Source organism: Burkholderia sp. BC1, from assembly GCF_052683555.1.
In genome coordinates, this window is sequence record NZ_JBQYLP010000002.1 from 57,672 (window position 1) to 170,081 (window position 112,410).

General features: G+C 67.8%; 102 protein-coding genes, 1 other RNA gene and 1 pseudogene (1 of these 104 cut by a window edge). 48 read left to right on the top strand and 56 right to left on the bottom strand.

The genetic code is table 11. The features are described from left to right. Positions 1–94: 94 nt before the first annotated feature. The gene (recG, locus tag ACSHSS_RS01510) at positions 95–2,473 is read right to left on the bottom strand and encodes an ATP-dependent DNA helicase RecG (protein WP_088926020.1); all 2,379 of its coding nucleotides are present in this window, start codon (positions 2,471–2,473) and stop codon (positions 95–97) included. A 167-nt stretch (positions 2,474–2,640) separates the two neighbouring features. Here recG and queA point away from each other — a divergent pair, with 167 nt between their 5' ends. The 6 genes from queA to ACSHSS_RS01540 all read left to right on the top strand — a co-directional run bounded on the left by queA (position 2,641) and on the right by ACSHSS_RS01540 (position 9,461). Then, positions 2,641–3,708: a tRNA preQ1(34) S-adenosylmethionine ribosyltransferase-isomerase QueA gene (queA, locus tag ACSHSS_RS01515; RefSeq protein ID WP_006408352.1), complete on the top strand. Its 1,068-nt coding sequence runs from the start codon at positions 2,641–2,643 to the stop codon at positions 3,706–3,708. A 180-nt stretch (positions 3,709–3,888) separates the two neighbouring features. Next, complete coding sequence (gene tgt, locus ACSHSS_RS01520) at positions 3,889–5,088, top strand: tRNA guanosine(34) transglycosylase Tgt (protein ID WP_445544490.1); 1,200 nt, start codon at positions 3,889–3,891, stop codon at positions 5,086–5,088. 229 nt (positions 5,089–5,317) lie between these two features. Beyond that, a complete protein-coding gene (yajC, locus tag ACSHSS_RS01525) occupies positions 5,318–5,641 on the top strand; it encodes a preprotein translocase subunit YajC (protein ID WP_006401647.1) in 324 nt (107 codons plus the stop codon). Between the two features lie 106 nt (positions 5,642–5,747). After that, on the top strand, positions 5,748–7,769 hold the full coding sequence (secD, locus tag ACSHSS_RS01530; RefSeq protein WP_006401648.1) for a protein translocase subunit SecD: 2,022 nt from the start codon (positions 5,748–5,750) through the stop codon (positions 7,767–7,769). Positions 7,770–7,787: 18 nt separating this feature from the next. Continuing rightward, positions 7,788–8,738 (top strand): protein translocase subunit SecF, encoded by a 951-nt coding sequence (secF, locus tag ACSHSS_RS01535; RefSeq protein WP_006401649.1) that lies wholly within the window; start codon positions 7,788–7,790, stop codon positions 8,736–8,738. Between the two features lie 183 nt (positions 8,739–8,921). Then, positions 8,922–9,461, top strand: a complete 540-nt coding sequence (locus tag ACSHSS_RS01540; RefSeq protein WP_217075744.1) for a hypothetical protein — start codon at positions 8,922–8,924, stop codon at positions 9,459–9,461. Between the two features lie 9 nt (positions 9,462–9,470). Here ACSHSS_RS01540 and ACSHSS_RS01545 read toward each other — a convergent pair whose 3' ends face one another. From ACSHSS_RS01545 to ACSHSS_RS01560, 4 genes are all read right to left on the bottom strand, one after another. Further along, entirely contained in the window at positions 9,471–10,748 is a 1,278-nt protein-coding gene (locus tag ACSHSS_RS01545) for an MFS transporter (RefSeq protein WP_006408346.1), read from the bottom strand. Between the two features lie 178 nt (positions 10,749–10,926). Further along, complete coding sequence (locus ACSHSS_RS01550) at positions 10,927–11,508, bottom strand: YceI family protein (RefSeq protein WP_006408344.1); 582 nt, start codon at positions 11,506–11,508, stop codon at positions 10,927–10,929. 64 nt (positions 11,509–11,572) lie between these two features. Then, positions 11,573–12,133 (bottom strand): YceI family protein, encoded by a 561-nt coding sequence (locus ACSHSS_RS01555; protein ID WP_445544491.1) that lies wholly within the window; start codon positions 12,131–12,133, stop codon positions 11,573–11,575. An 8-nt stretch (positions 12,134–12,141) separates the two neighbouring features. Continuing rightward, positions 12,142–12,702, bottom strand: coding sequence for a cytochrome b (locus tag ACSHSS_RS01560; protein ID WP_039224505.1), 561 nt, complete (start codon positions 12,700–12,702; stop codon positions 12,142–12,144). A gap of 256 nt (positions 12,703–12,958) precedes the next feature. Here ACSHSS_RS01560 and ACSHSS_RS01565 point away from each other — a divergent pair, with 256 nt between their 5' ends. The 8 genes and pseudogenes from ACSHSS_RS01565 to ACSHSS_RS01600 all read left to right on the top strand — a co-directional run bounded on the left by ACSHSS_RS01565 (position 12,959) and on the right by ACSHSS_RS01600 (position 21,926). Beyond that, a complete protein-coding gene (locus ACSHSS_RS01565) occupies positions 12,959–13,624 on the top strand; it encodes a paraquat-inducible protein A (protein ID WP_445544492.1) in 666 nt (221 codons plus the stop codon). Further along, positions 13,621–14,250, top strand: coding sequence for a paraquat-inducible protein A (locus ACSHSS_RS01570; protein ID WP_445544493.1), 630 nt, complete (start codon positions 13,621–13,623; stop codon positions 14,248–14,250). Before ACSHSS_RS01565 ends, ACSHSS_RS01570 begins: the two co-directional genes overlap by 4 nt. Then, the gene (locus ACSHSS_RS01575; protein ID WP_006401657.1) at positions 14,243–15,862 is read left to right on the top strand and encodes a PqiB family protein; all 1,620 of its coding nucleotides are present in this window, start codon (positions 14,243–14,245) and stop codon (positions 15,860–15,862) included. Before ACSHSS_RS01570 ends, ACSHSS_RS01575 begins: the two co-directional genes overlap by 8 nt. Beyond that, positions 15,859–16,422 (top strand): annotated as a pseudogene (locus ACSHSS_RS01580) (PqiC family protein); the annotation flags it as partial. The gene ACSHSS_RS01575 and the pseudogene ACSHSS_RS01580, both read left to right, overlap by 4 nt. Before the next feature lie 507 nt (positions 16,423–16,929). Then, entirely contained in the window at positions 16,930–19,062 is a 2,133-nt protein-coding gene (locus ACSHSS_RS01585; protein ID WP_445544518.1) for a site-specific recombinase, read from the top strand. A gap of 116 nt (positions 19,063–19,178) precedes the next feature. Beyond that, a complete protein-coding gene (locus ACSHSS_RS01590; RefSeq protein WP_012214100.1) occupies positions 19,179–20,477 on the top strand; it encodes a THUMP domain-containing class I SAM-dependent RNA methyltransferase in 1,299 nt (432 codons plus the stop codon). 248 nt (positions 20,478–20,725) lie between these two features. Next, positions 20,726–21,160: a VOC family protein gene (locus ACSHSS_RS01595; protein WP_261504713.1), complete on the top strand. Its 435-nt coding sequence runs from the start codon at positions 20,726–20,728 to the stop codon at positions 21,158–21,160. A gap of 79 nt (positions 21,161–21,239) precedes the next feature. Then, positions 21,240–21,926, top strand: coding sequence for a helix-turn-helix transcriptional regulator (locus ACSHSS_RS01600; protein ID WP_048805249.1), 687 nt, complete (start codon positions 21,240–21,242; stop codon positions 21,924–21,926). Positions 21,927–21,980: 54 nt separating this feature from the next. Here the strand turns inward: ACSHSS_RS01600 and ACSHSS_RS01605 are convergent, their stop codons facing one another. Next, on the bottom strand, positions 21,981–22,904 hold the full coding sequence (locus tag ACSHSS_RS01605) for a carbon-nitrogen hydrolase family protein (RefSeq protein WP_445544494.1): 924 nt from the start codon (positions 22,902–22,904) through the stop codon (positions 21,981–21,983). 84 nt (positions 22,905–22,988) lie between these two features. Between ACSHSS_RS01605 and ACSHSS_RS01610 the strand changes: the two genes are divergently transcribed. Next, positions 22,989–23,909 carry a LysR family transcriptional regulator gene (locus ACSHSS_RS01610; RefSeq protein ID WP_249462849.1) on the top strand — a complete coding sequence of 307 codons (921 nt, stop codon included), beginning with the start codon at positions 22,989–22,991 and terminating at the stop codon, positions 23,907–23,909. Between the two features lie 88 nt (positions 23,910–23,997). On the opposite strand, the gene ACSHSS_RS01615 is transcribed toward ACSHSS_RS01610, so the two are convergent. The 3 genes from ACSHSS_RS01615 to ACSHSS_RS01625 are packed head-to-tail and all read right to left on the bottom strand — an operon-like array spanning position 23,998 to position 26,926. After that, positions 23,998–25,452, bottom strand: a complete 1,455-nt coding sequence (locus tag ACSHSS_RS01615; RefSeq protein WP_105841327.1) for an NAD(P)(+) transhydrogenase (Re/Si-specific) subunit beta — start codon at positions 25,450–25,452, stop codon at positions 23,998–24,000. After that, positions 25,449–25,775, bottom strand: a complete 327-nt coding sequence (locus tag ACSHSS_RS01620; protein WP_006401666.1) for an NAD(P) transhydrogenase subunit alpha — start codon at positions 25,773–25,775, stop codon at positions 25,449–25,451. Before ACSHSS_RS01620 ends, ACSHSS_RS01615 begins: the two co-directional genes overlap by 4 nt. Before the next feature lie 11 nt (positions 25,776–25,786). Further along, complete coding sequence (locus tag ACSHSS_RS01625; RefSeq protein WP_217262452.1) at positions 25,787–26,926, bottom strand: Re/Si-specific NAD(P)(+) transhydrogenase subunit alpha; 1,140 nt, start codon at positions 26,924–26,926, stop codon at positions 25,787–25,789. A 278-nt stretch (positions 26,927–27,204) separates the two neighbouring features. On the opposite strand from ACSHSS_RS01625, the gene ACSHSS_RS01630 reads away from it, so the two are divergent. The 3 genes from ACSHSS_RS01630 to ACSHSS_RS01640 all read left to right on the top strand — a co-directional run bounded on the left by ACSHSS_RS01630 (position 27,205) and on the right by ACSHSS_RS01640 (position 30,591). Further along, on the top strand, positions 27,205–27,714 hold the full coding sequence (locus ACSHSS_RS01630) for an NUDIX hydrolase (protein WP_006401668.1): 510 nt from the start codon (positions 27,205–27,207) through the stop codon (positions 27,712–27,714). After that, a complete protein-coding gene (gene mnmA / locus ACSHSS_RS01635; RefSeq protein ID WP_035949339.1) occupies positions 27,711–28,856 on the top strand; it encodes a tRNA 2-thiouridine(34) synthase MnmA in 1,146 nt (381 codons plus the stop codon). The genes ACSHSS_RS01630 and mnmA overlap by 4 nt, the downstream gene beginning before the upstream one ends. A gap of 115 nt (positions 28,857–28,971) precedes the next feature. Beyond that, complete coding sequence (locus ACSHSS_RS01640; protein WP_006413043.1) at positions 28,972–30,591, top strand: FMN-binding glutamate synthase family protein; 1,620 nt, start codon at positions 28,972–28,974, stop codon at positions 30,589–30,591. Between the two features lie 103 nt (positions 30,592–30,694). Here ACSHSS_RS01640 and ACSHSS_RS01645 read toward each other — a convergent pair whose 3' ends face one another. Beyond that, a complete protein-coding gene (locus ACSHSS_RS01645) occupies positions 30,695–31,306 on the bottom strand; it encodes a glutathione S-transferase family protein (RefSeq protein ID WP_006401671.1) in 612 nt (203 codons plus the stop codon). A gap of 185 nt (positions 31,307–31,491) precedes the next feature. On the opposite strand from ACSHSS_RS01645, the gene ACSHSS_RS01650 reads away from it, so the two are divergent. The 9 genes from ACSHSS_RS01650 (at position 31,492) to ACSHSS_RS01690 (ending at position 40,855) form a co-directional block, all read left to right on the top strand. Further along, a complete protein-coding gene (locus tag ACSHSS_RS01650) occupies positions 31,492–32,877 on the top strand; it encodes an aminopeptidase P N-terminal domain-containing protein (protein WP_445544495.1) in 1,386 nt (461 codons plus the stop codon). Positions 32,878–32,922: 45 nt separating this feature from the next. After that, positions 32,923–34,110, top strand: a complete 1,188-nt coding sequence (locus ACSHSS_RS01655; RefSeq protein ID WP_445544496.1) for a UbiH/UbiF/VisC/COQ6 family ubiquinone biosynthesis hydroxylase — start codon at positions 32,923–32,925, stop codon at positions 34,108–34,110. A gap of 147 nt (positions 34,111–34,257) precedes the next feature. After that, complete coding sequence (gene dusB, locus ACSHSS_RS01660) at positions 34,258–35,322, top strand: tRNA dihydrouridine synthase DusB (protein WP_006401674.1); 1,065 nt, start codon at positions 34,258–34,260, stop codon at positions 35,320–35,322. Beyond that, entirely contained in the window at positions 35,319–35,552 is a 234-nt protein-coding gene (locus ACSHSS_RS01665) for a Fis family transcriptional regulator (protein ID WP_006401675.1), read from the top strand. Before dusB ends, ACSHSS_RS01665 begins: the two co-directional genes overlap by 4 nt. Positions 35,553–35,596: 44 nt before the next feature. After that, positions 35,597–37,162, top strand: a complete 1,566-nt coding sequence (purH, locus tag ACSHSS_RS01670; protein WP_445544497.1) for a bifunctional phosphoribosylaminoimidazolecarboxamide formyltransferase/IMP cyclohydrolase — start codon at positions 35,597–35,599, stop codon at positions 37,160–37,162. Positions 37,163–37,379: 217 nt separating this feature from the next. Further along, a complete protein-coding gene (ruvC, locus tag ACSHSS_RS01675; protein ID WP_006401677.1) occupies positions 37,380–37,922 on the top strand; it encodes a crossover junction endodeoxyribonuclease RuvC in 543 nt (180 codons plus the stop codon). 199 nt (positions 37,923–38,121) lie between these two features. Beyond that, entirely contained in the window at positions 38,122–38,703 is a 582-nt protein-coding gene (gene ruvA / locus ACSHSS_RS01680; RefSeq protein WP_006401679.1) for a Holliday junction branch migration protein RuvA, read from the top strand. 96 nt (positions 38,704–38,799) lie between these two features. Next, a complete protein-coding gene (ruvB, locus tag ACSHSS_RS01685; RefSeq protein WP_006401680.1) occupies positions 38,800–39,867 on the top strand; it encodes a Holliday junction branch migration DNA helicase RuvB in 1,068 nt (355 codons plus the stop codon). A 25-nt stretch (positions 39,868–39,892) separates the two neighbouring features. Then, on the top strand, positions 39,893–40,855 hold the full coding sequence (locus ACSHSS_RS01690) for an oxygenase MpaB family protein (protein ID WP_105779077.1): 963 nt from the start codon (positions 39,893–39,895) through the stop codon (positions 40,853–40,855). 299 nt (positions 40,856–41,154) lie between these two features. Here the strand turns inward: ACSHSS_RS01690 and ACSHSS_RS01695 are convergent, their stop codons facing one another. The 3 genes from ACSHSS_RS01695 to tyrS are packed head-to-tail and all read right to left on the bottom strand — an operon-like array spanning position 41,155 to position 43,537. Further along, positions 41,155–41,817, bottom strand: a complete 663-nt coding sequence (locus tag ACSHSS_RS01695; protein ID WP_445544498.1) for a histidine phosphatase family protein — start codon at positions 41,815–41,817, stop codon at positions 41,155–41,157. Between the two features lie 23 nt (positions 41,818–41,840). Then, entirely contained in the window at positions 41,841–42,299 is a 459-nt protein-coding gene (dtd, locus tag ACSHSS_RS01700; RefSeq protein ID WP_006401684.1) for a D-aminoacyl-tRNA deacylase, read from the bottom strand. Then, positions 42,296–43,537 (bottom strand): tyrosine--tRNA ligase, encoded by a 1,242-nt coding sequence (gene tyrS, locus ACSHSS_RS01705; RefSeq protein ID WP_012467482.1) that lies wholly within the window; start codon positions 43,535–43,537, stop codon positions 42,296–42,298. The genes dtd and tyrS overlap by 4 nt, the downstream gene beginning before the upstream one ends. 142 nt (positions 43,538–43,679) lie before the next feature. Here tyrS and ACSHSS_RS01710 point away from each other — a divergent pair, with 142 nt between their 5' ends. Beyond that, the gene (locus ACSHSS_RS01710) at positions 43,680–44,828 is read left to right on the top strand and encodes an anhydro-N-acetylmuramic acid kinase (RefSeq protein WP_217075331.1); all 1,149 of its coding nucleotides are present in this window, start codon (positions 43,680–43,682) and stop codon (positions 44,826–44,828) included. A gap of 91 nt (positions 44,829–44,919) precedes the next feature. Here ACSHSS_RS01710 and erpA read toward each other — a convergent pair whose 3' ends face one another. The 3 genes from erpA to rplM all read right to left on the bottom strand — a co-directional run bounded on the left by erpA (position 44,920) and on the right by rplM (position 46,343). Beyond that, positions 44,920–45,291, bottom strand: coding sequence for an iron-sulfur cluster insertion protein ErpA (gene erpA / locus ACSHSS_RS01715; protein ID WP_006401687.1), 372 nt, complete (start codon positions 45,289–45,291; stop codon positions 44,920–44,922). A gap of 219 nt (positions 45,292–45,510) precedes the next feature. Next, positions 45,511–45,903, bottom strand: a complete 393-nt coding sequence (rpsI, locus tag ACSHSS_RS01720; RefSeq protein WP_006401689.1) for a 30S ribosomal protein S9 — start codon at positions 45,901–45,903, stop codon at positions 45,511–45,513. Positions 45,904–45,914: 11 nt separating this feature from the next. Next, positions 45,915–46,343, bottom strand: a complete 429-nt coding sequence (rplM, locus tag ACSHSS_RS01725; protein WP_004522094.1) for a 50S ribosomal protein L13 — start codon at positions 46,341–46,343, stop codon at positions 45,915–45,917. Between the two features lie 312 nt (positions 46,344–46,655). Between rplM and ACSHSS_RS01730 the strand changes: the two genes are divergently transcribed. Beyond that, a complete protein-coding gene (locus ACSHSS_RS01730) occupies positions 46,656–46,961 on the top strand; it encodes a DUF1090 family protein (protein WP_060113238.1) in 306 nt (101 codons plus the stop codon). 419 nt (positions 46,962–47,380) lie between these two features. After that, a complete protein-coding gene (locus tag ACSHSS_RS01735) occupies positions 47,381–47,845 on the top strand; it encodes an OsmC family protein (RefSeq protein WP_080512232.1) in 465 nt (154 codons plus the stop codon). A 64-nt stretch (positions 47,846–47,909) separates the two neighbouring features. Here the strand turns inward: ACSHSS_RS01735 and rnpB are convergent. The 3 genes from rnpB to pyrC form a co-directional block, all read right to left on the bottom strand. Further along, positions 47,910–48,321: RNase P RNA component class A (gene rnpB / locus ACSHSS_RS01740), an RNA gene on the bottom strand. A gap of 12 nt (positions 48,322–48,333) precedes the next feature. Beyond that, positions 48,334–49,215: a DUF3025 domain-containing protein gene (locus ACSHSS_RS01745; protein ID WP_217060639.1), complete on the bottom strand. Its 882-nt coding sequence runs from the start codon at positions 49,213–49,215 to the stop codon at positions 48,334–48,336. Beyond that, complete coding sequence (gene pyrC, locus ACSHSS_RS01750; protein ID WP_006401694.1) at positions 49,212–50,276, bottom strand: dihydroorotase; 1,065 nt, start codon at positions 50,274–50,276, stop codon at positions 49,212–49,214. Before pyrC ends, ACSHSS_RS01745 begins: the two co-directional genes overlap by 4 nt. A 204-nt stretch (positions 50,277–50,480) precedes the next feature. Here pyrC and ACSHSS_RS01755 point away from each other — a divergent pair, with 204 nt between their 5' ends. Next, complete coding sequence (locus ACSHSS_RS01755) at positions 50,481–51,395, top strand: class II glutamine amidotransferase (RefSeq protein WP_181303877.1); 915 nt, start codon at positions 50,481–50,483, stop codon at positions 51,393–51,395. A gap of 565 nt (positions 51,396–51,960) precedes the next feature. Further along, on the top strand, positions 51,961–57,207 hold the full coding sequence (locus ACSHSS_RS01760) for an autotransporter outer membrane beta-barrel domain-containing protein (protein WP_445544499.1): 5,247 nt from the start codon (positions 51,961–51,963) through the stop codon (positions 57,205–57,207). Positions 57,208–57,285: 78 nt separating this feature from the next. Here ACSHSS_RS01760 and ACSHSS_RS01765 read toward each other — a convergent pair whose 3' ends face one another. The 6 genes from ACSHSS_RS01765 to ACSHSS_RS01790 form a co-directional block, all read right to left on the bottom strand. After that, on the bottom strand, positions 57,286–58,011 hold the full coding sequence (locus ACSHSS_RS01765) for an amino acid ABC transporter ATP-binding protein (RefSeq protein WP_006401697.1): 726 nt from the start codon (positions 58,009–58,011) through the stop codon (positions 57,286–57,288). Continuing rightward, complete coding sequence (gltK, locus tag ACSHSS_RS01770) at positions 58,008–58,685, bottom strand: glutamate/aspartate ABC transporter permease GltK (protein ID WP_445544500.1); 678 nt, start codon at positions 58,683–58,685, stop codon at positions 58,008–58,010. The genes ACSHSS_RS01765 and gltK overlap by 4 nt, the downstream gene beginning before the upstream one ends. Beyond that, positions 58,685–59,425: an amino acid ABC transporter permease gene (locus ACSHSS_RS01775; protein ID WP_006401699.1), complete on the bottom strand. Its 741-nt coding sequence runs from the start codon at positions 59,423–59,425 to the stop codon at positions 58,685–58,687. The genes gltK and ACSHSS_RS01775 overlap by 1 nt, the downstream gene beginning before the upstream one ends. A 161-nt stretch (positions 59,426–59,586) precedes the next feature. Continuing rightward, complete coding sequence (locus tag ACSHSS_RS01780; RefSeq protein WP_006408338.1) at positions 59,587–60,480, bottom strand: glutamate/aspartate ABC transporter substrate-binding protein; 894 nt, start codon at positions 60,478–60,480, stop codon at positions 59,587–59,589. A 242-nt stretch (positions 60,481–60,722) separates the two neighbouring features. Beyond that, positions 60,723–62,009, bottom strand: a complete 1,287-nt coding sequence (locus ACSHSS_RS01785; protein ID WP_105809455.1) for a Glu/Leu/Phe/Val family dehydrogenase — start codon at positions 62,007–62,009, stop codon at positions 60,723–60,725. 248 nt (positions 62,010–62,257) lie between these two features. After that, positions 62,258–63,211, bottom strand: a complete 954-nt coding sequence (locus tag ACSHSS_RS01790; RefSeq protein WP_060042634.1) for a LysR substrate-binding domain-containing protein — start codon at positions 63,209–63,211, stop codon at positions 62,258–62,260. Positions 63,212–63,373: 162 nt separating this feature from the next. On the opposite strand from ACSHSS_RS01790, the gene purB reads away from it, so the two are divergent. Continuing rightward, on the top strand, positions 63,374–64,762 hold the full coding sequence (purB, locus tag ACSHSS_RS01795) for an adenylosuccinate lyase (RefSeq protein ID WP_105763885.1): 1,389 nt from the start codon (positions 63,374–63,376) through the stop codon (positions 64,760–64,762). A 128-nt stretch (positions 64,763–64,890) separates the two neighbouring features. On the opposite strand, the gene ACSHSS_RS01800 is transcribed toward purB, so the two are convergent. After that, complete coding sequence (locus ACSHSS_RS01800; RefSeq protein WP_253577015.1) at positions 64,891–66,309, bottom strand: NAD(P)/FAD-dependent oxidoreductase; 1,419 nt, start codon at positions 66,307–66,309, stop codon at positions 64,891–64,893. A gap of 278 nt (positions 66,310–66,587) precedes the next feature. Between ACSHSS_RS01800 and ACSHSS_RS01805 the strand changes: the two genes are divergently transcribed. Next, positions 66,588–67,259, top strand: coding sequence for a TetR/AcrR family transcriptional regulator (locus tag ACSHSS_RS01805; RefSeq protein ID WP_445544501.1), 672 nt, complete (start codon positions 66,588–66,590; stop codon positions 67,257–67,259). 205 nt (positions 67,260–67,464) lie between these two features. Here the strand turns inward: ACSHSS_RS01805 and ACSHSS_RS01810 are convergent, their stop codons facing one another. The 4 genes from ACSHSS_RS01810 to edd form a co-directional block, all read right to left on the bottom strand. After that, positions 67,465–67,968, bottom strand: a complete 504-nt coding sequence (locus ACSHSS_RS01810) for a gluconokinase (protein WP_006400333.1) — start codon at positions 67,966–67,968, stop codon at positions 67,465–67,467. A gap of 13 nt (positions 67,969–67,981) precedes the next feature. Further along, positions 67,982–69,343, bottom strand: coding sequence for a GntP family permease (locus ACSHSS_RS01815; RefSeq protein ID WP_006400334.1), 1,362 nt, complete (start codon positions 69,341–69,343; stop codon positions 67,982–67,984). A 220-nt stretch (positions 69,344–69,563) separates the two neighbouring features. Further along, on the bottom strand, positions 69,564–70,190 hold the full coding sequence (gene eda, locus ACSHSS_RS01820) for a bifunctional 4-hydroxy-2-oxoglutarate aldolase/2-dehydro-3-deoxy-phosphogluconate aldolase (RefSeq protein WP_006400336.1): 627 nt from the start codon (positions 70,188–70,190) through the stop codon (positions 69,564–69,566). Positions 70,191–70,215: 25 nt separating this feature from the next. Beyond that, complete coding sequence (gene edd, locus ACSHSS_RS01825; RefSeq protein WP_006400337.1) at positions 70,216–72,072, bottom strand: phosphogluconate dehydratase; 1,857 nt, start codon at positions 72,070–72,072, stop codon at positions 70,216–70,218. Between the two features lie 291 nt (positions 72,073–72,363). On the opposite strand from edd, the gene ACSHSS_RS01830 reads away from it, so the two are divergent. After that, positions 72,364–73,212, top strand: coding sequence for a MurR/RpiR family transcriptional regulator (locus ACSHSS_RS01830; RefSeq protein ID WP_006407566.1), 849 nt, complete (start codon positions 72,364–72,366; stop codon positions 73,210–73,212). A gap of 81 nt (positions 73,213–73,293) precedes the next feature. Here the strand turns inward: ACSHSS_RS01830 and ACSHSS_RS01835 are convergent, their stop codons facing one another. From ACSHSS_RS01835 to ACSHSS_RS01875, 9 genes are all read right to left on the bottom strand, one after another. Beyond that, on the bottom strand, positions 73,294–73,716 hold the full coding sequence (locus tag ACSHSS_RS01835) for a CopD family protein (protein ID WP_006400340.1): 423 nt from the start codon (positions 73,714–73,716) through the stop codon (positions 73,294–73,296). Positions 73,717–73,737: 21 nt separating this feature from the next. Further along, positions 73,738–75,009 carry a glutamate-5-semialdehyde dehydrogenase gene (locus tag ACSHSS_RS01840; RefSeq protein WP_445544502.1) on the bottom strand — a complete coding sequence of 424 codons (1,272 nt, stop codon included), beginning with the start codon at positions 75,007–75,009 and terminating at the stop codon, positions 73,738–73,740. A gap of 153 nt (positions 75,010–75,162) precedes the next feature. Continuing rightward, positions 75,163–76,257: a DNA polymerase III subunit delta gene (holA, locus tag ACSHSS_RS01845; protein ID WP_006400342.1), complete on the bottom strand. Its 1,095-nt coding sequence runs from the start codon at positions 76,255–76,257 to the stop codon at positions 75,163–75,165. Positions 76,258–76,275: 18 nt separating this feature from the next. Beyond that, entirely contained in the window at positions 76,276–76,827 is a 552-nt protein-coding gene (locus ACSHSS_RS01850) for an LPS-assembly lipoprotein LptE (protein ID WP_006400343.1), read from the bottom strand. A 38-nt stretch (positions 76,828–76,865) separates the two neighbouring features. After that, positions 76,866–79,460: a leucine--tRNA ligase gene (gene leuS, locus ACSHSS_RS01855; protein ID WP_006400344.1), complete on the bottom strand. Its 2,595-nt coding sequence runs from the start codon at positions 79,458–79,460 to the stop codon at positions 76,866–76,868. A 274-nt stretch (positions 79,461–79,734) separates the two neighbouring features. After that, the gene (locus ACSHSS_RS01860; RefSeq protein WP_006400345.1) at positions 79,735–80,196 is read right to left on the bottom strand and encodes an ExbD/TolR family protein; all 462 of its coding nucleotides are present in this window, start codon (positions 80,194–80,196) and stop codon (positions 79,735–79,737) included. Between the two features lie 24 nt (positions 80,197–80,220). Beyond that, positions 80,221–80,889 (bottom strand): MotA/TolQ/ExbB proton channel family protein, encoded by a 669-nt coding sequence (locus ACSHSS_RS01865; RefSeq protein WP_006400346.1) that lies wholly within the window; start codon positions 80,887–80,889, stop codon positions 80,221–80,223. Between the two features lie 17 nt (positions 80,890–80,906). Next, positions 80,907–81,704 carry a 4-hydroxy-tetrahydrodipicolinate reductase gene (gene dapB / locus ACSHSS_RS01870; RefSeq protein ID WP_176035172.1) on the bottom strand — a complete coding sequence of 266 codons (798 nt, stop codon included), beginning with the start codon at positions 81,702–81,704 and terminating at the stop codon, positions 80,907–80,909. A gap of 65 nt (positions 81,705–81,769) precedes the next feature. Beyond that, entirely contained in the window at positions 81,770–82,552 is a 783-nt protein-coding gene (locus tag ACSHSS_RS01875) for an outer membrane protein assembly factor BamE (RefSeq protein ID WP_006400348.1), read from the bottom strand. A gap of 142 nt (positions 82,553–82,694) precedes the next feature. Here ACSHSS_RS01875 and fur point away from each other — a divergent pair, with 142 nt between their 5' ends. Continuing rightward, on the top strand, positions 82,695–83,123 hold the full coding sequence (fur, locus tag ACSHSS_RS01880) for a ferric iron uptake transcriptional regulator (protein ID WP_006400349.1): 429 nt from the start codon (positions 82,695–82,697) through the stop codon (positions 83,121–83,123). 92 nt (positions 83,124–83,215) lie between these two features. Here the strand turns inward: fur and ACSHSS_RS01885 are convergent, their stop codons facing one another. The 3 genes from ACSHSS_RS01885 to ACSHSS_RS01895 form a co-directional block, all read right to left on the bottom strand. After that, positions 83,216–83,740 (bottom strand): ureidoglycolate lyase, encoded by a 525-nt coding sequence (locus tag ACSHSS_RS01885; protein ID WP_006414663.1) that lies wholly within the window; start codon positions 83,738–83,740, stop codon positions 83,216–83,218. A 13-nt stretch (positions 83,741–83,753) separates the two neighbouring features. Beyond that, positions 83,754–84,761, bottom strand: coding sequence for an allantoicase (gene alc / locus ACSHSS_RS01890; protein ID WP_445544503.1), 1,008 nt, complete (start codon positions 84,759–84,761; stop codon positions 83,754–83,756). A 188-nt stretch (positions 84,762–84,949) separates the two neighbouring features. Further along, positions 84,950–86,269 (bottom strand): C4-dicarboxylate transporter DctA, encoded by a 1,320-nt coding sequence (locus tag ACSHSS_RS01895; RefSeq protein ID WP_006400352.1) that lies wholly within the window; start codon positions 86,267–86,269, stop codon positions 84,950–84,952. 209 nt (positions 86,270–86,478) lie between these two features. Here ACSHSS_RS01895 and ACSHSS_RS01900 point away from each other — a divergent pair, with 209 nt between their 5' ends. Then, entirely contained in the window at positions 86,479–87,201 is a 723-nt protein-coding gene (locus ACSHSS_RS01900) for a FadR/GntR family transcriptional regulator (protein WP_006407575.1), read from the top strand. 6 nt (positions 87,202–87,207) lie between these two features. On the opposite strand, the gene cynR is transcribed toward ACSHSS_RS01900, so the two are convergent. Continuing rightward, entirely contained in the window at positions 87,208–88,107 is a 900-nt protein-coding gene (gene cynR, locus ACSHSS_RS01905; RefSeq protein WP_445544504.1) for a transcriptional regulator CynR, read from the bottom strand. Between the two features lie 294 nt (positions 88,108–88,401). Here cynR and ACSHSS_RS01910 point away from each other — a divergent pair, with 294 nt between their 5' ends. After that, the gene (locus tag ACSHSS_RS01910) at positions 88,402–89,601 is read left to right on the top strand and encodes an MFS transporter (RefSeq protein WP_059786090.1); all 1,200 of its coding nucleotides are present in this window, start codon (positions 88,402–88,404) and stop codon (positions 89,599–89,601) included. Positions 89,602–89,848: 247 nt separating this feature from the next. Here the strand turns inward: ACSHSS_RS01910 and ACSHSS_RS01915 are convergent, their stop codons facing one another. Then, positions 89,849–90,805 (bottom strand): LysR substrate-binding domain-containing protein, encoded by a 957-nt coding sequence (locus ACSHSS_RS01915; protein WP_445544505.1) that lies wholly within the window; start codon positions 90,803–90,805, stop codon positions 89,849–89,851. 154 nt (positions 90,806–90,959) lie between these two features. On the opposite strand from ACSHSS_RS01915, the gene ACSHSS_RS01920 reads away from it, so the two are divergent. The 4 genes from ACSHSS_RS01920 (at position 90,960) to ACSHSS_RS01935 (ending at position 93,439) form a co-directional block, all read left to right on the top strand. After that, positions 90,960–91,520: a flavodoxin family protein gene (locus ACSHSS_RS01920; RefSeq protein WP_445544506.1), complete on the top strand. Its 561-nt coding sequence runs from the start codon at positions 90,960–90,962 to the stop codon at positions 91,518–91,520. Continuing rightward, positions 91,517–91,816, top strand: a complete 300-nt coding sequence (locus ACSHSS_RS01925; protein WP_035949302.1) for a hypothetical protein — start codon at positions 91,517–91,519, stop codon at positions 91,814–91,816. The genes ACSHSS_RS01920 and ACSHSS_RS01925 overlap by 4 nt, the downstream gene beginning before the upstream one ends. Before the next feature lie 66 nt (positions 91,817–91,882). Continuing rightward, positions 91,883–92,908, top strand: coding sequence for an aldo/keto reductase (locus ACSHSS_RS01930; RefSeq protein WP_035949300.1), 1,026 nt, complete (start codon positions 91,883–91,885; stop codon positions 92,906–92,908). Between the two features lie 198 nt (positions 92,909–93,106). Then, positions 93,107–93,439 (top strand): putative quinol monooxygenase, encoded by a 333-nt coding sequence (locus ACSHSS_RS01935; RefSeq protein WP_060139730.1) that lies wholly within the window; start codon positions 93,107–93,109, stop codon positions 93,437–93,439. 310 nt (positions 93,440–93,749) lie between these two features. Here ACSHSS_RS01935 and gap read toward each other — a convergent pair whose 3' ends face one another. Together gap and tkt are read right to left on the bottom strand one after the other, a co-directional pair. Beyond that, positions 93,750–94,760, bottom strand: a complete 1,011-nt coding sequence (gene gap, locus ACSHSS_RS01940; protein WP_006407578.1) for a type I glyceraldehyde-3-phosphate dehydrogenase — start codon at positions 94,758–94,760, stop codon at positions 93,750–93,752. Positions 94,761–94,853: 93 nt separating this feature from the next. Then, positions 94,854–96,926 carry a transketolase gene (gene tkt / locus ACSHSS_RS01945; protein WP_445544507.1) on the bottom strand — a complete coding sequence of 691 codons (2,073 nt, stop codon included), beginning with the start codon at positions 96,924–96,926 and terminating at the stop codon, positions 94,854–94,856. A gap of 215 nt (positions 96,927–97,141) precedes the next feature. On the opposite strand from tkt, the gene speE reads away from it, so the two are divergent. The 3 genes from speE to ACSHSS_RS01960 all read left to right on the top strand — a co-directional run bounded on the left by speE (position 97,142) and on the right by ACSHSS_RS01960 (position 99,293). Next, positions 97,142–97,999, top strand: a complete 858-nt coding sequence (speE, locus tag ACSHSS_RS01950) for a polyamine aminopropyltransferase (RefSeq protein ID WP_217088893.1) — start codon at positions 97,142–97,144, stop codon at positions 97,997–97,999. Between the two features lie 113 nt (positions 98,000–98,112). Next, positions 98,113–98,529: a VOC family protein gene (locus ACSHSS_RS01955; RefSeq protein ID WP_006400362.1), complete on the top strand. Its 417-nt coding sequence runs from the start codon at positions 98,113–98,115 to the stop codon at positions 98,527–98,529. Further along, complete coding sequence (locus tag ACSHSS_RS01960; protein ID WP_039224412.1) at positions 98,526–99,293, top strand: 16S rRNA (uracil(1498)-N(3))-methyltransferase; 768 nt, start codon at positions 98,526–98,528, stop codon at positions 99,291–99,293. The genes ACSHSS_RS01955 and ACSHSS_RS01960 overlap by 4 nt, the downstream gene beginning before the upstream one ends. Before the next feature lie 104 nt (positions 99,294–99,397). Here ACSHSS_RS01960 and ACSHSS_RS01965 read toward each other — a convergent pair whose 3' ends face one another. The 3 genes from ACSHSS_RS01965 to ACSHSS_RS01975 form a co-directional block, all read right to left on the bottom strand. After that, positions 99,398–99,964, bottom strand: a complete 567-nt coding sequence (locus tag ACSHSS_RS01965) for a barstar family protein (protein ID WP_012214136.1) — start codon at positions 99,962–99,964, stop codon at positions 99,398–99,400. A 16-nt stretch (positions 99,965–99,980) separates the two neighbouring features. Further along, on the bottom strand, positions 99,981–100,412 hold the full coding sequence (locus ACSHSS_RS01970) for a ribonuclease domain-containing protein (protein WP_006414674.1): 432 nt from the start codon (positions 100,410–100,412) through the stop codon (positions 99,981–99,983). Between the two features lie 372 nt (positions 100,413–100,784). Further along, a complete protein-coding gene (locus ACSHSS_RS01975; RefSeq protein ID WP_039224410.1) occupies positions 100,785–103,127 on the bottom strand; it encodes an NADP-dependent malic enzyme in 2,343 nt (780 codons plus the stop codon). Positions 103,128–103,263: 136 nt separating this feature from the next. On the opposite strand from ACSHSS_RS01975, the gene thiL reads away from it, so the two are divergent. From thiL to ACSHSS_RS01990, 3 genes are read left to right on the top strand one after another with little or no spacing between them, the layout of a single operon-like run. Beyond that, positions 103,264–104,262, top strand: coding sequence for a thiamine-phosphate kinase (gene thiL, locus ACSHSS_RS01980; RefSeq protein ID WP_445544508.1), 999 nt, complete (start codon positions 103,264–103,266; stop codon positions 104,260–104,262). Then, positions 104,252–104,800, top strand: a complete 549-nt coding sequence (locus ACSHSS_RS01985) for a phosphatidylglycerophosphatase A family protein (protein ID WP_035949293.1) — start codon at positions 104,252–104,254, stop codon at positions 104,798–104,800. Before thiL ends, ACSHSS_RS01985 begins: the two co-directional genes overlap by 11 nt. 30 nt (positions 104,801–104,830) lie before the next feature. After that, positions 104,831–105,331, top strand: coding sequence for a CinA family protein (locus ACSHSS_RS01990; protein WP_006400369.1), 501 nt, complete (start codon positions 104,831–104,833; stop codon positions 105,329–105,331). Between the two features lie 36 nt (positions 105,332–105,367). On the opposite strand, the gene ACSHSS_RS01995 is transcribed toward ACSHSS_RS01990, so the two are convergent. The 7 genes from ACSHSS_RS01995 to ACSHSS_RS02025 all read right to left on the bottom strand — a co-directional run. Then, a complete protein-coding gene (locus ACSHSS_RS01995; RefSeq protein WP_006415688.1) occupies positions 105,368–106,426 on the bottom strand; it encodes a hypothetical protein in 1,059 nt (352 codons plus the stop codon). Positions 106,427–106,643: 217 nt separating this feature from the next. Then, positions 106,644–107,471, bottom strand: coding sequence for an orotidine-5'-phosphate decarboxylase (gene pyrF / locus ACSHSS_RS02000; RefSeq protein ID WP_006400372.1), 828 nt, complete (start codon positions 107,469–107,471; stop codon positions 106,644–106,646). A 40-nt stretch (positions 107,472–107,511) separates the two neighbouring features. Continuing rightward, positions 107,512–108,573, bottom strand: a complete 1,062-nt coding sequence (locus tag ACSHSS_RS02005) for an aldose 1-epimerase (protein WP_105841347.1) — start codon at positions 108,571–108,573, stop codon at positions 107,512–107,514. Between the two features lie 70 nt (positions 108,574–108,643). Continuing rightward, positions 108,644–109,438, bottom strand: a complete 795-nt coding sequence (locus tag ACSHSS_RS02010) for an SDR family NAD(P)-dependent oxidoreductase (protein ID WP_006400374.1) — start codon at positions 109,436–109,438, stop codon at positions 108,644–108,646. Positions 109,439–109,460: 22 nt separating this feature from the next. After that, positions 109,461–110,477: an L-arabinose ABC transporter permease AraH gene (gene araH / locus ACSHSS_RS02015; protein WP_006400375.1), complete on the bottom strand. Its 1,017-nt coding sequence runs from the start codon at positions 110,475–110,477 to the stop codon at positions 109,461–109,463. 74 nt (positions 110,478–110,551) lie between these two features. Beyond that, a complete protein-coding gene (gene araG / locus ACSHSS_RS02020) occupies positions 110,552–112,063 on the bottom strand; it encodes an L-arabinose ABC transporter ATP-binding protein AraG (RefSeq protein ID WP_006407595.1) in 1,512 nt (503 codons plus the stop codon). Between the two features lie 76 nt (positions 112,064–112,139). After that, on the bottom strand, positions 112,140–112,410 hold the 3' portion of the coding sequence (locus tag ACSHSS_RS02025; protein WP_006400377.1) for an arabinose ABC transporter substrate-binding protein. 725 nt of this gene lie beyond the right edge of the window; only the last 271 of its 996 coding nucleotides appear in the window; its start codon lies off the right edge, out of view; its stop codon occupies positions 112,140–112,142.

The following is a 112,410-nucleotide window of genomic DNA, read 5'->3' on the forward strand; positions in this document are numbered from 1 at the left end:
GCATAATTTATACACCCTGTGGCGGCCGTTCGCCAAGTTTCTCCGCATCGCGGTCCGCGGATCGCCGCTGCGGCTCCGACCCTCAAACACGGCCTCAAGCCTTCAGATACTGCTCGCGCGCGCCGAGCCAGCGCGCCAGATGCTGCGTGACGACGTCCGGATACGCGGCGATCAGTCGCGCGGCCGCGTCGCGCGCGGGGTCGATCAGCCAGCCGTCCGTCTCGAGGTTCGCGAAGCGCAGCATCGCGGCGCCCGACTGCCGCGCGCCGAGGAATTCGCCGGGCCCGCGGATCTCGAGGTCGCGCCGCGCGATCTCGAAGCCGTCGGTCGTCTCGCGCATCGTCTTCAGCCGTTCGCGGCCCGCGATCGACAGCGGCCCCGAGTACAGCAGCACGCAGACCGACGCCGCCGTGCCGCGCCCGACGCGCCCGCGCAGCTGGTGCAGCTGCGCGAGGCCGAAGCGCTCGGCGTGCTCGATCACCATCAGCGACGCGTTCGGCACGTCGACACCGACCTCGATCACGGTCGTCGCGACGAGCAGCTGCACCTCGTTGCGCGTGAACGCGTCCATCACGGCCGCCTTGTCGGCCGGCGACAGCCGCCCGTGCACGAGGCCGACCTTCAGTTCGGGCAGCGCGGCGGCGAGCGTCTCGTAGGTCTCGACCGCCGTCTGCAGCTGCAGCGTCTCGCTTTCCTCGATCAGCGGGCAGACCCAGTACACCTGGCGGCCGGTCAGCGCGGCCTCGCGCACGCGCGCGATCACCTCGTCGCGGCGCGCGTCGCCGACCACGCGCGTCAGCACCGGCGTGCGGCCCGGCGGCAATTCGTCGATCGTCGACACGTCGAGATCCGCGTAATACGTCATCGCGAGCGTGCGCGGGATCGGCGTGGCCGACATCATCAGCTGATGCGGCTGGAAGCCCTGCGCGCCGTCCGCCGCGTTGGCGGCCTTCGCGCGCAGCGCGAGCCGCTGCTCGACGCCGAAGCGATGCTGCTCGTCGACGATGACGAGACCGAGCCGCGCGAATTCGACGGTGTCCTGGATGATCGCGTGCGTGCCGATCACGAGCTGCGCGGTGCCGAGCGCGGCCGCCTCGATCGCGGCGCGCTTTTCCTTCGCCTTCAGGCTGCCCGCGAGCCATGCGACCGACACGCCGAGCGGCTCGAGCCAGCCACGCAGCTTGCGCGCATGCTGTTCCGCCAGGATTTCGGTCGGCGCCATCAGCGCGGCCTGGTAGCCGGCGTCGATCGCCTGTGCGGCCGCGAGCGCCGCGACGACCGTCTTGCCGCTGCCGACGTCGCCCTGCAGCAGCCGCTGCATCGGGTGCGGCAGCGTCAGATCGTGCGCGATCTCGTCGACGACGCGCGCCTGCGCGCCCGTCAGCCGGAACGGCAGCGCCGCGTAGAGCCGCGTGGTCAGCGCGTCGGTGTCGCGCGCGGTGCGGCGCGGCATCGCGGGCGCCGCGCGCGTGCGGCGCTCCTCGTGCGCGCGCTTCAGCGACAGCTGCTGCGCGAGCAGTTCCTCGAACTTGATACGCGTCCATGCCGGATGCGAGCCGTCCATCAGCGCGGCTTCGTCGGAATCGACGCCCGGATGATGGAGGATGCGCACGGCGTCCGCGAGCGTCGGCACGCCGAGCGGCTTCAGGTAGTCGCGCTCGATTTCGGGCGGCAGCAGCTCGGGCAGCGGCGTGCGCTCGAGCGCATTCTCGATCGCCTTGCGCAGATAGGCCTGCGACACGCCGGCCGTGCTCGGATAGACGGGCGTCAGCACCTGCGGCAGCGGCGCATCGGCTTCGACGACGCGCACCGCAGGATGCACCATCTCCATGCCGAAGAAGCCGCCGCGCACGTCGCCGCGCACGCGCAGGCGCTGACCGACCGCCATCTGCTTGACCTGCGAGCCGTAGAAGTTCAGGAAGCGCAGCACGAGCTGCTCGCCGTCGTCGTCGCGGATCTTCACGACGAGCTGGCGCCGCGGCCGATACGCGACCTCGTTGTCGATCACGACGCCTTCCGTTTGCGCGATGCCGCCCGGCAGCAGGTCGCGGATCGGCGTGAGCGTCGTTTCGTCCTCGTAGCGCATCGGCAGATGCAGGACGAGGTCGATCGAGCGCGTGAGCCCGAGCTTCGCGAGCTTGTCGGCGGTCTTCAGCGCGGGCTTGGCCGATTTCGCTGCCGCGGCCTTCTTGCCGCGCTTCGCGGCCGGCGCGCCGTCGCCATCTGCCGGCGCATCGGCGTGCGGGCCTGCGTGCGCATCGTCGTCGGCCGACTCGGCCTGCGCGGCCGCGGCCGGCGGCTGCGCGAGCCGTCCGTCGGCACCGCGCTTCGGTGCGCGGCGCGGCGCCGCACGGCCGGCCGGCGGCGCAGCGTCGCGATCGGCCGCGCGCGCCGGCGGCGACGCGGCGAGCTCCGTGTCGAACGGATCGTCGGAATCGGCAGCGGCGGCGGAACGGCGGGGTGAGACAGGCATCGGGTCGTGAGCGTGCTTCGCAAGGCAAGTACAATAGCGGCTTTCACGTCGTCCGAACGAACGACGCCGGCCAGGCCGCGCATCCCGCCATCATAGCGGCTCGCGCGCGCCCTTTACGCGTTTCCGCCATACCGGCGGCGCCCGCCGGCCGTTTCGAACCAGCCCGCATGTTCACGCTTTCCGATTTCGATTTCAATCTGCCGCCCGAGCTGATTGCGCAAACCGCGCTGCCCGACCGCACCGCGAGCCGCCTGCTCGAGGTCGACGCGACGGCCGAGCCCGCGCGCTTCGTCGATCGCCGTTTCGCCGAATTGCCGGCCTGCATCGCGCGCGGCGACCTGCTCGTGTTCAACGATACCAAGGTGCTGAAGGCGCGCTTCTTCGGCCAGAAGGCGAGCGGCGGCCGGATCGAGGTGCTGATCGAGCGCGTGACGGGCTCGCACACGGCGCTCGCGCAGATCCGCGCGAGCAAGTCGCCGGGCGCCGGCACGACGCTGCGCCTCGCCGACGCGTTCGACGTGACGGTCGGCGAACGCGTCGAGCCGTTCTTCACGCTGCACTTTCCGCAGCCGTGCCTCGAGCTGATCGAGCAGTACGGCCGCCTGCCGCTGCCGCCGTACATCGAGCACGATCCGGACGCGACCGACGAGACGCGCTATCAGACCGTCTATGCGAGCAACCCGGGCGCGGTCGCCGCGCCGACGGCCGGCCTGCACTTCGACGAGCCGCTGCTCGCGAAGCTCGACGCGATGGGTATCGAGCGCGCGACGCTGACGCTGCACGTCGGCGCGGGCACGTTCCAGCCGGTGCGCGTCGAGAACATCGCCGAGCACAAGATGCACAGCGAGTGGTACGAACTGCCGCAGTCGCTCGTCGACAAGATCGCGGCCACGCGCGCGCGCGGCGGCAAGGTGATCGCGGTCGGCACGACGTCGATGCGCGCGCTCGAAGCCGCGGCGCGCGATGCCGAAGCCGCCGGCCGGCCGCTCGCCGCGACGCAGGCGGAGACCGACATCTTCATCACGCCCGGCTACCGTTTCCGCGTGGTCGACCGGCTCGTCACGAATTTCCATCTGCCGAAGTCGACGCTGATGATGCTGGTGTCCGCGTTCGCGGGCATCGAAACGATCCGCGCCGCGTACCGCCACGCGATCGAACAGCGCTACCGCTTCTTCAGCTACGGCGACGCGATGCTGCTCACTCGGCGCGATACGCCGGAGGCGACGCACGCGTAAGGCGTCGTCCGCGCGACGGCCGGCGTACGGCACGGCCGCCGCGGCGCCTTCGGCACGGGACCGCCGCTCGCCTGCGCCGCGCGCTACGATGGCGCACATCCATTCTTTCCGCCGCCGCTGCGCCGGCGGCTTTTTCCAACTTGCGCCGGACTGTTCTCCGGTGGCCAGGAGCACCCCACGATGACCGAAGGTTCATCCCACGATACGCGCGCGCACGCGCCCGAAGCCGCACCCGCCCGCCCCGCCAACGGGCTCGAATTCGAACTGCTGACGACCGACGGCCACGCGCGCCGCGGCCGCGTGAAGCTCAACCACGGCGTCGTCGAGACGCCGATCTTCATGCCGGTCGGCACCTACGGCACCGTGAAGGCGATCCAGCCGCGCGAGCTGCACGAGATCAAGGCCCAGATCATCCTCGGCAACACGTTCCATCTGTGGCTGCGCCCGGGCCTCGACACGATCGACGCACACGGCGGCCTGCACGGCTTCATGGGCTGGAACAAGCCGATCCTGACCGACTCGGGCGGCTTCCAGGTGTTCTCGCTCGGCGACCTGCGCAAGATCACCGAGGACGGCGTCACGTTCGCGTCGCCGATCAACGGCGACAAGCTGTTCCTGTCGCCGGAGGTGTCGATGCAGATCCAGAAGGTGCTGAACTCGGACATCGTGATGCAGTTCGACGAATGCACGCCGTACGCGACCAACGGCGTGCCGACCACGCACAAGGAAGCGGCCGACTCGATGCGCATGTCGCTGCGCTGGGCGAAGCGCTCGCTCGACGAGTTCAACCGGCTCGGCAACCCGAACGCGCTGTTCGGGATCGTCCAGGGCGGGATGTTCGAGGACCTGCGCGACGAATCGCTCGCGGGCCTGTCGGAACTCGGCTTCCACGGCCTCGCGATCGGCGGGCTGTCGGTCGGCGAGCCGAAGGAGGACATGATGCGCGTGCTGCGCCATGTCGGCCCGAAGCTGCCGGCGCACAAGCCGCACTACCTGATGGGCGTCGGCACGCCCGAGGATCTCGTCGAGGGCGTTGCGAACGGCGTCGACATGTTCGACTGCGTGATGCCCACGCGCAACGCGCGCAACGGCTGGCTCTTCACGCGCTTCGGCGACGTGAAGATCCGCAACGCGACGCACAAGAACTCGCTGAAGCCGCTCGATCCGAGCTGCACGTGCTACACCTGCAGCAACTTCTCGCGCGGCTATCTGCATCACCTGCATCGCGTCGGCGAAATCCTCGGCGCGCAGCTGAACACGATCCACAACCTGCACTACTACCTGCAGCTGATGACCGAGATCCGCGACGCGATCGAATCGCACACGTTCGACGCGTTCCGCCAGCGCTTCGCGGAGGATCGCGCGAGAGGCGTCGACTGACGGGCCTGGCCGGGCGTGCCCGGCGCATCGTATGCGAACGAAATAATGCGTCGCGCCGCTCGGTCCCGATCGCCAAAACATTACAATTACCTTTCCAAACCGCTCGCGGCAATCGCGCTTCGCGCTTTAACAGCTTGATCCCAAAGCGCATTTGCCGCGCCGTTTGCAGATGGGGCCGGTGGTAGAATAACCGGCTTAATTTTCGATCTTCCCCTACGGAGAGACCAACGTGCCGTTCATTTCCAATGCCTTCGCGCAAGGTGCCGGTGGCGCCGAATCGAGCCTGATGAGCTTCCTGCCGCTCATCCTGATGTTCGCCGTGCTCTACTTCATCATGATCCGTCCGCAGATGAAGCGGCAGAAGGAGCACCGCAACATGCTCGCCGCCATGGCCAAGGGCGACGAAGTCGTCACGAGCGGCGGCCTCGTCGGCAAGGTGACGAAGGTCAGCGAAGGCTATATCGGCGTCGAGATCGCCGAAGGCACCGAAATCACGGTGCAGAAGGCGGCCGTCACGACCATTCTGCCGAAGGGCACGATCAAGTCGCTGTAAGCCCCTCACCGAGCGTCCGGCTCCCCGCGTCGCCGCTGCCCTGCCGGGCCGGCCGCCGCGGCGCCGGACGCGACGCTTTCATGCCAACCATCCGTTCGGCCCCCTCATGAATCGTTACCCACTCTGGAAATATGTCGTGATGGTCGTGGCGCTCGCCATCGGCTTTCTGTACACATTGCCCAATTTCTTCGGCGAAGCGCCGGCGGTGCAGGTGTCGAGCGGCAAGGCCACGGTCAAGCTCGACGCGAACACGCTGACGCAGGTCGAAACGGCGCTCGCGGCCGCGCAGATCAAGCCGGACGACGTCACCTTCGAGAACACGGCGACCAACGCGAACATCCGCGTGCGCCTGAAGGACACCGACACGCAGCTGCGCGTGAAGGATCTGCTGCAAAAGACGCTGAACGCCGACCCGAACGATCCGCAATACGTGGTCGCGCTGAACCTGCAGAGCGCATCGCCGCGCTGGCTGACCGCGCTGCACGCGCTGCCGATGTATCTGGGCCTCGACCTGCGCGGCGGCGTCCACTTCCTGCTCCAGGTCGACATGACGGGCGCGCTCACGAAGAAGCTCGACTCCGATGCGGCCGACGCGCGCTCGCTGCTGCGCGACAAGAACATCCGCGACGGCGGCGTGAGCCGCGTCGATCAATCGGTCGTCGTCAACTTCAGCGACGCGCAGACGGCGGAAGACGCACGCAAGGTGCTCGCGTCGTCGATCACCGAACTGCAATGGGCGACGCAGCCGGGCGGCGGCGGCACGCAGGTCGTCGGCACGTTCACGCCGGCCGTGCAGAAGGCCGTCGAAGACGCCGCGCTGAAGCAGAACCTGACCACGCTGCACAACCGCGTGAACGAACTCGGCGTGTCGGAGCCGATCCTGCAGCAGCAAGGCAACGACCGCATCGTCGTCGAACTGCCGGGCGTGCAGGACACCGCGAAGGCAAAGGACATCATCGGCCGCACGGCGACGCTCGAAGCGCGCCTCGCCGATCCGATCAACACGCATCCGAATCCGAACGATCCGGTGCCGCCGGGCGAGGAACTGTTCACGCAGGGCAACCAGGTGCCCGTGCTGCTGAAGAAGGACGTGATCTTCACCGGCGACCGCATCATCGACGCGTCGGCCGGCTTCGACGAACATCAGCGTCCGTCGGTCAACATCCGCCTTGACTCGGCGGGCGGCCGCGCCGTGCGCACCGTGTCGCGCGACAACATCGGCAAGCCGATGGCGATGGTGCTGTTCGAGAAGGGCAAGGGCGAAGTGCTGACGGTCGCGACGATCCAGTCGGAGCTCGGCGACCGCTTCCAGATCACGGGCCAGCCCACGCCGCAGGCCGCAGCCGATCTCGCGCTGCTGCTGCGCGCCGGCTCGCTCGCCGCGCCGATGGACATCATCGAGGAACGCACGATCGGCCCGAGCCTCGGCGCCGACAACATCAAGATGGGCGTGCACTCGGTGATCTGGGGCTTCTGCGCGATCGCGGTGTTCATGATCGCCTACTACATGCTGTTCGGCGTGATCTCGGTGATCGGTCTGTCGGTCAACCTGCTGCTGCTCGTCGCGGTGCTGTCGCTGATGCAGGCGACGCTGACGCTGCCGGGCATCGCCGCTATCGCGCTCGCGCTCGGTATGGCGATCGACTCGAACGTGCTGATCAACGAGCGCGTGCGTGAGGAACTGCGCGCGGGCCAGCCGCCGCAGCTCGCGATCCAGGCCGGCTACGCGCACGCATGGGCGACGATTCTCGACTCGAACGTGACGACGCTGATCGCCGGTCTCGCGCTGCTCGCGTTCGGTTCGGGCCCGGTGCGCGCGTTCGCGATCGTGCACTGCCTCGGCATCCTGACGTCGATGTTCTCCGCGGTGTTCTTCTCGCGCGGGATCGTCAACCTCTGGTACGGCGGCCGCAAGAAGCTGAAGTCGCTCGCGATCGGCCAGGTGTGGCGGCCGGAAGGCGCCGCAGCGGCCGCGTCGTTCGCGGCGGCCGACGAATCGACCGACACCGCGCGCGCCGCGAAGCTCGCCGCCCCGGCGAAGGGCAACGCGCCGCGCGCCGGCAAGCCGCAGCTGCGCAACCGTGCGCAGCCGGGCGTGTCGCCGAAGAAACCGGGCTCGACCCAATAAGGCCCCGGAGACGAAGCCATGGAATTTTTCCGCATCCGTAAAGACATTCCGTTCATGCGGCACGCGCTGGTGTTCAACGTGATCTCGCTGGTCACGTTCCTCGCCGCCGTGTTCTTCCTGTTCCACCGCGGGCTGCACCTGTCGGTCGAGTTCACCGGCGGTACGGTGATCGAGGTGCAATACCAGCAGGCCGCGCAGCTCGAACCCGTGCGCGCGACGCTCGGCAAGCTCGGCTACGCCGACGCGCAAGTGCAGAACTTCGGCACCTCGCGCAACGTCCTGATCCGTCTGCAGCTGAAGGAAGGCCTGACCTCCGCGCAGCAGAGCGATCAGGTGATGACGGCGCTGAAGGCGCAAAGTCCGGACGTCACGCTGCAGCGCGTGGAATTCGTCGGCCCGCAGGTCGGCCGCGAACTCGCGACCGACGGGCTGCTCGCGCTCGCCTGCGTCGTGATCGGCATCGTGATCTATCTGTCGATCCGCTTCGAATGGAAGTACGCGGTCGCCGGCATCATCGCGAACCTGCACGACGTCGTGATCATTCTCGGCTTCTTCGCGTTCTTCCAGTGGGAGTTCTCGCTCGCGGTGCTCGCGGCGATTCTCGCGGTGCTCGGCTACTCGGTGAACGAGTCGGTCGTCATCTTCGACCGGATCCGCGAGACCTTCCGCCGCGAACGCAAGATGACGGTGCCGGAGGTGATCAACCATGCGATCACGACGACGATGTCGCGAACGATCATCACGCACACGTCGACGGAAATGATGGTGCTGTCGATGTTCTTCTTCGGCGGCCCGACGCTGCACTACTTCGCCCTCGCGCTGACGGTCGGCATCATGTTCGGCATCTACTCGTCGGTGTTCGTCGCGGGCTCGCTCGCGATGTGGCTCGGCATCAAGCGCGAAGACCTGATCAAGGAAAAGAAGGTCGCGCACGATCCGGACGATCCGAACGCGGGCGCGCAGGTTTGAGCGCCGCTGCGTCACCGCTGCGGTGAACGCGCAAAGCCGGTCCGACAGGGCCGGCTTTTTTTATCGACGCGCCAGCGCAAGTGATACGGCGCATCCGACCCGTCAGCGCGACGGCGTCCGATGCGCAGTCCGCGGCACCGCCGGAGCGGGCCGTGCGGAGATCATGGTAAATTGAACGGCGTCATGTCCGAGCCGAATCAGATGACGCAACAGCTACCCGGCGGAGCCCTCCGCAAATTCTTCAGGCATACGCTCGTCACTGCCGTTGTCGGTGCCCTGATCGGTTGCGTCGGCACCTGGATCGTTGACCGCAACATGGTCAGCGTGGCGCGCGAAACGGCCCGCCTCGCCGAACAGCGCGCCGCATTCGCAGAAGTGTGGGGGCAGGCCGAGCTTTTCGCATTGAAGCAGGCCCGTTACGATCAGTTCTCGGCGCTTGACGCGCTGGCGGCGAAGATGCCGCAAAACCCGGTGTCGGCGATTTTCCGGGACAACTATCGTACACTCGGCGCCGCGGCGAATCACGCGCACACCGAAGCGCGCGACGCACTCGCCGCCAAGCGCCTGCTGCTCTCTGAACAGCAATACGACACCACGCGCCGCTTCATCGACGTCGCCTCCGCAGCAACCCGGTCCGGCAGTCGCACCATCGGCGCCAGCGACACTGCGGCCGGCCTCGAAGCACTGCGCTCGACCGCGAAGGCGCTACTCGCAGCCGACTAAAGCGCCCCTTCACCGAAACCCGAACCGCCGCCGCAACACGACCAGCGCCGCGAGGCTCAGCACCGCCGCGAACATCAGGTAGAAGCTCGGCGCGGTCTTCATCCCGGTCGCCTTGATCAGCCACGCGATGATGAACGGCCCGAAGCCGCCGAAGATCGTCACCGCGATGTTGTACGCGAGCGACATCCCGGTCGTGCGCGTCTGCACCGGAAACACCTCGGACAACAGGCCCGGCAGCGCCGCGAAATAGCCCGTCATCAGCACGGCAAGCAGCACCTGCAGCGCGATCAGCGTGCCGAAGCCCGGATGCGCGACCAGATACGCGAATGCCGGGTAGATCAGCACGAGGAAGCCGAGCGCCGGCGCGAGCATCACGCGCACGCGGCCGTAACGGTCCGACCAGTGGCCGACGAGCGGCGCGAACGCCATCTGGATCACGCCGACGACGAGAATCGCCGCAAATGCGGCCGACGGCGCGAGGCCGAGCTGCTTCACGCCGTAGGTCGGCATGAACAGCACGAGGTACGTCGCGACCGTGCCGAGCACCACCGCGCCGATCGCGGCGACGAGCCGCGCCTTGTGCGACGCGAACGTGTCGCGCAACGGGCTCGCGGTGCTTTCGGCCGCGAGAAACTCCGGCGTCTCGTCGACCTTCTTGCGGATGTAGTAAGCAACCGGCCCCAGCAGCAGCCCGAAGAAGAACGGCACGCGCCAGCCCCACGCGGCCATCTGCGCGGCCGTCAGCTGCGCGTTCAGCACGGTGCCGAAGCCGGCCGCAAGCAGCGTCGTCAGGCCCTGGCTCGCGACCTGCCAGCTCGCGAAGAAGCCGCGCCGCCCCGGCACGTGCTCGGCGAGGAACGCGGTCGCGCTGCCGAATTCGCCGCCGGCCGAAAAGCCCTGCATCAGCCGCGCCGCGACGAGGATCAGCGGCGCCGCGATGCCGATCGTCTCGTAGGTCGGCAGCACGGCAATGATCAGCGTGCCCGCCATCATCAGCAGGATCGACAGCGTGAGCGCGGCCTTGCGGCCCGCGCGGTCCGCATAGGCGCCGAGCACGATCGCGCCGAGCGGACGCATGAAGAACGACACGCCGAACGTGCCGAGCGTGAGCAGCAGCGACACGGTGTCGTTGCCGGCCGGAAAGAACAGCCTGGAAATCGTCACCGCGAAAAAGCCGTAGACGACGAGGTCGAACCACTCGAGCGCGTTGCCGATCGACGCGGCGACCACCGCGCGCCACACGCGCGGCGACGAGGCAATGGAACGGGACGGCGTGACGGCATGCATCGGCGATCTCCTTGTCGTTGTACGTTCTGTTCGCGCGCCGCCGCGTACGCGATCGGCCGCCGCGCCGGCAGGCGCCCGAACGATTATAGGCGTGCAAAAAAAGACCGCCGCGCCCCGATCGGGAGCGCGGCGGCCGGTTCGCGGCGGGCCGGCGCGACGCGCGGCCCGGCTGCGTGCGTTACTGCTGCTTGACGGCTTCGGCCGTGATCAGCAGCTTCGTCTGCATCTTGAACCCGTACTGCTTGCCGTAGTCGAGGCCGAATTCGTCGCGGTTGAATTCGCCGACCGCGTCGACGCCGCACACTTCGCGCTTGAGCATCGGATGCGGCATGCACTTGAACGAATCGATCTTGAGCGTCAGCGGCTTCGTGACGCCATGCAGCGTCAGATTGCCGACCACCGACGCCGGCTTGTCGCCGTCGAACTTGATCGTGCCCTTGTAGACGGCTTGCGGGTACTTCGCGGCGTCGAAGAAGTCGGCCGTCTGCAGATGCTCGTCGAGCTTCGCGCTACCGGTGTGGATCGACGCGATGTCGGTCGTCACCTCGACCGTCCCCGTCTTCGCCGCGCGATCGAGCGTCACGGTGCCGCTCGACTTGTCGAACTTGCCGCGCCAGACCGACAGGCCGCCGAAGTGATCGGCCTCGAAGCTCGGATACGTGTGGCTCGGATCGAACTGGTACGTCGCGCTTTCGGCGAATGCCGAGAACGACAGCGAAGCGGCGAGCGCGCCGGCGGCGATCATCAGATGCTTTTTCAACTCATTCTCCTAGGAACAGCGCCGCGCCCTCGCGCGGCATTCGGGTGGTGCGACAGCCCGCCGCTTACTTCGTCGCGACGAGGTGGAACTTGATCTGCACTTCGTCCGCGACGACCGACGTGTCCTTCCATTCGCCGGTGCCGACGTTGAACGTCGAGCGCTTGATCGGCAGCACGCCGTCGAAGGTCTGCGTCGCGCCGCTCTGCGTGACCGTGACGGGCACCGTGACGTTCTCGGTCTTGCCCTTGATCGTCAGCTTGCCGGTCACGTTGTACTTGTTGCCGCCGGCCGGCGCGATCGCCGACGACACGAAGGTCGCCTGCGGATACGCCTTCGCGTCGAACCAGTCCTTGCCCGCGACCTGGTCGTTGTACATCTTGTCGCCGAGGTCGAAGCTCGCGACGTCGATCGTCATCTGTGCGCTGCCCTGCGCGGCCTTCGCCGGATCGAACTTCACCTGCGCGGAAAACTTCTTGAACACGCCTTCGGTCGGCACGTTCATCTGCCTGGACACCGCGGACACCTTGCTCTTCGCCAGGTCGACGTCGGCGAGCGCCGCGCCCGACGCGACGAGTGACGCCGCGGCGAACGCGGCCAGCATGGAGCGGGAGAAAGACACTTTCATGGGATCCTTCATTTGGCAAAGGGAAGCATCCGCGACAGCAGGCCGTCGCGGTCCAACAGCTGATGCTTGAGCGCCGCGAGCACGTGCAGCGACACGAGCGCAAGCAAAATGTAATTCAAAGACACGTGAAGCGTCTTGAAGGTTTCCTTCAGCGCCGGATCGGGGTCGATCAGCCGCGGCAGCGGCACGATGCCCAGATAGACGACCGGGATGTTCGAAGCCGAGCTGTACAGATAGCCGGTCGCCGGAATCACGAGCATCAGCACGTACAGCAGCAGATGCCCCACGTGCGCCGCGGTGCGCTGCCACGCGCGCATGCCGGCCGGCAGCGCGGGCGGCACGTGCGTCGCGCGCCACAGCACGCGCACGATCGCGAGCGCGAACACCGTCACGCCGATCCACTTGTGCCACGAGAAGTACTTCAGCTTCGTCGGCGTGAAGCCCGGAATGTCGGTCATCACCCAGCCGAGCGCGAAGCCGCAGACGATCAGCAGCGCGATCAGCCAGTGCAGCGCGATCGCGGTGCGCGTATAGCCCGTCGGCGCGGGCCGCAGCGAATTCGATGCCATCTTGCGTTCCTCAGTTCAGCGAACGGCCGCCGGCCGTCGCGGCCGGTGCTCGTCACGGGCGCCATGCTACCGCAACCTTTTGACGCGCGCGGCATCTGAGGACAGACGCGTCATCGCGCCGCCCGCTTGCCGCCATGTTACAGACCGGTCACGGCTGCGGCGCGCCTCGACACGGTGCAAAAGGCGTTTTGGTAAGATTGGCGCGGGTTCCGGCCCCGTCGACGCCGCCTTTCGCCGTCGCGCAACCCCTTTGTCCATGCAACGAAACGATCTGATTGCCTGTCACGAGTGCGACGCACTGTTGCATAAACCGCGCCTTCGCGGACGCGAAGTCGCGCGCTGCCCGCGCTGCGACGCGATGCTCTATCGCAACAGCGCATCGCAGATCGAGCGGATCTGCGCGCTCGCGCTCGCCGCGCTGATCACGTTCGTGATCGCGCAGACCTTCCCGATCCTCGAGATGGACGTGAACGGCAACCGCGTACAGACGACGCTGATCGGCGCGATCGACGCGCTCTGGCGGCAGGACATGGCGATCGTCGGCGCGATGGTGTTCTGCTCGACCGTGCTGTTCCCGCTCGTCGAAATGTCGGCGCTGCTGTATCTGCTGCTGCCGATACGGCGCGGCGTGATTCCGCCCGGCTTCAACGCGGTGCTGCGCGCGGTGCAGCTCGTGCGCCCGTGGGGGATGATCGAGGTGTTCATGCTCGGCATCCTCGTGACGATCGTGAAGATGGTGAGCCTCGCGCGCGTCGTGCCGGAAGCCGCGCTGTTCGCGTTCGGCGCGCTCACGCTGATGCTCGCGGTCGTGCTGATGTTCGATCCGCGCACGCTGTGGGACATCGCCGACGATCTGCGCGCCGGCCGCATGCGTACGCCGCGCGACGGCGTCGCGCCGCTGGCCGAAGGCGCCCGCCGATGACGACGCCGACCGCCGCCCGCGAGGGCTATGTCAGCTGCCATGCGTGCGGGCTCGTGCAGACGCTCGACCGGCCGCACGCGCACTGCGCGCGCTGCGGCAGCGCGCTGCACTTTCGCACGCCGAACAGCATCGCGCGCACGTGGGCGCTGCTGATCGCCGCCGCGATCCTGTACATCCCGGCCAACCTGCTGCCGATCATGCGCACCTCGTCGCTGATGGGCTCGCAGCAGGACACGATCATGAGCGGCGTCATCTACTTCTGGGTGTCGGGCGACTGGCCGCTCGCGGTCGTCGTGTTCGTCGCGAGCATCCTCGTGCCGATGCTCAAGCTCGGCGTGCTGCTGATCCTCGTGATCAGCGCGCAGCGCCGCACCGCATGGCGGCCGCTGCAGCTCACGCGCCTGTACCGGATCGTCGAGCGCATCGGCCGCTGGTCGATGCTCGACATCTTCGTCGTGACGCTTACCGTCGCGCTCGTCCATTTCCGCTCGCTTGCCGTCATCACGGCCGGCCCCGGCGCACTCGCGTTCGGCTCGGTCGTGATCCTGACAATGCTCGCGTCGATGCAGTTCGATCCCCGTCTGATCTGGGATCCAGTCGAAACCTCAGGGAAACACCATGAATAGTCCGCAAGGCCCGCAACACGACGAGTCCCGGCCGCCCGACCCGACGATCTCGACGAAAAGCGGCTGGCTGCCGTCGCTCGTCTGGCTCGTGCCGCTGATCGCCGCGCTGATCGGGATCGGCCTCGTCGTGCGCTCGGTGCGCGAACGCGGCCCCGAGATCACGATCAGCTTCCATAGCGCCGAAGGGCTCGAGCCCGGCAAGACGCAGGTCAAGTACAAGGACGTCGAGATCGGCATGGTCAAGACGATCAAGCTGTCGAAGGACCTGTCGCGCGTGCTCGTCGAAGTGCAGCTCAAGAAGGAAGCCGAAGACTTCGCGGTCAAGGACTCGCGCTTCTGGATCGTGCGTCCACGCGTCGGCGCGACCGGCGTGTCGGGGCTCGGCACGCTGCTGTCCGGCGCGTACATCGGCGTCGACGCGGGCCGCTCGCAGGACGTGCAGACCGACTTCACGGGCCTCGAGAAGCCGCCGGCCGTCACGGCCGACCAGAAGGGCACGCAGTACGTGCTGCGCGGCGATTCGCTCGGCTCGGTCGACATCGGCTCGCCCGTCTACTACCGGCGCGTGCAGGTCGGCCAGGTGGTCGGCTTCTCGCTCGACAAGGACGGCACGGGCGTCACGTTCAACGTGTTCGTCAATGCGCCGTACGACCAGTACGTCGGCACGAACTCGCGCTGGTGGCAGGCGAGCGGCGTCGATCTGCGGCTCGATTCGAGCGGGCTGAAGCTCAACACGCAGTCGCTCGCAACGGTCATCCTCGGCGGCATCGCGTTCCAGACGCCGCCGAACCAGAGCAGCGGTGTGCTCGCGCCGAACAACACGACGTTCCGCCTGGCGGCCGACGAAGGCGACGCGATGCGCGATCCGGACGGCCAGCCGCTGCAGGTCGTGATGAACTTCAACCAGTCGCTGCGCGGGCTCGGGATCGGCGCGCCGGTCGACTTCCGCGGCATCGTGCTCGGCGAGGTGACGAACATCGGCATCGACTACGATCCGAAGACGAAGAACTTCACGATGCCGGTCACGATGAACGTGTATCCGGAGCGGCTCGGCCGGCGCTTCCGCGAGACGATCGCGAGCAAGGGCGAAGCGGCGCGCCTCGAGATCGTCCAGCGTCTCGTCCAGCACGGGCTGCGCGGCCAGCTGCGCACCGGCAACCTGCTGACGAGCCAGCTGTACGTCGCGCTCGACTTCTTCCCGAAGGCGCCGCCCGCGAAGGTCGACGTGTCGCATCAGCCGCTCGAGCTGCCGACCGTGCCGAACACGCTCGACGAACTGCAGCTGCAGGTCGCCGACATCGCGAAGAAGCTCGACAAGGTGCCGTTCGACCAGATCGGCGCGAACCTGAACAGCGCGCTGTCGAACGCCGACAAGCTGTTCAAGCAGCTCGACACGCAGGTCGCGCCCGAGGCGCGCGACACGCTGTCGGCCGCGAAGCAGACCTTCTCGACCGCCGAGGCGACGCTGCAGCAGGATTCGCCGCTGCAGTCCGACGTGCGCGGCGCGCTGAAGGAGCTCACGCGCACGCTGCAGTCGCTCAACGCGCTCGCCGACTATCTGGAGCGCCATCCCGAATCGCTGATCAAGGGCAAGCCAGGAGATCAACCATGACGACGACTCGCGTGAACGTTCTCGCGAGCGGCGCGGCAGCCGTGCTCGCCGCACTCGCGCTTGCCGCGTGCAGTTCGCCGCCCGCGCGGTTCTATACGCTCGCCCGCGCCGACGCCGCCGCGCCCGCGCACACCGCGCCGGCCAATCCGCCGTTCCTGATCGAGGTGCCGTCGGTCGACGTGCCCGAGCAGATCGCGAAGAATCAGCTCGTCGTGCAGAAGGGCGGCGCGCAGGTCGACGTGCTCGAACAGGAGCGCTGGGCGGCGCCGCCCGCCGACGAAATCCGCCGCGCGCTGTCCGACGATCTCGCCGCGCGGCTCGGCACGATCGACGTCGCCGACTCCGCCGTGCCGCCGGGCATGCCCGTGTACCGGATCAGCGTGAACGTGCAGCGCTTCGAATCGTGGCCCGGCAAGCGCGCGGCGATCGACGCCGTGTGGAGCGTGCGCGCGGTCGGCTCGCAAGCGGTCATGACGTGCCGCACGAGCGTCGCCGAGCCGGTCGGCAACGGCTACGACGCGCTGGTCGCCGGCCATCGGCGCGCGCTCGACGCGATCGCGGCGCAGGCGGCGGCCGGCGTGCGCGCGCTCGCCGCGCGCCGCGGCACGGCCGCGCAGCCGGCCGGCAAGACGGCCGCCGCAGCGGTCCCGCCGCTCGTGCCCTGCCCGCCGGCGCCGGCTGCGGCGCCCGCGACCGACGCCGGCGCGACCGGCCAGCCGGGCGCGTATAACCGCGCGGCTCGCCGCCGCGCGACTTTGCACTCTTTGTCAAAGTCGGCCGGAACCGGCGCCGCGTCGCGCGGTCGCCTTGCGTTTTTGCGGTCGATTGACGATCCTACGCACTTTCACACTCGCGCCGCCGGCTGTTCGCCGTGCGCGCGAGCCGGCAGCGCCGGGCGCGTCCGGCCCGCACGCCGGTCCGGCGGGCATCCGCCCGCGATCCGCGTGCACCGCAACGGGGCGCCGCGTCCGGCGCCCCGACCGCCACACCCGTACTCACCGGCGCCGCGCCGCATGCCTGGCCGGCCCTCCGAACCCGCCCGTCCAGGGCTTTCGCTATTCCGTTTTATGTTCCGTTCCCTGACGACCCTGATCAAGAAGTGGCGCGCGTCGCGCAGTGCGAGCCATCAGCTCGATGCGCTGCTCGCGCACGCGAACGCCGAGGCGTCGTACGCCGAGCGCAGCGAATGGCTGATCGAACTCGCGCACTGGCTGCGCCGCGGCGGCGCGATGCAGACCCCACAGGCCGCCCAGGACGGCGCGGCCGAACGCGGCGACGACGCCCGCGCCTATCCTGCGCATGCGCGGCTGCGCTACCTGTTCCACGTGCTCGATCGCAATCCGGCATGGAAGTCGCACGCGGCGCGCATCGTGCGCGGCATCCTGCGCGAATGCGACGGCATCTCGCTGCTCTGCGATGCGGGCATGCCCGTGCATTCGGGCTTCTTCGGCGCGCTGTTCGAGCGCATCGATGCGTCGCTGATTCCGCCGGCGCCAAATCGCCGCGAGCTGTCCGCGCTGTTCACGCTGATGTTCCCGACGCCCGACGACGCGCAGTGGATCGACGCGCTGCCCGACGATCTGCTCGCGCGGCTCGCGGATCTGCTCGCGTTCGACGTGACCGACGACGAACGCCACGAGCCGGGCTCGTTCTCGCGCGACCTGCTGGCCGCGCTGCACAACCTGACCTGCCAGATCAGCTCGACCGGCCTGTCGCAGACGGTGCGCAGCCGCCTGTCCGACGACGATGCGCGCAAGCCGCTCGAGGCGCAGCCGTTCTACCGGCTCACGCGCGCGATGCTCGCGGTCGAAACCGCGCACGCGGCGGTCGAGGACGGCGGCGATCCGAGCAAGCTGCTGCACGAGGTCAACTATCTGCGCGTGCTGCTCGACGAATGCCGCGTCGCGGTCGACGACGTGTTCTCGCACCTCTACCGCAACGGCGTGTCGGTCGACATCGTGTTCCAGGTCGAGCGGATGCGGATGCGCATCCTGCGCGCGGAGACGCTGCTCAACGCGTGGATGGCGCGCGACGATCTGCGCGGCATGGCGCGCCTGACCGCCGAACTCGTCGACGCGAACCAGAACAGCCAGAGCGTCGCGCACCTGATGCGCAGCAATTTCTCGCTGTTCGCGCGCAAGCTCGTCGAGACCAATGCCGATACGGGCGAGCACTACATTTCGCGCAGCCGCGCCGAGTATCTGAAGATGCTGCGCATGGCCGCGGGCGGCGGGCTCGTGACCGTCGCGACCGTCTGCGTGAAGTTCGCGATCACCGGCGCGCACCTGCAGTCGATGCTCGAGGGGCTCCTCGCCGGCGTGAACTACGCGGCGAGCTTCATGCTGATGCACTTCCTGCACTTCACGCTCGCGACGAAGCAGCCCGCGATGACCGCGCCGACGCTCGCACGCGAGCTCGACGACACGGGCCACGACGAAGGCGTGAAGGCGTTCGTCGCGTCGGTGATCGCGCTGATCCGCACGCAGGCGGCCGCGATTTCGGGCAACGTGCTCGTCGTGCTGCCGGTGTGCCTGCTCGTGCAGCTGTTCGCGGCCGGCGTGCTGCACGTGAACGTGATTTCGCCGGAAAAGGCGCACGCGACGCTGCACTCGTTCTCGCTGTTCGGCCCGACGCCGTTCTACGCGGCGCTGACCGGCGTGCTGCTGTGGGCGTCGAGCCTGCTCGCCGGCTGGGCGGACAACTGGTTCGTGCTGCATCGCGTCGGCGACGCGCTCGCCTACAACCGCCGGCTGCGGCTCACGCTCGGCGCGGCCGGCGCCGCGAAGTTCGCGCACTTCTGCCGGTCGAACGTCGCGGGCGTCGTCGCGAACGTCGGGCTCGGGCTGATGCTCGGCCTGATTCCGGCGATCGTCACCGTGTTCCTGTTTCCGTTCGAAGTGCGGCACGTGACGCTGTCGGCCGGCTCGATCGGCGTGGCGCTCGGCGTGCTCGGCAAGGGCGCGCTCGGCACACCCGAACTCTGGTGGGCCTGTGCGGGCGTGCTCAGCATGGCGATCCTCAACGTGCTGGTGAGCTTCGCGCTCGCGTTCACGATGGCCGTGCGTTCGCGCAGCCTGCGACCGACCAAGGTGCGCGCGCTCGTCGCGGCGATCGTGCGCGCGGTCGTCGCGCATCCGTTCGGGCTGCTCTGGCCGGCCGCCGGCCGCGACGCGCGCGCGCAGCAGTCCGGCTCGCACTGAGCCACGCCGGCCGGCGCATGGCGCGCCGGCCGCGAACCGCGTTGCGGCCGACGCCGGGCCGCACACGCCGGCGCCGCGTACAATACTGGACTTTTGTACGTCCCCGCACCCGCCTTATGTCCTCGCCCACCCTGTACGACTTTTTCGCTCCCTGCCCGCGCGGCCTCGAAGCGGCGCTCGCCGCCGAGCTGGCCGAGATCGCCGGCCGTCACCTGGACGGCGCGCCGTTCGCCGCGGGCGCGCAGGTGCCGGGCGGCGTCCATTTCCGCGGCGGCTGGGCCGCCGGGATGGCCGCGAACCTGCATTCGCGGATCGCGAGCCGGATTCTGCTGAAGATCGCGCATCGCCCGTACCGCAGCGAGCAGGACGTCTACGCGCTCGCGCTCGAGCAGCCCTGGGAACGCTGGTTCGCGGCGACGCAGACGCTGCGCGTCGACATCACCGCGATCAAGTCGCCGCTGAAGAGCCTCGAATTCGCGACGCTGCGCGTCAAGGACGCGATCTGCGACCGGATGCGCGACAAGACCGGCGCGCGCCCGAGCATCGACACCGGCGCGCCCGACGTGCGCGTGTTCGCGTTCCTGACGGCCACCGACTGCACGCTGTACCTCGACACGTCGGGCGAGCCGCTGTTCAAGCGCGGCTGGCGTCTCGACAAGGGCGCGGCGCCGCTGCGCGAGAACCTGGCGGCCGGCATCCTGCGCCTGACCGGCTGGACGCCCGGCACGCCGCTGTACGACCCGATGTGCGGCAGCGGCACGTTCCTCGCGGAAGCCGCGCAAATGGTGCTCGGCGTCGCGCCGGGCGTCGAGCGCCGATTCGGTTTCGAGAAGCTGAAGCAGTACGACATCACGGCCTGGCAGGGGCTGAAGGTTGCCGCGCTCGACGCGAAGCGCGCGGCGCGCGGCCGGCGCGACGATCTGCGCGTCTACGGCAGCGACATCTCCGGCGACATGCTCGAGAAGGCGCGCGCAAACCTCGAGCGCGCCGGCGTGCCGTCCGTATGGCTCAAGCAGGTCGATGCGCGCGGCATGACGCCGCCGTGCGACGGGCCGGGCCTGATCGTCGCGAATCCGCCGTACGGCGAGCGGATCGAGGTGCGCGGCCGCAGCGCACGCGGCGAGGTGCGCGAAACCGGCCGCAACCGCGGCAACGACGACGCGTTCCGCCGCACGCACACCGACGCGCCCGACAGCGAGTTCTTCAATGCGCTCGGCGATGCGCTGAAGCAGCGCTTCGCGGGCTGGCAGGCGTTCCTGCTGACGTCGGACCGCGCGCTGCCCGGCCAGCTGCGGCTGCGCGAATCGGCGAAGACGCCGCTGTTCAATGGCGCGCTCGAATGCCGGCTGTTCCGTTTCGACCTGATCGCCGGCAGCGTGAAGGCGCGCCCGGCCGCACCGGACGGCGACGCGTAAGCGTCGTCGCCACCCGCACCGGCGCCGCGCGCGCCGGCTGCTGCCACCCACCGCCATGCCCGGCCGCCCGGCCGGGTCCCTTCCCCGTCCCGCTCCCCGCTCCCGCCGTTCGGCGCAATGCGTCCGCGCGTTGTCAGGACCGCAACGACTGCTGACAGCACGCTGTCAGGAGCGGTCGATCACACTGCAATCCCGGCGCAATGCCAGGCTGGTTTCCAACAGAATCCGAACGAAAAAAGGAGCTCGTCATGACGTCCGCAACTGCCACTGCACCCGCACCCGCAAACACCGCCGCCACGGTCGCGCCCGATCGCGCGATCGCGTGGTTCGACATTCCGTCCCTCGATTTCGACCGCGCGATCCGCTTCTACGAAGCCGTGCTGCAGACCACGCTGCACCGCGAAGTGATCGGCGGCGTGCCGATGGCGATCTTCGACCACGAGGCGTCGAGCACGGGCGGCAGCATCGTGTTCGATCCGCAGCAGCTCAAGCCGAGCGCGAACGGCGTGCTCGTGTATCTGAACGCCGGCGAATCGGTCGTCGCGGCGCTCGACCGCGCGAGGCGCGCGGGTGGCGTCGTGCAGGGCTCGGTCGTCGAACTGCCGAACAACTACGGCTACATCGGCTATCTGATCGACACGGAAGGCAACCGCGTCGGGCTGCACGCGCCGAAATGCCACTGAGCGCGCGTGCTGCCGCCGTGCGGCCGGCGCGGCGCTATCATCGCGACATTCCCGTCCCCGAAGGAGCCGAGGTGCAGCCATGACGCGCCGTGCCGACCGCCTGTTCCAGATCGCCGAACTGCTGCGCGGGCGGCGTCTGACGACCGCCCAGCAACTCGCCGACTGGCTGTCGGTGTCGCCGCGCACGGTCTATCGCGACGTGCGCGACCTGCAGCTGTCGGGCGTGCCGATCGAAGGCGAAGCGGGGATCGGCTACCGGCTGAACCGCAACGCGAGCCTGCCGCCGCTCACGTTCACGGCCGAGGAGCTGGCCGCGCTCGCGGCCGGCGCGCGGATGCTCGAAACCTGGGGCGGCGCGCGCTTCGCGGGCGGCGCGCGATCGGCGCTCGCGAAGATCGCGTCCGCGATGCCGGCCGACAAGCGCACCGCACTCGATCGCCTGCCGGTGTTCGCGCCGTCGTTTCACATCGACGAAGCGTTCTTCGCGAAGGTCGATGCGATCCATCAGGCCGTCGATACGCGCCATATCGTCAGCTTCACGTACCGCGACCGCCTCGGCGCGCATACGAAGCGGCGCGTGTGGCCGCTCGGGCTCGTCTACTGGGGCGGGCGCTGGACGATCGGCGCGTGGTGCGAGCTGCGCGGCGACTTCCGCACGTTCGACATCGCGCGGATGGGCGACATCACCGTGCACGAGCAGTTTCCGGACATGGAAGGCCGGCGCATCGCCGACTACATGCGGATCGCGGAAGCACCGATGCGCTGACGCAGCCGCGTCGATTCTCGCGGCCCGGCGCCCCCGTGCGGGGGCGCCCCTGCTTCATCCCGCGAACACCACCGGCCGCTTCGGCCGCTCGTCCACCTGCAGCGAGAACACGTCGGCGCGCGCATAGTGGCCGAGCACGTCGAAGTCGTAGCGCGCGCGCACGAGTTCGTCGACATCGATACGCGCGCTCACGAGCCCCGCCTCGCCGATCAGCGGCTCGGTCAGCAGATCGCCGAGCGGCCCGACGATCACGCTGCCGCCGCGAATCAGCGGCCGCTCCGGATCCCAGCCCGGCACCTCGATGCCGAGCGCGCGCGGCGACGGCTGCACCTGGCATGCGCTGACGACGAAGCAGCGTCCCTCGTGCGCGATGTGGCGCATCGAGCTTTGCCAGACGTCGCGCTCGTCGACGGTCGGCGCGCACCAGATCTGCACGCCCTTCGCATACATCGCACAGCGCAGCAGCGGCATGTGGTTCTCCCAGCAGATCGCGGCGCCCGCGCGCCCGGCCGCGGTCTCGACGACCGGCAGCGTCGAGCCGTCTCCCTGCCCCCAGATCAGCCGTTCGGTGCCGGTCGGCATCAGCTTGCGATGCTTCGCGACGAGCCCGTCGCGCGGGTCGAAGAACAGCGCGGTGCAGTACAGCGTGCTGCCGCCGCGCTCGATCACGCCCACCACGAGGCTCGCGCCGGTGCGCTGCGACAGCGCGGCGAGCTCGTCGGTTTCGGGGCCCGGCACGTCGATCGCCTGCGCCGCATAGCGTGCATACGCGTCGCGCCCTTCGGGCAGCCGATAGCCGAGCCGCGTGCCGAAAATCTCGCCTTTCGGATAGCCGCCGAGCACGGCCTCCGGCAGCACGACGAGCGAGGCGCCGCTGTCGCGTATCGCGGTTTCGTAGCCGAGGATCGTATCGAGCGTGGCGCGCGTGCCGGCGGGCGAGGCGCCGATCTGCAATGCGGCGATGACGGATGTGGACATGAAAGCGTCTCCGGTAACGGGATGGGATGACGCCATCTTTATCGATATGATTTCATCGATCAAATCGATACGACGATAACTGACATGAATACCGATGATATCGCCGGCCTCGACCTGAATCTGCTGAAGGTGTTCGAGGCGCTCTACGAGGAAGGCGGCGCAAGCCGCGCGGCGTTGCGGCTCGAGCTCACGCAGTCCGCGGTCAGTGCGGCGCTCGCGCGGCTGCGCGTCGTCTACGCCGATCCGCTGTTCGTGCGCACCGGCCGCGGGCTCGCGCCGACGCCGCGCGCGGACGAGCTCAAGCCGATCCTGTCCGACGCGCTCGATCGCTGCCGCGCGAGCCTCGCGATCGCGGCCGACGGCGGCGAGCGCGTCGGCCGCACGATCTCGATCGGGCTGTCGGACGACTTCGAAATCGCGCTCGGTCGCGCGCTGATCGATGCCGTCGCGCGCGATGCCGCCGGCATCCGGCTGATCTTCCGGCAGACGCACAGCGGCATCGCGGGCGATGCGCTGCTGCGGCACGGCGTCGATATCGCGATCGCGTCCGGCGGCTTCTCGGCAAACGGGCTCAGCCGCCGTGCGGTTGCGACGGGCGGCTACGCCTGCGTGATCGACCCGGCCGGGCGGGCGCGCACGCCGCGCACGCTGACGCTCGACGACTATCTGCGGCGCGACCACCTGCTCGTGTCGTCGGGCGGCGTGATCGGCATCGTCGACGAAGCGCTGGCGGCGCTCGGACGCACGCGGCGCGTCGCGGCGTCGACCACGCACTTCGCGGCGCTGCCCTATCTGCTCGCGGGCGCCGATGCGGTCGCGACGATCCCCGCGCATGCGGCACGCGCGATTGCGCAGGCGACGTCGCTGCGCTGCGTCGGCTGCCCGCTCGAGCTGCCGCGTTATCCGGTCGAGATCGGCTGGCGCACGAGCACGCAGCGCGATCCGGCGATCGTGCGCGTGCGCGACACGATCGCCGCGTGCGTCGAGCGGATCGTGCGTCCGTAAACGACCGGGGCCCGGCCGGCATCTGCCGGACGGGCCCCATTGTCGGACCGCATCCGGCCGCATCGCGCGGCCGGAGCGCTCGCGTGCGCTACTCGACGGCCTTCACCATGTCTTCGATGACCTTCTTCGCGTCGCCGAACACCATCATCGTCTTGTCCATGTAGAAGAGGTCGTTGTCGAGCCCCGCGTAGCCGGCCGCCATCGAGCGCTTGTTGACGATCACCGTGCGCGCCTTGTACGCCTCGATGATCGGCATGCCCGCGATCGGCGACTTCGGATCGTTCTTCGCGGCCGGGTTCACGACGTCGTTCGCGCCGAGCACGAGCACGACGTCCGCCTGCCCCATCTCGCCGTTGATGTCCTCCATCTCGAACACGATGTCGTACGGCACTTCCGCTTCCGCGAGCAGCACGTTCATGTGGCCCGGCATCCGCCCGGCGACCGGATGGATCGCGTAGCGCACGTCGACGCCCTTCTCGATCAGCTTGTCGGTCAGCTCCTTCAGCGCATGCTGCGCGCGCGCGACGGCCAGCCCGTAGCCCGGCACGATCACGACCGATTCCGCGTTGCCGAGCATGAACGCCGCATCGTCGGCCGAACCCGACTTCACGGGGCGCTGCTCCTGCGCACCCGCGGCGCCGCCGGTCGCGGCCTCGCCGCCGAAGCCGCCGAGGATCACGTTGAAGAACGAGCGGTTCATCGCGTGGCACATGATGTACGACAGGATCGCACCGGAGGAACCGACGAGCGAACCGGCGATGATCAGCATCGCGTTGTTCAGCGAGAAGCCGATGCCGGCCGCGGCCCAGCCCGAGTACGAGTTCAGCATCGACACGACCACCGGCATGTCCGCGCCGCCGATCGGGATGATGATCAGCACGCCGAGCACGAACGCGATCGCGGTCATGATGATGAACGGCAGCCACGCCTGCGTGATGAAGAACAGGATGCCGAAGCCGAGCATCGCGATCGCGAGCATCAGGTTGATCAGGTGCTGGCCTGCGTACACGACGGGCGCGCCCTGGAACAGGCGGAACTTGTACTTGCCGGACAGCTTGCCGAACGCGATCACCGAACCGGAGAACGTGATCGCGCCGACGAACGTGCCGATGAACAGCTCGACGCGGTTGCCGTACGGAATGAAGTTCGACGACACGGCGTCCTGCGGCACGAGCCCGAACGCTTCGGGCTCCGACACGACCGCGTACGCGATGCAGACGGCCGCGAGACCGATCAGCGAGTGCATCGCCGCGACGAGTTCCGGCATCTTCGTCATCTCGACGCGCGCGGCGACGAACGCGCCGACCGCACCGCCGACGACCAGCGCACCGAGCACGAGCGCGAGCCCGAGCGGCAGGTTCGCGCCGAGCCACGCGGCCTGCTTGACGATCAGCGCGATCGTCGTGAGGATCGCGATGGCCATCCCGACCATCCCGAACAGATTGCCGCGCCGCGCGCTCTTCGGGTTCGACAGCCCCTTCAGCGCCTGGATGAAGCAGACCGATGCGACGAGGTACAGCAGCGTGACGACGTTCATGCTCATCGCGCGCCCTCCTTGCCGCCCTCGACACGCTTGGGCTCCTTCTTGCGGAACATCTCGAGCATCCGTCTCGTCACGAGAAAGCCGCCGAACACGTTGACGGCCGCCAGCGCGACCGCGAGCGTGCCGAACACCTTGCCGGTCGCGCCGACGGTCAGCGCGGCGGCCAGCATCGCGCCGACGATCACGATCGCCGAAATCGCGTTGGTCACGGCCATCAGCGGCGTATGCAGCGCGGGCGTGACGTTCCAGACGACGTGGTAGCCGACGTACACCGCCAGCACGAAGATGATCACGTTGATCACCGTGTGATTGATGACTTCCATGGTCTCCTCCGTTATTTGCGGGTCACTTCGCCGTCGCGGCACAACAGCGTCGCCGCGACGATGTCGTCGGCGAGGTCGATGTTCAGCGCACCTTCCTTCGTGACGATCAGCTTCATGAAATCGAGCAGGTTGCGCGCATAGAGCGCGGACGCATCCGACGCGACCATCGAGGCGAGATTCGTATGGCCCGCGATCGTCACGCCGTTGTGCACGATCACCTGGTCGGCCACCGTCAGCGGGCAGTTGCCACCCTTGCGGCCGTCGACTTCCGGCCCGCGGCCGGCCGCGAGATCGACGAGCACCGAGCCGGGCTTCATCGCCTGCACGGTCTCGGCCGAGATCAAGGTCGGTGCAGGGCGGCCCGGAATCAGCGCGGTCGTGATCACGATGTCGGCCTGCTTCGCGCGCTCGTGCACGAGCGCGGCCTGACGCGCGAGCCACGACGGCGGCATCGGCCGCGCATAGCCGCCGACACCCTGCGCGGCGTCGCGCTCTTCGTCGGTTTCGTACGGAACGTCGAGGAATTTCGCGCCGAGCGATTCGATCTGCTCCTTCACGGCGGGCCGCACGTCGGAGGCTTCGATCACGGCGCCGAGCCGCTTCGCGGTCGCGATCGCCTGCAGGCCGGCCACGCCGGCGCCGAGCACCAGCACGCGCGCGGCCTTCACGGTGCCCGCGGCCGTCATCAGCATCGGCAAAAAGCGCGGATAGAGCGACGCGGCGACCAGCACGGCCTTGTAGCCGGCGATGTTCGCCTGCGACGACAGCACGTCGAGACTTTGCGCGCGCGTCGTGCGCGGCGCGGCTTCGAGCGCGAAGCCCGTCACGCCGGTCGCCGCGAGCTTCGCCGCCTGCTCGGCATTGAACGGCTCGAGCATCCCGACCAGCACCGCGCCGCGCTTCAGCGACGGCAGTTCCGCATCGGTCGGCGCCTGCACCTTCAGCACGATGTCGGCGCTAAAAGCGGCCGACTGGTCGGTCAATTCCGCGCCGGCGGCCGCATAGGCTTCGTCCGGATAGCTGGCCGCAGTGCCGGCCCCCTTCGCGACGCTGACGCGGTGGCCGGCGGCCGCGTACTTCTTCACCGTCTCCGGCGTCGCGGCCACGCGCGCCTCGTTGGCCCGCGTCTCAGCAGGCACTCCAATATGCATCGTCAGTTCCTCCAGTCATCGTTGATATTTCTAGTCTTGCGATTCTGACTGCAACAACGAGCCGGACAGGCTGACTACCGGCTCACGGGCAACGGCGTTCACGCAGCACTTTAACCGAAAGCGTTCCGCGCGCCAGCACTTTCCGCACGATCGTGCGAGGTTGCCAACGTGCGGCGCGGCGCGCGCCTGCGCCATGCTTGACGGCACGCGGGGAAGGGTCGGATTCGTCTAACGAGACGGCCGGCAGCGTCCGGGCGCAACCGGTAAAATGCCGAACCATGAAACCCGAAATCTGGACCCCGCACGTGACCGTCGCGGCGCTCGTCGAGCGCGACGGCCGCTTCCTCGTGATCGAGGAAGAAACTTCGACGGGCCTGCGCATCAACCAGCCGGCCGGCCATCTCGAAGCCGGCGAAACGCTCGCCGACGCGGTGATCCGCGAAACGCTCGAGGAAACCGCGCATCCGTTCGTGCCGACGGCGCTCGTCGGCGTGTACCTCGCGCATTACGAGCGTCCCGGGAGCGCGGGCGCGACGTATCTGCGCTTCACGTTCTGCGGCACGGCGGGCGAGCGCATCGTCGGCCAGCGGCTCGACGACGGCATCGTCCGCACGCTGTGGATGACGGCCGGCGAACTGCGCGCGTGCATCGAACGCCACCGGTCGCCGGCCGTGATGCGCTGTGTCGACGACTATCTGGCCGGGCGGCGCGTTCCGCTCGATTTCGTGCATACGCATTCGGTCGCGCCGCGGCCGGACGCTTTCGACCGTCAGGCGGTAAACAAATGAGCAAGCGCCGTGTGGTAGTGGGCATGTCGGGCGGCGTCGATTCGTCGGTGACCGCGTGGCTGCTGAAGGAGCAGGGTTACGACGTCGTCGGCCTGTTCATGAAGAACTGGGAAGACGACGACGACGGCGAATACTGCTCGACGCGTCAGGACTGGATCGACGTCGTGTCGGTCGCCGACCTGATCGGCATCGACGTCGAGGCCGTCAACTTCGCGGCCGAATACAAGGACCGCGTGTTCGCGGAATTCCTGCGCGAATATTCGGCCGGCCGCACGCCGAACCCGGACGTGCTCTGCAACGCCGAGATCAAGTTCAAGGCGTTCCTCGATCACGCGATGTCGCTCGGCGCGGAAACGATCGCGACCGGCCACTACGCGCGCGTGCGCGAACGCGACGGCCGCTTCGAACTGCTGAAGGCGTTCGATCATACGAAAGACCAGTCGTATTTCCTGCACCGGCTGAACCAGGCGCAGCTGTCGAAGACGATGTTCCCGCTCGGCGAGATCCCGAAGACGAAGGTGCGCGAGATCGCCGCGCAGATCGGGCTGCCGAACGCGAAGAAGAAGGATTCGACCGGCATCTGCTTCATCGGCGAGCGGCCGTTCCGCGACTTCCTGAACCGCTATCTGCCGACGAAACCGGGCCCGATGAAGACGCCGGACGGCAAGCTCGTCGGCGAGCACATCGGCCTCGCTTTCTATACGTTCGGCCAGCGCAAGGGCATCGGCCTCGGCGGCAGCAAGGACGGCAGCGGCGAACCGTGGTTCGTCGCCGCGAAGGACATCCCGTCGAACACGCTCTACGTCGTGCAGGGCCACGATCATCCGTGGCTGCTGTCGCGCGAGCTCGTCGCCGGCAACGTGAGTTGGGTCGCGGGCGAGCCGCCCGCGGAAGGCTTCGCGTGCGGCGCGAAGACGCGCTACCGGCAGGCCGACGCCGCGTGCACGTTCGCGCGCGCCGGCGGCGAGCGCTTCTCGCTCGCGTTCGCCGACGCGCAATGGGCCGTCACGCCCGGCCAGTCGGCCGTGCTGTACGACGGCGAGATCTGCCTGGGCGGCGGCATCATCGAGTTCGCGGCCACCGGCCAGCCGGGCCACGCGCCCGCTCCGGCCGCCGCGCCGGCCCTCGCCGAAGCACGCTGACCCCCGGTCGGTTTAGACTTGCGGCACGCCGCGCCCGGCGGAACACGATTCCGTCGCGGCCGGCGCGCCGCCGCGCAGCGTACGCATGGCGGCCGTTCACTTCTGTGGAGTCCCCATGCTTTCACGACGCTATCTCGCGATGTGGTGCGCGGTCCTGCTGCTCGTCGCGGCGGCCGCGCTCGCGTCGTTCCACGTGCTCTCCGGGCTGTGGATCGCGATCCCGGCGGCGCTCGTCGCCCTCGGCCTGTACGACCTCAACCAGGACCGCCACGCGATCCTGCGCAACTACCCGCTCTGGGGCCACTTCCGCTTCCTGTTCGAATTCATTCGTCCGGAAATCCGTCAGTACTTCGTCGAGGACGACACCGACGAGAAACCGTTCTCGCGCGCGCAGCGCAGCCTCGTCTATCAGCGCGCGAAGAACGTCGCCGACAATCGCCCTTACGGCACCGAGCTCAACGTCAAGGCGGTCGCGCACGAATGGATCAGCCACTCGCTCGCGCCGACGCGGCTGCCGAACCATGACTTCCGGATCCGCGTCGGCGCGACGCGCGCGCAGCCGTACGACATCTCGATCTTCAACATCTCGGCGATGAGCTTCGGCTCGCTGTCCGCGAACGCGATCCGCGCGCTGAACCTCGGCGCGAAGAAAGGCGGCTTCGCGCACGACACCGGCGAAGGCTCGCTGTCCAAGTACCACCGCGAGCACGGCGGCGACATCATCTGGGAAATCGCGTCCGGCTACTTCGGCTGCCGCAACGACGACGGCACGTTCAATCCCGACAAGTTCGCGAAGCAGGCCGCCGACCCGCAGGTCAAGATGATCGAGATCAAGCTGTCGCAGGGCGCGAAGCCGGGCCACGGCGGCGTGCTGCCGGCCGCGAAGATCACGCCCGAGATCGCCGAGACGCGCGGCGTGCCGATGGGCAAGGACTGCATCTCGCCCGCGACGCACTCGGAATTCTCGACACCGCGCGGGTTGCTCGAATTCGTCGAGCGGCTGCGTACGTTGTCGGGCGGCAAGCCGACCGGCTTCAAGCTGTGCATCGGCCATCCGTGGGAATTCTTCGGCATTGCGAAGGCGATGCTCGAGACGGGGATCGTGCCGGACTTCATCGTCGTCGACGGCGCGGAAGGCGGCACCGGCGCGGCGCCGCTCGAATTCACCGACCACGTCGGCGTGCCGCTGCAGGAAGGGCTGCTGCTCGTGCACAACACGCTCGTCGGCATCGGGCTGCGCGACCGCGTGAAGATCGGCGCGAGCGGCAAGATCATCACCGCGTTCGACATCGCGCGCACGCTCGCCATCGGCGCGGACTGGGTGAACTCGGCGCGCGGCTTCATGTTCGCGGTCGGCTGCATCCAGGCGCAGCATTGCCACACCGACCGCTGCCCGACCGGTGTCGCGACGCAGGATCCAGTGCGTCAGCGCGCGCTCGTCGTGCCCGACAAGGCCGAGCGCGTCTACAACTTCCACCGCAATACGCTGCACGCGCTGCAGGAGCTCGTGCAGGCGGCCGGGCTGTCGCATCCGTCGGAGCTGCGTGCGCATCACATCGTGCAGCGCGTGTCGCCGCACGAGGTCCGGCTGATGTCGCAGCTGCTGAAATATCTGAAGCCCGGCGCGCTGCTCGACGGCAACACGTGCGGCTACACGCTGTACGACAAGTGGTGGCCGATTGCCCGCAGCGATTCGTTCACGCTCGGCGAAACGGTCTACGCGTCGATCGACTGACGCGTGCGCGGGCCGCGATCGGTGGCGGCCCGTCAAGCCGGTCTGGTCAAAAAAAAGCGCCCCTTCGGGGGCGCTTTCGCGTCTGCGGCATCCGGCCGGCCGGTCAGCCCTGCGGCAGCGTATCGGCGAACGACTGACGCTGCGACAGCTTCACGAAATGCTTGTCGAGGTTCGGGTGACGTTCGCGCCAGTTCAGCTCGGGCATGCGGAAGTCGAGATAGCCGAGCGCGCAGCCGAGCGAGATGTCGGCCAGCGTGTAATGATTACCGACGCACCACGTCTTGCTGCCGAGGCCTTGCGACATCGCGACGAGGCCGTCGTCGATCTTGCGCTGCTGCCGCGCGATCCAGCTCGCGCTGCGCTGCGCTTCGTCGCGCAGCGTGTGTTCGAGACGGATCGCGACCGACGCGTCGAGCACGCCGTCGCACAGCGCTTCCCAGCAGCGCACCTCGACGCGCTCGCGCCCCGACGCCGGAATCAGCTTGCCGACCGGCGACAGCGTATCGACGTATTCGCAGATCACGCGCGAATCGAACACCGCCGCGCCGTCTTCCATCACGAGACACGGCACCTTGCCGAGCGGATTCGACGCATGAATGTTCGTATCGGGGGCCCACACGTTCTCGAGCTCCAGCTTGTAGTCGATCTTCTTTTCAGCGAGCACGATCCGCGCCTTGCGGACGTACGGGCTGCTGAGCGAACCGATTAATTTCATCATCTGCCTTTTTAAGGGAACCGCCGGGAGTATACGTTGTCGCCGATCATAACCGGGCGGCACGGCCGGGTAGAAAATCGCCCGTCCGGCCTGTGGATGGTTTGCAACAATCGGCCGGCGGGCCCGGCCGCGCGGCGCTCGCGCGCACTTTCGCGCGCCGCGGCCGGCGGCGCTACAATCGCACGATGAATCCGCCCCTCGATACCGCCATTGCCGTCGACGTCTACCGCCAGCGCCGCGAACGCGTGCTTGCCGCACTGCGCGCCGCGGGCGGCGGCGTCGCCATCGTGCCCACCGCGCCGGAAGTGCTGCGCAACCGCGATACGGGCTATCCGTACCGGCACGACAGCTACTTCTATTACCTGACCGGCTTCACCGAGCCCGACGCGGTGCTCGTGCTGAACGCGGCCGCGCCGCACGGCGCGCCCGAGTCGATCCTGTTCTGCCGCGCGAAGAACGCCGATCGCGAGATCTGGGAAGGGTTCCACTACGGGCCCGAGGCCGCGCGCGACACGTTCGGCTTCGACGCCGCGTACGCGACCGACGTGCTCGATACCGAGATCCCGCGCCTGCTCGCCGACGCGGGCACCGTCCACTACCGGTTCGGCGCGTCGGCCGAGTTCGACCGGCAGCTCGCGCGCTGGCTCGATGCCGTGCGCGCGCAGGCGCGCACGGGCGTCGCCGCGCCGGACGCGATGCGCGACCTCACGCCGCTGCTCGACGACATGCGGCTCGTGAAGGACGAACACGAGTTCGCGATCATGACGCGCGCCGCGCACATCTCGGCGCTCGCGCATCGGCGTGCGATGCAGGCATGCAAGCCCGGCATCCGCGAATACGAACTCGAGGCCGAGCTGCTGTATACGTTCCGCCTGCACGGCGCGCAGGCGCCCGCCTACGGATCGATCGTCGCGGCCGGCGCAAACGCGTGCGTGCTGCACTACCCGGCCGGTAACGCGGTCGCGCGGGACGGCGATCTGATCCTGATCGACGCCGCGTGCGAACTCGACGGCTACGCCTCCGACATCACGCGCACGTTCCCCGCGAACGGGCGTTTCTCGCCCGCACAGCGCACGCTGTACGACATCGTGCTCGCCGCGCAGCAGGCCGCGATCGACGCGACGCGCGCGGGCGTGCCGTTCGAGGCGCCGCACGATGCCGCCGTGCGCGTGCTCGCGCAAGGGCTGCTCGACACCGGCATCATCGCGAAGACGCGTTTCTCGAACGTCGACGACGTGATCGCCGAGCGCGCGTACACGCGTTTTTACATGCACCGCACGGGCCACTGGCTCGGGATGGACGTGCACGACTGCGGCGACTACCGCGAACGGCACGCCGAGCGCGACGCCAACGGCGCGCTGCCGTGGCGCACGCTCAAGCCCGGCATGGCGCTGACGGTCGAACCGGGCCTCTACGTGCGCGCGGCCGACGACGTGCCGTCCGAGTACTGGAACATCGGCATCCGCATCGAGGACGACGCGATCGTGCGCGAGCACGGCTGCGAGCTGATCACGCGCGACGTGCCCGTCGCGGCGGCCGACATCGAGGCGCTGATGCGTGCGCGCGCGTAAGCCGCACGCGGGCTGCCGACCGTTATTTCCGTTTCACGAATTCCGATGACCCACGCTTCCTCCCCGCTTCCGACCGACTACGACCTCGCGATCGTCGGCGCGGGCCCGGTCGGGCTCGCGCTTGCCGGCTGGCTCGCGCGGCGCAGCGCGACGCAGCACGCGTCGATCGCGCTGATCGATGCGCGCGAGCCGTCCGCGAGCGCGAACGATCCGCGCGCGATCGCGGTGTCGCACGGCAGCCGCGTGCTGCTCGATACGCTTGCGTGGCCGGCCGACGCGACGCCGATCGAACACATTCACGTGTCGCAGCGCGGCCATTTCGGGCGCACGCTGATCGAGCGCGACGAGCACGACCTCGCGGCGCTCGGCTACGTCGTGCGCTACGGCTCGCTCGTCCAGGCGCTCGCCGGCGCCGTGCGCGGCAGCCGCGTCGACTGGCTCACGTCGACCACCGCGCGCGCACCGCTGCAGGACGCCGACGGCGTCGCGCTGACGCTCGACGGGCCGCACGGCGAACGCGTACTGCGCGCGCGCATCGTCGTGAATGCGGAAGGTGGGCTGTTCCACGAGCAGCAGGCAGACGCCGGCAAGCATCGACGCGACTACGGCCAGACCGCGATCGTCGGCACCGTGACGGTGTCGTCGCCGCGGCCGAACGTCGCGTGGGAGCGCTTCACGCACGAAGGCCCGCTCGCGCTGCTGCCGCTCGGCGGCCCGCGGCAGGCCGACTATGCGCTCGTCTGGTGCTGCGCGCCCGACGAGGCGGCGCGCCGCGCGGCGCTGCCCGACGACGCCTTCCTGCGCGAACTCGGGATCGCGTTCGGCGAGCGCATGGGCAGCTTCGTCGCGATCGCGGGCCGCGCGTCGTTCCCGCTCGGGCTGAACGTCGCGCAGACGCTCGTCAAGGGCCGCATCGCGATCGTCGGCAATGCCGCGCAGACGCTGCACCCGGTCGCGGGCCAAGGGCTGAACCTCGGGCTGCGCGACGCGCACACGCTCGTCGACGTGCTGTCGACGCAGGGGTTCGACGCGACCGCGCTCGCGACCTTCAACGCGCGCCGCGCGCTCGACCGGCGGCTCACGATCGGCGCGACCGACACGCTCGCGCGGCTGTTTACGATCGATGCCGGCCCGCTGCCGCTGCTGCGCGGCGCGGCGCTCACCGCGCTCGAATTCGTGCCGCCGCTGAAGAAGGCGATCGCGCGGCAGATGATGTTCGGCCAGCGCGGCTGACGCGCGCGGCGCGCAGCGCACGCCGGCGTGCGCCGGTGTGCGCCCGCACAAACCGGGTCAAATCGGCGGGGGTTGGGAATACGGTAAAATGCGCGTTTTCCCTCCGCCCTTTCGATGCCCGCGCGTGCCGCGGGCGGTGCCATTGCGATGCCCGTTATCGGCTCTCACGTATTGCGTAACAACCTGTTCGTCGCGCCGATGGCCGGCGTGACGGATCGTCCGTTCCGCCAGCTCTGCAAGAAGCTCGGCGCCGGCTACGCGGTGTCCGAGATGGTCGCGTCCAACGCGCAGCTCTGGAAGAGCGCGAAGACCATGCGTCGCGCGAACCACGCGGGCGAGGTCGAGCCGATCGCGGTGCAGATCGCGGGCGCCGATCCGGCGATGATGGCTGAAGCCGCGCGCTACAACGTCGACAACGGCGCGCAGATCATCGACATCAACATGGGCTGCCCCGCCAAGAAGGTCTGCAACGTGGCGGCCGGCTCCGCGCTGCTGCAGAACGAGCCGCTCGTGCAGCGGATCGTCGAGGCCGTCGTCGCGGCCGTCGGCACGGGGCCCGACGCGGTGCCCGTCACGCTGAAGATCCGCACCGGCTGGGACCGCGAGCACAAGAACGCGATTACGATCGCGCGGCTCGCCGAGGCCGCCGGCATCTCGATGCTCACCGTGCACGGCCGCACGCGCGCCGATCTGTACCGCGGCGAGGCCGAATACGAAACCATCGCGGCCGTGAAGGCGGCCGTGCGCATTCCGGTCGTCGCGAACGGCGACATCACGTCGCCCGCGAAGGCGAAGGCCGTGCTCGAGGCAACAGGCGCCGACGCGCTGATGATCGGTCGTGCCGCGCAAGGCCGGCCGTGGCTGTTCCGTGAAATCGATCATTTCCTGCAAACGGGCGAGCTGCTGCCGCCGCCGCGCATCGACGAGATCCAGCAGGTGATGAACGAGCACCTGGAAGACCACTACGCGTTCTACGGCGAATTCACCGGCGTCCGTACTGCGCGCAAGCACATCGGCTGGTACACTCGCGGCCTTTCCGGTGCCAACGCGTTCCGGCACCGGATGAACACGCTCGATTCCACCCGCGAGCAGCTCGCCGCCGTCAATGCGTTCTTCGACGCGCAAAAGGCGCTGTCGGACCACCTCGTCTACGTCGACGACGACGAAAACGGTCAGGGCGAGCCGGACGACCATAACCAGTTAGCAGCATGAGCAAGCACAACATCGAACAATGTGTCCGCGAGAGCCTGGACGTGTATTTCCGGGATCTAGACGGCTCCAATCCGCACGACGTCTATGAAATGGTGATGTCCTGCGTCGAAAAGCCGATGCTCGAGGTCGTGCTCGAACAGGCGGGCGGCAACCAGTCGCTCGCCGCCGAGTACCTCGGCATCAACCGCAATACGCTGCGCAAGAAGCTGCAGCAGCACGGCCTGCTGTAGTCGGCCGCCCCGTCCCCGTTTCCCTGGCTATTGGTGGTTCCATCATGATCAAGCAAGCGCTCATTTCCGTTTCCGACAAGACCGGCATCGTCGACTTCGCGAAGTCGCTGTCCGACCTCGGCGTCAAGCTGTTGTCGACGGGCGGCACCGCGAAACTGCTCGCCGACGCGGGCCTGCCCGTCACCGAAGTGGCCGACTACACGGGCTTTCCGGAAATGCTCGATGGGCGCGTGAAGACGCTGCATCCGAAGGTGCACGGCGGCATCCTCGCGCGTCGCGATCTGCCCGAGCACATGCAGGCGCTGGAAGCGCACGACATCCCGACGATCGACCTGCTCGTCGTGAACCTGTATCCGTTCGTCGCGACGATCGCGAAGGACGACTGCACGCTCGCCGATGCGATCGAGAACATCGACATCGGCGGCCCGACGATGCTGCGCTCGGCCGCGAAGAACCACCGCGACGTGACGGTGATCGTCGATCCGGCCGACTACGCGGTCGTGCTCGACGAAATGAAGGCGAACGGCAACACGGTCGGCTACGCGACCAACTTCCGCCTTGCGACCAAGGTGTTCGCGCACACCGCGCAATACGACGGCGCGATCACGAACTACCTGACGAGCCTGACCGACGAACTGAGGCACGGCTCGCGCAATGCGTACCCGGCGACGCTGAACATGGCGTACGAGAAGGTGCAGGACCTGCGCTACGGCGAGAACCCGCACCAGAGCGCGGCGTTCTATCGCGACATCGTCACGCCGGCCGGCGCGCTCGCGAACTACCGCCAGCTGCAGGGCAAGGAACTGTCGTACAACAACATCGCCGATTCGGACGCGGCGTGGGAATGCGTGAAGACGTTCGACGCGCCGGCGTGCGTGATCATCAAGCATGCGAACCCGTGCGGCGTCGCGGTCGGCAACGACTCGGCCGATGCGTACGCGAAGGCGTTCCAGACCGACCCGACGTCGGCGTTCGGCGGCATCATCGCGTTCAACCGCGAAGTCGACGAAGCCGCGGCGCAGGCCGTCGCCAAGCAGTTCGTCGAAGTGCTGATCGCGCCGTCGTTCACCGATGCCGCGAAGCAGGTGTTCGCCGCGAAGCAGAACGTGCGTCTGCTCGAGATCGCCTTGGGCGAAGGCCATAACGCGTTCGACCTGAAGCGTGTCGGCGGCGGTCTGCTCGTGCAGTCGCTCGATGCGAAGAACGTGCAGCCGCACGAGCTGCGCGTCGTCACGAAGCGTCATCCGACGCCGAAGGAGATGGACGACCTGCTGTTCGCGTGGCGCGTCGCGAAGTACGTGAAGTCGAACGCGATCGTGTTCTGCGGCAACGGCATGACGCTCGGCGTCGGTGCCGGCCAGATGAGCCGCGTCGACTCCGCGCGCATCGCAAGCATCAAGGCGCAGAACGCGGGCCTGACGCTGGCCGGTTCGGCCGTCGCGTCGGATGCGTTCTTCCCGTTCCGCGACGGTCTGGACGTGGTCGTCGCGGCAGGCGCGACCTGCGTGATCCAGCCGGGCGGCTCGGTGCGCGACGACGAAGTGATCGCGGCAGCCGACGAGCACAACATCGCGATGATCCTGACGGGCGTGCGCCACTTCCGTCACTGATCGCCCGCAAGCGGCCCGCGCGGCCGCTGCGCCCATGCCCGGCGGCGTCGCACCCGCCGGGTTTTTTATTGCGCGGCGCATGAGCGGCCGGCCGTACGCGACGGCACCTGTACCGCGCCTCGCGCGAACGTGGGGTGCGCATCGCTGCGCCGCGTGCGGCGACGGCACCCTGCCCCTTTCGTTGTAGTATCGCTGCATCACGCAACTCCCTCTTCACATGCGAATTCTCGGCATCGACCCCGGCCTGCGCGTCACCGGCTTCGGCGTCATCGACGTCAGCGGCCATCAGCTCGCCTATGTCGCGAGCGGCGTGATCCGCACGCCGACGGCCGATCTGGCCACGCGCCTCGGCACGATCTTCGCGGGCGTCTCGACGCTCGTACGCGAACACGCGCCGGACCAGGCCGCGATCGAAAAAGTGTTCGTCAACGTGAACCCGCAGTCGACGCTGCTGCTCGGCCAGGCGCGCGGCGCCGCGATCTGCGGGCTCGTATCGGGCGGACTGCCCGTCGCCGAATACACCGCGCTGCAGCTGAAGCAGGCGATCGTCGGCTACGGCCGCGCGACGAAGGCGCAGATGCAGGAGATGGTCACGCGGCTGCTGAGCCTGAGCGGCCAGCCCGGCAGCGATGCGGCCGACGCGCTCGGCATCGCGATCTGCCATGCGCACGGCGGCAATACGTTGAGCACGCTCGGCGGTCTCGCGCCGGCGCTCGCGCAGAAAGGCCTGCGCTTGCGCCGCGGCCGGCTCGTCGGCTGAGCGGCACGGAGCGCACCGCCGGCATGCGCCGGCGAACGGCCGGCCGCCCGCAACCGGCGCGACCGCTCGGCACCCGGCGTCGCGCGTTCGCGCCGCATCGCGCCGCTGCCGCGCCGTGGCGCCGCCCGCCGCGCCGAACCATCGGCTTTGCGCCGCACGTGCGCTACACTCGCGCTTTCTTCCTCGCATCCCGCCATCCATGATCGGTCGCATCGCCGGCATCCTGCTCGAAAAGAATCCGCCTCACCTGCTCGTCGACTGCAACGGCGTCGGCTACGAAATCGACGTGCCGATGAGCACCTTCTACAACCTGCCGCAGACGGGCGAGCGCGTCGTCCTGCTCACGCAGCAGATCGTGCGCGAGGACGCGCACCTGCTGTACGGCTTTCTCACGCCGCAGGAGCGCACGACCTTCCGCGAGCTGCTGAAGATCACCGGCATCGGCGCGCGCATGGCGCTCGCCGTGCTGTCCGGCATGAGCGTGCAGGAGCTCGCGCAGGCCGTGACGATGCAGGACGCCGCGCGCCTCACGCGCCTGCCCGGCATCGGCAAGAAGACCGCGGAGCGCCTGCTGCTCGAACTGAAAGGCAAGCTCGGCGCGGACCTCGGTGCACTGGCCGGCGCCGCGTCGGCGTCCGACCACGCGACCGACATCCTCAACGCGCTGCTCGCGCTCGGCTATTCCGAAAAGGAAGGCCTCGCGGCGATCAAGAACGTGCCGGCCGGCACCGGCGTGTCCGAAGGCATCAAGCTCGCGCTGAAGGCGCTTTCCAAGGCGTAACGGCCCGTCGCATCCAGTGTCGCGCGGCGTCGGCGCGCGCGACAGTCGGCCGTTCGGCCAGGTTGGCCGCGCCACGCCGCGCGGTACAATGGCCGCATGATTGAAACCGACAAACTCGCCGCCGAGCGGATCATTGCCGCCACGCCCGCCTCGTCGCACGAGGAGGTGTTCGAACGCGCGCTGCGGCCGCGCCAGCTCGACGACTACGTCGGCCAGGAAAAGGTGCGCGGCCAGCTCGAAATCTTCATCGAGGCCGCCAAGCGCCGCCGCGAGCCGCTCGATCACGTGCTGCTGTTCGGGCCGCCGGGTCTCGGCAAGACCACGCTCGCGCACATCATCGCGCGCGAGATGGGCGTGAACCTGCGTCAGACCTCGGGCCCCGTGCTCGAGCGCGCGGGCGACCTCGCGGCCTTGCTGACGAACCTCGAAGCCAACGACGTGCTGTTCATCGACGAAATCCACCGGCTGTCGCCGGTCGTCGAGGAAATCCTGTATCCGGCGCTCGAGGATTACCAGATCGACATCATGATCGGCGAAGGGCCGGCCGCGCGCAGCGTGAAGCTCGATCTGCAGCCGTTCACGCTGGTCGGCGCGACCACGCGCGCGGGCATGCTGACCAATCCGCTGCGCGACCGGTTCGGGATCGTCGCGCGCCTCGAGTTCTACGATGCCGATCAGCTGTCGCGCATCGTGCAGCGCTCGGCGTCGCTGCTGAACGCGCAGATCGATCCGAACGGCGCGCTCGAAATCGCGAAGCGCTCGCGCGGCACGCCGCGGATCGCGAACCGGCTGCTGCGCCGCGTGCGCGATTACGCGGAAGTGAAGGCCGACGGCCAGATCACGGCAGCGATCGCCGACGCGGCGCTCGCGATGCTCGACGTCGATCCGGTCGGCTTCGACCTGATGGACCGCAAGCTGCTCGAAGCGATCCTGCACAAGTTCGACGGCGGCCCGGTCGGCATCGACAACCTCGCCGCCGCAATCGGCGAAGAGCGCGACACGATCGAGGACGTGCTCGAACCGTACCTGATCCAGCAGGGCTTCCTGCAGCGCACGCCGCGCGGCCGCGTCGCGACGCTCCTCACGTACCGCCACTTCGGCCTGGCCGCGCCCGACGCCGGCAGTCCCGTGCAAAGCATCTGGGACACGCCGGACGCGCAGTAACGCACGGCCCGACACCCGGCCCGCCATGACGACACCGCACAGCGCTCCGCCTTCTACCGCCGGCAGCTCGCGGTGGATCGAACAGATCCGCAAGCGGGTCGCCGCGGGCGTCACGCATCTGACCACCGGCAGCGGCCCGACGCTCGACTATTCGTCGCCGCCCGGCGATCCGGGGCTGTTCGGCCCCGACGCGGTCTGCTGGCGCGTGCATGCCGATTTCACGTCGATGATGACGGGCGGCATCTGCGCGCTGCTGCTGCAGGCGCTGCACCCGCTCGCGCTTGCGGGCGTCTGGGATCATTCGTCGTTTCGCACCGACATCCTCGGCCGCCTGCGGCGCACCGCGACGTTCATTTCCGGCACGACGTTCGGCAATCGCCGCGATGCATTGGCGCTGATCGAACGCGTGAAGGCGATCCATGCACGCGTCGCCGGCACGGCACCGGACGGCCGCCCCTATCGCGCGGACGATCCCGCGCTGCTGACCTGGGTGCATGTCGCGGAGGTGTCGAGCTTTCTCGCCGCGCATCTGCGCTACGTGAACCCCGCGCTGCCGGGCGAACTGCAGGATCGCTACTATGCGGAGACCGCGCAGGTCGCCGAGCGGCTCGGCGCGACCGGCATTCCGCGCTCGCGCGCGGAAATCGACGCGTATCTCGCGCGGATGCGTCCCGAGCTCGAGGCCGGGCCGCGAACCTTCGAGGTGATGCGCATCCTGCTGAACGCGCCGCTCGCCTCACCGATGCTGCGGCCCGCCGCGACACTCGTGATGCAGGCCGGCGTCGACCTGCTGCCGCCGTGGGCCCAGCAGATGCTCGGCGTGTCGACGTTCGCGCCGCTGCGCCGCGCGGTGGTCCGCCCCGGCGTGCGCGCCGTCGCGCCCGTGCTGCGGTGGGCGCTCGTGAACGGCGTGTCCAAACGCGCGCGACGCCGCGCGACGGCTGCGACGGCCGTGCCGCCCGATCGTCCGCCGTCGAATCAAGGCTGATGGCGATGAAGCGAATGCGGTGGTGTGGAGAGCCTCGGCCCGCATAGTGATTGATGGCGATCGATCCGGCGATCGACGGCAAGACCGGCGCGGCGCGCAGAAGCACCGACGCACGAACGCAAGACACCGCGGCAAGAAGAACGGCAATCAGGAACTCGACAAGCTGCGTCCGCCGATCGCGGCCGACAAGCGGACAAGCCGACAAACGCCGTAAGTGCAGTAACCGCACACGCGCGCTGCACTACAACGCACGACCCGCCGCGCAGTCACGCGATGCGCACGCCCACGCGCACACGCGATCACAGCACCTTGCGATACCCGTCGTCGTCGCTCGGCGCGTCGAGATGCGCGATGTCGCCCCACTGGACGACATGCGCGCGGCCGTCGACGTAATCGACGACGTTGATGCTCGTATTCAGCAGCGGATAGTTGCGCGGCGCCGCCAGGTCGAGGCCGTTCGCGAAGCGATACACGCAGTCGAGCACGCCGCCGTGCGCGACGCATGCGATCCGCCCGCCCGGGTGCGCGGCGACGATCGGCTCGAGCGCATGCAGCACGCGGTGATAGAACGCGCGCTGCGACTCGCCGCCTTCCGGCGCAAAGCCGGGATCGCGCGTCTGCCATTCCGCATATGCGTCCGGAAACAGCGTTTCGATCTCGGCGCTGTCGTGCCCCTGGAACACGCCGTACGCACGCTCGCGCAGCCCCTCGCGCAGCAGCAGCGGCAGGCCGAGCGCAGCGGCGAACGGCTGCGCGGTCTGTTGCGCGCGCATCAGGTCGCTCGAATAGACCGCATCGATGCGTGCCCCGTCGCGCGCTTCGCGCATGAGGCGCACGGCGAGCCGCTGCGCCTGCGCGAGCCCCGTGTCGGCAAGCGGAATGTCGATGTGGCCCTGTATCCGCTTGATGCGGTTCCAGGCCGTTTCGCCATGGCGGATGAAGAGGATCTGGGTGGTAGCCATCGCGAGGCGTCTCCGGCGGGGAATCAGGGCCGCACTTGCAGCCAGAACGTCACGGGGCCGTCGTTGACGAGCGACACCTGCATGTCGGCGCCGAATTCGCCGGTTTCGACGATCGGGTGACGCGCACGCGCGGCGGCCACGAAATAGTCGAACAGCCGCGCGCCCTCGTCGGGCGGCGCGGCCGGCGTGAAGCTCGGCCGCAGCCCGCTGTTGGTGTCGGCCGCGAGCGTGAATTGCGAGACGAGCAGCAGCCCGCCCGCACGGCCTGCGCCGTCGATATTCGACACCGGCAGGTTCATCTTGCCGGCCGCGTCGCTGAACACGCGGTAGCCGAGCACCTTGGCGAGCAGCTTGTCGGCCGCGGCCTCGGTGTCGCCGCGCTCGGCACACACGAGCGCAAGCAGGCCGGCGCCGATCTCGCCCGTCACGCGCTCGCCGACGCGCACGTCGGCGCGCTTCACGCGCTGGATCAGCGCGATCATGCAGCGAGCGTCACGCGCGCGAAACGCCGCTTGCCGACCTGCACGACGTATTCGCCGGCGTCGACCTTCAGGCCCTTGTCGGACACCGTCGTGCCGTCGATCTTCACGCCGCCCTGCTCGATGTTGCGCAGCGCTTCGCTCGTCGACGGCACGAGCCCCGCCTGCTTCAGCAGCTGGCCGATCGCGAGCGGCGCACCGGCGAGCGAGACCGACGGAATGTCGTCCGGCACGCCACCCTTCGCGCGGTGGTTGAAGTCTTCCAGCGCACGCTCGGCATCGGCCTGCGAATGGAAGCGCGCGACGATTTCCTGCGCGAGCATCACCTTGAAGTCGCGCGGGTTGCGGCCGCCTTCGGCTTCGCGCTTGAAGCCGGCGATCTCGTCCATGCTGCGGAACGACAGCAGTTCGAAATAACGCCACATCAGCGTGTCCGAGATGCTCATCAGCTTGCCGAACATGTCGGTCGGTTTCTCGCTGATGCCGACGTAGTTGCCCTTCGACTTCGACATCTTCTCGACGCCGTCGAGCCCTTCGAGCAGCGGCATCGTCAGGATGCACTGCTGTTCCTGGCCGTACTGCTTCTGCAGTTCGCGGCCGACCAGCAGGTTGAACTTCTGGTCGGTGCCGCCGAGCTCGAGATCGGCGTTCAGCGCGACCGAGTCGTAGCCCTGCATCAGCGGGTACAGGAACTCGTGGATCGAGATCGGCACGCCGCCCTGGAAGCGCTTCGTGAAGTCCTCGCGCTCGAGAATGCGCGCGACCGTGTAGCGCGACGCGAGCTTGATCATCCCGTCCGCACCGAGCGGCATCGACCATTCGCTGTTGTAGCGGATCTCGGTCTTGTCGCGGTCGAGCACGAGCGCAGCCTGCTCGAAGTAGGTCTTCGCGTTCGCCTCGATCTGCTCGCGCGTGAGCGGCGGACGCGTCGCGTTGCGGCCCGACGGATCGCCGATCAGCGACGTGAAATCGCCGATCAGGAAGATCACCGTATGGCCGAGATCCTGCAGCTGACGCATCTTGTTCAGCACGACCGTGTGGCCGATATGGATGTCGGGCGCCGTCGGGTCGAGGCCGAGCTTGATGCGCAGCGGCTTGCCGGTGGCCGCGCTGCGCGCGAGCTTCTGCGCGAACTCTTCCTCGATCAGCAGCTCGTCGACGCCGCGCTTCGTGACGGCGAGCGCATGCCGGACTTCGTCGGTGATCGGGAAAACGGGCTTGGAACTGGGTTCGGTGCTCATCGGTGCCAGGAAGAATGTCGCAAAAACAGGGATTTTCCCATAACTTGCGCGCGCGTCGCTTAACGGCGCGCCGCGTTGCGCGGATAATCGGCGCAACGCGCGCGGATCGTGCCCGCGCGACATGCTTCAGGAGAACCGCAACGTGCCGCAACGACATCCGCCAACCGCCCATCCGGCCGACGGCATCTACTTCGGCCTGATGTCCGGCACCAGCATGGACGGCGTCGACGGCGTCGCCGTGCGTTTCGCCGCCGGCAGCGCGCCGGTCGTGCTCGCGCAGGCCTGCGTCGGTTTCGCGCAGTCGCTGCGCGATGCGCTGTTCGCGTTGCAGCAGCCCGGCGACAACGAGATCGAGCGCGAGTCGCTCGCCGCCAACGCCATCGTCGCGCGCTATGCGGTGTGCTGCCACGAACTGCTGCGCTCGGCCGGCCTCGCGCCGGACGACGTGCGCGCGATCGGCGTGCACGGCCAGACTGTGCGGCACCGTCCGGAGCGCGGCTACACGCGGCAGCTGAACAATCCGGCGCTGCTCGCCGAGCTCGCGCATATCGACGTGATCGCCGACTTCCGCAGCCGCGACGTCGCCGCGGGCGGCCACGGCGCGCCGCTCGCGCCCGCGTTCCATGCGAAGGTGTTCGGCGCGCCGGGCGAGACGCGCGTCGTCTGCAATCTCGGCGGTATCAGCAACATCACGATCCTGCCGGCCGACGGCGGCGACGTGCGCGGCTTCGACTGCGGCCCCGCAAACGCCTTGATCGACGCATGGGCGACGCGCCACCTCGGCAAGCCGTACGACGACGGCGGGAAGTTCGCCGCGCGCGGCACCGTGCACGCGGCCCTGCTCGATACGCTGCTCGACGAGCCGTATTTCGCCGCGCCGCCGCCGAAAAGCACGGGGCGCGATCTGTTCAATCCCGCGTGGCTCGACGCGAAGCTCGCCGCCTTCGCGCAGGTCTCGCCCGAAGACGTGCAGGCGACGCTGACCGCGCTGACCGCGGTGTCGGTCGCGCGCGAGATCGCGCGGCATGCGCCCGACTGCCGCGCGGTGTTCGTATGCGGCGGCGGTGCACGCAATCCGGTGCTGCTCGACGCGCTGTCGCGCGCGCTGCGCGATGCCGGCGTGCCGGCCGCCGTCGACACGACCGCCACGCTCGGCGTGCCGCCGCAGCAGGTCGAGGCGCTCGCGTTCGCCTGGCTCGCGTATCGCTTCGTCGCACGCGAGCCCGGCAATCTGCCGGCGGTAACGGGCGCGGCCGGCGAGCGCGTACTCGGTGCGCTCTACCCGCGCTGAGGCGCGCCGACGCGCGCGCACGCGACAATAAAAAACGGGGCATGAAGCCCCGTTTTTCGTTCCGGCGAACCGGAAAGGCGCGATCGTGCGATCAGACCGAGAACGACGAGCCGCACCCGCAGGTGGTCGTGGCGTTCGGGTTCTTGATCACGAACTGGGCGCCGTTGAGGTCGTCCTTGTAGTCGATCTCGGCGCCGACCAGATACTGGTAGCTCATCGAGTCGATCAGCAGCTGGACGCCGTTCTTGTTCATCACGGTGTCGTCCTCGTTGACTTCCTCGTCGAACGTGAAGCCATACTGGAAGCCCGAGCAGCCGCCGCCTTGCACGAACACGCGCAGCTTCAGGTCGGGATTGCCCTCTTCGTCGATCAATTGCTTGACCTTGTCGGCCGCGGCGTCGGTGAAGACGAACGGAGCCGGCATTTCGGTGGTCGTTGCTGCGGATTCGGTAACAGCGTTCATGCGAACTCTCCAAAAAGCTTTAGCCGCTATTGTAGGGCCGATCAGAAGATCGTGCTGAAGTCCATGAAATCAACAGGTTCTTGTCGATTTCGCCACGCCGGGCCTGGCGCGCCGCGGCGACGGCCCGTCCGGCACGCGCGCATAAAAAAACCGCCAGCGCGAAAGCTGGCGGTTTTTCCGGCGGGCGCCGCCCGCAAGCGGCGCGGCCATGAAGCGGAATTAACGCTTCGAGAACTGCTTGGCGCGGCGTGCCTTGTGCAGACCGACCTTCTTACGCTCGACTTCACGCGCGTCACGCGTGACGAAGCCTGCGTTCGACAGGGCCGGCTTCAGCGTCGCGTCGTAGTCGATCAGCGCGCGCGTGATGCCGTGACGCACTGCGCCTGCCTGACCCGTTTCGCCGCCGCCCGACACGTTCACCTTGATGTCGAACGTTTGAGCGTGGTTCGTCAGTTCCAGCGGCTGACGCACGATCATCAGCGACGTTTCACGTGCGAAGTAGTCAGCGATGGGCTTGCCGTTGACGATGATGTCGCCCTTGCCAGCCTTGATGAAGACACGAGCGACTGCGCTCTTGCGGCGGCCCGTACCGTAGTTCCAGTTACCGATCATGTGGGCTCCCCTTAGATCTCGAGCGCCTTCGGCTGTTGAGCCGAGTGCGGATGCGTCGCTTCTGCGTAGACCTTCAGCTTCTTGATCATCGCGTAGCCGAGCGGGCCCTTCGGCAGCATGCCCTTGACCGCCTTCTCGAGCGCACGGCCCGGGAAGCGTTCCTGCATCTTGCCGAACGTCGTTTCATAGATACCGCCCGGGTAGCCCGAGTGACGGTAGTACTTCTTGTCCAGAGTCTTGTTGCCCGTGACCTTCAACTTGCTCGCGTTGATGACGATGATGAAATCACCGGTGTCGACGTGCGGGGTGAACTCAGGCTTGTGCTTGCCGCGCAGACGGCGTGCCACTTCGCTGGCGACACGGCCGAGAACCTTATCCGTCGCGTCAATCACGTACCATTCGCGCGTCACCTCATGGGCTTTTGCGGAAAACGTCTTCATGATCGATCCAAAAAAATTGCTTTGCCCGATGTGTTCTTCCTGCTTGTCTGTGTGCGCTTCGAGGCGCGGTGCAGGCTCTCCCTGTTCTTTTTCCGTGGGCATGAATGCGGAAAAGCCCTGAATTATAAAGGAAATGCGGCTGCGCGGTCAAAGGGAATCCGCGCCCCGTGTGCGGCGCGCGCGAAATGGGCCAAAATCCGCTCCGTGCCCCGTTTTCCCGGCGAACCGAGCGCCGGGCCGGCGCATCCGGTCGCGCGCGGCACACGAGCTGGCCGCGCGGCGGCCGGCCGACCATCCAGAACAACAAACAGCATGATGAAACAACGACCGATCTACCTGTTCGCGGCCGCGCTGCTGGCCGCAGCGGCGCCGGCCGCCCTCGCCCGCACCGGCTGCGACGCGAAGCTCGATGCGCTCGACGCACGCATCGCCGAAGCGCGCGCCGCCCACGCCGAGGACCGGATCGCGCGCCTGCGCGCCGTGCGCGAGCGCGTTCGCCATTTCTGCGCACACGGTCGCGCGCATGCGTCGGCCGCGCATGCGTCCGCACCCGCCGCACCGACGTCGTCCGCACCGCCCGACGCGGCGTCGCAGCCGACGGCCCGGCAGCCCGCCTGACGCTGTCGGCGCGCGCAAGCCGTGCGCCGCTGTTTGCATGAGACGAAAAAAAGCCCGAACGGCTGGTTCGGGCTTAATCCACCTTAGGAGGAGGGTGGAGGAGACATTCGGAGGTTGCCGCAGCGCGACAACCAATGAGTCGCATTATACGAACGGCCTGCCGACTTCACAAGAAAATTTGCATTACGAAATCGACCACCACGATATGAAATCATCGAGCGGCTTGGCGACATACGAACTTTCTCCGTCAAATCAATAAGTTGCTTCCAGCATCGGGGGAGCCCGAACGCACGCATCTAGAGTAAAACCCCTAAAGTCGACAGGGAAAACGGCGCCGCGAGCGCCCTTCCTCCCGCGATCGAGAACGCACCGTTTCGCCCCGTGCAGTGCGTCAGCCGACCGTTGCGCGCCGGGCTACAATGCCGGATCGAATTCGAATCAGGCAACGCGGGAGCGCAAGCATGGAATGCAAAGTAAGCTGGATGGGTCAGGACGGGATGGCGTTTTCGGCACAGACCGGCAGCGGCCACCTCGTCGCGATGGACGGCGCGCCGGAAGGCGGCGGCCATAACCTCGCGCCGCGGCCGATGGAGATGGTGCTGGTCGGCACCGGCGGCTGTACCGCGTACGACGTCGTGCTGATCCTGAAGAAAAGCCGCCAGGACGTCACGGGCTGCTCGGTGACGCTGAAGGCCGAGCGCGCGAGCGAAGATCCGAAGGTGTTCACGAAGGTCCACTTCCACTTCACCGTCACGGGCCGCAACCTGAATCCGGCAACGGTCGAGCGCGCGATCAACCTGTCGCACGACAAGTACTGCTCGGCGTCGATCATGATCGCGAAGACGGCCGAACTCACGCACTCGTTCGACATCGTCGCCGCGTAAGCAGCGCACGCGCATGAAAAAAGGGCCGGCGTTCCGTCAGGAGCGCCGGCCCTTTGCATTCGAGCGGCAAAGCAGGCCGATAAGCCGGATTCTGTGCACACCGCGCGCCGAAGCGCACGCTGCGTGGCAGCCATTCCTCTAGGCGCGCCATTGCTGACGCGCTCAAGCTTCCTACCCGCAGACGAGACGGGGGCCCCGTCCTGCATCCGAAGATGCGCGCCTGCCTACTTGGAATTGCTCCGGGTGGAGGTTACCGTGCCGGCGGACGTCGCCGTCGCCGCGGTGCGCTCTTACCGCACCGTTTCACCCTTACCTGATCCCGGCTTGCGCCGGGCCATCGGCGGTTTGCTTTCTGTTGCCCTGTTCCGCGTGTCGCCACGGATGGCCGTTAGCCATCACCCTGCCCTGTGGAGTCCGGACTTTCCTCGCCCCCGCCAGCCCGAAGGCGGCGAGGCCGCGACTGCCTGGCCTGCTTTGCGACGCGCATTCTAGCACTGCGCGCCGCCGCCGGCCGCCTTTCGCGTGCGGCGGCCGCTGCGAAACACGGCCGGATCCGCGTAGAACGCCGGATCGGCATTCGCCGCGCACCAGCCCGGCACGCCGAGCACGGGCAGCGGCGAGAAATCGCGGCTCGTCAGCGCGCGCGTCGCGAGCATCGCGGCGACCTGCGCGTCGACGTGCTCGGCGCGCCGCGCGTCGGGCCAGGAGAAATAGTCGGCGTCGACCTCGACGATCCAGACGTGCGCGGTGCACGACTTGTACGGCGCGACGAGCTTCTCGAGCAGCGCATGGCCGACGAGCCGCGCCTCGCAGCGCGCGCCCCACGCGTCGCGCGCGGCGACCAGCAGCCGCTGCCAGTCGAACGCGCGCAGCGCATCGGCGAGCGTGCGATCGGCGGTCACGAACAGCGCCGCATTCTCGTCGAACAGCGTCAGCGCGTCGCGCAGCGTGCCGCGCACCGGTCCGACGCCGCCCGCCGCGTCGATCGCCGCAGCCTGGCGCGCGTTCAGCGCGGCCTTGATGCGCGGATACGCGAGCCAGACGAGCGCATTGAAGAAGTCGTGAAGATTGTGCCGTGTCGGCACGCGGCCGGTTTCGGCGATATGGGTTTCGTATGCGATGCCGGGCGGCAGCTCGGCCTGCGGCACGAAGCGCAGCGGCTTGCCGCGGCCCGTGACGCGTGCACCGTCGCGCAGTGCGTCGTTCAGCGCCTCGAGCAGCGCGGCGGCGCCGACCGTCGCGGCCGCCTGCACCGCGCGGCCCGGCCGCGCGAAGCGCGCGAGCCATGGCGCGGACCAGTCGATCCGCGCGAACGCAGCCGCGCCGTCGCCGCCCGCCTGGGCGGCCGCGCGCGGCGGCGCGTGCGTCATGCGAGTTTCCAGCCGAGCGTCTCGCCGGCGCGCAGCGGCACGACGGGCGTGTCGCCCGCCAGCACCTCGCGCGGCAGTTCCCACGTCTCGCGGCGCAGCGTCACCGTCTCGGCACTGCGCGGCAGCCCGTAGAAATCGGCACCGTAGAAGCTCGCAAAGCCTTCGAGCTTGTCGAGCGCGCCGGCCTGGTCGAACGCCTCCGCGTACAGCTCGAGCGCGTGCAGCGCCGTGTAGCAGCCGGCGCAGCCGCACGCGGCTTCCTTCGCGCCGCGCGCGTGCGGCGCGCTGTCGGTGCCGAGGAAGAAGCGCGGGTTGCCCGACGTCGCCGCTTCGACGAGGGCGACGCGATGCGTTTCGCGCTTCAGGACCGGCAGACAGTAGTAATGCGGCCGAATGCCGCCGACGAACAGCGCATTGCGGTTGTACAGCAGGTGATGCGCGGTGATCGTCGCGCCGAGCAGGCCGGGCGCCGCATCGGCGTCGCGCACGTAATCGGCGGCATCCTTCGTCGTGATGTGCTCGAACACGACCTTCAGGCCCGGGAAATCGCGGCGCAGCGGCGTCATCACGCGATCGATGAACACCTTCTCGCGATCGAACAGGTCGATCGACGCATCGGTCACCTCGCCGTGCACGAGCAGCGGCATGCCGGTTTCCTGCATCGCCTCGAGCGTCTTCGCGCACTTTGCGAGATCTGTGACGCCGTGGTCCGAGTTCGTCGTCGCGCCGGCCGGATACAGCTTCACGCCGTGCACGAAGCCGCTTTCGCGCGCGCGACGGATCTCGTCCGGCGACGTGTTGTCGGTGAGGTACAGCGTCATCAGCGGCTCGAACGCCATGCCGGCCGGCAGCGCGGCGAGGATGCGGTCGCGGTACGCCTGCGCGTGCGCGGTGGTCGTCACCGGCGGTTTCAGGTTCGGCATCACGATCGCGCGCGCGAACTGGCGGGCGGTATGCGGCAGCACGGCGGCCAGCATCTCGCCGTCGCGCAGGTGCAGGTGCATGTCGTCGGGACGGGCGAGCGACAGCGTCGCCGGGGAGGAAGCGTTCGAGGCAGTCATAGGGGGCTCGTGAGGAACGGGCCGGCATCGGCGGGGCCGGACCGCGCGTGCGCGGCCCGCGACTGACGGCAAACCGCAACACGGGGCCTTCGGCCGGCGGAATCCGCTTTTTACCGCTCGAGGCTCGGTGATATGCTAGAAGCCGCATTGTACCGGGGGTTCGCCCGGTTCGTTACCCCGCTTCAGTCTGCCGCCCCAAGTAAAATGTGCCAACTCCTAGGAATGAACTGCGCCGCGCCGACGGACGTCACATTCTCCTTCACAGGGTTCGCGGCCCGGGGCGGCCTCACCGATCACCACGCCGACGGCTGGGGCATCGCATTCTTCGAGGACAAGGCGTGCCGCCTGTTCATCGACCAGCAGGCATCGGCCACCTCGCCGATCGCCGAAATGGTCAAGCGCTATCCGATCAAGTCGAAGAACACGATCGCGCATATCCGCAAGGCCACGCAAGGCCATATCGTGCTGGAGAACAGTCACCCGTTCATGCGCGAGCTGTGGGGGCGGCACTGGATCTTCGCGCATAACGGCGATCTGCAGGACTTCGAACCCGAGCTCGAGCGCAGCGTGTACCAGCCGGTCGGCACGACCGACAGCGAGAAGGCATTCTGCGTGCTGATGCAGGGGCTGCGCGAGGCGTTTCCCGGCGCGCAGCCGCCGCTGCCGGAACTGTTCGAGCGCGTCGGCGAGCTCACGCGCGGCATCACCGATCACGGCGTGTTCAATTTCCTGATGTCGAACGGCCAGGCGCTGTTTGCGCACTGCTCGACGCGGCTGCACTACCTCGTGCGCCGCTGGCCGTTCTCGACCGCGCATCTCGTCGACGAAGACCTGTCGATCGACTTCGCGAAATACACGACGCCCGAGGATCGCGTCGCGGTGATCGCGACGCAGCCGCTCACCGACAATGAAGTGTGGACGGCCTTCGAGCCCGGCGAGCTGATCATGTTCCAGTGCGGCGACGTCGCCGCGCGGATGCAGATTCCGGTGCCGGAGCGCGTGCTCGAGAAGCTGCGCAATCCGTCGCTCGATCCGTCGGCGTCCGCGCCGTGCACGACGCGCACGGCGGCGCTCGCGACCGCCGCCGACGGCGACCCGGACGACGCGATCGATTTCTGAGCGGCCCTGCGCGCCCGCGCCGCCATCGGGCAGCCGCGGCCATTCCCGTCGACACAACGCGCATTCACGCGGTGCCGTTTCATCCGCGCGACAGGAAGACCTATCGAAGCGCCGACCGATATTATTTTCTTGCCATTACCCTATTTCGCGCATAAAAATACTCCACGCGCACGACAAAAAAACAGCCGACCTTAAAACCATATAATCCCGAACCCGCATTCTAGCGCGGAGAATTTTCCCGAACAGTGCGCGACGCCACCGATCCGGCGATTTTCCTCCTCCGCCTCACAAAAAGGACAAAGTCCTTTAACATCAACGCCTTCCGTTCGACAAATCACACAATTCAAAAATATCTGACAAAATCGGCATTATCGCCACGATTTTAATTTTTCCGATAATCACACTCCGCTTCAATCGTTAGACTCGCCCCATCCCCGGTGTAACGAAATGCGATTGGCGCACGATGCAGCCACTGCTGCCGCACGCCCGCTCATTTCCCGCCGTGGAATGCGCTTTCACCGCTTCGCGGTGAATATCACTTCAAAAGAAGAAAGAGGGGTATGTCGTGAATCACTCATTTCGATCGATATGGAGCGACACATCGGGGTGCTGGATCGCCGTCGCGGAAACCGCACGCGCACGCGGCAAGCAGGCGCGCAGCGCCACTGATCGTGCCGGCCGCCTCGCGCGCCGGGCCGCTTGCCGCTCGCCGCTGCGCATCGCGGCGCTCGGCGCCGCACTTGCCGCGCTCGCGGCCGGCAACGCCTACGCATCGAGCTGCGGCGACGGCACAAGCGTCGCGAGCGGCGGCAGCTGCGCACTCGGCACCTTCAGCCCGACCGTCAACGACAACCTGGTCGGCTCGGCGACCGTGTCAGGCGGCGACACCGTCGCCGTGACGGGCGCGTGGAGCGGCGCGGCCGGCGACTCCGGCTATACGGAGTTGCCGTTCGGCAGCACGACCATCGTATCCGGCAACCCGAACCAGCCGCTGCTGTCGCTCGGCGGCAAGACGCAAAGCGTCGCCACACCCGATACGATCACGAGCGCGCATACGTCGGTCGCCACCTACGATTCGTCCGTGTTCGTCGGGTCGACGGCCGGCGCGCACGAGGTGCCGGTATTTCACGACGTGAACGGCAACCAGTACGTGAACGCGCGCATCGGGACGGTCGAGCGCTCGGGCGGCACGCTCGACGTGTCGATCGGCGATCCGGCCGCCGCACCGTCGGCGCCCGGCAATCTGATTTCGATCGCGCCGAAGCAGACCGACCTGACGCTCGCGGACGGCACCGGCACCGCGTCGAGCACGATCAACTGGCATTCGCGCAACCAGATCCAGTTCACGACCGGCGACTATCTGGCGAACGGCGGCCCGCTCGGCAGCGTCGCGCTCGACGTGCCGACCTACGCGGGTACCTTCACCGCCTTCGACGGCAGCAGGTGGACCGTCAACGACGCGACGTCGCTCGCCGCATACAACGACTTTCTCGTGCGCTCGATCCAGAGCGGCGCGCTCGGCTCGCAGGCCGCGTACGACGCGGCGTTCGGCCAGGCCGTCACGATGTCGACGCAGACCTTCGAATACGCGAACAACGTCTCGCCCGGCGACGAGAACGCGTTGCCGACCGATCATCTGTCGGTGATGCACGGCACCGGCACGAACGCGACCGTGCAGATCGGCAAGGACGGCCAGATCGACTTCCGCGGCACCAACCTCGTCGAATCGAGCTCGGCCGTGCTCGCGGACAACGGCGCGCACTTCGTGAACGACGGCCGGCTGTCGGGCGACTTCACGCTCGTGCGGCTGCTGAGCGGCGCGAGCGGCGTGAACAACGGCGCGATCTCGTCCGGCTATGCGTCCGGCGACAACTTCGACACCGGCGGCAGCGCGCAGCCGGACAATTTCGCCTTTCACGCCTACACCGAAGGCAACGGCGTGTACGCGAACGGCGCCGGCACGACTTTCGTGAACAACGGCGTGATGAACGTCGGCGCATGGACGTACGGCCGCAATCGCCCCGACCTGCAGAACTACGCGGTGGCCGTGACGGACGGCGCGGCCGCGTCGAACGCCGGCACGATCAACGTCGGCGTCAACGCGACGACGCTCGACAGCCAGGTGATCGGCGGTTTCGCGGCCGGCGGCAGCTTCACGAACGAAGCCGGCGGCACGATCTATCTCGGCCGCGCGGCGCAATATGACGGCGCGGCGCCCGAAGCCGTGAACGACGTCGCGTCGTCCGCGCATGCGTACGGCGTGCTGCTCGGCGCATCGGGCACCGCGACGAACCGCGGCACGATCGTGATCGGCTCGCTCACGCAGAACGGCGCGGCGATGGCGAGCATCGGCTCGGACGCGGGCACGCTGACCAATGCCGGCACGATCGCGGTCAACGGCGCGGCGCCCGGCACGCCGCTCGCGAACGTCGGGATGCTGGCCGCCGATACGGCCGCGACCGTCACGAACACCGGCACGATCACGCTGAACGGCGTGAACGGGATCGGCATCATGGTCGTCGGCAACGGCGCGACCGCCACGTCGGCGACGTCGACCGGCACGATCGACGTCGCCGGCGCGATCGATCCCGCGTCCGACATGCGCAACTACGGCATCTGGGCCGAGGGGGCGAACGCGGCGGCAAAACTGGACGGCACGCTGAACCTGACTGGCAACGGCGCGATCGGCGTGCACGCGCGCTCGGGCGCGACCATCGACGTCGGCGCGAATGCCGTGCCGCACTTCGTGTCGGGCACGAACCAGATCGGCTTCTACGCGTACGGCGCCGGCTCGAAGATCAACGTCGGCGCGCAGAACCTGAGCGTCGGCACCGACGATTCGACGCTGTTCCGCGTCGCGGGCGGTGCCGCGTACACGGGCCGGTCGGCGGCCGGCACGCTGACGACGAACGTCGACGGCGCACGCGCGCGCGGTGTCGTCGCGACCGATGCGGGCACCACGTTGTCGACCGGCAATGCGGTCTACAACGTGAACGGCGCGAACGGTATCGCGATCGCCGTCGAAGGCGGCGCGACCGGCACCATCGACGCCGGCGCGACGATCAACCTGAATGCGAACGGCGCGACGGCCGGCATCGTCGACGGTCAGCCGCACGACCTGTCCGGCGCGCCGGCAGGCACCGCGGTCGCGACGCGGCTGACCAACGATGCCGCCGTGACGTCGTCGACGGCCGGCGTGACGGGCTTCGTCGCGCAACAGCTCGGCACGCTCGACAACCGCAACACGGTGCTGCTGACGGGCGCCGGTTCGACCGGCGTCGTCGCGGGCACGCTCGGCACGGTCAACAACACGTCGACGATCCGCGTCGCGAACGGGACCGGCGCGCGCGTCGAAGGCGCATCGGCGACGCTTGCCAACGCAGGCACGATCGAAGCCGACGACGGCGTGGCGGGCGTCCATCTGACCGGCGCCGGCGCGTCGCTCGCGCTGTCCGGCGCAGGCAGCGTCGTCGCGAACGGCAGCGCGGACGGCGTGCTGATCGACGCCACCGTCAGCGGCGGCGGGATCGCGGCCGGCGCGACCTCGATCGCGGTCGGCGGCGCCGGCAAGGGGATCGACAACGTCGGCACCGATTCGACGATCGTGCTGACCGGCACGCGGATCGGCACGACGGGCAGCGGCGCGGACGGCATTCATTCGACCGGCGCCGGCGCGCGCATCGCGACCGACGCGGCGACCGTCGTGCGCACGGGCGGCGACGGCGCGCGTGGCCTGTTCGTATCGGGCGCAGGCTCGACGCTCGACGCGACGGGGTCGACCGTCGCGACGGCCGGCGCCGGCGCGCATGCGATCGTCGTCGATGGCGGCACGACGGCGCTGCTGTCGGGCACGCAGCTGAGCACCGGCGGCATCGCGGCCGACGGCATCGTCGCGCAGCGCGGCGGCCGCCTCGCCGATGCGGGCTCGTCGATCGCGAGCGCGGCCGGCAACGGCGCCACGGTGGACGGCGGCAGCGCGCTCGCGCTGACGGGCACGACGCTGAAGGGCGCGACGTCCGGCGTGACGACCTCCGATACGCTCGCGAGCGGCGCCACGAGTTCGGTGCTGATCGACGGCGGCAGCATCACGGCCGTGGGCGGCCCGGCGTTCGCGGCGCGCGGCGGCAGCGCGGACATCGCGGTGCGCAACGGCACGGTCGTCACGACCGGCAACGGCACGCTGCTCGATCTCGCGAACGGCAGCCGCACGACGTTCACCGCATCGGCGGTGAACCTGAGCGGCGACATCGTCTCCGACGCGTCGAGCATCGGCAACGTGTTCCTGACCGAGCGAACGACGCTGACCGGCCGGATCGATCCGGTCGCGCTGACGGTCGACGGCACGAGCACCTGGAACATGACGGCAAGTTCCGTGCTGAGCAGCCTGACGAACGCTGGCACGGTCGCGTTCGCCGCACCGACCGGCTCGCCGGCGCTGACCGGCAGCTACAAGACCTTGACGACGGGCAGCTACGTCGGCAACGGCGGCACGATCGCGCTGAACACGTTCCTCGGCGCGGATGCGTCGCCGACCGACCGCGTCGTCGTCGACGGCGGCAGCGCGACCGGCACGACGGGCCTGAAGATCGCGAACACCGCGGGCACCGGCGCGCAGACGACCGGCGACGGCATTCCGGTCGTCGTCACCGCGAACGGCGGCACGACGAGCGCGTCGGCCTTCCATCTCGCCGGCCCCGTGCAGGCGGGCGCGTACGAATACCGGCTGTTCCGCGGCGGCCAGCGCGATGCGAACGGCTGGTATCTGCGCTCGCAACTCGATCCGGCGGACCCCGGCGATCCGGTCGGTCCGTCCGCGGGCGGCGACGGCGGCAGCAGCCATCTCGCGTATCGCCCGGGCGTGGCCGGCTACGCGCTGACGCCACTGCTCAACGTCGACTACGGCTTCTCGACGCTCGGCAAGCTGCACGAACGCGTCGGCGACGTCTACAACGTCGAGAAGCGGCAGCCGGGCAATCGCGACGGCGTGTGGGGGCGCATCGGCGGCCAGAGTCTCGACGCGAACGCGGGCCGCTTCGCGGCCGACGAGCGCACCTTCTTCGCCCAGCTCGGCAAGGACTGGACGCTCGAGCAGACGCCGAACGGCGGCAGCACGCATGCCGGCGTGACGGCCACGATCGGCACCTCGCACGCGAGCTTCAGCGACCGCGCGCGCGCCGACGCGGCGGACCTGTCGACCTCGACCGGCTCGGTGCAGATGCACGCGCAAAGCATCGGCGGCTACTGGACGCGCTATCTGTCCGACGGCACGTACTTCGACACGGTCGGACAGGTCACGCACTACGGCAACCGCTATCGCGACAGTTACGGCAACGAAGCGTCGCAGAACGGCTTCGGCGTCGCGCTGTCGCAGGAAGTCGGCAAGCCGTTCGCGATCGCCGGCACGCCGATCGCGATCGAGCCGCAGGCGCAGCTGATGTATCAGTACCTGAAGCTGAACGGCTTCGGCGACAACGTGTCGGCCGTGTCGGGCACGACGTCGAATGCCCTGCGCGGGCGCGTCGGCGTACGGATCTTCCGGCCGAACATGGAAGCGGGCGCGGGCGACGGCGCGGCGACGCCGTACTTCACGGCCGACGTGCTGCGCGACTTCCTGTCGCCGGGCCAGACCGTCGTCGGCGGCACGCCGTTCGCGACGCATCTGGGCCGCACCTGGTACGAGCTCGGCCTCGGCGTCACGGCCGGCTTCGGCAAGTCCGGTGCGCTGTACGCGAACGTCAAATACGCGCGCAACATCGGCGGCGACTACCGGCGCGGCATCGTCGGGCAGGTCGGCTACCGGTACAGCTGGTAAGCCGCGCGCGGACGAAAAAAAACCGCCCGGCGCGCGGCCGGGCGGTTTGTCGTTTGCGCGCGAGGGACGCGGCGCCGCTCAGTGCAGGATCTTCGCGAGGAAGTCCTTCGCGCGATCCGATTTCGGATTCGAGAAGAAGTCTTCCTTGCGGTCGTCCTCGACGATCGCGCCCTTGTCCATGAAGATCACGCGATGCGCGACCTTCTTCGCGAAGCCCATCTCGTGCGTGACGACCATCATCGTCATCCCTTCCTGCGCGAGTTCGACCATCACGTCGAGCACTTCGTTGATCATCTCCGGATCGAGCGCGGACGTCGGTTCGTCGAACAGCATCGCGATCGGATCCATCGACAGCGCGCGCGCGATCGCGACACGCTGCTGCTGACCGCCCGACAACTGGCCCGGATACTTGTGCGCATGCGCCTTCAGGCCGACGCGATCGAGCAGCTTCAGCCCCTTCTCGGTCGCTTCGTCCTTGCCGCGGCCGAGCACCTTGATCTGCGCGAGCGTCAGGTTCTCGGTGATCGACAAATGCGGGAACAGCTCGAAATGCTGGAACACCATCCCGACCTTCGAGCGCAGCTTCGACAGGTTCGTCTTCTTGTCGCCGACCGACTGGCCGTTCACGAGGATCTCGCCCTGCTGGAACGGCTCGAGGCCGTTCACGGTCTTGATCAGCGTCGACTTGCCCGAGCCCGACGGCCCGCACACGACGACCACCTCGCCCTTCTTCACTTCGGTCGTGCAGTCGGTGAGAACCTGAAACTGGCCGTACCACTTCGAAACGTTCTTGATGGAAATCATCTTGTGACCTTTTTCTGGAGACCTTTGACGAGGGCAGACGCCACCGAGCAAATCACGAAATAGCAGGCGCCGGCGAACAGCACCATCTCGACGGTCGTGCCGTCGCGATCGCCGATGTTCGCGGCCGTGCGGAAGAAGTCCGCGAGACTGATCACGTACACGAGCGACGTGTCCTGGAACAGCACGATCGCCTGCGTGAGCAGCAGCGGGACCATCGCGCGAAACGCCTGCGGCAGGATCACGAGGCGCATCGCCTGCGCGTAGTTCATGCCGAGCGCGAACGCCGCGTTCACCTGCCCGCGCGGCACCGCCTGGATGCCGGCGCGGATGATCTCGGAATAATACGCGGCTTCGAACAGCGAGAACGCGACCATCGCCGACGCGAGCCGGATGTCGATCGTCGGCGACAGCCCGAGCACGCCCTGCAGCACCTGCGGCACGATCAGGAAGAACCACAGCAGCACCATCACGAGCGGGATCGAGCGGAACACCGTCACGTAGGCCTTCGCGAACCATGCGAGCGGCTTCACGCCCGACAGGCGCATCAGCGCGAGCAGCGTGCCCCAGACGATCCCGACCACGATCGCGATCAGCGTGATCCTGAACGTGACGATCGCCCCCGTCCACAGCGTCGGCAGCGCGCCGGGAATACTACTCCAGTCGAACTGATGCATCACTTGCCTCCGATGTAGCCGGGCAGCCGCGTGCGGCCTTCGATCCAGCGCATCAGCCCCATCACGACGAGGTTGATGAGCACGTACGCGAGCGTGACCGCGATGAACGACTCGTAAGTCTGCGCGGTGTAGTCGACGAGCTGGCGCGCCTGCGCGGACAGGTCGAGCAGACCGATCGTCGACGCGACCGCCGAGTTCTTGAAGATGTTCAGGAACTCGGACGTGAGCGGCGGCACGATGATCCGGTAGGCGACCGGCAGCAGCACGTAGCGATACGTCTGCCACTGCGTGAAGCCCATCGCGAGACCGGCGGCGCGCTGGCCCTTCGGCAGCGCGTTGATGCCCGAGCGCACCTGTTCGCACACGCGTGCGCCGGTGAACAGCCCGAGACAGACGATCGACGCCGTGAAGAACTGCGTGCCGGGCGGCAGCTGCTTGATCCAGGTGCCGATCGAGGCGGGCAACAACTCCGGCACGACGAGGTACCAGATGAAGAACTGCACGATCAGCGGAATGTTCCGGAAGATCGATACATAGACCGTGCCGATCGCGGCCAGCCATTTGTTCGGCACCGTGCGCAGCACGCCGAACAGCGAGCCGACGATCAGTGCGATGACCCAGGCGACGAGCGATACCTCGATCGTCACCCAGAAGCCGGACATCAGCCATCCGAAGTAGGTCGTCGGCTCGCCGGTCGAGACGGGGCTCAGGAAGATGCCCCAGTTCCAGTGGTATGACATGGGCAAGACTCCAGCAAAAAGAAACGGAAGAAGCGTGGCCTCTTCCGTTTCGTCAGCGTCAATTCTGCATCGGCGGCCTGTTCTCGCCGAGCGTGCGGATTGCCGTCACGCGGCTGTCGCCGCGGACGGCCCGCCGCTCGCGCGCAGGCCGTGACGCGTGATCAGTCGAGCGCCTTGTCGTTCGGGTTCGCGTACAGCTTCTTCATCGAATCGGACAGCGGGAAGTTCAGGTTCAGGTTCTTCGGCGGGATCGGATTCTCGAACCACTTCGCGTAGATCTTCGCGGCTTCGCCCGACTTCTCGACTTGCGCGATCGCATCGTCGACGACCTTCTTGAACTCCGGATCGCCCTTGCGCATCATGCAGCCGTAAGCTTCTTCCGACTGCGGCGTGCCGACGATCACCCATTCGCCCGGCTGCTTCGCCTTCGCGCGCTCGCCCGCGAGCAGCGCGTCGTCCATCATGAACGCGACCGCGCGGCCCGATTCGAGCGTATTGAACGAATCGCCGTGATCCTTCGCGCTGATGATGTTCATGCCCATCTGCTTGTCGTTGTTCATCTTGCGCAGCAGACGCTCCGACGTCGTACCGGCCGTCGTCACGACCGTCTTGCCCTTCAGGTCGGCGAAGTCCTTGACGCCCGAATCCTTCTTCGTCATCAGGCGCGTGCCGATCACGAAGATCGTGTTGGAGAACGCGGCCTGCTGCTGACGCTCGGCGTTGTTCGTCGTCGAGCCGCATTCGATGTCGACCGTGCCGTTCTGCACCAGCGGGATGCGGTTCTGCGACGTGACGGGGATGTTCTTCACCTGCAGGTTCGGCAGGTTCAGCTTCTTCTTCACCGCGTCGACCACCTTCAGCTGGAACTCGCGCGAATAGCCGACCACCTGCTGGTTCTGGTCGTAGTAGGAGAACGGGATCGACGATTCGCGGTGGCCCAGCGCGATCACGCCCGTGTCCTTGATCTTCTTCAGCGTGCCGGTCTCCTGAGCTTGCGCGCCGCTTGCGAACGCGCAGAGCGCTGCAACCATCAGGACTGCCTTGTGGTATTTCATTGTGGTCATCTCCTTGGCTAAAACCCGCGCCAGTGTATCAAAGTAATATTTCTGAAAGTACTGGTTGTTTACCGCACTACGAATCGCCGCGCGGAAAGCCGTCCTCCCGGCTTCGGGCGCTCCGCATGCGCGCGCGGGCGGTGCCGGATTCGGCACCGCCCGCGCGGGTTCATGCACGCAATCGGGTGGATTGCGTCATGGATCGATCGCGATCGCCGGCCGCGTTCGGCCGGCGCCGCCGATCAGGGGTAGAGGCCGCGCATTTCGCGCGCCATCAGGATGCGCTTGCACGCGACGATGAACGCCGCCGTACGCACCGACACCTTGTGCTCTTCCGCGACCGCCCACACGCCGGCGAACGCTTCGCGCATCACGCGCTCGAGGCGATGGTTGATCTCGTCTTCGGTCCAGAAGAAGCTCGAGAAATCCTGCACCCACTCGAAGTACGACACCGTCACGCCGCCCGCATTCGCGATCACGTCGGGGATCACGAGCACGCCGTTCGCGCTCAGGATGTCGTCGGCCGCGGTCGTCGTCGGGCCGTTCGCGCCTTCGACGATGATCTTCGTGCGGATCTTCGACGCGTTCTTCTCGGTGATCTGGTTTTCCAGCGCCGCCGGGATCAGGATGTCGGTCTCGACCGTCCAGAATTCGTCGTTCGCCATCGGCTCCGCGCCTTCGAAGCCCGCGACGCCGCCCGTGCGCGCGACGTGGTCGAGCAGCTTGTTCGCGTCGAGGCCGGCCGGCTGGTAGATCGTGCCCGTGTGATCCTGCACCGCGATCACCTTCGAGCCCGCTTCCTGGAACAGCTTCGCGGCGATCCCGCCGACGTTGCCGAAGCCCTGCACGGCGATGCGCGCGCCTTCGATCTCGAGGCCCTTCTTCTTCGCCGCTTCGCAGCCGACCACGAACACGCCGCGGCCGGTCGCTTCCTTGCGGCCGAGCGAACCGCCGAGCGAGATCGGCTTGCCGGTCACGACGCCGGTCGACGTCTGGCCCTGGTTCATCGAGAACGTGTCCATCATCCACGCCATCACCTGTTCGTTGGTGTTGACGTCCGGCGCCGGAATGTCGGTGTTCGGGCCGATGATGATGCCGATTTCGCTCGTGTAGCGGCGCGTGACGCGCTCGAGCTCGCCGCGCGACAGCTTGCGCGGGTCGACGCGGATGCCGCCCTTCGCGCCGCCGTACGGCACGTTCACCGCGGCGTTCTTCACCGACATCCATGCCGACAGTGCCATCACTTCCGACAGCGTCACGTCCTGGTGGTAGCGCACGCCGCCCTTGCCCGGGCCGCGCGATACGTTGTGCTGCACGCGATAGCCTTCGAAGTGCGCGACGGTACCGTTGTCGAGCTCGATCGGCACATCGACGACCAGGATGCGCTTCGGACGCTTCAGCGTTTCGAGCCAGCGCGACAGCGAACCGAGGTACGGCGCGACGCGATCGACCTGCTGAAGGTAGTTGCCCCACGGGCCGAGATCGTCGGCGTGCAGGTAGGACGGGATGGACTGCAGTTGCGAAGACATGGATGCTCCAACGTTCAACGGATTGCGCACATTGTCGAAAAACCCGTTTTTTTTATCCAATGCCGTTTGCTTATTCGATTATGCGTTTCTTGCATGATCGCGATTTTTCGCAAATCCGCGGTCGATTTGCGCAAGAACGGCCGTGATCGGCCGTGCTTCGCGCGCGCGAAAAATCGCGGTTCGCCGCGCGCAGGTGCCCCGCGGTCAGCGTGCAGTCAGCCGCTGCAAGCGCGTCGTCAGCCGACGCCTCAGCCGCCCGTCTCGCGCAGCTCGTCGCGCACGACCTCCCATAGCGCACGCACGAGTTTCTGGCGCGGCTCGTCGCCCTGCAGCGCGAGCTTGTCGCAGTAGAGCCGGATCTCCATCGTCAGCGTGAACGGCTGCGCGCCGCCGCGCACGGCGCGGTCGAGCCGGATCAGCCGGCCGCCCGCGACCGCGTCCTCGACCGCGCTGTGCGGCAGGAACGCGACGCCGTGGCCCGCGAGCGCCATCGCCTTCAGCCCTTCGGCCATGTCGGTTTCGTACACGCGATCGAGAAACAGCGGTGTCGGCGCGTTCGCGATGATGACTTCGGTCATGCGGCCGAGATAGGCGTTCGGCGTGTACGACAGATACGGCACGCGCGCGTCGGGCGTGCCGGGCAGCGTGTAGCGCGGCCGGCCCGCGCGGCCGGGCGCCGAGAACGCGCTGATCGGTTCGCTGCCGAGGATCAGCATGTCGTAGCGGGCCGGGTCCAGCGCGACCGGATGGCTCGGATGGTGATAGCCCATCACGAGATCGCAGCCGCCCTCGACGAGCGACAGCACCGCGTCGTGCACGTTCAGTGCGCGCAGCCGCGTATGGACCTGCCCCATCTTCGCCTCGATCCGCTGCAGCCAGCGCGGGAAGTAGGTGAGCGACAGCGTGTGCGGCACCGCGAACTCGATCGTCGGCACCGGCGCGCCGACGTGGCCGCGCAGCAGCGTGCGCGCCTCGTGCGCCTGCGACAGCATCGTCAGCGCCTGCTCGTAGAAGATCTGGCCGGCCTGCGTGAGCCGCGTCGGATAGACGGAGCGGTCGATCAGCTCGGTCGCGAGCCACGCTTCGAGCGCCTGGATGCGCCGCGAGAACGCGGGCTGCGACACGTGCCGCAGCTCGGCGGACCGGCTAAAGCTGCGCGTCTCCGCGAGCGAGACGAAGTCTTCGAGCCATTTCAGTTCCATACGGGCGGGCGCGGCAGGCGGCGAGCGGAAGAAGGCTGCATTTTACCGGCGCCGCGCGCGGCCATCGCAGGCGGCCGCGCGCGACGGAGCCGGCGCGCGCCGATGGTAAAATCCCGGATTCTCCTCTCCACGCTCGACCCGGCCCCCAAGGCCCGCCCGATCATGTCCGACACTCGTCCCGATACGCTTTTCGCGCTCACCGCGCTCTCGCCCATCGACGGCCGCTACGCCAGCAAGACCGAAGCGCTGCGCGACTGGCTCTCCGAAGCCGCCTTCATGCGTCACCGCGTCACCGTCGAGGTGCACTGGCTGATCGCGCTGTCGCGCGCCGGTTTCGCCGAAGTCCCGCGCTTCTCGGACGCCGCCGAGCAGTTCCTGCTGCAGCTCGTCGAGCGCTTCACCGCGCACGATGCCGCGCGCATCAAGGAAATCGAGCGCGTGACGAACCACGACGTGAAGGCCGTCGAATACTGGCTGAAGGAATCGGTGAAGGGCCAGCCCGAACTCGAGAAGGCCAGCGAATTCATCCACTTCGCCTGCACGTCCGAGGACATCAACAACACGTCGCACGGGATGATGCTCGCCGGCGCGCGCGAACACGTGATCCTGCCGGCGCTGCGCACGGTCCACCAGCGTCTCGTCGCGCTCGCGCATGCGCACGCCGAGCAGCCGATGCTGTCGCGCACGCACGGCCAGCCGGCCAGCCCGACGACGCTCGGCAAGGAACTCGCGAACGTCGCCGCGCGGCTCGCGCGTGCGATCGCGCGCATCGAGAAGGTCGAAATCCTCGGCAAGATGAACGGTGCGGTCGGCAACTTCAACGCGCACCTGTCCGCGTATCCGGAATTCGACTGGGAAGCGTTCTCGCGCGACGTGATCGAAAACCGCCTGAAGCTCACGTTCAACCCGTACACGATCCAGATCGAGCCGCACGACTACATGGCCGAGCTGTTCGACGCGGTCGCGCGCGCGAACACGATCCTGCTCGACCTCGACCGCGACGTCTGGGGCTACATTGCGCTCGGCTACTTCAAGCAGAAGACGAAGGCCGGCGAAATCGGCTCGTCGACGATGCCGCACAAGGTCAACCCGATCGACTTCGAGAACTCGGAAGGCAACCTCGGCCTCGCGAACGCGACGCTGCGCCACCTCGCCGACAAGCTCCCGGTATCGCGCTGGCAGCGCGACCTGACCGACTCGACGGTCCTGCGCAACATGGGCGTCGCGCTCGGCTATTCGCTGCTCGCATACGACGCGCTGATCCGCGGCCTCGACAAGCTCGAAGTGAACCCGCAGCGCCTCAACGAAGATCTCGACAACTGCTGGGAAGTGCTGGCCGAACCGGTGCAGACGGTGATGCGCCGCTACGGAATCGAGAACCCGTACGAGCAGCTGAAGGAGCTGACGCGCGGCAAGGGCATCACGCGCGAAGCGCTGCAGCAGTTCATCGGCACGCTCGCGATTCCGCAGGACGCGAAGGATCGCCTGCTCGCGATGACGCCCGCGTCGTATATCGGCAAGGCCGTCGAACTCGCGAAGCGGATCGCATAACGGCACGGCGGCGCACGTTCGCGCCGTTTCGTCGCCCGCACGCTCCATAGCGAAACGCCCGATGCGATGCATCGGGCGTTTTCGCTTTCATGCGCGGTTGTCGCGTGCGGGTGCGCATTGGCGATGCGTCAGAACGAGATCATCTTTCCCGGATTCAGCGCGGTCATCACGCTCATCGCCGCCTTCGCGGCCGGAATCGCAACCGGCGACAGCTGACGACCGAGCGGAATCTCGCGATGGTCGATGCCGGTCAGCATCGAGAAGTCGTCGTTGCGGCCGACGAAGTCGTCGCAGATCGCCTTGCCGATCCGCACCGTCTGCGCGACGCCGTGCCCGCTCCAGCCCTGCACCATGTACACCGGCACGCGGCCGTCGGTCTTGCGGCTGTCGGTCGCGCCGTTCAGCGTGAAGTCGCTGACGCCGCTCCAGCTGTAGTCGAGCGCGAACCGGCCGTCGTATTGCGGAAACACCGCATTCAATCGCGTGAGCAGATACGCGTTCGCATCGTCCTGGGGCCAGCACGTGCCGGTGCCCTGCCCGCCGAACAGCAGCCGGTTGCCGCGCACCGGCCGGTAGTAGTCGATCTGGAACTGCGTGTCGTACACCGGCATGCCGGCCGGCATCAACGACGCGACGTCGACGTCGAGCGGCGCCGTCACGCTCACGTACGTGAAGAACGGCACGGTCGTCGCCGCGCCGTCGTCGAACAGCCGGAACGTCGTGTTGTGCAGCGCGAGCACGACACCCTTGCGCGCGGTGATCGTGCCGCCCGGCGTCGTCGCGACGACGCCCGCGGGCGTTTCGTCGAGTTCGAGCACCTCGGTGCATTCATACAGCGCGCCGCCGTTGGCGCGGAAGCCGTACACGAGGCCGCGCACGAGCGCGAGCGGATGAAGCTGGCCGCCGAGCGCATCGATCGCCGCACCGTGATAGAGCGGCGAGCGCACGTATTCGTCGTGCAGCTGATGCTTGCCGACGAGCGTCACGCTCGCGTCGCCGAGATGACGGCGCGCATCCGCGCCGTCGAGCAGCGCGCTCATGTGGCCGGGATGAACGGCGGCCGTCACGTGGCCGCGCCCGCGATCGAGGTCGAGCGCGTAGCGCGCGGCGATCGCATCGATCAGCGCCATCGATTCCGACGACGCGAAACGCCACAGCCGCTTCGCGTCCTCGTGCGCGAGACGCTCGATCATGTCGGCCGCTTCCCAGCGCGCGAGGCCCGGCGTCAGCTGGCCGCCGTTGCGGCCGGACGCGGCCGAGCCGACGTGATGCTTGTCGACGAGGATCGTGTCGACGCCCGCCTCCGCGAGATGCAGCGCGGCCGACGCGCCGAGCAGACCCGCGCCGATCACGAGCACGTCGCACACGGCATCGTGCGCGAGCGGCGCCGCGTTGTCCCAGCGGGACAGCGATGCCTCGTACCAGTTCGCCGGGCGTTCGCCGTCGTAGCGTGCCGGGTCGCACCAGTTCCAGTTGTCTTTTTCGATATTCAGTTGCGTGGCTTCGAAACGCGATTCGCGCTCGAGCAGCGAGGGAATGGAAGTCATGTTCGCACTTGCATGGTCTTGGGCCGCCAGTCGAAGAGCCGTTCGGGCTTCGCGGGTGGGGCAGCCGGTTCCACTTGGGTGTCAACGAGAAACGGGGGCGCAGCGGCCCGTGTTGACGGCGGCCACGCGCGTGGCCGCCTGGATCCCGGACCGTGCGAAGCGCACGCATTGAAAGGTGCCGGGACACCCAATTTCTACACCGCAGAAATAATTCTACAGTGTAGAATAAGCTTTCGTCAACCTTTCAGCCACGCGCCGTGCGCGGCTGCATTGCTTCGATGAAGGACAAATCCGCCCCAGGCCCGCGCGGCCTCGACAAGGAGGCGATCGTCGCGGCCGCGCTCGCGCTGCTCGAAACGGTCGGCGAAGCCGCGTTCAGCGTGCGCAAGCTTGCGCAGTCGATCGGCTGCGATCCGATGAGCGTGCTGTATCACTTCAAGTCGAAGGAAGGGCTGAACCGCGCGATCGCGAACGCGCTGTCGCGTGCGCTCGTGCCGCTCGACGACGCGCTGCCGTGGCGCGACCGGCTGCGCGACCTCGCGCGTCAATACCGTGCGCTGGCGCTGCGCCATCCGGTCGCGTTCGGGCTGCTGCAGCGGCACATGAGCACGGGGCCCGCCGATCTCGCGCATGTCGAGGCCGTACACCGCGCGCTCGCCGACGCCGGCGTCGCGGCGAACGCGCGCCCGACCGTATGCGTCGGCTGGTATGCGAGCGTGATCGGGCTTGCGGCGGCCGAGGCCGGCGGCCTCACGCGGCCCGCGAACGACATCGAGCTTGCTGAAATGGACGCGCTGTCCGATACGGGGTATCCGCTGGTCAAGGCGGCCGCGCCGCTTTATGCGGCGCTCGATCCGGCAGTGGTGCACGAGACGATGGTCGAGGTTCTGCTCGACGGGATTGCGCGTCAGGTAGGCGGCGGCGCTACGGGGAAAGGTGAGGCGGTTTGAGGCAGATCCGGGCTGAAGCGTGGAATGCCCTAGGTGCGGGGCTCCATATCGCCGAAGTGCCATGAGGCTGGAATAAGCGCAAGAAAGCGCTGATCGGCTACGGGCCCACCAACCAAAAAGGGCCGAGCCCTGTACGCAACAGGACTCGGCCCTTCATCGGCGGCATATCGAGCGGTGTCAGCGGAACGTGCGTCCCGCCCCGCCCTCAATGCTGCTGCGCGGTGCCCATCTTCGCGATCACCTGATCGACGATCTGTTCAGGCGTCAGCTCGATGCTGACCTCGATCGCTTCGTCCGGGCCCGGCTCCTCGAGCGTGTCGAGCTGGCTCTGCAGCAGCGACGGATCGAAGAAATGACCGGTGCGCGTCTTCAGCCGCTCGCGCAAGACCTCGAACGAGCCCTTCAGATACACGAATCGCACGTCCGTGTCGTGCCCGCGCAGCACGTCGCGGTACGACCGCTTCAGCGACGAGCACGTGAAGACGGCCGTCTCGCCGGCCCGCTGCTTTTCCTCGATGGCCGCGCGGATCGCGCGCAGCCACGGCCAGCGGTCGTCGTCGGTCAACGGAATCCCGTGGTGCATCTTCTCCTTGTTGGCGGCGCTGTGAAACGCGTCGCCGTCGGTATAGCTGCACGACAGGCGTTGCGCCAGCATTTCGCCGATTCGCGATTTGCCCGCGCCCGACACGCCCATTGCGATCAAAATCATTGACTACCCCTTGTTACAGAACCATGCTCAGCAGCAACGTGAAGCCGAGGCCGAGCACCGAGATGATCGTTTCCAGCAACGACCACGTCTTGAACGTCTGACCGACCGTCATCCCGAAGTATTCCTTGATCAGCCAGAAACCGCCATCGTTCACGTGCGAGAAGATCAGGGAGCCCGACCCCGTGGCGAGCACGAGCAGCTCCGGGCTCACCGTCGTGCCGGCCGCGGCCGCGATCGGCGCGACGATGCCGCATGCGGTCGTCATCGCGACCGTCGCCGAACCCGTCGCGAGACGCATCAGCGCGGCGACGAACCAGCCGAGCAGCAGCGGCGACAGGTGCGCGTGCTTCGCGGTTTCGACGATCTGCTGCGAAATCCCGCTGTCGCGCAGGACGCCGCCGAAGCCGCCGCCCGCGCCCACGATCAGCGTGATGCCGGCGATCGGCGCGAGACACTCGCCGCAGAACTTCTGGATCTGGTCGCGGTTGAAGCCCTGCAGCTTGCCGAACGTGAAGAAGCTCACGAGCACGGCGATCAGCAGCGCGACGTCCGAATTGCCGGCAAAGCGCAGCAGGTTGTTCGGCAGCGACTTCGGCGCGAACACCAGATCGGCCCAGCTGCCGACGAGCATCAGCACGACCGGCAGGAGAATCGTGAACAGCGTGATGCCGAAGCCCGGCAGCGGACGCTCGCGGCCGCCGGCACGCGTATCGACGAACTGCGACGCGAGCGGATTGTTTTCCGCGAGCTTCACGAACTTCGAAATGGTCAGCGCGAACAGCGGACCGGCGATGATCGCGGTCGGCACGCCGACGATCAGACCGAACGCGATCGTCTTGCCGATATCGGCGCCGTATTGCTGAACGGCCAGCAGCGCGGCCGGGTGCGGCGGAATCAGCCCGTGCACGACGGACAGGCCCGCGACCATCGGCAGGCCGACGACGAGCAGCGACTTGCCGGTACGCTTCGCGACGTTGAACGCGATCGGGATCAGCAGCACGAAGCCGACTTCGAAGAACACCGGCAGACCGACGATGATCGCGACGAACATCATCGCCCAGTGGATGTTCTTCTCACCGAACCAGTCGATCAGCGTGGTCGCGATCCGCTCGGCGCCGCCCGACTCGGCCATCATCTTGCCGAGCATCGTACCGAGGCCGACGACGATCGCGATATGGCCGAGCGTGCCGCCCGTGCCCGTCTCGAACGACTTGACGATCTTGTCCATCGGCATGCCGACGGCCAGACCGAGGCCGAGCGACACGATGATCAGCACCAGGAACGGGTAGATCTTGAAGCGCGCGATCATCAGGATCAGCGCGGCGATCGCGATCAGCGTGAATACGAGCAGCATGCTGCCTTGGACAGCCCCCATGTGGCACTCCTCCTTGGATTGTTCGAAACCGGGCGAGTGGTAGCGAGTATGCCCGGCTATGCAGGTCTCTGATACACGGGGGGTTCCCACCCCGTCAGGACGCTGAATTTTACTTATCTTTACGTCCCGCGGATAGAACCGGTTCCATCAGCAAAAACCCTCGGTAAAACAAGCACTAAGCGCTTGTTTACCGAGGGTCGGACCGTCACCGGATGCAAGCTTAGCGCGGCAACTGGCTGGCGGCTTGCGCAAGACGCGTGACTTCGGCCCAGTCCTGCGCGGCAAGTGCCGCCTTCGGCGTGAGCCACGAGCCGCCGACGCACACGACGTTCGGCTGTTTCAGGAAAGTCGGCGCGGTGTCGGCCGTGATGCCGCCGGTCGGGCAGAACTTGAGCGTCGGAAACGGGCCGTGGAATGCCTGCAGCATCGGCACGCCGCCCGCCTGTTGTGCGGGGAAGAACTTGACGATCTCGTAGCCGAATTCGAGCGCCTGGATGATGTCGCTCGGCGTCATGACGCCCGGCAGCAGCGGCAGGTCCGCGTCGAGCGACGCGAGGTGCAGTTCCTTCGTCAGGCCCGGCGAGACGCCGAACTTCGCGCCCGCGCGCTTCGCCTGCGCGCAGTGCTCGGGCTTCGTGATCGTGCCGACGCCGACGACGATGTCGTCCGCGAGCTGGCTCGCGCGCTGGATCGCCTCGAGGCCGGCCGGCGTGCGCAGCGTGATCTCGAGCACCTTCACGCCGCCCGCGTGCAGCGCACGCGACACATGCTCGCCCTGCTCGACCGAGTCGAACGCGAGCACCGGAATGACGGGGCCCAGCTTCACGATTTCGGCAATCGTCTTCATCGATAACACTCCTTGATCTGGAAATTCACGCGGCGACGCGGGCGGCCGTTTCGCCGACCAGCGTCCCGAAAACCGATGCGCCCTGCTCGGCCGGCGCGGCCGCCGCGCGGAACACGCCGAACAGCTCGCGCCCGAACCCGACCTCGTTGTCGGCCTGATGCTGCGGCTGCGCGACGGGGCGCGCATCCCATTCGGCGGCGTCGACCTCGATGTCGAGCACGCCGGCTTCCGCATCGATCACGAGCAGATCGCCCGTCTTCACCTTGCCGATCGGGCCGCCGAGCAGCGCTTCCGGCGACAGATGGATCACGGCCGGCACCTTGCCCGACGCGCCCGACATGCGCCCGTCGGTGACGAGCGCGACGTGGAAGCCCTGATCCTGCAGCACGCCGAGCAGCGGCGTCAAACGATGCAGTTCCGGCATGCCGTTCGCACGCGCGCCCTGGAACCGCACGACCGCGACGAAATCGCGCTTCAGCTCGCCGCGATCGAACGCTTCCTGCACCGCTTCCTGCGAGTCGAACACGATCGCCGGCGCCTTCACCTTGCGGTGCTCGGGCGCGACGGCCGAAATCTTGATCACGCCGCGGCCGAGCCGGCCCTGCATCAGACGCAGGCCGCCGTCCGGCTGGAACGGATCGCGAATGCTGCGCAGCACCTTCGTGTCGTGGCTCTCGGCCGCGCCGTCGACCCACGTCAGCTTGCCGTCGATCAGCTTCGGCTCCTTCGTGTAGTGCGACAGCCCCTTGCCGGCGACCGTCGTCACGTCTTCGTGCAGCAGGCCGCCTTCGAGCAGGTTGCGCACGAGGAACGCGACGCCGCCCGCCGCGTGGAAATGGTTCACGTCGGCCTTTCCGTTCGGGTAGATCTTCGCGAGCAGCGGCACGACGGCCGACAGTTCGTCGAAGTCGTTCCAGTCGATCAGGATGCCGGCCGCGCGCGCGATCGCGACGAGGTGCAGCGTATGGTTGGTCGAGCCGCCGGTCGCGAGCAGCGCGACGATGCCGTTGACGATCGCCTTCTCGTCGATCACGTGGCCGATCGGCGTGTACTGGCCGCGCTCGACGGTCAGGTCGAGCACGCGGCGCGCGGCTTCGGCCGTCAGTGCGTCGCGCAGCGGCGTGTGCGGATGGATGAACGCGGCGCCCGGCAGATGCAGCCCCATCAGCTCCATCAGCATCTGGTTGCTGTTCGCCGTGCCGTAGAACGTGCAAGTGCCGTGACCGTGATAGGCGGCCGATTCGGCTTCGAGCAGCGCGTCGCGGCCGACCTGCCCCGTCGCGAACTGCTGGCGGATCTTCGCCTTGTCGTCGTTCGACAGGCCGCTCGTCATCGGGCCGGCCGGCACGAAGATCGTCGGCAAGTGGCCGAACTGCAGCGCGCCGATCAGCAGGCCCGGCACGATCTTGTCGCAGATGCCGAGGCAGAGCGCCGCGTCGAACATGTTGTGCGTGAGCGCGATCGCCGTGCCCATCGCGATGGCCTCGCGCGAGAACAGCGACAGCTCCATCCCCGGATTGCCCTGCGTGATGCCGTCGCACATCGCCGGCACGCCGCCCGCGAACTGCGCGACGCCGCCGTTCTCGCGCGCGGCGGCCTTGATGATGTCGGGGAAATTCTTGTACGGCGCATGCGCGGACAGCATCTCGTTGTACGACGAAACGATGCCGATGTTCGGCTCGCGAATCGCCTTGATCGCGAATTTGTCGCTGCCCTCGAGGCCCGCGAAGCCGTGCGCGAGGTTCGCGCACGACAGCGCGCCGCGCGCCGGGAACTTGCCTTGCGCGCCGTCGATGCGCTGCAGATAGGCGGAACGGGTCGATTGGCTGCGGGCGATCACGCGTTCGGTGACTTTCGCCAGAGTGGGATGCAGCGACGTCATGCTGGGCGCTCCTGTATGCCGGCCGCGCCGGCGGTTGGAATCGTGGGGACGGTCGATGCGTCGACCGAACGAACGCAGTCTAGTAGAAAAACTACACGCGCGCAATGCGGTTTCATCGTCGCGCAACGCCTATTCCCGCTACAAGCCAATGCCAGATTAGTAAAAACCCTTATGCCGATGATTCCCCCTCACGGCAAACCCTGCGGTTTTCGCTAGCATTTTCATGTAGATTTTCTACAATTCGACTGCGATACACTCGCTCATCCGAACCCGATTTCCTGCCCCTGCCCCATGTTGCCCCGTATCGAAGCGATCCGCGCCGAACTGCGCCCGTCCGAGCGCAAGCTCGCCGACTACATCCTCGCCGCGCCGCGCGAGGTGCTCGACCTCGCGATGACCGAGCTGTCGGCACGCGCGGGCGTCAGCCAGCCGACGATCGCGCGCTTCTGCCAGGCGCTCGGCTGCAGCGGCTTTCGCGAATTCAAGATCCGGCTCGCGCAGAGCGTCGCGCCCGGCGTGTCGTCGGTCTATCGCGACGTCGAACCCGACGAGCCGGCACCCGGCATCATCGGCAAGGTGTTCGACCGCACGATCGGCGCGCTGATCGAGGTGCGCAACAGCCTGTCGGCCGGCAGCGTCGCCGAGGCGATCGCGCTGCTGTCGAATGCGTCGCGCATCGAGTTCTACGGCGCAGGCGGCTCGGGCATCGCCGCGCAGGATATCCAGCACAAGTTCTTCCGGCTCGGCGTGCCGAGCGTCGCGTATTCGGATCCGCATACGTTCTCCATGTCGGCCGCGCTGCTCGGGCCGCAGGACGTCGTCGTCGCGATCTCGAACACGGGCCGCACGCGCGACATCGTCGACGCGGCACGCGCGGCGCTCGCGTGCGGCGCGAAAGTCGTCGCGATCACGCACAGCCACTCGCCGCTCGCGAAGCTCGCGACCGTCAGCCTCGCATCGAACATCGCCGAGGAAACCGACGTGTTTTCGCCGATGACGTCTCGCATGTCGCATCTCGCGATCGGCGACATCCTCGCGGTCGGCGTCGCGCTGTCGCGCGGGCCGGCGCTGATGGAACGCGTCGGCCGCGCGAAGGAAGCGATCACGCGCCGCCGGATCGACGACGGCGCGAAGGACTGAGGGCGCGCCGCGCGCGACGCAAAAACAAACGGCGCCCCGAAGGGCGCCGTGCGCTTGCCGCGTATCGTCGGACTGCGCCGCTCAGAACGGCTTGATCACGACCAGCGCGACCGCCGCCAGCATGCCGAGCACCGGCAGTTCGTTGAATACGCGATACCACTTGTCGGTGCGACGGTTCTCGCCGCGCTCGAACACCTTCAGCAGATGCCCGCAGTACGCGTGATAGACGATCAGCAGCAGCACGACCGTCACCTTCGCGTGAATCCAGCCCTGCCCCTGTCCGATGCCGATCACGAGCCAGAGCCACAAGCCGCATGCGAGCGCCGGCACCGCGATGAACGTCATGAAGCGAAACAGCTTGCGCGCCATCAGCAGCAGCCGGCGCACCGCGGCCGGATCGGTTTCCATCGCGAGGTTCACGTAGATGCGCGGCAGATAGAACAGGCCCGCGAACCACGCGGCGATCAGAACGATATGGAAGGTCTTGATCCAGAGCATCGCCATCGGTTTGCGCCTCGCTTCGCGTTACTGCCGGCCTTCGCCGTGCCCGAGCACGACGTACTTCAGCGACGTCAGCCCTTCGAGGCCGACCGGGCCGCGCGCGTGCAGCTTGTCGTTCGAGATGCCGATCTCGGCGCCGAGGCCGAACTCGAAGCCGTCCGCGAACCGCGTCGACGCGTTGACCATCACGCTCGCCGAATCGACTTCGCGCAGGAAGCGCATCGCACGGTCGTGATCCTCGGTGACGATCGCATCGGTGTGATGCGAGCCGTAATGGTTGATGTGCTCGATCGCCGCGTCGAGCCCGTCGACGATCTTGATCGCGAGCACCGGCGCGAGATATTCGGTGTGCCAGTCTTCCTCGGTCGCGTCGACGAGCGGGCCGACGCCCGCATCGGCGAGCACCGCGCGCGCGGCCGCATCGACGCGCAGCTCGACCTGCTTGTCGCGATACAGCTTGCCGAGCGGCGGCAGCACCTTCGCCGCGATGCCGCTCGCGACGAGCAGCGTCTCCATCGTATTGCAGGTGCCGTAGCGGTGCGTCTTCGCGTTGTCGCAGACGGTCAGCGCCTTGTCGAGATCCGCACGATCGTCGACGTACACGTGGCAGATGCCGTCGAGGTGCTTGATCATCGGCACGCGCGCTTCGTTGATCAGCCGCTCGATCAGGCTCTTGCCGCCGCGCGGCACGATCACGTCGACGTATTCGGTCATCGTGATCAGCTTGCCGACCGCCGCGCGGTCAGCCGTCCCGACGACCTGCACCGCATCCTGCGGCAGGCCGGCCGCCGCGAGCCCTTCGCCGATCAGCTTCGCGAGCGCGGTGTTCGATTCGAGCGCTTCGGAGCCGCCGCGCAGGATCGTCGCATTGCCCGATTTCAGGCACAGCGCGGCCGCGTCGATCGTCACGTTCGGGCGCGACTCGTAGATGATCCCGATCACGCCGAGCGGCACGCGCATCTGACCGACCTGGATCCCGCTCGGACGGTACTTCAGATTGCCGATCTCGCCGATCGGGTCCGGCAGCGACGCGACCTGGCGCAGCCCTTCGACCATCGTGTTCAGCGCCTTGTCGGACAGCGTCAGCCGATCGACGAACGCCGCATCGAGCCCCTTTTCGCGCGCCCGCGCGACGTCGCGCGCGTTCGCGTCCTTCAGCGCCTGCGCATCGCGCTCGATCGCGCGCGCGACGGCGTCGAGCGCCGCATTCTTCGCGGCCGTGCTGGCGCGCGCCATCGCGCGCGACGCGTGCCGGGCGCGGCGGCCCAGGTCGGTCATGTACTGATCGATATCCATCGTGTGACTCGAGAAGCGAGCCGCGTGGCGCGGCATGAATTCGTGGGGCTGGCGTGGCGCGGCGTGGCGCCCGGTGCGGCGGCGGGCAGGCTGCGCCAGCTTCGGAGCATTGTAAGCGGGTTGCGATGCGTACGCTGACACCCGGAACGGGACCTAACGACGCACGCGACCCGCGGTCGGCGGTCGCTCGTGCTGCGGCCCGGCGACCGTCATCGCGAGCTGAAACAGCCCGTCCCACGGGTCGGGCGGCGGATCGTCCTGCGTGCGGCGGCCGGGCGTCACGGCAGCGAGACCCTTGACCTGCCGGTCGAGCTTCGCCGCAAACGCGAGTGCCTTTTCGAGCACGGCCTCGGACACGCGGTTCAGCGCCGGACCGATCAGCCGCTCGCGCGGGCCCCATACGCGGTTCTCGCGCAGCAGCGTCGCGAGCGGCTTGCCGGCCGCGGTGCCGCGCTTGATCCGGAGCAGCGTGCGCAACTCCTCGACGACGGCCCACATCACGAGCACGATCGCCTCGCCCTCGCCCTTGAGCCCGTCGATCATCCGCGCAAGCCGCGCGGCGTCGCCGGCAAGCATCGCTTCGTTCAGCTTGAACACGTCGTAGCGTGCGACGTTCAGCACGGCATCGTGCACCTGCTCGAACGACAGCACGCCCTGCGGATAGAGCAGCCCGAGCTTCTGAATTTCCTGGTGTGCGGCGAGCAGGTTGCCCTCGACGCGCTCGGCGATGAACTGCAGCGCGCGCCGGCCGTCGTCGCCGGGCGCGACGCGCTGCCCCTGCATCGCGAGCCGCTGGCCGATCCAGTTCGGCAGCTGCGCGCGGTCGACCGGATCGATCTTCAGCGCGACGCCGCCGTTCTGCAGCGCGGTGAACCACGCGGACTTCTGCGTGGCCGCATCCAGACGCGGCAGCGTGACGAGCATCAGCGCATCGGGATTGTCGGCGGCCGCCAGCGCCTTCAGCGCGTCGGCCCCTTCCTTGCCCGGCTTGCCCGACGGAATGCGCAGCTCGATCAGCTGGCGCTCGCCGAACAGCGACATCGCCTGCGTCGCGCCGAGCAGCACGCTCCAGTCGAAGCCGCGCTCGACCGTATGCACCGAACGCTCGGTGAAGCCGGCCGCGCGCGCGGCCGCGCGAATGCGGTCGCACGCCTCCTGCGCGAGCAGCGGCTCGTCGCCGTAGACGGTGTAGAGCCCGGCCAACCCCTTCGCGAGGTGCGGCTCCAGTGCATCAAGTCGCAATTGCATCGGTGCGTGCGGCGCGGATCAAAGCGGCGGCGGCGGCAGCGGCGCGCGCGGCGCGACGCCCGGCACCACGTCTTCCGGACGCGGCGTCAGCGAATGCACGATCGCGAGGCGGCGCATCAGCTGATCGACCGCGTCGTTCTGCATGTCCGCGTACAGGATGTCCGCTTCCTGCGCCTTCGCGTTCGTGTACTGGTCGCTGTACGTCATCGCGCGGTTCAGCGCGATCGCGCTCGGCGGAATCAGCACGGTGCCGTCCTTGCTCGTCAGCGTGTAGTTCAGCGTGTAGAACAGCGCGTATTCCTGTGCGGAACCGTACTGGTTCAGCGTCAGCGTGTTCTGGCCGCGCGATTCCCACATACGCAGCACGGCATCGGCATCGTCGATCGACTTGACGATCTTCGTGTCGCTGCCGCCCTCGACGAGGCGCGTGAGCCGCGCCGACACCGGCGCCGGCGCACCGGCGATCAGCAGGTGCTTGAACGCGTAGTCCTGCTGGCCGCGTAACTGGAAACCGCATGCGGACAGCGCGACCGCGCTGCCGACGAGCATCAAAAACGATCTGCGGATCACCTTGGCTCCTTCTGTGTACGCCCGACGGCCGGCGGCCGTCAGACGACGATGTTCACGAGGCGGCCCGGCACGACGACGATCTTCTTCGCCGGCTTGCCTTCGCCGAACTTCGCGAACGCGTCGTCGGCGAGCGCCGCGGCTTCGATCGCCTCGCGGCTCGCGTCCTTCGCGACCTTCAGCGCGCCGCGCACCTTGCCGTTCACCTGCAGCACGAGTTCGATCTCGGCCTGCTCGAGCGCCGCCTCGTCGACCTTCGGCCACGGCGCGTCGAGCAGCGGACCGAATTCGTCGGCATAGCCGAGCGCCTTCCAGAGCTCGTACGTGACGTGCGGAACCACCGGATACAGCACGCGCAGCAGCACGCCGTACGCTTCGCGCAGCACGGCCGGCGTCGCGCCCTTCGCACCGTCGATCGCGTTCAGCATCTTCATCGCGGCCGACACGACCGTGTTGTATTGCAGACGCTGATAGTCGAAGTCGGCCTGCTTCAGCACGCTGTAGATTTCGCGGCGCAGCGCCTTGTCGGCGTCGCCGAGCGCGGCCGCGTCGAAGCCCGCGCGCGAGGCGAGCGCTTCGCGGTTCGCATAGCCGAAGCTCCACACGCGGCGCAGGAAGCGGCTCGCGCCTTCGACGCCGGCGCCCGACCACTCGAGCTGCTGCTCGGGCGGCGCGGCGAACATCGTGAACAGGCGCGCGGTATCCGCGCCGTACTGGTCGATCAGCACCTGCGGATCGACGCCGTTGTTCTTCGACTTCGACATCTTCTCGATGCCGCCGAGCACGACCGGCTGGCCGTCGGCGTTCAGCGTCGCACCGACCGGGCGGCCCTTGTCGTCGTGCGTGACCGTCACGTCGGCCGGGTTGTACCAGGTCTTCTTGCCCGCCGCGTCCTCGCGATAGTACGTCTCGTTCAGCACCATGCCCTGCGTGAGCAGGTTCTTCGCCGGCTCGCCGAACTTCACGAGGCCGAGATCGCGCATCACCTTCGTCCAGAAGCGCGAATACAACAGGTGCAGGATCGCGTGCTCGATGCCGCCGATGTACTGGTCCATCGGCATCCAGTAGTCGGTGCGCGCGTCGACCATCGTCTCGGCGTCCGGCGCCGTGTAGCGCGAGAAGTACCACGACGAATCGACGAAGGTGTCCATCGTGTCGGTTTCGCGCTTCGCGGCCGCGCCGCACTTCGGACACGTGCAGTTCAGGAACGCTTCGGACTTCGCGAGCGGGTTGCCCGAGCCGTCCGGCACGAGGTCTTCCGGCAGCACGACGGGCAGATCCTTTTCCGGCACCGGCACGTCGCCGCACGACGGGCAGTGGATGATCGGGATCGGCGTGCCCCAGTAGCGCTGGCGCGAAATGCCCCAGTCGCGCAGACGCCACGTGACCTGCTTGTCGCCGAAGCCGCCCGCCTTCAGGTCGGCCGCCACCGCATCGACGGCCGCCGCGTAGCCGAGGCCGTCGTACTTGCCGCTGTTGATGCAGACCGCGATGTCCTTGTCGCCGTACCACTCCTGCCAGGCGTCGAGCGAGTACGTATGGCCTTCGGCCGCGATCACCTGCTTGATCGGCAGGCCGTACTTCTTCGCGAACGCGAAGTCGCGTTCGTCGTGGCCCGGCACGCCCATCACGGCGCCTTCGCCGTAGCTCATCAGCACGTAGTTGCCGATCCACACCTCGACCGGCTCGCCCGTCAGCGGATGCGTGACCGAGAAGCCCGTCGCGACGCCCTTCTTCTCCATCGTCGCCATGTCGGCCTCGGCGACGCCGCCGCGCTTGCATTCGTCGATGAACGCCTGCAGCTCGGGCTTGCCCTGCGCGAGGCGCGTCGCGAGCGGATGCTCGGCCGCGATCGCGCAGAACGTGACGCCCATGATCGTGTCGGCGCGCGTCGTGAACACGCGCAGCAGCTGCTTCTCGCCGTCGAGTTCGTACGGGAAGCCGAAGTTCACGCCGAAGCTCTTGCCGATCCAGTTCTGCTGCATGATCTTCACGCGCTCGGGCCAGCCGAGGCCGTCGAGGTCGTTCAGCAGCTCGTCCGCGTACTGCGTGATGCGCAGGTAGTACATCGGGATCTCGCGCTTCTCGACGAGCGCGCCCGAGCGCCAGCCGCGGCCGTCGATCACCTGCTCGTTCGCGAGCACGGTCTGGTCGACCGGATCCCAGTTCACGGTGCCCGTCTTCTTGTACGCGATGCCCTTCTCGAGCATCTTCAGGAACAGCCACTGGTTCCACTTGTAGTAGTCGGGCTTGCAGGTCGCGATCTCGCGCGACCAGTCGATCGCGAGGCCCATCGACTGCATCTGGCCCTTCATGTAGTCGATGTTGTCGTAGGTCCACTTCGCGGGCGGCACGCCGTTGGCCATCGCGGCGTTCTCCGCGGGCATCCCGAAGGCGTCCCAGCCCATCGGCATCAGCACGTTGTAGCCGTTCATCCGCAGATAGCGGTACATCACGTCGTTGATCGTGTAGTTGCGCACGTGACCCATGTGCAGCTTGCCGGACGGATACGGCAGCATCGACACGCAGTAGAACTTCGGCTTCTGCGCGTCTTCCTGCGTCTTGTAGGCATCGGCTGCGCGCCAGTCGCCCTGGGCGGCGGCTTCGACGTCGGCGGGTACGTATCTCTCGTGCATGGTGTGGTTCGGACTAGGCTTTATGCGACGCGACGGCTCGCGCGCGGAGTGGATCGAAAATCGTGCTGGCCCGGCGCGGGAACAAGGCCGGCCGTGCCGGGCCCGGCCGCCGGCGCCCGGTGCATCGCCGGCACGCCCACGCGGGCTCCGGATGACCAGGACAATCCTGCCGACCGGGAAAAACGTCGATTATACCGCCCGCGCCGGCGCGTAAGGCCGGTGTCGCGGGCGTCGCGCATCGCGGCCGCGACGGCCACGCGCGCTGCGGGCGGCGTCAGTGCGCGGCCGGCGCAGCGGGCGCGGCCGGCCCTGCGGTGCCGGCGGGCGGCATGTCGGTGACGAAGCCGATCCGCGTGAGGCCCGCGGCCTGCGCGGCGCCCATCACCTGCGCGATCACGTCGTAGCGCGTCGCGCGCGACGCGCGCAGCCGCAGCTCGGGCGGCGCGCCGCTCGCGGCGGCCTGCCGGAAGCGCGCGGGCAGCGCCTCGAGCGCAATCGGCGTGTCGTTCCAGTACAGCTTGCCCGCATCGTCGATCGACAGCGTGACCGACTGCGGCGTGTCGCGCGCGACGCTCGCCGCGACCTTCGGCAAGTCGAGCCGGATCGCGTGCGTCATCAGCGGCGCGGTAATGATGAAGATGACGAGCAGCACGAGCATCACGTCGATCAGCGGCGTCATGTTGATTTCCGCCATCGGCGCGGACGTCTTGTGGTGCTCGAGTCCGCCGAATGCCATGAGCGTTCCTCCGGGAAGCGGGCGTCACGCGGGCTGCGCGCAGACGAACACGTGCAGATCGCGCGCGAAGCCGTCGAGTTCCTCGGCGAGTTGCCGGACGAGCCGCCCGAGGATGTTGTACGCGAGCACGGCCGGAATCGCGACGACGAGCCCGAACGCGGTCATGATCAGCGCTTCGCCGACCGGCCCCGCGACGTTCTCGATCTGCGCCTGCCCGCTCGCGGCGATGCTGCCGAGCGCATGGTAGATGCCCCAGACGGTGCCGAGCAGCCCGACGAACGGCGCCGTGCTGCCGATCGACGCGAGCAGCACCTGACCGAATTCGAGGCGCCGCTGCGAGCGCAGCATCGCGTGACGCAGCGCGCGCAGCACGCGCTCGCTACGCTCGACGCGCGCGGCCAGCGCGGCCGGCTCGTGTTCGTCGGCCGCGTCGCGCGCGGCCTCCGCGAGCGGCACGAACACGCGCTCGCGATCGGCGCCGGCCAGCGCGGCGATGCCCGCCTCGAGCGACGACGCACGCCAGAACGCCGCGAGCGCACGCGGCCCCTGCCGCTTCGCGCGCACGAGCAGCCATGCCTTCATCAAGAGGAAGCACCAGCTGGCGACGGACATCGCCAGCAACACATAGGCGACGGCATGCGTGATCGCATCGCCGCTTTCGAGGTAGTGGACAACGCCGGTGGGAATGGCCATCGGGGTTCCCCGTCGCGTCAGCGCAGGCCGAGCACGTCCTGCATGTCGAACAGGCCCGTGTCGCGCGCCGACAGGAAGCGCACGGCACGCAGCGCGCCCTGCGCGTACGACACGCGGCTCGACGACTTGTGCGTGATTTCGATCCGCTCGCCGATGCCGGCGAACAGCACGGTGTGGTCGCCGACGATGTCGCCGCCGCGCACGGCCGCGAAACCGATCGTCGACGGATCGCGCTCGCCCGTCACGCCCTGGCGCCCGTACACCGCGCAGTCGTCGAGCGAGCGGCCGAGCGCGCCGGCGACCGCTTCGCCCATCATCAGCGCGGTGCCCGACGGCGCGTCGACCTTGTGGCGGTGGTGCGCCTCGATGATTTCGATGTCGTAGCCGTGCGAGAAGTGCTTCGCCGCGAATTCGAGCAGCTTCAGCGTGACGTTGACGCCGACGCTCATGTTCGCGGCGAACACGATCGCGACTTTCTCGGCGGCCGCATGGAGCACGGCCTTCTGCTCGGCCGTGAAGCCGGTCGTGCCGATCACGAGCTTCACGTCGTGGCGCAGCGCCGCCTCGACGTGCGCGAGCGTGCCTTCCGGGCGCGTGAAGTCGATCAGATAGTCGGCCTGCGCGAACACCGCGTCGACGTCGTCGGTCAGCTTGACGCCGGTGTCCTTGCCGAGGAACGCGCCCGCGTCCTGCCCGAGCGACGGCGAGCCGGCACGGTCGAGCGCGCCGACGAGCTGCGCGTCGGCATCGTTGAGAACGGCTTCGATCAGCATCCGGCCCATCCGGCCCGATGCGCCGGCAATCGCAATCTTCATGGCTTTCTACACGACAGGTCTAAAGGCAGGCGGCGCAGGCCGCCCCGGTTGCACGCGCGCGCCGCTTACTGCGACTGCGCGGGTGCGGTAAGCGGCTGGTTCTGCAGCGTGTCGGACCCTTGCGGGCCGACGGGCGGCGCCGCTTCGTTCGACACGTTCGGCTGCGGCGGCCGATGGAACTGGAACTGCGGCTGGATCGCCGGCACGGCGCCCGGCGGCTGGCCGCCCGGCACCGGCGCACCGCCCGATGCCTGCGCGGACGGCGTGAAGTGCCGCGTAGCGGAGCCCTGGCCGGAAACCTGGTTGGTCGCGCGGTTAGCCGCGCGCGCCGCCCGCGCGTTCGCATCCTGATCGACGACCTCGCCGACCGACGTCGGCGCGCTTGCCGTCGTGACCGCACTCGCGCCGCTCGCGGCCGCGGCGGCGGCCGCCTTGTCCTTCGCCGCTTTCTTGCCGCGCCGATCGCCGTCGATGTCGGCGAGCAGATCGAGCTCGGACGGCAGATTCTCGGCGCCGGTCCAGCTCGCGAGGCGATCGCCCGAGAACGTCAGCACGAGATCGCGCTGCTGGACGACCGACGTCGAGCCGCGCTTGAAGTAGAACAGGTAATCCCAGCGGTCGGCGTGGAACATGTCCGTGAGCAGCGGCGTGCCGAGCAGCGCGCGGACCTGCTCGCGCGTCATGCCGGTCTGCAGTTGCGCGGCCTTCTCCTGCGACACGAAGTTGCCTTGCACGACGGTGATCCGATAAGGCGTGATGCTCTGCGCGATGCGCTGCGTCACGCTGTCGTACGACGAACAACCAGCCAGCGCGGCAACGGCGGCGGCAGCGATGATGGCACTCCGCATGCGGCTCCTCTGAAAGTGCGAAAGAGATTCTGGAATCATTTCCCTCACCGTGCTGGCCCGCGTCGCAGGCCGCGCGTGTTTCTGGAACGGCGAAAAGCCGGTAACATTGAAGCCCTGCATTGTACTCTAGGGACGCCTAGCCATGACCAATCCGACGGATCTCAAGAATATCGGGCTAAAGGCCACCCTACCGCGCCTCAAGATTCTCGAGATCTTCCAGCAGAGCCCCGTGCGGCACCTGACCGCCGAAGACGTCTACCGCAACCTGCTCAACGAGCAGCTCGACATCGGGCTCGCCACCGTCTATCGCGTGCTCACGCAGTTCGAGCAGGCCGGGCTGCTGTCGCGCAGCAACTTCGAATCGGGCAAGGCCGTGTTCGAGCTGAACGAAGGTTCGCACCACGACCACCTCGTCTGCCTCGACTGCGGGCGCGTCGAGGAATTCTTCGACGCCGAAATCGAAAGCCGTCAGCAGGCGATCGCGAAGGAGCGCGGTTTCCGCCTCCAGGAGCACTCGCTCGCGATGTACGGGTCGTGCACCACCGAAAACTGCCCGCACCGCAAGCACTGACCGACAGCAGCGCCGATGTGCACACGGCCCGGCCGGCATGTCGCCGCCCGGGCCGTCTGTTTTTTCCGGCGGCCGTTCGGCCGCCGCGCGCGTCAGAGCGCGCCTGCGCAGGCCGGCTCGAATTCGAGCGCCCAGGCGCCGTCGAGCGGGATCTCGTCGCAGTTCGGCTGCGGGCCGCCGCGATCGACGATCACGAAGTCGCTGACCGCGTCGAGCGCGAGCAGCGGATGGTGCCACACGCCTTTCGCATAGTTGACGCCCTGCCAGCCTTCCGCGAGGAACGCGCGCATCGCGTCGGGCCGGAACTCGCCGGCCGGCGCGACGACGACCGCGTAGCGCGACACCGCCGCCAGCGGAATGAACGCCTGGCTGCCGTGCGGATGGCGCTCCATCAGCGTGAGCGCGACGGGCAACGCGCGCGGCTGCGCGCGAAACACGCTGACGAGCGGACGCCCGCCGTCCGCGCAGACGTCGATGTTCGCGAGATCGTGGAAGCGCTCGGTCGTGCCGCCGTTGATCGGGAAATGCCGGGCGCCTTCGAGTGCGATCACGTCGCCGAACGGCGCAAACGCTTCGCGGGTCAGACGCTCGACGCGCAGAGTATGCAAGCTGGTCATCGCCACTCCCCCGTCAGGCCGGTTCGCCCCACAGACGCAGCCGCGACACGCCGCCGTCCGGGAAGATGTTGAAGCGCACGTGCGTGACGGGGCCGAGCGCCGCGAGATCGTCGAACGTGTGCACGCTGTCCATCGACAGCTTCTGCTCGCCGAGCAGTTCGGGCCAGAACATCGCCTGCGTGATCAGCGAATCGTCGGTGCCGCCCGTGACGTGCGCGGCCTGCAGCGAACAGCGGTCCGGGAAGTTGCCCTTGAAGAACGCGGTATCGACTTCGACGCGCCGGATGATGCCCGGCCGCGCCAGCGCGACGATCGCCCAGTCGTTGCCGGGCTCGCGGCGGCGCCGCGTCTCCCAGCCGTCGCCCATGTTCGCGCCGCGCCCCGGCATCAGCATCTGCGAGGCGGCACCGAAGTGCTGGTTGTTCGCGGCGACCAGATAGGCGCCGTTCTCGATCGCGGCCAGATCGACCGGTTCGCCGGCCGGCACGCGGCTCCAGTCGCGCTGCGGCTGCCCGTATACGCGCAGCCGCGCGATCCCGCCGTCCGGATACAGGTTCACGCGCAGATGCGTGTACGGCCGCGCATCGGCAACCTCGACGTAGTGATGCGCGTTGCCCTGCAGCGTCGTCGCGGCCACGATGGTGTGCCATTCGGCGTCGTCCGACGGCGTGTCGCCGTCCGCGAAGCAGGCGTCGATCGACGCGGCCGGCGGGAAATTGCCGGTGAAGTGGCTCGTATCGAGATCGACGCCGTGGATCACGCCCGGCCGCGCGAGCCGCACCACGCAGAAGTCGTGACCGGTCGTGCGCTTGCGGCGCGTCTCCCAGCCGTCCATCCACTTGCCGTGATCGTCGTACTTGCCGGGGATGAACACGGCCGGCTCGGGGTTCAGCATGCGCTCCTTCGGCGCGAAGAATTCGTCGCTTGCGAACAGCGCCGCGGCGCCCAGGCGCGGATCGGCGAGATTCATGTAGCGCCGCGTGAAGGCCGGCGCGCTCGGGTCGAGAATGGGGGCTGCCATGTCGTCTCCAATATCGGCTGCACGTCGCGCGTCGCCGCGCGCGCCAGCCTGGCGTAGCGGGCCGGTGCGGCGGGCGCGTCAGGCCCGCCCGTCTCCGTTACCCGCCGTCCTGATGAAATGCCGGCGCATCGCTGCGCCGGCCGGTTCCAGCGTGCGCGGACGGTCCGGGGCAGACCGCCGCGCGGCGCTCAGAGCGCGTGCGCCTGATCGCCGGCGACCGGCGTCGCGCCGTCCTCCTCGGCCGGCACGTAGCGCAGCTCGCGGTTCAGCACGCGCTTCGCACGGGCGCGGTCGATGTCGTTCTCCCACACCGCGACCACGACCGTCGCGACGCAGTTGCCGATCAGGTTCGTCAGCGCGCGGGCGATCCCGACGAACCAGTCGACCGGCAGGATCAGCACGAGGCCCAGCACCGGAATCGCGGGAATCGCGGACAGCGTCGCCGCGAGAATCACGATCGCCGAACCCGGAATCCCGTGCGCGCCCTTCGACGTGATCATCGACACGATCAGGACCACGATCAGATCGTGCGCCGACAGCGGCGTGTTGGTCGCCTGCGCGATGAACAGCACCGCGAGCGTCAGATAGATCGAGAAGCCGTCGAGGTTGAACGAATAGCCGGTCGGGATCACGAGGCCGACGGTCGAATCCTTGACGCCCATGTACTCGAGCTTGCGCATCACCTGCGGCAGCACCGCGTCCGACGAAGCCGTGCCGAGCACGATCGACAGTTCCTCGCGCAGGTAGCGGATCAGCTTGAATACCGAGAAGCCGGCAAGCCGCATCACGATGCCGAGCACGACCGTGACGAACACCGCGCAGCTCACGTAGAACACCGCGACGAGATAACCGAGCTGCTTCAGCGAGGCGACGCCGTACTTGCCGGTCGTGAACGCGATCGCGCCGAGCACGCCGAGCGGCGCGAGCTTGATGATGAAGCCGATCACGCGGAAGAACACGTGCGACAGCTCCTCGATCAGCCCGTTCACGCGCTTGGCCTTGTCGCCGAGCAGCGACAGCGCCGAGCCGAACAGCACCGCGAACACGAGGATCTGCAGGATGTCGCCCTTCGCGAATGCGTCGATCGCGGTGTCGGGGATGATCTTCATCAGGAAGCCGGCCGTGTCCTTCAGGCTCTCCGCGTTCTTCGCGTACGACGCGAGCGACGATGCGTCGAGCGAGTGCAGGTTGATGTTCATCCCCTCACCCGGCCGCGTGAGCCAGGCGAGGACGAGCCCGATGCCGAGCGCGAGCGTCGTCATCACCTCGAAGTAGACGACGGCCTTCAGGCCGACGCGGCCGACCTTCTTCAGATCGCCCGCATTGGCCATCCCGCTGACCACGACGCAAAACACGATCGGGCCGATGACCATCTTGATGAGCTTCAGAAAACCGTCGCCGAGCGGTTTCAGCGACTCGGCGAAATGCGGGAAGAACGCGCCGAGCGCGACCCCGAGGATCAGTGCGATCACGACTCGACCAAACAGCGAATTGAGGAACTTTGACACGGCGCTCTCCCGAAATGGGTTGCATTTTCGTCTGTTCATACTGGTATGACCAGTGATGTTATGGTCGATAGTAGGAAGCCGATATAGTCGCGTCAAGGCTCGTCAAAATAGGGATTTCCCGCCCCGCGGCCGAATTGGTGCGACGCGGAAAACCGGCCGTGTCGTGGCTTTCCCGTAGCCGCGGATGCGCGGCGCGAGCGCGGTTTACAATGCCGGTCAGACCGGCCATCGTTCACCTCATGAAAAACGTTCCGCATACCGTGACCGACGCCGCCATCGCGACGATCCGCGACCGGATCGAGGCAGGCGTGTATCCGGTCGGCAGCCTGCTGCCGGCCCAGCGGCAGCTCTCCGAGGAGCTGGAGATCAGTCGCGCGTCGTTGCGCGAGGCGCTGTCGACGCTCGAAGCGCTCGGCATGCTGCGCATTCGCGCCGGCAAGGGCGTGTATGTCGAAAGCGCGCGCGCGACCACCGCCCATGCGTGGCAGTTCGCCGAACAGTCGTCGCCGCCCGACACGTACCAGATGCGCTACGCGCTCGAAGGCTTCGCCGCGCGGATGGCCGCGCGCGTCGTCAGCGACGACGACATCGCGTGGTTCGAAGACAATCTCGCCGATCTGCACGTCGCGCTGACGGAAAACGCGCTCGAGGACGCGTCGCAGCTCGACTTCGAGTTCCACATGCGCATCATCCATCTGGCCGGCAATGCGGCGATCGAATCGGTCCTGCGCAGCAGCGCGGACATCATGAAGGAAAGCCAGCGCATGCCGTTCTACCGGCGCGAGCTGCTGCTGTCGACCTGGCACGAGCATCGCGCGATCGTCGATGCGCTCAGTGCGCGCGACGCGGCCGCCGCCGGCACCGCGATCGAAACGCACATCTCGAATGCTGCGCAGCGCGCGGGCATCTTTTTCCCGACACCGGGCGCGTAAGCGCCGCTACGTCCTCGACGCCGGCGACGGCACGCGATACGCGAGCGCGCACTCGATGAATGCGCGCGCCGCGACGCTGCGATAGGCGCCCTTGCGCGTGAGCAGCGCGGCCGTGCGCGTCGGCAGCGGCGGGTCGACCGGCAGCGCGCACAGCTCGTCGCTGCCGCGCGCGACCGCATCGGGCAGCACGGTCGCGAGCCGCCCGCGTCGCACGAGCTCCAGCACCGCGCTGACCGTGTTCGTCTCGATCGCGATCCGCGGCTGCGCACGATGCTCGACGAAATAGCGGTCGATGCGCTCGCGCGTCGCAAACGCGCGGCTCAGCAGCACCATCGGCTCGCCGCTCAGCTCGGCCGGCGTGAGCGCGCGGCGACGGCGCGCGAGCCGATGCGTGCGCGCGGTCACGAACGCGAGCGATTCGTCCCAGAGCGGCAGCGCGTCGATCTCCGGCGCGCGCGCCGGCACGAACGCGAAGCCCGCGTCGAGACGGTCTTCGACGAGCAGCGACTCCATGCGCGCCTGCGGCATCGCGTCGATCGTCAGAACGACATTCGGATGCGCGGCATGAAATGCGTCGACGAGCGAGCCGCTCAGATAGGCGGCGAAGGTCGGCATCATCGCGAGCCGCAGCGAGCCGGTCGCGAGATCGGCCGCATCGTGCAGCGCACGCGCGCCGGCGTCGAGCGCGTGCAGCGCCGCGCGCGCGTGCTTCGCGTAGACATCGCCGAATTCGGTGAGCCGCACCGTGCGGCCCGAGCGGTCGAACAACGGCACGCCGAGCGTTTCCTCGAGCTGGCGAATCTGCTGCGACAGCGTCGGCTGCGACACATGCAGCGCATCGGCCGCGCGCGTGAAACTGCCCTGCTCGGCGACGGCCAGGAAATAGCGGATGTGACGAAGCAGCATGGCAACTCTGGTATTGGTTTTACCAATGCATCGTATAAGGATCGAGTCTTGGACGCTATGACTCGATTTCCGCATCATACGCACATCCGCTCCGCGCGATGCACTCGCCGCCGCGCCCCGGGGCGGCCCGGCGCAGCTGTGTAGCGCTCGGCCGCTTCGTGTGCGCAATGCGCGAGGTCTGCGGCCTCCGTGGCCGGCCGCCGCATCGGGTGCGCCGCAAGCGGCTCCGACATTCCCCTGACCCGCGCCACCGACGGCCAGCGCCGCCGGCCGGCCGCCGCTTTTTTTGCGACCATGAAACCGTCTTCCGATTCCCATCCGCCGCTGACACGCGGCATGACGTTGCTGTTCGCCTGCGCGTGCGGCATCGTCATCGGCAACATCTACTACGCGCAGCCGCTGCTCGCCGCGATCGCGCACAGTTTCGGCCGCGCACCGGCCGAGCTCGGCTATCTCGTCACGCTGACGCAGATCGGCTACGCGGCGAGCCTGCTGCTGATCGTGCCGCTCGGCGACGCGTTGAACCGCCATACGCTGATCGTGCGGCTACTCGCGCTGAACGTCGTTGCGCTGGTCGGCGTCGCGTTGAGTACGCAGTTTGCGATGTTCGTCGCCGCGAACGTCGCGCTCGGTTTCGTCACGTGCTCGACGCAGCTGCTCGTGCCGTTCGCCGCGTCGCTCGCCGATGCGCGCACGCGCGGCCGCGCGGTCGGCACCGTGATGAGCGGGCTGCTGCTCGGCATCCTGCTTGCGCGCGTCGCCGCGGGCGCGATCGCCGACTGGTTCGGCTGGCGCGCGGTCTACGCGATCGCCGCTGCGATGGTGCTGGCGCTGACGGTCGTGCTGGCCGTGAAGCTGCCGAAGGATCGCCGCGACGCACGACTCGACTATCCGGCGCTGATGAAATCGCTTGCCGCGCTCGTGCGCGCGCAACCGCTGATCGCGCTGCGCTCGGCATACGGCGCGCTCGTGTTCGCGTGCTTCAGCCTGCTGTGGACGGGCCTCACGTTCCTGCTCAGCCAGCCGCCGTACGGCTACAGCGAAGGCCGGATCGGCCTGTTCGGCATCGTCGGCGCGGTGGGCGCGCTCGCGGCGACCTCGGCCGGCAGGCTCGTCGATCGCGGTCACGGCAACGCGGCAACGGGACTCTTCGCGGCCGCCGTGCTCGCCTCGTTCGCGCCGATCGCCGCCGGCGCGCATTCGCTCGCCGCGCTGATCGCGGGCATTCTGCTGCTCGACGTCGGCGTCCAGGGCATGCACATCTCGAATCAGAGCGTGATCTACGCACTCGCCGGCGACGCGCGCAGCCGCGTGACGACGATCTACCTGACGAGCTATTTCGTCGGCGGCGCGCTCGGGTCGTTCGCGGCGAGCGTCGCGTATGGCGTCGACGGATGGCGCGGCGTGTGCGCGGCGGGCGGCGTGCTTGGCGGCGTGCTGGTTGCCGTGTGGCTCGCGTCGCAGCGCGTCGGCGCGCGCGAGGTCGCGCAGTGATGTGATCGGGTGCGGGCGGTGCCGGAAAGGACGGGCCAAGAAGTGCGTCGCATCTGCAGCGAGTGTCGCTTGCAGACTCGAGACCGCCCGTCGTCGCATCAGATGTCAAACGCCAGTTTTGAGGCTTTCAACAGCCGTACGTGAAAACTCGCGACCGTCGCGATGCCATGCGCTCTGTCCACGCAGAACCGCGCTTACGTCGACGAGAACGCGGCAAGCTGAGGCCATTCTCGACGATGACTGACCGCTACGCAGTGTAGGCGTCCAACGACTCCATCGGGACATGCAGTTTGTCGTCTGCCGTCAGCGCTTCCAGCAGATGTTTCACGGTGACCTGCACGCGTGGCGCCACGAGCGCCCGGTGCGGGTACTGCATCACCATCTCGTACGTTCCGGGCAGGTGAAACGGATGGAGGACTATCTTCAACGCCCCCGAACGCAGTCGATCACAGGCAAGATGAACGCCGACCTCGGCGATTCCAACACCGTCGCATGCGGCCCGTACAAGCGCTTCGGGTGCCGACAAAGTCAGCGTCGCCTTGCCTGAGGGGTCGAGAGTCGTGATGCTCTTGTCATCGCCCTTGAAGCTCCACGGCGCGACCTGACCATTCAGGAAGCGACGCGCAATGAGTCGGTGCGCTTGCAACGCATCAGGTGTTTGGGGCACGCCGTGGTTCGCCAGATAGTCGGGAGACGCAACCAGTACCGTATTCAAAGGACAAATCGGGCGCGTGACAAGGGCTGAGTCCGGGATGTTCCCGCCTCTCAGCGCAATGTCGTAGCCGTCTCGGACAATGTCGACGACCCGATCGTCAAAGTCGACCTCGACCGATAGCCTCGGATAACGCGCGAGCAACGCGGGCAGCGCCGGAAGTACGTGGTTGTGCCCGAACGCTGCGCTCGTCGAAATCCGCACGCGTCCGGCTGGCACGGCGCGCTGCGCGGACACCGTATCGATCGCGGCATCCAGCGTTTCGAGTGCGATGCGCGCATGGCGCAGAAACGCCTCCCCCTCTTCGGTGAGCTTGAGCGTTCGCGTCGTGCGATTCATCAAGCGGACGCCCAATGCCTTTTCGAGACCGGCCACGTTCTTGCTCACGGCGGCCGACGTGACGCCCAACTGTCGAGCCGCGGCCGCAAAACTTCCCGCATCGACTGCCTGGACGAACGAAACGATGGCGCGGACGCGCTGCGAAGAATCCACCTTTCCTCCCTGACCCACATCGCGCTTTCATCTTCTCGCGCAGGGCGATTCTAAACTCCTGGTTGAGGGTGGTTCAACCCGATCAGAACTTCTCGTAAAGAGTGACGCTGGCGACAATACCGGGCATCGCCCTACCCAACCCCGCGAGACCTCCATGCTCATTACGATCCTCTATGACAGCGGCTATGGCCACACGGCGAAGCAGGCGCAAGCCGTTGCAGACGGCGTTCGTCGAGTGCCGGGTGCCGAAGCACAGCTGATCGCCGTCGCAGACGGCGAAATGCCGTGGGACAAACTGGCCGCGAGCGACGCGATCATTTTCGGTTCGCCGACCTACAACGGCACTGTCAGTGCACGGCTCAAGAAGGTGATGGAGGACTCGACGCGGCCCGCGTGGATTGCCCAGTCGTGGCGAAACAAGATCGCCGCGGGCTTCACCAATTCGGGTGCCTTGCACGGCGACAAGCTGAATTCCCTCATGACGATGGCGTTGTTTGCCGCGCAGCACGGAATGATCTGGGTCGGACTGGACATCTTTCCGGGCAAGTCGCCGGAAGACAGGAATCGGGTCGGCGGCTGGCTGGGTGCAATGGCGCAATCGGATGACGCATCGCCGGAAGTCACGCCCATCAAGAGCGACATCGATACGGCCGCCCATCTTGGCGAGCGTGTCGCTCAAGTGACCGGCCAGTTCAAATCAGGAGCCGCACGATGAAATTGCTTTGTCTCGACGTCCCGCGCCCGGGCGCCAGCCCGGAAGCCTATCAACCGCATCTTCTCGACGAAGTGCGCCATGCCTGGCGTCTGTACAAAACCGGCTTCGTGCGTGAAATCTCCTTCCGTCAGGATCGTCCGGGCGTCGCGATCATTGCCGAAAGCGATTCGATCGATGCCGCACGGCGGACGCTGGCCGAGTTTCCGCTAGCCGAGGCCGGCATGATCGACTGGGAGATCATTCCCCTCGGCCCGTTCGTCGGTTGGGAGTCGCTTTTCGCATCTCGCGACGCTTGAGCGTTCGGGACGTCTCCCCCGACGTCCCATTCGCGTTGTATTGCCACAGACCTTATGAGGTGAACGTTGGAATATGTCAGTCTTGGTCGATCGGGCCTCAAGGTATCTCGTCTTTGCCTTGGATGCATGAGCTACGGCGAGCCGGCTCGCCTCCCGCAGCCCTGGTCACTCGATGAAGCGGCCTCGCGCCCGTTTTTTCGGCAGGCGCTCGAAGCCGGCATCAACTTCTTCGACACCGCCAATATCTATTCGGGCGGAAGCTCCGAAGAGATTACCGGGCGGGCCCTGAACGACATGGCGCGGCGCGAAGAGATCGTCGTCGCGACCAAGGCCTTCTTTCCCTGGCGCAACGCGCCGAATACCGGGTTTCTCTCGCGCAAGGCACTGCTTCAGTCGATCGACGACAGCCTGCGCCGGCTCGGGATGGATTACGTTGATCTCTACCAGATCCACCGGTTCGATCACGGCACACCCATAGAGGAAACGATGGAGGCGCTGCACGACATCGTGAAGTCGGGCAAGGCCCGCTACATCGGCGCGTCGTCGATGGAGGCATGGCGCTTCGCGAAGATGCAGCATATTGCGGAACGCAACGGATGGACTCGCTTCATCTCCATGCAGCCGCAGTACAACCTGCTCTATAGGGAAGAAGAACGCGAGATGTTGCCCCTTTGCGCCGACCAGGGCGTCGGGGTCATCCCATGGAGTCCCATGGCACGCGGCAGGCTGACGCGCGATTGGAGCGAAACGACGCGTCGCACGCAGAACGACGCCTTTGCGCTGCAAATGTATCGAAACACTGAAATCCAGGACCGGCAGGTGGTCGACGTCGTTGCGCGCATCGCAGAGGCACGCCACGTGCCGCGAGCGCACGTCGCACTGGCGTGGCTACTGTCGAAGCCCGCGATCACCGCGCCGATCATCGGGGCAACGAAGCCCGAGCATCTGGCCACCGCTATCGGCGCGCTCGACTTCTCGCTGACGCCGGACGAAATCGCCGCGCTCGAGGCACCGTATGTCCCGCATCCTGTCGACGGCATCGTGCCGCCGCTTCCCGAGGATCCGCCGACGATCTCATCGCCGCGGAACTGAGGTCAGCAAGCCGCGACGCAAGAAAACAGCGGTATCGCGCGAGCACGACGTGACGCTCTTGCGTGAACATCGAATGCCAAACGAGATATGAACAGTCGGTTCATCGAATGCCGCCGCACTATTCGCTTCTTGCTCGTAGCGATGTGTGCGGCACTACCGTTGGGTCAGCACGGAAGCGCCCATGCTCAGGAGTCGAAAATGTTGGTTCGAATCTCCGAAATCGAGGTATTCAGCCAGCGCCTCGAAGAATATCAGCGCATCCTGAACGAGGAGGCCGCAGCATCGATGCGCGTCGAGCCGGGCGTATTGTGCATTTTTCCGATGGCACAAAAGGACAGTCCGACGCACATCAGGATTCTGGAAATTTACGCCAGCCGCGAAGCCTACGACGCACACATCCAGTCGCCGCATTTCCAGAAGTACAAGGGTTCGACTTTGGAGATGGTGAAGTCGCTGCGACTTGTCGACATGGCGTCACTGGATGCAGACGCGATGCCGCTGATCTTCAAGAAAACGGAGGCGCGGCCGTAACGAACGCCGGATCGCCATGAAAAACGATACAGATTCGCTTGCGCAGAAGCTGCCTCGGCCGCGGCACTTGCGTCTCTATCAGTTCAGGCTCAGCGGCTACCGTTGACGATTTGGCGGAACAGCGAACGCATTTTTCCGGAATGGTTCATCGCCGCTCCGCACGGCGAGCAGGCCTCGGGAGTCGACAGAAAAATATGCAAGTGGCCCGCGCGCTGCGTTTTCACACCGAACAAAGAAGCCCGGCCGGAAAACCGGACCGGGCTTGCATGACACACACGCCGCCGCGCAACGGCGGCGCGCGACGCGATACTTACTTCGCGTTTGCGAACGCGACTGCCGTATCGAGCATGCGGTTCGAGAAACCCCACTCGTTGTCGTACCAGCTCGAGACCTTCACGAGGCGGCCCGACACCTTCGTCAGCGTCGCGTCGAACGTCGACGAAGCCGGGTTGTGGTTGAAGTCGACCGACACGAGCGGCGCGTCGTTGTAGCCGAGGATGCCCTTCAGTGCGCCTTCCGATGCTTCCTTCATGATCGCGTTCACTTCCTCGACCGTCGTGTCGCGCTTCGCGATGAACGACAGATCGACGATCGACACGTTGATCGTCGGGACGCGGATCGCGTAGCCGTCGAGCTTGCCGTTCAGTTCCGGCAGCACGAGGCCGACCGCCGAGGCCGCACCCGTCTTCGTCGGGATCTGGCTGTGCGTGGCCGAACGCGCGCGGCGCAGGTCTTCGTGATAGACGTCGGTCAGCACCTGGTCGTTCGTGTAGGCGTGGATCGTCGTCATCAGGCCGGTTTCGAGGCCGATCTTGTCGTTCAGCGGCTTGACGAGCGGCGCGAGGCAGTTCGTCGTGCACGATGCGTTCGAGATCACCGTGTGCTCGGCCTTCAGCACGTTGTGGTTCACGCCGTAGACGATCGTCGCGTCGACGTCCTTGCCGCCCGGCGCCGAGATGATCACCTTCTTCGCGCCGCCCTTCAGGTGCGCGCTCGCCTTTTCCTTCGACGTGAAGAAGCCCGTGCACTCCATCACGACGTCGACGCCGAGCTCGCCCCACGGCAGTTCGGCCGGATTGCGGTTCGCGAGCACGCGGATCTTGTCGCCGTTCACGACGAGGTAGTCGCCGTCGACCGACACTTCGCCCGGGAACTTGCCGTGCGCGGTGTCGTACTGCGTCAGGTGCGCGTTCGTCTTCGCATCGCCGAGGTCGTTGATCGCGACGATCTCGAGATCGTGCTTCTTGCCGTTTTCATAAAACGCGCGCAGCGTGTTGCGGCCGATGCGGCCGTAGCCGTTGATTGCGACGCGAATCGTCATGGTCTATCTCCTGATGGCTGAAAAAATTCGTTTCGTGCAGCTTCACGTGCGACGCGCGCGAGGGGCGGCGCGCGTCGCGAATGTTTTGATTGCTCAGGCGAGCACGGCCTTCACGGTGTCGACGACGTGGTCGACGGTGAAGCCGAAATACTTGAACAGCACGCCGGCCGGTGCCGATTCGCCGAACGTGTCGATCCCGACGACGCCGCCTTCGAGGCCGACGTACTTGCGCCAGAAATCGGTCACGCCCGCTTCGATCGCGACGCGACGCACGCCGTGCGGCAGCACGCGTTCCTTGTATTCGGCATCCTGGCGGTCGAACACGGTGGTCGCCGGCATCGACACGACGCGCGCGGCGATCCCCTGCTGCGCGAGCGGCTCGACGGCCTTCATCGCCAGTTCGACCTCGGAGCCCGTCGCGATCAGGATGATCTTGCGCGCGACGACTTCCTCGTCCCAGTCCTTCAGCACGTAGCCGCCCTTCTCGATGTTCGCGATCTGCGCGTCGGTGCGCGGATTGAACGCGAGGTTCTGGCGGCTGAAGATCAGCGCCGACGGACGGTGGGCGGCGACCGCGCGCGTCCATGCGACGGCGGTTTCGACCGTATCGGCCGGACGCCACACGTCGAGGTGCGGAATCAGGCGCAGGCTCGACACGTGCTCGACCGACTGGTGCGTCGGGCCGTCTTCGCCGAGGCCGATCGAATCGTGCGTGAACACGAAGATCGACGGCACCTTCATCAGCGCAGCCACGCGCAGCGCGTTGCGGCTGTAGTCGGAGAACGTCAGGAACGTGCCGCCGAACGGCTTGTGGCCGCCGTGCAGCGCGAGGCCGTTGATCGCGGCGCTCATGCCGAACTCGCGCACGCCGTAGTTGATGTGGTTGCCGAGCAGCACGCCCGCGCCTTCCGGATTCGCGCGCACGGCCTTCGAGGCCTTCCAGTTCGTCAGGTTCGAACCGGTCAGGTCGGCCGAGCCGCCGAGCAGCTCCGGCAGCACCGCGGCCAGCCCTTCGATCGCCTGCTGCGATGCCTTGCGCGTCGCCACCGTCTCGGCGCGCTCGTTCGCGCCCGCGACGATCGCCTTCGCCTTCTCGGCCCAGTCGGCCGGCAGCTGGTTCGCCATGCGGCGCTCGAATTCGGCCGCTTCCTGCGGATACTTCGCGCGATACTGCGCGAATGCGTCGTTCCACGCCGCTTCGGCGCGCTTGCCGGCTTCCTTCGCGTCCCATGCCGCATAGACTTCCTGCGGAATCACGAACGGCTCCCACTTCCAGCCGAGCGCTTCGCGCGTCTTCGCGATTTCTTCCGCGCCGAGCGCCGCGCCGTGCACGTCGTGGCCGCCCGCCTTCGTCGCCGCGCCCTTGCCGATCACCGTCTTGCAGCAGATCAGCGTCGGCTTGTCCGACTGCTTCGCCTTCGCGATCGCCGCGTCGACCGCGTCGACGTCATGGCCGTTCACGTTCGCGATCACGTTCCAGCCGTACGCTTCGAAGCGCTTCGGCGTGTCGTCGTGGAACCAGTTGACGACGTCGCCGTCGATCGAGATGCCGTTGTCGTCGTACAGCGCGATCAGCTTGTTCAGCTTCAGCGTGCCGGCGAGCGAGCAGGCCTCGTGCGAGATGCCTTCCATCAGGCAGCCGTCGCCGAGGAACACATACGTGTAGTGATCGACGATCTTCGCGTCCGGACGGTTGAACTCGTCGGCCATCAGCGCTTCGCCGAGCGCCATGCCGACCGCGTTCGCGAGACCCTGGCCGAGCGGGCCGGTGGTCGTCTCGACGCCCGGCGTGATGCCGTATTCGGGGTGGCCCGGCGTCTTCGAGTGCAGTTGGCGGAAGTTCTTCAGCTCTTCGATCGGCAGATCGTAGCCGGTCAGGTGCAGCAGCGAGTACAGCAGCATCGAGCCGTGACCGTTCGACAGCACGAAACGGTCGCGATCCGCCCAGTGCGGGTTCGTCGGGTTGTGCTTCAGGTGGCGCGACCAGAGCGCCACGCCGATTTCGGCCATGCCCATCGGCATGCCCGGGTGACCGGAGTTCGCTTGCTGGACGGCGTCCATCGCGAGCGCACGGATCGCGTTGGCCATCAGGGTGGTGGAGGCGGGAGACGAAGTCGTCATGTCGAGTCCGGAGAACGAGTCGAGAAAACGGGAGCACGGCGGCATCCGGAAGCTCACGCATCGACCGTTCCCGGCGCGCAGTGCGGCGCCTGACGGACGCGAAGCGGACGGAGCCTACGGACGGGGCTGCGAAGCTCGTCATTTTAACAGATGGGCCGGGATTTCCCCGGCGCATCGGCTTGTTCCGGCACGGTTTTCCGCGAAAGCGCGCGCCTCCTATAATTCAGGCGTTGGAACTGCCCGCCTCGCGCGGCCCGCCCGTGAGCACGACCCTCCTCTTTCATCCGACGCCCGACGCCACCTACGGCTTTCCGAATGCGCGCCGCCTGGCGCGCGTCGCGTCCGCGCACCAGCAGATCGAAGTCTGGGAAACCGCGCAGCTCGGCCGGCTGTTCACGCTCGACGGGCGGCCGATGACGTCCGTCGGCGACGAATACGTCTACCACGAGTGCATGACGCATCCGGCCGCGCTCGCGCACCCGGCGCCGAAAAAGGCGCTCGTGCTCGGCGGCGGAGACGGCGGCGCCGCGCGCCAGCTGCTCAAGCACGCATGCATCGAACGGATCGTCGTCGCCGAGCTCGACGACGAAGTCGTCGGCATGGCGCGCCGCTATCTCGACGACGTCCATCAGGGCGCGCTCGACGATCCGCGCGTCGAACTCGTGATCGGCGATGCCGCGCATTTCGTCGAATCGACGGTCGAGCATTTCGATCTCGTCGTGTTCGATCTGACGCCGCCCGATTCGCCGGCCGCCGGCCTCTACACGCGCGCATTCTACGCACGGCTCAAGCGCATCCTGACGCCGCGCGGCGCGGTGTCGATGCATCTCGGCTCGCCGCTCTTCCATGCAACGCGGATCGCCGCGCTGCTCGAGGACCTGCGCGCGAGCTTCGCCGTCGTCGATCCGCTCTCCGCGCACGTGCCGCTGTACGGCTCGCAATGGCTGATGGCGATCGCGAGCGACACGCTCGACGCGGCCGCGCTGTTCGCGCACGACATCGACGAACGGCTCGCCGCGCGCCGCATCGACGGCCTGCGCTACTACGATGCGCGGCTGCATGCGGCCCTTTTTGCGCTGCCGCGCGCGCTGCGCGATACACTGGGCGCTCGCCGCTGAGCGTACGCTTCGCACGCGCGTGCCGTGCTCGCCGCTTCGCGCGATGCGCGAACGCGCGCAGCGAACCGGCGCACGCTCGCGCCGCCTCCCCCCGAACGACAGGAGATTGCTTGATGACCGATCCACGTCCGGCCGACGTGCCTTGGTTGACGCCTTACCTGACCGTGCGCAATGCGCGCGCGTCGATCGATTTCTTCCAGGCCGCATTCGGCTTCGCGCTGCGCGACGTGCTCGACGAGGACGGCGCGATCATGCACGTCGAGATGGTCTATCGCGGTCAGCTGATCGTGATGTTCGCGCCCGAAGGCGCGTTCGGCTCGACCGCGCGCACGCCGAAAAGCGCGAACGCGATCGCGCCGCAGTCGTTCTATCTGTACGTCGACGACGTCGATGCGACGTGGCAGCGCGCGCTCGACGCGGGCGCGAAATCGCTGACCGCGCCGCAGGACCAGTTCTGGGGCGACCGGTTCGCGCAGATCGAGGATCTCGACGGCTACCGCTGGGCGCTCGCGCGCCGGCTCGAAGCATGAGCGAAGCCAGCACCACCGCGGCCGTGCCGCGCTTTTTCGTCGACACCGCGTTGCGCGCGGACGCGACGCTCACACTGCCCGCCGACGTCGCGCGCCACGCGCAGGTGCTGCGGCTGCAGCCGGGCGATCCGCTCGCGCTGTTCGACGGCACGGGCGGCCAGTATCGCGCGCGGCTCGTCGAGATCGACAAGCGCAGTGCGCTCGCGCAAATCGACGCCTTCGATCCGGCCGAAGCCGAGCCGCCGTACCGCGTGACGCTCGCGCAGGGCATCGCGGGCGGCGACAAGATGGACTGGGTGATCGAGAAGGCAGTGGAACTCGGCGTCGCGGCCGTCGTGCCGCTGTCGACGGCCCGCGGCGTCGTGAAGCTGTCCGGCGAGCGCGCGGAAAAGCGCGTCGCGCACTGGCGCGGCGTCGTGCGCGCGTCGTGCGAACAGTGCGGCCGCAACCGCGTGCCGGACGTCGCCGCGGTGCGCGCATTCGCCGCATGGCTCGACGGCCTGCCGCCGGCGCCTGCCGACGGCGAGCTGCGGCTGCTGCTGTCGCCGCGTGCGAGCATCCCGTTCGCGTCGCTGCCCGACGCGCCGCCCGCGGCACCGGTCACGCTGCTGATCGGGCCGGAAGGCGGCCTCTCGCCGGACGAGGAAGCGGCCGCGCGGGCACGCGGCTTCACGGCGCTGTCGCTCGGCCCGCGCGTGCTGCGCACCGAGACGGCCGGCGCGGCCGTCCTGGCCGCCCTCGCCGCGCGCTGGGGCGGCTGGTAACGCTGCGGCGCGCAGCGCGCGAGCGCCGGATGCGAAAAAGCCCGCTGACGCGGGCTTTTCTGCAGATGCCGGCGGATACCGGCAGATAACGGGCGGTTCGCCGCTTATGCGAACGAATAGAACACGCGGAACGCAACCTTGCGCTCGGCCCAGAACTCGGCGGCCTCGCGGAAGACGTCGAGCAGCGTTTCGCGCCCTTCCTTGTCGAATTTCTGTGCGATCGGCAGCCCTTCGAGCACGATCACGAAGCCCGGCTGCGCGCCGGCCTTCGCGACGAGGTCCGTCAGACAGTCGTACAGCGCGTCGTAATTCTTGCCGAAGTGCTTCGGAAACAGGAACGACGTCGCGATCGTCTCCATCACTTCCTGCTTCGACTGCGCGGCGCCGCAATACGCATAGAGGAAATGCTGGCCGAGCCGGGCGGCTTCGTCGGCGAGATCCTGAACGCGAAATGCGCGGATCGACTGCACGAGATTGGGTCGCACGGTCGTGAAAAGGCTCATAGGCTCCTCGTTCGATGAAAGCCCCGGATCGGCAGATTCCTGTTGGACCGGCGCGGCGCCGGCCTGTGCCGTCGCGCGCAGTTGCATGACGCGCTGAAACAGATTGCCGTCGCCGGCCGCGAACAGTTCCGCCGCCGCCGTATCGTGCGCGTAGATGGAGTCGCTCATGCCGTTCATCCCGAAGTCATTCAACAATACGTTTAAAACTGTTGTAGTGGTCGTCCGTGTAATAACAGTTGTCGATCCGCCGCAATGGCCCGCCGCAGACGATCCGGCGCGCGCCGCGATTGCGCGCGCGCGGCGTCGGCACCGTGTACTCGTGGTAGTAGCCGCGCTTCGCCTTCGGCAGGATCCGCTCACGGTTGCCGAACACGATGCCGTCTTTCTCGTACGGATAGGGACCGCCGGCAGCAATCAGGCCGAGCGTGGTCACGGCCTCGCGCGGCAGACGGGCGGTCGGGATCGTATCGAACCCGCCGGCGGCCACATCGGCCGAAACGGTCTGCCGTGCGTAGGCGGCGGAAACCAGACTGCCCGTCGGCGTGCCGACGATACCCATCGCGAACATCGCGAAGACGGACGCGAGCGCGCCGTTGCGGAGCCACTTGCGTGCCATGAACCGGGGTTCCCGCTGTTAAATCAAATAGTTGAACGACCAGCAAAGGCGTTAGCGTAGCGCTATTGTCCGCCCGAATCAATGTTCGTTTGGGAATCGAAAGCGCGCCTTCCTGTCGAATCGCGTATTTTTTACCGAATATTCGTCATTTTTATCTTACATAGGATAAAATAAGCGCGGCATCTCCTGCGCGGCGAGTCCTGCCTCCTTGCCGCGCTCACCGTCGAGGGTAGGGAGATGCTGATGTTGACTGCGGGACGTGCGCTTGCACGATGCCCGGCGGCGTGCCCATTGCGGGCACGCCTTTTTTTCGATTGTTGACGTTTTCGCCTGCCGCGCGGCACCGGTCTGCCCGGCACCGCGCGCGTGCGCTCAGCGCGCGGCGTTCACATCGGCGACGAGCAGCGCCGCCATGTTCACGATCCGGCGCACGGTCGCCGATTCGGTCAGCACGTGCACCGGCTGCGCGGCGCCGAGCAGGATCGGGCCGATCGCGATGTTGTTGCCGGCTGCCGTCTTCAGCAGGTTGTACGCGATGTTCGCTGCGTCGATGTTCGGCAGCACCAGCAGGTTCGCGTCGCCTTCGAGCGTCGATTCCGGCAGGATTTCCTTGCGCAGCGCCGCGTCGAGCGCGACATCGCCGTGCATTTCGCCGTCGACCGTCAGCTCCGGCGCACGTTCCTTCAGGATCGCGAGCGTATCGCGCATCTTCTGCGCGGACGGCGCGTTGCTCGTGCCGAAGTTCGAGTGCGACAGCAGCGCGACCTTCGGCTCGATGCCGAAGCGGCGCACTTCTTCCGCTGCCATGATCGTGATCTCGGCGAGCTGCTCGGGCGTCGGGTCGACGTTCACGTGCGTATCGACGAGGAAGATCTGGCGGCCGGGCAGCACGAGGCCGTTCATCGCCGCGTAGACGCTGCAGCCGGGCCGCTTGCCGATCACCTGGTCGATGAAGTGCAGATGACGGTGCGTCGTGCTGATCGTGCCGCAGATCATCCCGTCCGCCTCGCCCTTCTTCACGAGCATCGAGCCGATCAGCGTCGTGCGGCGGCGCATTTCGACGCGCGCGAGCTGTTCGCTGATGCCCTTGCGCGCCATCATCTTGTAGTACGTCTGCCAGAAGTCGCGGTAGCGCTCGTCGTGCTCGGTGTTCACGACCGTGAAGTCGGTGCCCGGCGTCAGACGCAGGCCGTAGCGCTGGATGCGGTGCTCGATCACGGCCGGGCGGCCGATCAGGATCGGTTTCGCGAGTTTTTCGTCGACGATGATCTGCACGGCACGCAACACGCGCTCTTCTTCGCCTTCCGCGAACACGACGCGCTTCTTCTCTTCCGGGGCCGCACGCGCGATCTGGAAGATCGGCTTCATCGTCGTACCGCTGTGATAGACGAACTGCTGCAGATGCTGCTTGTACGCTTCCATGTCCTCGATCGGACGCGTCGCGACGCCGCCGTCCATCGCGGCCTGCGCGACGGCCGGCGCGATCTTCACGATCAGGCGCGGATCGAACGGCTTCGGAATCAGGTATTCGGGCCCGAACGACAGATCCTGGATGCCGTACGCGGTCGCGACGATGTCGCTCTGCTCCTGCTGCGCGAGTTCCGCGATCGCGTTGACGGCCGCGATCTCCATTTCCCGCGTGATCGTCGTCGCGCCGACGTCGAGCGCGCCGCGGAAGATGAACGGGAAGCACAGCACGTTGTTGACCTGGTTCGGATAGTCGGTGCGGCCCGTCGCGAGCACGGCGTCGGGGCGCACTTCGAGCGCGACTTCCGGCAGGATTTCCGGCGTCGGGTTCGCGAGCGCGAGAATCAGCGGGCGCTCGGCCATCCCCTTCACCATCTCCTGCTTCAGCACGCCGGCAGCCGACAGGCCGAGGAAGATGTCCGCGCCGTCGATCACTTCCGCGAGCGTGCGCGCGTCGGTTTCGCGCGCGAAGCGCTCCTTGTCCGGATCCATCAGCTCGGTACGGCCCTTGTAGACGACGCCGGCGAGGTCGGTCACCGTGATGTTCTCGATCGGCAGGCCGATGTCGACGAGCAGATCGAGACACGCGAGTGCGGCGGCGCCGGCGCCCGACGCGACGAGCTTGACCTTCTTGATGTCCTTGCCGACGACCTTCAGCCCGTTCGTGACGGCGGCCGCCACGACGATCGCGGTGCCGTGCTGGTCGTCGTGGAACACCGGAATCTTCATGCGCTTGCGCGCTTCGCGCTCGACGATGAAGCAGTCGGGCGCCTTGATGTCCTCGAGGTTGATGCCGCCGAAGGTCGGCTCGAGCGCGGCGATCACGTCGACCAGCTTGTGCGGATCGGACTCGTTCAGCTCGATGTCGAACACGTCGATGCCGGCGAACTTCTTGAACAGCACGGCCTTGCCTTCCATCACCGGCTTCGACGCGAGCGGGCCGATGTTGCCGAGCCCGAGCACCGCGGTGCCGTTGGTGACGACGCCGACCAGGTTGCTGCGCGCGGTGAAGCGCGCGGCATTCAGCGGATTCTCGACGATCTCCTCGCATGCGAACGCAACGCCCGGCGAATACGCGAGCGCAAGGTCGCGCTGGTTGATCATCTGCTTGGTCGGGGCGATGGCGACTTTGCCCGGCGTCGGAAATTCGTGGTAATCGAGGGCGGCTTCGCGGAGCTTGGCTTTGGAGGAGGCTTGGGTGGACATGTGTCTCGTGACGTGCGGATTAGAATGACTGTTCGACGGCATTGTAGCGCCAATCGACCGCCCTCTGACCGTCGATTCGGGTGCAACAGCCGCGACAAAAATGTACTGAACGGTGCAGGAACCGCTGCCGTTCGCCCCGTACAATGCCGTTCCTTCAACCGCTTCGGGTCCATTCGCCGTGCCAGACGCCCTGTCCGAGTTTTCGCTGATCGATCGCTTCTTCGCGCGCCGCGCGGCCCGCGGCGCACGCGCGTCGACGCTCGGCATCGGCGACGATTGCGCGCTGATCGCGCCGCGTTCCGGCAAGTTGCTGGCCATTTCGACGGACATGCTCGTCGAGGGCCGGCACTTCTTCCCGGACGTCGCGCCCGAGGCGCTCGGCCACAAGACGCTCGCCGTCAATTTGTCGGACCTGGCCGCGATGGGCGCCGAGCCGCGCGCGTTCACGCTCGCGTGCGCGCTGCCGCGCGCCGATGCCGCATGGCTCGAGGCCTTCAGCAACGGGCTGTTCGCGCTCGCCGAGCGCCACGGCTGCGAGCTGATCGGCGGCGACACGACGAGCGGGCCGTTGAATCTGTGCGTGACCGTGTTCGGCGAAGTCGCGCCCGACGCCGCGCTGCGCCGCGACGCCGCGCGCGACGGCGACGACGTCTGGGTGTCGGGCACGCTCGGTGACGCACGCGCCGGGCTCGGTGTCGCGCGCGGCGAATGGACGGCCGGCGCCGACGCGGCGGCCGCGTTCCGGCAGGCGCTCGAGCGGCCCGAGCCGCGCGTCGCGCTCGGCGTCGCGCTCGCCGGCGTCGCGCACGCGGCGCTCGACATTTCGGACGGCCTCGCCGGCGATCTGCAGCACATCCTGACGCGCTCGAACGTATGCGCCGACATCGACGCCGACGCGGTGCCGCGCTCGGCCGCGCTGGCGACGCTGCCGGCCGACGTGCAGCGTCGCTGCACGCTCGCGGGCGGCGACGACTACGAGCTCTGCTTCACGGCGCCCGCGTCCGCCCGCGCGGCGGTCGCGGCGGCCGGCGCCAAGGCGGGCGTCGCGGTCACGCGTATCGGTACAATACGCGCGTTGTCCGCACCGTCGGCGCGCCCCGCGATCGCGTGGCACGACGCCGCCGGCGCGCCTCTCGCCCTCACGTTGCACGGCTTCGACCATTTCCATGCAGACTGATCCGACGCCCGCGCCGCAAGCCGCGCCCGACACCGGCACGGCGCCCCGCGCGCCGCAGCGCGCGAGCGCGCGCTTCATGCTGTCGCATCCCGCGCACATCGTGTCGCTCGGCTTCGGCAGCGGTCTCGCGCCGTTCATGCCCGGCACGTTCGGCTCGCTGTTCGGCTGGCTCACGTTCGTCGCGCTGAACCGCTATCTGACCGTGCCCGAATGGTGGGTGCTGATCGCGCTCGCGTTCGTCGCGGGCATCGCGATTACGGGCTTCACGGCGCGCAGAATGGGCGTCGGCGATCCGGGCGCCGTCGTCTGGGACGAGATCGTCGCGATCTGGCTCGTGATGCTGTTCGTCACGCCGGCGACGTTCGTCGGCCAGCTCTGGGCGTTCGTCGTGTTCCGCTTCTTCGACATGGTGAAGCCGCCGCCGATCCGCCATTTCGACCGTCGCCTGAGCGGCGGGCTCGGCATCATGGTCGACGATCTGGTCGCCGCGTTCATGACGCTGCTCGTGATCGCGCTGTGGCGCTCGCTCGTCGGCTGACCGATTACCGACTTCCGTTTCCAGACGCGCATGCCTACCGATTCCGTCGTCCATCAGCTTGCGATCCGCGCAGGCAACAAGCTGCGTGACGAGCACCTGATGCTCGCCACCGCCGAATCCTGCACCGGCGGCCTGATCGCCGCGGCCATCACCGACATCTCCGGCAGCAGCCAGTGGTTCGAGCGCGGCTTCGTCACGTATTCGAATCAGGCCAAAAGCGAGATGATCGGCGTGCCGCCCGATCTGATCGAGAAGCACGGCGCGGTCAGCGAGCCCGTCGCGCGCGCGATGGCCGAAGGCGCGCTGCGCAACAGCCGCGCGCAGGTCGCGCTGTCCGTCACCGGCATTGCGGGCCCCGCAGGCGGCAGCGAGAAAAAGCCGGTCGGCACCGTGTCGTTCGCATGGAGCAACCGGCTCCATACCGACGTCGAAACGCTCGTATTCAAGGGCGATCGCGAGCAGATCCGCACGCAGGCGGCCGCGCATGCGCTGCGCGGGCTGCTGAAGCTGCTCGACGAACGCGAAGGCTGACGCGCGCGCGGCCGTGCGCCGCTGCGCGCGTGCCGCTTACTGGATCGCGTCGGGCTTCACGACGATCCAGTTGCGATCGGCCGTCACCGGCAGGCCGAGCGCCTTCTGCTTCGCGGCCGATTCGTCGGACCATGCGCGGATCTGCGCCATCTGCTTGTCCTTCTTGTCGACCCAGACGCGCACGCCGCCGCGCGCGACGTCGGTCGCGTTCAGCAGCATGTAGCCGTCGGACGCGGGCGTGTCGCCCGCGACGAGCACCGGCTTCTTCCACTGGTCGATCCAGCCGACGATCGAACCGAGCTTGCCCTCGTACCACGTCATGGGGTTCATCAGGAACGGCGTGATCACGAGATTGCGGTTCGCGGCTTCGTCGTACTTGCCGGCCTTGATCTGCAGCCGCGACGTCGTCAGCGCGCCGGTCGCCGGATTGCGCAGCAGCGTCGTCACGCCGATCACGTTCTCGGGCTTCACGTTGTAGCCGTACTTCGGGTCGGACAGCACGAGCCGCGCGAGCTCTTCGTGCGCGGCCGTCATGACGTACACCTCGATGCCGTTCTCGCGCAGCGCGTTGTAGAGCTCCTGCATCCCGCGGAAGAAGCGCGGCGGGTTCGCCGTACCGTCGACGACCTTGTCGCCCTGCCAGTAGCGGATCGGGATCGGCTTGCCGTCGGCGAGCATCGCGTCGATGTGGCGCTTCAGGTCGGCGAGCGACAGCCCCGCGAACGCCTGCGCGATCCACGGGTAGCAGACGAGATCGTCGATCTCGCAGAGCCGGTAGTAGTAGCTCGTCAGCGATTCCTTGTAGTCGGCGGAATCCTTGAACGGAATCAGCTTCAGCGATGCGTCGAGCGTGTCGCGCGTCAGCACGCCGCGATGCTCGAGGTACGGCAACAGCGACTCCTCGAGGTCGTAGCGGTACGTCGTGTTGTCGGCATCGAATACCGCGTAGTCGCCGCGATGCGCGTGCGCGGCGATCATCGCGTTCAGCGCCTTCGCGCTGTCGGCCGGCCAGTGTGCGAGATCGGCCGCATGCGCGAACGTCATGCAGAGCGACGCGGCAAGCGCGGTCAGAAGTCGTCGATACAGCTTCGGCATGGCGTCGCTCCTTTTCTTGACATTGTGATGACGGATCGATGACAAGCGGCAGCATCGCGCGATTGCAGCGCGTGCATGCAGTGCGGAAACGACGGGAAGTTGTCCGCGCGCGCCACTGCGGCGCGGCGGGGACGACACGGTAGCGCCGCGTCCGAGGCGGCGCCCGCATGCGCGGGCGCACGGTCGGGTCGCCCGCGCGTGCGGGCGCCCGGCTGCATCAGCGATACGCGTTGATCGCGTCGCGCGTCTTCTGCGCGGCGAGCGCCGCGGCTTCGGCGAAATCGTCGCCGCTGCTCGCGTAGAGGATCGCGCGCGACGAGTTGATCATCATGCCGGTACCGTCGGCCGTACGGCCCGCGTTCACCGTCGCCTGCACGTCGCCGCCCTGTGCGCCGATGCCGGGAATCAGCAGCGGCATGTCGCCGACGATCCCGCGCACGATCTCGATCTCCTTCGGGAACGTCGCGCCGACGACGAGGCCGAGCTGCCCGCTCTTCGCGTTCCACCGGTTCGCCGCGAGATCGGCGACGACCTGGTAGAGCGGCCGGCCGTCGGTGTCGAGGAACTGCAGGTCGGAGCCGCCCGGATTCGACGTGCGGCACAGCACGATCACGCCCTTGCCTTCGTGTTCGAAATACGGCTCGACCGAATCGAAGCCCATGTACGGGTTCACGGTCACGGCGTCCGCGCGGTAGCGCTCGAATGCCTCGCGCGCGTACTGCTCGGCCGTGCTGCCGATGTCGCCGCGCTTCGCGTCGAGAATCACGGGCAGGCCGGGATGCTGCAGATGGATGTGCGCGATCAGGCGCTCGAGCTGATCCTCCGCGCGATGCGCGGCGAAGTACGCGATCTGCGGCTTGAATGCGCTCGCGTACGGCGCGGTCGCATCGACGATCTGCCGGCAGAATTCGAAGATCGCATCGGGCTGGCCGTCGAACTGCGCGGGAAAGCGCGACGGCTCGGGATCGAGGCCGACGCACAGCAGCGAATTCGTGCGTTGCCACGCGGCGCGCAGCGAATCGATGAAAGTAAGCGGGGAAGACATGGGCGGATACTCGCGGCAAACCGTTGGTAGACCGCGTATTTTACCCGCGTCGCCGACCGCCCTCGCGCGCGACGGCGCCGGTGCGCGCGTCGCTGCGTGCGACGCTGAACGCGAAGCGCCGCGTCAGCCGCTCGCCGGGCGCGAGCAGCGTCATCCCGTGCGCCGTCGCGCCGCCCGGCAGATTCACCGCATTGATCGGATGATCGACCGGTTCGAAGCAGAAGAAATCCGCGCCGGGCGGCGTGTAGAGCACATACGCGTCGGCATCGGCCGCGACCGTCAGCGTGATGCCGCGACGCGGCCAGCTCACCGTCGCATGGCCGCCCCAGCCCGTGAACGCGTGATTGACGAGCGTCGCCGGCAGCGGATAGGCGACGCCGAACTGCCACGCGGGCGGCACGCTCACGTGCCGCACCGGCAGAAAATCGGCGCCGGACAGCCACAGGCCGCCGGCCGCGGCCGCCAGTTCGGTCGCGTCGTCGCGCACGATGAACGGATGCACGCCGAGCCCGAACGGCAGCCGCGTGCGGCCCGCGTTCTCGATCGTCAGCGCGATCGTCAGCGTCGCGTCGTCGAGCTCGAACGACTGGACCGCGCGGAACGCGTACGGCGCACCGTTGCGGCGGTCGAGCGACAGCCGCAGCGACGTGTCGGTCGCATCGTCGACCTGCCAGCACGCAAGCCAGCCGTCGCCATGAATCGGCAGCGGCTCGTCGAGCCGGTTGCGCGGCACCGCGATGCTGCGTCCGTCGCATTCGAAGCGCGCGCCGCCGATCCGGTTCGAGTACGGCAGCAGCGGATAGCAGGCGAGTTCGTTCGGGTCCGTCGCGGTTTCCGGTTGCGCGCAGCGGCGAAACACCGGCACGAGCGCGCCGTCGTCGCGCCGCCAGTCGAAGCGCGCGAGCCCGCCGCCGAGATGCGGCAGCACGTCGACCCGCAGCGCCGCATTCGACAGCGTGACGGCCGCCGCATGCGCGGCGCCGACGCCGCGCGCGAACACGGCGGTCTGCGGGCCGGCGCTGACCGGCTGCGCGGCGGCCGCGAGACGCGCGCGGCGCGACTGGCTGGTGGACGACGATGCGCGCGAGGACGTGGCGGTCATGATCAGCTCCTTTCGTTCGTCGATGAAACGATGCGCTCGATGGGCGGCCGCTACGCGGGCCGCGCGACGGTCAGGCCCACCCGCCGTCGACGATCACGTCCTGCGCGGTGATCATCCGGCTGTCGTCGGCCGCGAGGAACAGCGCCATGCGCGCGAGATCGGCCGGCAGCAGCTCCGCATCGAGGCACTGGCCGGCCTTGATCGCCGCGCGGCCCGCGTCGTCGAGCCAGAGCCGGCGCTGCTTGTCGGTCATCACCCAGCCGGGCACCAGCGAATTCACGCGGATCCCGAACGGGCCGAGATCGCGCGCGAGCCCGCGCGTGAGACCCTGCACGGCCGCCTTCGCCATCACGTACACCGGATAGCCGCCGTTCTTCAGCATCCAGCTGATCGAGCCGAGGTTGATGATCGAGCCGCCGCCGAGCCGCTTCATGTCGTCGATCACGGCCTGCGCGGCGAAGAACTGGTGCCGCAGGTTCACGGCGATGCCGGCGTCGAACGACGCGGGCGTCACGTCGGCGATCGCATGCCGCACGTCGTTCGCCGCATTGTTCACGAGCACCGCGATCGCGCCGATCTGCGTGCGGATCGTGTCGATCGCGCGACGCAGCGCCTCGATGTCGGTCAGGTCGCACGGCACGAACAGCGGCGCGTGACGTGCGCCGCCGAGACGATCGGCGAGCGCGCGGCCCGCGTCCGCATCGAGGTCGACGAACGCGACGCGCGCGCCCTGCTGCGCGAAGTGCTCGACGAACGACGCGCCGATGCCGGTCGCACCGCCGGTGATCAGCACCGCGCGATCGACGAGGCTCGGATAGTGCGCATAGTTCGCATGCGCGTCGCGCGCGGAAGAATCGGTGGTCATGCAGCGTCTCCGTGTAGGCGGCTCAGTCGCGTGCGCCGCGGTTCTTCAGCTGGTCGAGCAGCACGGCCGCCAGCAGGATCGCGCCGCGCACGAGGTACTGATAGAACGCGTCGATGTTCAGCAGGTTCATCACGTTCTCGACGGTGCCCATGATCAGCACGCCGATCACGACGCCCGAGATCGTCGCGCGGCCGCCCATCAGCGACACGCCGCCGAGCACGCACGCCGAGATCACGTTCAGCTCGAAGCCCTGCGCGGCGTTCGGCTGGCCCGACGTGATCCGCGATGCGAGGATCACGCCCGCGAGTGCGGTCACCGCGCCCTGGATCAGGAAGATGTAGACGCGCGTGCGTTCGACGTTGATCCCGGCGAGCCGCGACGCTTCCGGATTGCCGCCGATCGCGAGCGTGTTGCGGCCGTACACGGTCTGGTTCAGCAGCACGCCGAACACGATGAAGCACAGCAGCGTGACCCAGATCGGCAGCGACACGCCGAACAGCGTGAGCCCGCCGAGCGCGATGAAGGTATCAGACGACACGCCGACCGCCTGCCCCTTCGACACGATGAAGCCGAGCCCGCGCACGATCTCCATCGTCGCGAGCGTCGTGATCAGCGCGTTGATGCGCAGGTAGGCGATCACCGCGCCGTTGACGAAGCCGATCGCGGCGCCGGCCGCGACCGCCGCGACGATCGCGACGAACGTGTTGTCGGTCGCGTTGAGCACCATCGCGCAGAGCACGCCCGAGAACGCGACGGTCGAGCCGATCGACAGGTCGAAGTCGCGCGACGCGAGACAGAACATCATCGTGCACGCGACCATCCCGATCTGCGAGATCGACAGCGCGAGGCCGAGCATGTTGTCGATCGAGAAGAAGTGATCGACCGTCAGCGACATCGTGATGAACATCACCGCGAAGATCGCGATCAGGCTGTACTCGGTGAGCTGCTGCCACCATTTCTGGCGATCGCTCTGCTGCGGCACCAGCGCGTCGGCCGACGGCTTCACGGCTGCGCTGGCGAGGTTTTCGTTGACTTGCATGGTTGTGTCTCCTGCTCCTGCATCGCGCGGCCCTGCGCCGCGCGCTATCGATTCGAATCCGGTGCCCGGCGGCGTCACGCCGCCTGCACCGCGCTCGCCTGCGGCAGCGCGAGGCTCAGCACCGCGTGCTCGTTCGCCTGCGCGCGCGGCAGCTCGCCCGCGATGCGGCCTTCGCGCATCACGACGATGCGGTCGGACACGCCGAGCACTTCCGGCAGCTCCGACGACACCATCACGATCGCGCAGCCGCGTTCCGCGAGCCGATAGATCACGTCGTAGATCTCGTGCTTCGCGCCGACGTCGATGCCGCGCGTCGGCTCGTCGAGGATCACGACCTTCAGGTCGGGCTCGGCGAGCCAGCGCGAGAGGATCGCCTTCTGCTGGTTGCCGCCCGACAGGAAGCGGATCTTCTGCCGGCGGTTCGGCGTCTTGATCTTCAGCCGCTGGATGAAGCGGTCGGCCGTGTCGTTCTCGGTCTTGCGATCGATGAAGAGCCCGGCGCGCAGCGAATGGCGGCGGCAGCTGATGTTGATGTTCTCCGCGACCGAGGCCATCGCGATGATCCCTTCTTCCTTGCGGTCTTCCGGGCACAGCACGATCCCGTGACGGATCGCGTCGCCCGTGCGCTTCACGTCGATGCGCTTGCCGTCGAGCGTCAGCGCGCCCGCGCGGCGGCGGTCGGCGCCGTACACGAGCCGCATCAGTTCGCTGCGGCCCGCGCCGACGAGCCCGAAGAAGCCGACGATCTCGCCCGCACGCACCGAGAAGCTCGCCGGCTCGCGCAGCGCGGGGCCCTCGATGCCTTCGGCCGAGAACCGCACGTCGCCGAGCGCGCGCGGCGCGTAGTGATAGATGTCCGAGATCTCGCGCCCGACCATCTCGGCGACGAGCCGCTCGCGCGGCACGTCGGCAAGCGATGCGTGCGATGCGATCTTGCGGCCGTCGCGGAAGATCGTGCAGGCGTCGCACAGCCGGTAGATCTCGTCCATGCGGTGCGAGATGTAGATCAGCGCGCGGCCCTGCGCGCGCAGGTCGTCGACGAGCTTGAACAGCACTTCGGTCTCGCGATGCGACAGCGAACTCGTCGGCTCGTCGAGCGCGATCACGCGCGCGTTGCGCATTAGCGCCTTGCAGATCTCGACCATCTGCCGCTGCGCGATCGACAGCCGCCCGAGCTTCGCGGCCGGATCGAGATCGACGCCCATCGCGGCGAGCCGCTCGCGCACGTAGCGCTTCGCGTCGCCCTTGCGCACCCAGCCGAACGCGTTCGGCAGGCGGCCGAGCAGCAGGTTCTCCGCGACCGTCAGGTCGGGCACGTACTGCAGCTCCTGGTGAATCACCGCGATGCCGGCCGCGATCGATGCGGCCGCATTCGGAAAATGCACGGGCCGGCCGTCGACCAGCACGCTGCCCGCGTCGGGCTGATATTCGCCGCCGAGAATCTTCAGCAGCGTCGACTTGCCCGCGCCGTTCTCGCCCATCAGGCCGTGCACCTCGCCGGCGTGCACGTCGAACGAGATGCCGTCGAGCGCGCGTACGCCGGGAAATACCTTGCCGATATTGTCAAAACGCAGTGCCGCTGACACGTCGCTTCTCCACTTCCACTTGCATGATCGATGGACCGCGCGCCGCCGCATCGCTGCGACGGCCGCGCGGCGCCCCTTACTTCGATGCGAGTCCCATCTGCTCGCGCACCTTCGTCACGTTGTCGCGCGTCGCGAGCATGCCGGTGGTGAGCGTGAGCGGCGGCGGCGCCTTGCCCTGCGTGATCCATGTGTACATCAGCTCGGAGGTTTCCTCGCCGTGGCGCTTCGGGCTGATGATGACGGTGCCGAAGAAGCCGGTCGGCTGCGGCTTCTTGAACTCGTTCAGCGCGGAGTCGGAGCCGCCGATGCCGATGCCGATCATGTTGTCCGCCTTGAAGCCGCGCCCT

What these genes read in the sequence shown, in the direction of transcription:
- ACSHSS_RS01650 (WP_445544495.1), top strand. Translation starts at nt 31,492, where the DNA reads ATGAATCCGCCCCTCGATACCGCCATTGCCGTCGACGTCTACCGCCAG.
- dtd (WP_006401684.1), bottom strand. Translation starts at nt 42,299, where the DNA reads ATGATCGCGCTGATCCAGCGCGTGAAGCGCGCCGACGTGCGCGTCGGC.
- ACSHSS_RS01540 (WP_217075744.1), top strand. Translation starts at nt 8,922, where the DNA reads ATGTCCGAGCCGAATCAGATGACGCAACAGCTACCCGGCGGAGCCCTC.
- eda (WP_006400336.1), bottom strand. Translation starts at nt 70,190, where the DNA reads ATGAAGACGATTGCCGAAATCGTGAAGCTGGGCCCCGTCATTCCGGTG.
- ACSHSS_RS01785 (WP_105809455.1), bottom strand. Translation starts at nt 62,009, where the DNA reads ATGTCTTCGCAACTGCAGTCCATCCCGTCCTACCTGCACGCCGACGAT.
- mnmA (WP_035949339.1), top strand. Translation starts at nt 27,711, where the DNA reads ATGAGCAAGCGCCGTGTGGTAGTGGGCATGTCGGGCGGCGTCGATTCG.
- ACSHSS_RS01605 (WP_445544494.1), bottom strand. Translation starts at nt 22,904, where the DNA reads ATGTCCACATCCGTCATCGCCGCATTGCAGATCGGCGCCTCGCCCGCC.
- ACSHSS_RS01575 (WP_006401657.1), top strand. Translation starts at nt 14,243, where the DNA reads ATGAATAGTCCGCAAGGCCCGCAACACGACGAGTCCCGGCCGCCCGAC.
- ACSHSS_RS01665 (WP_006401675.1), top strand. Translation starts at nt 35,319, where the DNA reads ATGAGCAAGCACAACATCGAACAATGTGTCCGCGAGAGCCTGGACGTG.
- ruvC (WP_006401677.1), top strand. Translation starts at nt 37,380, where the DNA reads ATGCGAATTCTCGGCATCGACCCCGGCCTGCGCGTCACCGGCTTCGGC.
- ACSHSS_RS01765 (WP_006401697.1), bottom strand. Translation starts at nt 58,011, where the DNA reads ATGATTTCCATCAAGAACGTTTCGAAGTGGTACGGCCAGTTTCAGGTT.
- recG (WP_088926020.1), bottom strand. Translation starts at nt 2,473, where the DNA reads ATGCCTGTCTCACCCCGCCGTTCCGCCGCCGCTGCCGATTCCGACGAT.
- purB (WP_105763885.1), top strand. Translation starts at nt 63,374, where the DNA reads ATGTCCGACACTCGTCCCGATACGCTTTTCGCGCTCACCGCGCTCTCG.
- alc (WP_445544503.1), bottom strand. Translation starts at nt 84,761, where the DNA reads ATGGCAGCCCCCATTCTCGACCCGAGCGCGCCGGCCTTCACGCGGCGC.
- ACSHSS_RS01865 (WP_006400346.1), bottom strand. Translation starts at nt 80,889, where the DNA reads ATGGCCATTCCCACCGGCGTTGTCCACTACCTCGAAAGCGGCGATGCG.
- tgt (WP_445544490.1), top strand. Translation starts at nt 3,889, where the DNA reads ATGACCGAAGGTTCATCCCACGATACGCGCGCGCACGCGCCCGAAGCC.
- ACSHSS_RS01630 (WP_006401668.1), top strand. Translation starts at nt 27,205, where the DNA reads ATGAAACCCGAAATCTGGACCCCGCACGTGACCGTCGCGGCGCTCGTC.
- leuS (WP_006400344.1), bottom strand. Translation starts at nt 79,460, where the DNA reads ATGCACGAGAGATACGTACCCGCCGACGTCGAAGCCGCCGCCCAGGGC.
- fur (WP_006400349.1), top strand. Translation starts at nt 82,695, where the DNA reads ATGACCAATCCGACGGATCTCAAGAATATCGGGCTAAAGGCCACCCTA.
- queA (WP_006408352.1), top strand. Translation starts at nt 2,641, where the DNA reads ATGTTCACGCTTTCCGATTTCGATTTCAATCTGCCGCCCGAGCTGATT.
- gap (WP_006407578.1), bottom strand. Translation starts at nt 94,760, where the DNA reads ATGACGATTCGCGTCGCAATCAACGGCTACGGCCGCATCGGCCGCAAC.
- dapB (WP_176035172.1), bottom strand. Translation starts at nt 81,704, where the DNA reads ATGAAGATTGCGATTGCCGGCGCATCGGGCCGGATGGGCCGGATGCTG.
- ACSHSS_RS01910 (WP_059786090.1), top strand. Translation starts at nt 88,402, where the DNA reads ATGAAACCGTCTTCCGATTCCCATCCGCCGCTGACACGCGGCATGACG.
- ACSHSS_RS01560 (WP_039224505.1), bottom strand. Translation starts at nt 12,702, where the DNA reads ATGGCATCGAATTCGCTGCGGCCCGCGCCGACGGGCTATACGCGCACC.
- ACSHSS_RS02010 (WP_006400374.1), bottom strand. Translation starts at nt 109,438, where the DNA reads ATGACCACCGATTCTTCCGCGCGCGACGCGCATGCGAACTATGCGCAC.
- ACSHSS_RS01570 (WP_445544493.1), top strand. Translation starts at nt 13,621, where the DNA reads ATGACGACGCCGACCGCCGCCCGCGAGGGCTATGTCAGCTGCCATGCG.
- pyrF (WP_006400372.1), bottom strand. Translation starts at nt 107,471, where the DNA reads ATGTCTTCCCCGCTTACTTTCATCGATTCGCTGCGCGCCGCGTGGCAA.
- ACSHSS_RS01975 (WP_039224410.1), bottom strand. Translation starts at nt 103,127, where the DNA reads ATGCCGTCGAACAGTCATTCTAATCCGCACGTCACGAGACACATGTCC.
- ACSHSS_RS01585 (WP_445544518.1), top strand. Translation starts at nt 16,930, where the DNA reads ATGTTCCGTTCCCTGACGACCCTGATCAAGAAGTGGCGCGCGTCGCGC.
- tkt (WP_445544507.1), bottom strand. Translation starts at nt 96,926, where the DNA reads ATGCCGCCGTGCTCCCGTTTTCTCGACTCGTTCTCCGGACTCGACATG.
- ACSHSS_RS01690 (WP_105779077.1), top strand. Translation starts at nt 39,893, where the DNA reads ATGACGACACCGCACAGCGCTCCGCCTTCTACCGCCGGCAGCTCGCGG.
- ACSHSS_RS01735 (WP_080512232.1), top strand. Translation starts at nt 47,381, where the DNA reads ATGCCGGATCGAATTCGAATCAGGCAACGCGGGAGCGCAAGCATGGAA.
- ruvB (WP_006401680.1), top strand. Translation starts at nt 38,800, where the DNA reads ATGATTGAAACCGACAAACTCGCCGCCGAGCGGATCATTGCCGCCACG.
- ACSHSS_RS01775 (WP_006401699.1), bottom strand. Translation starts at nt 59,425, where the DNA reads ATGTCATACCACTGGAACTGGGGCATCTTCCTGAGCCCCGTCTCGACC.
- ACSHSS_RS01965 (WP_012214136.1), bottom strand. Translation starts at nt 99,964, where the DNA reads ATGAGCGACTCCATCTACGCGCACGATACGGCGGCGGCGGAACTGTTC.
- ACSHSS_RS01645 (WP_006401671.1), bottom strand. Translation starts at nt 31,306, where the DNA reads ATGAAATTAATCGGTTCGCTCAGCAGCCCGTACGTCCGCAAGGCGCGG.
- ACSHSS_RS01990 (WP_006400369.1), top strand. Translation starts at nt 104,831, where the DNA reads ATGCCTACCGATTCCGTCGTCCATCAGCTTGCGATCCGCGCAGGCAAC.
- ACSHSS_RS01840 (WP_445544502.1), bottom strand. Translation starts at nt 75,009, where the DNA reads ATGGATATCGATCAGTACATGACCGACCTGGGCCGCCGCGCCCGGCAC.
- ACSHSS_RS01565 (WP_445544492.1), top strand. Translation starts at nt 12,959, where the DNA reads ATGCAACGAAACGATCTGATTGCCTGTCACGAGTGCGACGCACTGTTG.
- ACSHSS_RS01790 (WP_060042634.1), bottom strand. Translation starts at nt 63,211, where the DNA reads ATGGAACTGAAATGGCTCGAAGACTTCGTCTCGCTCGCGGAGACGCGC.
- ACSHSS_RS01640 (WP_006413043.1), top strand. Translation starts at nt 28,972, where the DNA reads ATGCTTTCACGACGCTATCTCGCGATGTGGTGCGCGGTCCTGCTGCTC.
- ACSHSS_RS01595 (WP_261504713.1), top strand. Translation starts at nt 20,726, where the DNA reads ATGACGTCCGCAACTGCCACTGCACCCGCACCCGCAAACACCGCCGCC.
- ACSHSS_RS01655 (WP_445544496.1), top strand. Translation starts at nt 32,923, where the DNA reads ATGACCCACGCTTCCTCCCCGCTTCCGACCGACTACGACCTCGCGATC.
- ACSHSS_RS01860 (WP_006400345.1), bottom strand. Translation starts at nt 80,196, where the DNA reads ATGGCATTCGGCGGACTCGAGCACCACAAGACGTCCGCGCCGATGGCG.
- ACSHSS_RS01780 (WP_006408338.1), bottom strand. Translation starts at nt 60,480, where the DNA reads ATGAAATACCACAAGGCAGTCCTGATGGTTGCAGCGCTCTGCGCGTTC.
- ACSHSS_RS01925 (WP_035949302.1), top strand. Translation starts at nt 91,517, where the DNA reads ATGAAATTGCTTTGTCTCGACGTCCCGCGCCCGGGCGCCAGCCCGGAA.
- ACSHSS_RS01590 (WP_012214100.1), top strand. Translation starts at nt 19,179, where the DNA reads ATGTCCTCGCCCACCCTGTACGACTTTTTCGCTCCCTGCCCGCGCGGC.
- erpA (WP_006401687.1), bottom strand. Translation starts at nt 45,291, where the DNA reads ATGAACGCTGTTACCGAATCCGCAGCAACGACCACCGAAATGCCGGCT.
- ACSHSS_RS02005 (WP_105841347.1), bottom strand. Translation starts at nt 108,573, where the DNA reads ATGACCGCCACGTCCTCGCGCGCATCGTCGTCCACCAGCCAGTCGCGC.
- ACSHSS_RS01920 (WP_445544506.1), top strand. Translation starts at nt 90,960, where the DNA reads ATGCTCATTACGATCCTCTATGACAGCGGCTATGGCCACACGGCGAAG.
- edd (WP_006400337.1), bottom strand. Translation starts at nt 72,072, where the DNA reads ATGACGTCGCTGCATCCCACTCTGGCGAAAGTCACCGAACGCGTGATC.
- ACSHSS_RS01555 (WP_445544491.1), bottom strand. Translation starts at nt 12,133, where the DNA reads ATGAAAGTGTCTTTCTCCCGCTCCATGCTGGCCGCGTTCGCCGCGGCG.
- ACSHSS_RS01830 (WP_006407566.1), top strand. Translation starts at nt 72,364, where the DNA reads ATGTTGCCCCGTATCGAAGCGATCCGCGCCGAACTGCGCCCGTCCGAG.
- rpsI (WP_006401689.1), bottom strand. Translation starts at nt 45,903, where the DNA reads ATGATCGGTAACTGGAACTACGGTACGGGCCGCCGCAAGAGCGCAGTC.
- ACSHSS_RS01810 (WP_006400333.1), bottom strand. Translation starts at nt 67,968, where the DNA reads ATGATTTTGATCGCAATGGGCGTGTCGGGCGCGGGCAAATCGCGAATC.
- ruvA (WP_006401679.1), top strand. Translation starts at nt 38,122, where the DNA reads ATGATCGGTCGCATCGCCGGCATCCTGCTCGAAAAGAATCCGCCTCAC.
- ACSHSS_RS01815 (WP_006400334.1), bottom strand. Translation starts at nt 69,343, where the DNA reads ATGGGGGCTGTCCAAGGCAGCATGCTGCTCGTATTCACGCTGATCGCG.
- gltK (WP_445544500.1), bottom strand. Translation starts at nt 58,685, where the DNA reads ATGCATCAGTTCGACTGGAGTAGTATTCCCGGCGCGCTGCCGACGCTG.
- ACSHSS_RS01970 (WP_006414674.1), bottom strand. Translation starts at nt 100,412, where the DNA reads ATGGCACGCAAGTGGCTCCGCAACGGCGCGCTCGCGTCCGTCTTCGCG.
- dusB (WP_006401674.1), top strand. Translation starts at nt 34,258, where the DNA reads ATGCCCGTTATCGGCTCTCACGTATTGCGTAACAACCTGTTCGTCGCG.
- ACSHSS_RS01695 (WP_445544498.1), bottom strand. Translation starts at nt 41,817, where the DNA reads ATGGCTACCACCCAGATCCTCTTCATCCGCCATGGCGAAACGGCCTGG.
- ACSHSS_RS01960 (WP_039224412.1), top strand. Translation starts at nt 98,526, where the DNA reads ATGAGCGAAGCCAGCACCACCGCGGCCGTGCCGCGCTTTTTCGTCGAC.
- ACSHSS_RS01875 (WP_006400348.1), bottom strand. Translation starts at nt 82,552, where the DNA reads ATGCGGAGTGCCATCATCGCTGCCGCCGCCGTTGCCGCGCTGGCTGGT.
- ACSHSS_RS01730 (WP_060113238.1), top strand. Translation starts at nt 46,656, where the DNA reads ATGATGAAACAACGACCGATCTACCTGTTCGCGGCCGCGCTGCTGGCC.
- ACSHSS_RS01600 (WP_048805249.1), top strand. Translation starts at nt 21,240, where the DNA reads ATGACGCGCCGTGCCGACCGCCTGTTCCAGATCGCCGAACTGCTGCGC.
- ACSHSS_RS01610 (WP_249462849.1), top strand. Translation starts at nt 22,989, where the DNA reads ATGAATACCGATGATATCGCCGGCCTCGACCTGAATCTGCTGAAGGTG.
- ACSHSS_RS01900 (WP_006407575.1), top strand. Translation starts at nt 86,479, where the DNA reads ATGCCGGTCAGACCGGCCATCGTTCACCTCATGAAAAACGTTCCGCAT.
- araH (WP_006400375.1), bottom strand. Translation starts at nt 110,477, where the DNA reads ATGCAAGTCAACGAAAACCTCGCCAGCGCAGCCGTGAAGCCGTCGGCC.
- ACSHSS_RS01620 (WP_006401666.1), bottom strand. Translation starts at nt 25,775, where the DNA reads ATGGAAGTCATCAATCACACGGTGATCAACGTGATCATCTTCGTGCTG.
- pyrC (WP_006401694.1), bottom strand. Translation starts at nt 50,276, where the DNA reads ATGACTGCCTCGAACGCTTCCTCCCCGGCGACGCTGTCGCTCGCCCGT.
- secD (WP_006401648.1), top strand. Translation starts at nt 5,748, where the DNA reads ATGAATCGTTACCCACTCTGGAAATATGTCGTGATGGTCGTGGCGCTC.
- ACSHSS_RS01995 (WP_006415688.1), bottom strand. Translation starts at nt 106,426, where the DNA reads ATGCCGAAGCTGTATCGACGACTTCTGACCGCGCTTGCCGCGTCGCTC.
- ACSHSS_RS01800 (WP_253577015.1), bottom strand. Translation starts at nt 66,309, where the DNA reads ATGACTTCCATTCCCTCGCTGCTCGAGCGCGAATCGCGTTTCGAAGCC.
- secF (WP_006401649.1), top strand. Translation starts at nt 7,788, where the DNA reads ATGGAATTTTTCCGCATCCGTAAAGACATTCCGTTCATGCGGCACGCG.
- ACSHSS_RS01545 (WP_006408346.1), bottom strand. Translation starts at nt 10,748, where the DNA reads ATGCATGCCGTCACGCCGTCCCGTTCCATTGCCTCGTCGCCGCGCGTG.
- ACSHSS_RS01615 (WP_105841327.1), bottom strand. Translation starts at nt 25,452, where the DNA reads ATGAGCATGAACGTCGTCACGCTGCTGTACCTCGTCGCATCGGTCTGC.
- tyrS (WP_012467482.1), bottom strand. Translation starts at nt 43,537, where the DNA reads ATGAGCACCGAACCCAGTTCCAAGCCCGTTTTCCCGATCACCGACGAA.
- ACSHSS_RS01955 (WP_006400362.1), top strand. Translation starts at nt 98,113, where the DNA reads ATGACCGATCCACGTCCGGCCGACGTGCCTTGGTTGACGCCTTACCTG.
- ACSHSS_RS01625 (WP_217262452.1), bottom strand. Translation starts at nt 26,926, where the DNA reads ATGCATATTGGAGTGCCTGCTGAGACGCGGGCCAACGAGGCGCGCGTG.
- ACSHSS_RS01985 (WP_035949293.1), top strand. Translation starts at nt 104,252, where the DNA reads ATGCAGACTGATCCGACGCCCGCGCCGCAAGCCGCGCCCGACACCGGC.
- ACSHSS_RS01885 (WP_006414663.1), bottom strand. Translation starts at nt 83,740, where the DNA reads ATGACCAGCTTGCATACTCTGCGCGTCGAGCGTCTGACCCGCGAAGCG.
- cynR (WP_445544504.1), bottom strand. Translation starts at nt 88,107, where the DNA reads ATGCTGCTTCGTCACATCCGCTATTTCCTGGCCGTCGCCGAGCAGGGC.
- ACSHSS_RS01805 (WP_445544501.1), top strand. Translation starts at nt 66,588, where the DNA reads ATGAAGGACAAATCCGCCCCAGGCCCGCGCGGCCTCGACAAGGAGGCG.
- holA (WP_006400342.1), bottom strand. Translation starts at nt 76,257, where the DNA reads ATGCAATTGCGACTTGATGCACTGGAGCCGCACCTCGCGAAGGGGTTG.
- ACSHSS_RS01755 (WP_181303877.1), top strand. Translation starts at nt 50,481, where the DNA reads ATGTGCCAACTCCTAGGAATGAACTGCGCCGCGCCGACGGACGTCACA.
- ACSHSS_RS01935 (WP_060139730.1), top strand. Translation starts at nt 93,107, where the DNA reads ATGTTGGTTCGAATCTCCGAAATCGAGGTATTCAGCCAGCGCCTCGAA.
- ACSHSS_RS01835 (WP_006400340.1), bottom strand. Translation starts at nt 73,716, where the DNA reads ATGGCGATGCTCTGGATCAAGACCTTCCATATCGTTCTGATCGCCGCG.
- ACSHSS_RS01745 (WP_217060639.1), bottom strand. Translation starts at nt 49,215, where the DNA reads ATGACGCACGCGCCGCCGCGCGCGGCCGCCCAGGCGGGCGGCGACGGC.
- purH (WP_445544497.1), top strand. Translation starts at nt 35,597, where the DNA reads ATGATCAAGCAAGCGCTCATTTCCGTTTCCGACAAGACCGGCATCGTC.
- rplM (WP_004522094.1), bottom strand. Translation starts at nt 46,343, where the DNA reads ATGAAGACGTTTTCCGCAAAAGCCCATGAGGTGACGCGCGAATGGTAC.